Source organism: Pseudomonas sp. 2 (assembly GCF_056627435.1).
The window spans coordinates 112,475-227,817 of the sequence record NZ_JBWXNG010000008.1 but is presented as its reverse complement, the minus strand read 5'-3'; the positions used below and the strand labels follow the sequence as shown (position 1 = coordinate 227,817).

Sequence of the window (115,343 nt, the reverse complement as noted above, 5' to 3'; positions counted from 1 at the left end):
GCAGCCCGGATCCGCGCGCCAGTGGCTCGGGCAACGCCGGCGCCACCAACATGTTGCGCCTGGCGGGCAAGAAACTGGCGGTCCTGACCCTGATCGGCGATGTCGGCAAAGGGTTGATCCCCGTGCTGATCGCCAGCGGCGCGGGCCTTGATCCTCGCCAACAGGCCTGGATCGGCGTTTGCGCCGTCCTCGGCCATCTGTTTCCGCTGTACTTTCGCTTTCGCGGCGGCAAGGGCGTCGCCACCGCCGCCGGCATGTTGCTGGGCTTGTACTTTCCCGCCGCCCTGCTGGCCATCGCCGCCTGGCTGCTGACCTTCTACCTGACCCGCACCAGCTCGCTGGCCGCGCTGATCGCAACGCCGTTGACCCTGCCCCTGCTGGCCTGGCAACAACCCCATGCGCTGGTGCCGATGAGCGTACTGACGCTGCTCATCGTCTGGCGACATCGCGGCAATTTACGCGACCTGTTCGCCGGGCGCGAACGGCATTTTTGATCCAGAAGTTGAAAAAGGCTCAATAGAGCCTTTTTTTCGACCAGATCCGGCATTACAGGCCCGGCAATTGCTCCATCGGCCAGCGGGCCTGGACGCTGATGCTCAGGTCTTGCTTCTGACCCGCCTGCAGGCGCTGGCAACCGGCATAGGCGATCATCGCGCCGTTGTCGGTGCAGAACTCGGGCCGCGCGTAATACACATTGCCACCGAGCCCTTGAAGCATTTCTTCGAGCGACGCGCGCAACGCCCGGTTGGCACTGACCCCGCCGGCGATCACCAGGCGCTTGAGGCCGGTCTGCTTGAGCGCGCGCTTGCACTTGATGGTGAGAGTCTCCACCACCGCCTGCTGGAAGGCCAGCGCGATGTCGCAACGGGTTTGCTCGCCGTCGTCCCCAGCGCTCTGGCACTGCTGCCAGGTGTTCAGGGCGGAGGTTTTCAGGCCGCTGAAACTGAAGGTCAGACCCGGACGATCGGTCATCGGCCGCGGAAAGCTGAACCGTCCGTCGACACCCTTGAGCGCCAGACGGGAAATTTCCGGGCCGCCAGGGTAATTCAAGCCCATCATTTTCGCGGTTTTGTCGAAGGCCTCGCCCGCAGCGTCGTCCAGCGACTCGCCCAACAGTTCGTAATGACCGATGCCATCGACCCGAACCAGCTGGGTATGCCCACCGGAAACCAACAAAGCGACGAACGGAAACTCGGGCGGTTGCGCCTCCAGCATCGGTGCCAGCAGATGCCCTTCCATATGGTGTACGCCCAGGGCGGGAATGTCCCAGGCGAAGGCCAGCGCCTGGGCGCAGGAAGCCCCGACCAGCAGCGCGCCGACCAGGCCGGGGCCCGCGGTGTAGGCGATGGCGTCGATCTCGGTGGCGGCGCAGTCGGCTTCGGCCAGCACCTGACGAATCAGGGGCAGCATGCGTTTGACGTGATCGCGCGAGGCCAGCTCCGGCACCACACCGCCATAGACGCGGTGCAGGTCGATCTGACTGAACAATGCATCGGCGAGCAGGCCGCGTTCGCTGTCGTACAGCGCCACGCCGGTCTCGTCGCAAGAGGTTTCCAGACCCAGTACTAACATGGGATACGCCTTGTGGAGGCCAAATTCGAAGGCGCGCATAATAGTCGCCGCTCATGCCTGCGACCAGCGGTTTTCGATCAGAGGCTTTGCATTCCTCGCTACAAGGGGTTAACATCCGCAACCCTTAAAAACCGACGTACTTAGTGCAAGCGTTGCACGAGGCGTTGACCCCGGTAATGAATGAAGGTAGCTCTGGATGCCAGCCGTCAAAGTTAAAGAGAACGAACCCTTCGACGTAGCTCTGCGTCGTTTCAAGCGCTCCTGCGAAAAAGCCGGTGTTCTGGCTGAAGTTCGTAGCCGCGAATTTTACGAGAAGCCGACTTCCGAGCGTAAGCGTAAGGCAGCTGCTGCTGTTAAGCGTCACGCCAAGAAAGTTCAGCGCGAACAGCGCCGCGCCGTTCGTCTGTACTAATACAGACGTTCATCGCAAGCTTCTGCCTCGCCCGGCCCCAAAGCCGGGCTGCTGGCCGTTGCAGATTTAGCCTCACGCACCATAGACAGTGGCTGTCAGCGCGGTAAACGCGACACCGACATCCCCCGTCGAACCCTTCCTGCCTGATTCAGGTATCGCTGGCCGGTCTACACTGACCGAGCAACCGTCGTTACGCTTTGGATTCGCCGCGATCGTTCTGGCGGGGCGCCTGATGATGAGAACGCCATGGCCGGACTGATCCCCCAAGGTTTTATTGACGATCTGCTGAACCGCACCGACATCGTCGATGTCGTCAGTTCGCGCGTGCAGTTGAAAAAAACCGGCAAGAACTTCAGCGCCTGCTGTCCTTTCCACAAGGAAAAGACACCGTCGTTCAGCGTCAGCCCTGACAAACAGTTCTACTACTGCTTCGGCTGTGGCGCAGGCGGCAACGCCCTGGGCTTCATCATGGACCACGACAACCTGGATTTCCCCCAGGCCGTCGAGGAACTGGCCAAAGCCGCCGGCATGGAAGTACCCCGCGAACAGGGCGTGCGTGGCCAAAAGCCCCGCCAACCCACGGATTCGCCGCTTTACCCGCTGCTGACCGCCGCTGCCGAGTTTTACCGTGCGGCGCTCAAGAGCCATCCAACGCGCAAATCGGCGGTGGAATACCTGAAGGGCCGCGGCCTTTCGGGCGAGATTGCCCGGGACTTCGGCCTGGGGTTCGCCCCGCCCGGCTGGGACAATCTCTACAAGCATTTGAGCAGCGATACGCTTCAGCAAAAGGCCATGATCGACGCCGGCCTGCTGATCGAAAACGCCGAGACCGGCAAACGCTACGACCGTTTTCGCGACCGGGTGATGTTCCCCATCCGCGACTCGCGCGGCCGGGTGATCGCGTTTGGCGGCCGGGTGCTGGGCGACGACAAGCCCAAGTACCTGAACTCGCCGGAAACCCCGGTGTTTCACAAGGGCCAGGAACTGTATGGCCTGTTCGAGGCGCGCAAGCACAATCGCAACCTCGACGAGATCATCGTGGTCGAAGGCTACATGGACGTCATCGCGCTGGCCCAGCAAGGCTTGCGCAATGCGGTGGCGACCCTGGGCACGGCGACCAGCGAAGAACATTTGAAACGCCTGTATCGCGTCGTGCCGAACGTATTGTTCTGCTTCGACGGCGACCAGGCCGGCCGCAACGCCGCCTGGCGGGCACTGGAAGCGACGCTGTCCAGCCTGCAGGACGGCCGCCGCGCGCGGTTTCTGTTTCTGCCCGAAGGCGAAGACCCGGACACCCTGGTCCGCGCCGAAGGCACCGATGCGTTCAAGGCCAGGATCAACCAGCACGCGCAACCGCTGGCCGATTACTTTTTCGAGCAGCTGACCCGCGAAGCCGACCCGCGCTCGCTGGAAGGCAAGGCGCACATGGTCACCCTGGCCGCCCCGCTGATCGAGAAAGTGCCGGGCGCCAACCTGCGCGAACTGATGCGCCGGCGCCTGAAGGAAATCACCGGGCTGGACACCGCCACAGTCAATCAGCTGGCGCAGTCGGCACCGGTCGAGGCGCCGCCGGCTTACGATCCGGGCTTCGACTACGACGCAGTCCCGGACTACGGCGATTACCAGCCGCACGATGCGTACGAGCCCCAGCAGCAATGGGCACCGTCGGCAGCGGGCGGCCAGCAGAAGAAATGGGAAAAGAAACCCTGGGACAAGGGCAAGAAGTGGGACAAGAACGGCAAGAAGCCGGACTTCGAACCCCGCTGGGTGCCGATTGGCGTGGAAGCGCCGATCATCACCGCGCTCAGGACGCTGCTGCATCACCCGGACCTATCGGCCAAGGTGGCCAATGCCAGCACGTTCGCCGATGAAGAGCACAGCACGTCTCAGTTGCTGATCGCGTTGATCGAAGCGACGCAGAAGAATCCCAGGCTCAAGTCCATGCAGCTCATCGCAAGGTGGCATGGCACCGAACAGGGGAAATTATTACGACAACTGGCGGAAAAGGAATGGCTGATCGCGGCCGATAACCTTGAACAACAGTTTTTCGACACTATAACTAGGTTGTCAGCCCGCCAACGCGAGCGCCACCTTGACGAATTGATCAGGAAGGAAAGACAGACAGGATTGAACGCCGAGGAAAAAGTTCGGCTTCTCAGCCTGTTAAATCGCAATCTTCCTGCACAAACCCCGACCTCAACTGGCGCGTGAGGTCCTAGCTCGGGTATAATCCTCGGCTTGTTTTTTGCCCGCCAAGACCTTCAGTGGATAGGGTGTTATGTCCGGAAAAGCGCAACAGCAGTCTCGCCTCAAAGAGTTGATCAGCCGCGGTCGTGAGCAGGGTTACCTGACTTACGCGGAGGTCAACGACCACCTGCCGGAGGATATTTCAGATCCGGAACAGGTGGAAGACATCATCCGCATGATCAACGACATGGGGATCAACGTATTCGAGAGTGCTCCGGATGCGGACGCCCTTCTGTTGGCCGAAGCCGACACCGACGAAGCGGCCGCTGAAGAAGCAGCCGCAGCGTTGGCGGCCGTCGAAACCGACATCGGTCGCACCACCGACCCGGTGCGCATGTACATGCGCGAAATGGGTACGGTCGAGCTTCTGACTCGCGAAGGCGAAATCGAAATCGCCAAGCGTATCGAAGAAGGCATCCGTGAAGTGATGAGCGCCATCGCGCACTTCCCTGGCACGGTCGAGCACATTCTTTCTGAATACGATCGCGTGACCAGCGAAGGCGGTCGCCTGTCCGACGTCCTGAGCGGTTACATCGACCCGGACGACGGCATTGCGCCGCCAGCCGAAGCGCCTATTCCGATGGACGAGAAAGCCGCCAAGGCCGACGAGTCCGACGATGACGAAGAGGAATCCGGCGACGGAGACGACGAGGAAGAGGCCGAAAGCGGTCCGGATCCGGTCGTTGCCGCCCAGCGTTTCGGTGCTGTTTCCGAGCAGATGGCGATCACGCTTAAGGCGCTGAAAAAGCACGGTCGTGGCAGCAAGCAGGCCGACGAAGAGCTGCTGGCTCTGGCCGAGCTGTTCATGCCGATCAAGCTGGTTCCCAAGCAGTTCGAAAACCTGGTCGAAACCGTTCGCAGCGCCCTGGAGCGTCTGCGCGCCCAGGAACGCGCCATCATGCAACTGTGTGTTCGTGACGCTCGCATGCCGCGCGCCGACTTCCTGCGCCAGTTCCCGGGCAACGAAGTCGACCAGAGCTGGACCGACGCACTGGCCAAGGGCAAGACCAAATACGCCGAGGCCATTGGCCGCCTGCAGGCCGACATTCAGCGTTGCCAGCAGAAGCTGACCGCGCTGGAAGAAGAAACCGGCCTGACTGTCCTGGAAATCAAGGACATCAACCGTCGCATGTCGATCGGCGAGGCCAAGGCCCGTCGCGCGAAGAAAGAGATGGTCGAGGCCAACCTGCGTCTGGTGATCTCGATCGCCAAGAAGTACACCAACCGCGGTCTGCAGTTCCTGGACCTGATTCAGGAAGGCAACATCGGCCTGATGAAGGCGGTGGACAAGTTCGAATACCGTCGTGGTTACAAGTTCTCGACCTATGCCACCTGGTGGATCCGTCAGGCGATCACTCGCTCGATCGCCGACCAGGCCCGCACCATCCGTATTCCGGTGCACATGATCGAGACGATCAACAAGCTCAACCGCATTTCCCGCCAGATGCTGCAGGAAATGGGTCGCGAACCGACCCCGGAAGAGCTGGGCGAACGCATGGAAATGCCTGAGGACAAGATCCGCAAGGTACTGAAGATCGCCAAAGAGCCGATCTCCATGGAAACCCCGATCGGTGACGACGAAGACTCGCATCTGGGTGACTTCATCGAAGACTCGACCATGCAGTCGCCAATCGATGTGGCCACTGTCGAGAGCCTTAAGGAAGCGACTCGCGAAGTGCTGTCGGGCCTGACCGCCCGTGAAGCCAAGGTACTGCGGATGCGTTTCGGCATCGACATGAATACCGACCACACCCTTGAGGAAGTCGGCAAGCAGTTCGATGTGACCCGTGAGCGTATTCGTCAGATCGAGGCCAAGGCCCTGCGCAAGCTGCGCCACCCGACCCGTAGCGAACACCTGCGTTCGTTCCTGGACGAGTAAGCAAGCCTCGCTTCACCAAAACCCCCGGCCCGTGCCGGGGGTTTTGCATTTCCGGGAATCAGATTTTTGGCAGTATGCCATCGGCCTTCAGCGGGGCTACACTCGACTCATTCTCAACGCTGAAACCATTTGAGGCCTGCCATGTTCAGGATGCCGGCCATTGTTTTCTTGTGTTTGATGGGGTCGGCGACAGCCGGCGCGCAAGTCCTCCCTCCGGGAGACGCCTTGCAGAGCATGCACGGGGATTCAATGCAGAGTAAGGAAGCTGCACTGCCCGACATCGAACGAGACCATCACTCGCTGCACGATGCTGTGGGCACCGGCCTGTCCGGCATGGGAAACGTCCTGCACACGGCGCTGGCAGCCAATGACGCGCCGCAGATCGACAGCGCTTCGCCTGCCATCCATCCCGTCGACGCCGAGCCTGAGAGGTTCTGGGGAGACTTCCTGCTTTATGGCCTGCCCGGCCTGCTTTTGCTGTCGACGATCCTGGCCGTTGTGGTGCGCATCAACCGGCGGCTCAGCTCCGAAATTTCTCGCCGTGTCGCGCTGGAACAGGAGCTTCGCAGCAGCGAATACCACTATCGCGGCATGATCGAAAGTCTCTCGGCGATTGCCTGGGAAGCCAATACCCACGACTTTTCCTACAGCTACGTCTCGCCCCACGCCGAGAACCTGCTGGGCTACCCGCTGCACCAATGGCGCCGGCAGGGGTTCTGGCGCAGCATCGTTCATCCGGACGATCTGGCCTGCGCCGAAGCCTTCTGCCATCAGGAAATCGCCCAAGGCAACGACCACAGCCTGGATTACCGCGTCACCGCCGCCGACGGCCGGACAGTCTGGGTACGCGATATCGTCAGCCTGATCAGCTACGGCCACGAGCCGGTCATGCGCGGCCTGATGATCGACATCAGCGAAGCCAAGCAAACCGAAGAAGCCTTGCGCCGCTCGGAAGGCAAATTCGCCTCGGTGTTCGCCCAATGCCCCGACATCCTGGTGATCGCTCGCCTGTCCGACGGCCGCTTCCTGGAAGCCAACCAGGCGTTCGTCGAACAGATCGGCCTGCTGCCTGAAGAAGTGATCGGCAAAACCCCAAGTGAGCTGAACATCTGGGGCATCCCCGACATCGGCGCCAGCCTGTTGCAGCGCCTGCAAAAGGGCAGCATCCGCAATCTGGAAATGCCCTTCCGCCGCAGCAACGGCCGCACCTTCACTGGCCTGTTGTCCGCCGAGCCTTTCGACCTGGATTCCACGCCTGCCGTGGTGCTGGTGGTGCGCGACATCACCCCGCTCAAGGAAGCGCAGCAACAGCTGCAACTGTCCGAAGAGAAATTCGCCAAGGCCTTCCACTCTTCGCCGGACGGCATGCTCATCACCCGCCAGAGCGACGGATTGCTGGTGGAAATCAACGACGGTTTCAGCCGCATCACCGGCTACCACAGCTCGCTCTCGCTCGATCGCTCGACGCTGGACCTGGGCATCTGGGTGGACCTGAACGAACGCCAGCAATTGCTGGAGCAACTGAGCCGCGACGGTTTCGTCAAAGACTTCACCAGCCACATCCGGCGTCGGGATGGTCAGGTTCGGCTGTGCGAAATTTCATCGCGCCCGCTGCTGATCGGCGGCGAGGATTGCATGCTGACCATCGCCCGCGACATCACTGAACGCCATCAGATGCAGGAAAAACTGCAACTGGCGGCAACCGTTTTCGAGAGCACCGCCGAAGGGGTGCTGATCACCGACACCCGCCAGCGCATCAATGCCGTGAACCGGGCGTTCACTGAAATCACCGGTTACAGCGAAGGCGAAACCCTCGGCCAGACCCCGCGCCTGCTCGCCTCCGGCCTGCACGACAGCGCCTTCTATGCCGCCATGTGGTATCAGCTGACCGCCGAAGGCCACTGGCAGGGCGAGATCAGCAACCGGCGCAAGAATGGCGAGATCTACCCCGCTTGGCTGACCATCAGCGCCGTGCGCAACCGCGACAAGTTCATCACCCACTTCGTCGCCGTGTTTGCCGACATTTCCAGCCTCAAGCAGGCTCAGGCGCGGCTGGATTATCAGGCCCACCACGACCCGCTGACCGGCCTGCCCAACCGCACGCTGTTCGAAAGCCGCCTGCACGGCGCCCTGACCCACAGCAAAGAGGCTCACAGCCTGGGCGCCGTGCTGTTCCTCGATCTGGACCGCTTCAAGCACATCAACGACAGCCTCGGCCACCCGGTGGGCGATCTGTTGCTCAAGGGCATCGCCCATCGCCTGAAAGAAAACCTGCGCGACATCGACACCGTCGCGCGCCTCGGTGGCGATGAATTCATCATCCTGCTGCCCGGCCTGCAAACCGCCCACGACGCCGAAACCATCGCCACCAAACTGCTGCACAGTTTCTCGGCGCCCTTCCAGGCCGGCGAGCACGAATTCTTCATCAGCACCAGCATCGGCACCGCGCTGTTCCCCACCGACGGCTCGGACGTCGCCACCCTGATCAAAAACGCCGACGCGGCGATGTACCGCTCGAAGGCCAAAGGCCGCAACCGCGTCGAGAGCTACACCCGCGACCTGACCGCCCAGGCCAGCGAACGCGTGGCACTGGAGCACGAACTGCGCCGCGCCATCGAACGCAACGAGTTCACCCTTTCCTACCAACCCAAGGTCAGCCTGCTGACAGAAAGACTGGTCGGCGCCGAAGCGCTGATCCGCTGGAGCCACCCGACTTTCGGAGAAGTCCCACCCGAGCGCTTCATTCCTCTGGCCGAAGAGAACGGCATGATCCTGCAGATCGGCGAGTGGGTTCTGGAAAAGGCCTGCCAGCAGCTTTACCAGTGGAACCAGACCTATGACATTTTCGGCCCGCTCTCGGTCAACCTCGCCGGCGCGCAACTGCGCCAGCCGAACCTGGTCAACCGCATCGAACAGTTGCTCAGCCAGTACCAGTTGCAGCCCGGCTGCCTGCAGCTGGAAATCACCGAAAACTTCATCATGTCCCAGACCGAAGAAGCGCTGTCGGTCCTGCACCGCCTGAAAAAACTCGGCGTGCAGCTGGCCATCGACGACTTCGGCACCGGCTACTCCTCGCTCAGCTACCTCAAGCGCCTGCCGCTGGACATCCTGAAAATCGACCAGTCCTTTGTCCGCGGCCTGCCGGACGACCCCCACGACGCCGCCATCGTCCGCGCCATCATCGCCCTGGGCCGCAGCATGCAACTGACCGTCATCGCCGAAGGCGTGGAGAACCTCGAACAGCAGCAATTCCTCGCCGACGAAGGCTGCGAACAGATCCAGGGCTACATCGTCAGCCTGCCCCTGCGCCCCGAAGAATTCTGCGCGACGTTTCTTCGCATGACACTTTCAGACTTTTCGGATAGCCCGGCACGCAAACCGTCGTTATAATCCGCCGCCAGACTGAGGGCCTATAGCTCAGTTGGTTAGAGCAGAGGACTCATAATCCTTTGGTCCACGGTTCGAGTCCGTGTGGGCCCACCAAACTTTGAAAGCCGCGCTTTGCGCGGCTTTTTTCATTGCCAGGGAGCCAAATCACCTCAATCGCTCGCAGGATGCGAAAAACCGGGTTTTCTCAAGCACAAAAGGAAGCGACTGCGATATGACGGTTCTACAAGCAATCAAAAAAGCGGTAAGAATGAAATGGTCCGGCCTGGCAGTCATGCTGCTGGGGCTTATCCAGTTGGGTATGTTTTCGGTGATGTTCATCTACGACATTGGCGAACAACTCAAAGCGACATTTCTTTCCGCAGCAGGCTATGCGCTTCAGGATGTGTGTCTTATCGTTTTTCGGCACACCAGCTTTTTGATGCCACTCTGGAATGCCACTCCGCGTGTCAATGTTCACCAGCCGTTCAGCGCGGAGATGCTCATGTTTTTAGGGATCATGGTCGTGATCGCCACGGGGGCGTACATCCGTGGATGTGGCCAACAGCTCTCCAGGGACATCGAAGCCATCAGGAAAAAGGCGCGCGACGAGCTATGGCTGCGCTCCATGCTCCCACCGGACCAAACCGCAACCATCATCAATCAACCCGCAAGCGTGACCGTACTCTCACTGCAAATGCCTTCCGGGGAGATGAAGAATTGGTGGGAACGCCCGGCCGGGCTAATCCTGATAGGTTTGGTGATCGCTTATCTCGGGGCATTGATCACCAGACTGTCAGGTCTGACCTGAGATAACCCACTCTGGCGGATACATTCACCACTTTCAGGGTCTGTTACCCCATGAATATCCTGTCCCTGCCCGCTTTTCTGCGGCCGTTGTTGCGTCCGTTGCTGGACCCTTACCGCCGCTATCTCTATGCCCGTTACATTCATGCCGGGCGCATCGTCGTCGGGCTGATTGTGTCGATTCTGCTGACCACCGGCATCCACTTGCCTCACGGCGAGTGGGCGTCGGTGACCATGCTGATCGTGATCGGCGGCCTGCAGCACCACGGCAATATCGGCAAGAAATCGGTGGAGCGGGCCTACGGGACGTTGATTGGCGCGGCCTTGGGGTTGATGGTGGTGGCGCAGCAAAGCTATTTGCATATGCCGCTGTTGACCTACGTGATCATGGCGCTGATCTGCGGTTTCTTCGCCTATCACGCCATTGGCAAGGGTGGCTACACAGCGCTGCTGTCGGCCATTACGCTGTTCATTGTCGCAGGCCACGGCGACAACCCGATCACCGATGGCCTTTGGCGCACCGTGGACATCCTGATCGGTATCGCGCTGGCGCTGGCATTTTCCTTCGCCCTGCCGCTGTACGCGGTGTATTCGTGGCGCTACAACCTGGCCAAGGGGCTGCGCAATTGCGCCAAGGTGTACGAGCGCATTTGCAGCGGCCAGTCGATCAGCGCTGATGAACATCTGAAGCTGACCGCCAAGCTCAACGCGACCATGCTGCAGTTGCGCTCGCTGATGCCGTCGGTGTCCAAAGAGGTGAAGATTTCAGCGGTGGAGCTGGACGCGATTCAGGGGCATTTCCGCATGTGTCTGAGTACCCTGGAAATCCTTTCCAATCTTCGCCCCGCAGACCTTAGACAGACCGGCCTGAATGCCGAGCAGCGACGTATCCGGCGCATGCTGATCGGCATGGCACGGGCGCTGCAGAGTGGCGCGACAGAGCGTTTGATGCGGGCGAGCGAATCGTTGTCGGTAGGGCCCGAAGCGCCTGGCGAGTCGGCCGAAATGCTGGGGTATCAGTTGATGAACCGGCAGTTGGCGTTGAATCTGGAAGGGTTGCAGCAGCGTTTGGCGAAGACTGCGAAGAAATGGAAAATCTGATCCCTTCGCAGCCCGCTAAACGATAACGCCAAATCAATAAACCGAAGGCACCACCATGTTGCGCGGCACCGGCGCGCGCAGGTAGTTGGCGTTGTACTCGCGCTCCGGCAGCACCACTTGTGGCGCTTCGACTTCACCGCGCGGGATCTGCTCCAGCAAATGATGGATGCAGTTCAGGCGCGCGCGTTTCTTGTCGTCGGCCTCGACGATCCACCACGGCGCCACGTCGGTGTGCGAGCGGGTGAGCATTTCTTCCTTGGCGCGGGTGTAGTCTTCCCAGCGACGGCGGGACTCCAGGTCCATCGGCGAGAGCTTCCACTGTTTCAGCGGGTCATGGATGCGCATCAGGAAGCGGCGGTATTGCTCGTCGTCGGTGATGGAGAACCAGTACTTGATGAGGATGATGCCCGAGCGCACCAGCATCTTTTCGAACTCGGGGACGGTGCGGAAAAACTCTTCGTATTCGTCGTTGTTGCAGAACCCCATGACCCGCTCGACGCCCGCGCGGTTGTACCAGCTGCGGTCGAACAGCACCATTTCGCCCGCCGCCGGCAGATGCGAAACGTAGCGCTGGAAATACCACTGGGTGCGTTCGCGCTCGCTTGGTGCGGTCAGTGCTGCCACTCGGCAGACACGCGGATTGAGGCGTTGAGTGATGCGCTTGATCGCACCGCCCTTGCCCGCTGCGTCACGGCCTTCGAACAGCACCACCACCTTGAGTTTCTGGCTGACCACCCAGTCCTGCAGCTTGACCAGCTCGCCCTGCAAACGCAGCAGCTCGCGGAAATACACGCGGCGGTCGATGCCTTTTGGCACTTCCTGGCCCAGGTCGGCCAGCAAACCATCGAGGCGCGCGTCGTCGTATTCCATCTCCAGCTCTTCGTCGAAGCTGTCGAGGATATCGGCTTGGATGTAGCGGGCGGTTTCGGAAATATCCAGACTCATGAGCGGGCTCCCGGCGTGGAGGTAGAGGGTCAGGGATCCGATTTAGGCATGCAGGGGGTGACAGCTGCATGACAAAGCGGTGACACCGAAGAAAAGTCCTACAGAAATTTGGGATTTATGGCTGAATCACCCCACCAGACGAACATTCCCGTCAAGGAGATGAAATGTCCCACCCCTACAGCCCGCAAGAATGGCAACTGAGGCAAGAGCTGGCCGCCTGTTATCGGCTGATCGCGCATTTCCGCATGACCGATCTGATCTTCACTCACCTGTCGCTGCGCATCCCCGGCCCTGAGCATCATTTTCTGATCAACCCTTACGGGCTGATGTTCGAGGAAATCACCGCGTCGAATCTGGTGAAGATCGACCTGCACGGCAACAAGGTCGAGGCGTCCCGCTACCCGGTGAACCCGGCCGGTTTCGTGATTCACAGCGCCATCCACAGCGCCCGCGAAGACGCCCAGTGCGTGCTGCACACCCACACCAAGGCCGGTTGTGCAGTGGCGGCGCAGGAAGGTGGCTTGCTGCCGCTGAACCAGATTTCCATGGAGTTCTATGGCCGCGTCGGCTATCACAACTACGAAGGTATCGCGCTGGACATGGACGAGCAGCAGCGCCTGGTGGCCGACCTTGGCGACAACACGGTGATGATCCTGCGCAATCACGGCCTGTTGACCGTGGGCGAGAGCGTGAAGCAGGCGTTCTTGCGCATGTACTACCTGGAAAAAGCCTGCGACATCCAGATCGCCGCCCAGGCCGGCGGCCAACTGGTGATGCCGTCGGACGAAGTCTGCCGTCGCACCGAACGCCAGTTCAACGAACCGGGAAAACCGACCGCCGAAGGTGAGTTGAGTGATCCGGATGCCAATGATTTCGCCTGGGCCGCGTTGCTGCGCCTGCTGGATCGGGTGGCGCCGGATTACAAGAGCTGACGTGCGGCCGGTGTTGATCGTTCCCACGCTCAGCGTGGGAATGCCACCAGGGACGCTCCGCGTCCGGTGACGCAGAGCGTCACATGATTCGTTACCACGCAGAGCGTGGGAACGATCGCGATCAGACAGGTAAGATTGCGCTCTTGCCGATGGAGACTCCCTTGTCCGACACCCGCCCTCCCGTTCTCGACGAAATCGACCGCCAGTTGATCGCCGCACTGCAGATCAACGCCCGCGAGCCTGTCGCCAATCTCGCCCGTCAGCTGGGCATCGCGCGAACCACCGTCACCTCGCGCCTGGCCCGTCTGGAAAAAGCCAAAATCATCACCGGCTACGGCGTGCGCCTGAGCCAGCGCGTGGTCGATGGCGGTTTGCAGGCGTATGTCGGCATTACCGTGCAGCCGCGCTCGGGCAAAGAAGTGCTGCGCCGTTTGAGCGCCTTGGCCCAAGTTCAGCAGCTGTGCGCCGTGAGTGGCGAGTTCGACTATGTGGCCTGGTTGCGCACCGATTCGCCCGAGCAACTGGACCAGTTGCTGGACCTGATTGGCAGTGTCGACGGCGTGGAAAAGACCACCACGTCGATCATCCTCAGCAGCAAGATCGATCGCGGCCAGCCAGGCTGACCAAAAACTTCGTCACATTGCCTGTTTTTTCTACATAACGACGACACTCTGCGTCTTATTAACGTGCGAACTGTTATCTAGACTTTCCTCTTCCGCGTCCCTGCTGAACAAGGTCAGTCATGAAGAACAATCGCCACCCCGCCGACGGCAAGAAACCGATCACGATTTTCGGCCCGGACTTTCCGTTCGCCTTCGACGACTGGATCGAGCACCCGGCCGGGCTCGGCAGCATTCCCGAAGAGAACCACGGCAAGGAAGTGGCCATCGTCGGCGCCGGTATCGCGGGGCTGGTCGCGGCCTACGAGCTGATGAAACTGGGCCTCAAACCGGTCGTCTACGAAGCCTCGAAAATGGGCGGCCGCCTGCGCTCGCAGCAGTTCGAAGGCGCCGAAGGCATCATCGCCGAGCTGGGCGGCATGCGCTTTCCGGTCTCGTCCACGGCGTTCTATCACTACGTCGACAAGCTGGGCCTGGCTTCCAAGCCCTTCCCCAACCCGCTGACCGCCGCCTCTGGCAGCACCGTCATCGACCTGGAAGGCACTACCCATTACGCACAGAAGCTGTCGGATTTGCCTGCGCTGTTTCAGGAAGTGGCTGACGCCTGGGCGGATGCACTGGAAGACGGCGCGCAGTTCGCCGACATCCAGCAGGCCATTCGCGACCGCGACGTACCGCGCCTCAAGGAGCTGTGGAACAAGCTGGTGCCGCTGTGGGACGACCGCACCTTCTACGACTTCGTCGCCACGTCCAAGGCCTTCGCCAAACTGTCGTTCTACCACCGCGAAGTGTTCGGCCAGGTCGGTTTCGGCACCGGTGGCTGGGACTCGGACTTCCCCAACTCGATGCTGGAAATCTTCCGCGTGGTCATGACCAACTGCGACGATCATCAGCATCTGATCGTCGGTGGCGTCGAGCAGGTACCGCTGGGCATCTGGCGCCATGTGCCGGAGCGCTGCGCCCACTGGCCGGAAGGCACCAGCCTGTCGAGCCTGCACCACGGCGCGCCGCGCACCGGGGTCAAGCGCATCGCCCGAGCGGCCGACGGCCAGTTCGCCGTCACCGACAACTGGGGCGACACTCGGCATTACGACGCCGTGCTCGCCACCTGCCAGAGCTGGCTGCTGACCACCCAGATCGAATGCGAAGAATCACTGTTCTCGCAAAAGATGTGGATGGCGCTGGACCGTACCCGTTACATGCAGTCGTCGAAAACCTTCGTCATGGTCGATCGCCCGTTCTGGAAGGACAAGGACCCGGAGACCGGCCGCGACCTGATGAGCATGACCCTGACCGACCGCCTGACTCGCGGCACCTACCTGTTCGATAACGGCACCTACAGCAACGGTACGGAAAAGCCGGGGGTAATCTGCCTGTCGTACTCGTGGATGAGCGACGCGCTGAAAATGCTGCCGCACCCTGTGGAAAAGCGCGTGAGCCTGGCGCTGGGCGCGTTGAAAAAGATCTACCCGAAGGTGGATATCGCCGCGCGCATCATCGGAGATCCGATCACCGTGTCGTGGGAAGCCGACCCGCACTTCCTCGGCGCGTTCAAGGGCGCGCTGCCGGGCCACTACCGCTATAACCAGCGGATGTACGCGCACTTCATGCAGAAGGACATGCCTGACGACCAGCGCGGCATTTTCATCGCCGGCGACGACGTGTCGTGGACACCGGCCTGGGTCGAAGGCGCAGTGCAGACCTCGCTGAACGCGGTGTGGGGCATCTTGACCCACTTCGGCGGCAAGACCCACGTCGAGAATCCTGGCCCGGGTGATGTCTTCCACGAAATCGGCCCGATCGTGCTACCGGAATAAGGGGCCCAGCATGCGCGTCGCTCTGTATCAATGCCCGCCGTTGCCGCTAGACGTTCGCGGCAATCTGCAACGCCTGCAAACCCAGGCCATCGAGGCCGCGAAGCAAGGGGCGGCGCTGCTGGTCTGCCCGGAAATGTTCCTCAGCGGCTACAACATCGGTGCTAAGGCCGCCCGCGATCTGGCGCAAGCAGCCGATGGCCCTGCGGCCCAGGAAATTGCCGATATCGCGCGTACGAATGGTCTCGCCATTCTGTACGGCTATCCCGAGCTGAGCGCCGACGGGCAGATTTACAACGCCGTTCAGCTGATCGACGCGCAAGGCGTTAGCCGTTGTAACTACCGTAAGACGCATCTCTACGGCGAGCTGGACAAATCGATGTTCAGCGCAGGAGATGAGCATTTTCCGGTGGTGGATTTCGACGGCTGGAAGCTGGGATTTCTGATCTGCTACGACGTGGAGTTTCCCGAAAACACCCGGCGCCTGGCCCTGGCTGGCGCCGACCTGATTCTGGTGCCGACCGCCAACATGGCGCCCTATGACTTCGTCGCCGAAGTCACCGTGCGAGCGCGGGCATTCGAGAACCAGTGCTACCTGGTGTACGCCAACTATTGCGGCAGCGAAGGCGAGATTCATTACTGCGGGCTGAGCAGCATCTGCGCGCCAGATGGCCAGCAGATCGGGCTGGCAGGACAGGACGAAGCGCTGGTGGTGGCGGATCTGGACCGGCGGGTGATGAGTGAATCCCGGGCGATCAATACCTATTTCAAGGATCGCCGGCCGGAGCTCTATTCCCGGTTGAGCAGCTGAATCAGAACCCTGTAGGAGCGAATTTATTCGCGAAGGACGTTATGTCGATACATCTGCATCGGATGTACGAATGTTTCGCGAATGAATTCGCTCCTACAGGTGAATCACATCCGCTAGCATAATTGGCGTTGCCCAACCTTGCGGAACCCGTCATGCCGTCGCCCCACCCCGCCACCCACCGCCAACTCACGCTGCCCAACGGTTTGCGCGTGGCACTGTGTTGCGTACCGCGCCTGAAACGTTGCGCAGGGGCATTGCGGGTCGCGGCAGGCAGCCATGATGTATCGCCCGAGTGGCCGGGGTTGGCGCATTTTCTGGAGCATCTTTTCTTTCTTGGCACCGAGCGTTTTCCTGCCGAGCAGAACCTGATGGCCTACGTACAGCGTCACGGCGGGCAGCTCAATGCCAGCACTCGCGAGCGTGTCACCGATTTCTTTTTTGAACTGCCACCGCCTGTGTTTGCGCAGGGCCTTGAGCGGCTGTGCGAAATGCTCGCTCACCCGCGTATGACCCTGGCCGACCAGTTGCGGGAAAGGGAAGTCCTGCATGCCGAATTCATCGCCTGGTCGCGGGACAGCGCCTCCAGAGCGCAATCCGAACGGCTGCTGGCTCTGTCGCCGCATCATCCGTTGCGCTGGTTTCACGCGGGCAATCGATTCAGCTTGCCGGTACCCCGTCAGGCGTTTCAGCAGGCGCTGTGGGACTTTTACCGCACCTACTATCAGGCGGAGCAGATGACGTTGAGCCTGGCCGGGCCGCAGTCGCTGGATGAGTTGCAGGCATTGGCGCAGGCCCATGGTGGACTTTTCGCTCAAGGGCATCGGGTCGAGCAAGTAGCGCCACCTTTGTTGATGGATGGCCGGACCGGAAAGCCAGGTGAGCCTGATTCGCGGCGGATGCATCTGATGTTTGCGTGCGAAGGGCTGCCGGAGGGGTGTCAGCAGGCGGCAGAGTTTCTCTGCACCTGGATGAACAACGCGCAGCCCGGTGGATTGATTGCGCAGATGCGTGATCGGGGGTTGATTGAGTCGCTCAAGGTGGAGGTGGTTCATCAGTTTGCGGGGCAGATCCTGCTCGATATCGATGTTGTTATGGCCGACGCCATCGCGGGCAAGCGCGCTCCTACAGGGGATCGCGCCTTAGCTGTAGGAGCGCGCTTGCCCGCGAATGCGTCAGATCTGGCAACGCAGATTCAAGCGGTGGTTTTGAACTGGCTGGCCTTCTTCAAACCCCGCTACCACCCACTGCTCAGCGAATACGCGCTGCTCGAACAACGCCGCCTGGCCATGAGCGGCGCCCTTGCGCTCGCCCGCCATTACAGCGGCGATGCCGGAGAACCCGGCCTGTCCGGGCAAAGCATCCTTGCCTTGGATACCCTGCTCGAATCGCTAACGCCTGACACGCTGTTGCAGCCATTTCCGGCACGCGCTGAGGAATCACCTGACATCACCTGGCGCCTGCCCGAGCCCAACCCGTTTCTGCGCCCCACCCAAGCCATGTCAGCTCAGGCGGAATCGTTTCCAGCGTTCACCTTCGACACAAACCTCCCCGACACTGGCGAGAGTACGGTCTACCTGCGCTGGACCCTGCCCGCCCCTCAGCCAAAACTCGCGCAAATGCTGGCTCAGGGGCTCAAACCGCTGACGGCCGACGCCCTGCAAGCCGGTGTGACAGCAGCGTTCACGACGTACGGCAATCACTGGCAACTCAAACTCAGCGGCCTGGCCGAGCCGATTCCCTCGGTGCTGGAGGCTGCGCTGCAACAGCTCGCTCGTCCTGACGAGCAAACGCTGTCGCGCTACGGCCAGCCCGACGCTGAACCCGCGCCGATCCCGATTCGCCAGCTGCTCAAGACCCTGCCTGATCATTTTTTGAACAGCGCAACCACACAGGAAACCGAGGATCTGCAAAGCGTGTGGAACAGCGCGCGCTGGACCGGATTCGCAACGGGTTGCGACACAACGCTGTCGCACGCCCTGCAACGGGTGCCCGGCATACCCGATGAAACGCTGAACCCAGCACCCGCCCAAGCGTCAGGCAAACGCTGGCACACCGAACCGTCAGATTCGTCTGAAAATGCCGTGTTGCTGTTCTACCCGACGCCGTCGAATAGCCTAGAAGACGAGGCCATCTGGCGATTATTCGCACACAGGGTCCAGGCGCCCTTCTACCAACGTCTGCGGGTCGAGATGCAGTTGGGCTACGCGGTATTCAGCGGATTCCGACAGATCGCAGGGCAAGGCGGCCTGCTGTTCGGCGTGCAGTCCCCCGGCGCCAGCGTCGAGCAACTGGTCGAACACATCGAAAGCTTTCTGCAGACACTGCCGGAATTGATCGAGAAGGCCGATCTTGCCTCTGAGCTTGCCACATTGGTCAGCCAGACAGATCCGGCAGCGATGGAAACCCAGGCGGCCGCCGAGATGCTCTGGCAGGCGCACCTGTGCGGCCACGGCCCTGACTACCCCGGACGCCTGCAACATTCGTTTGCACATCTGCCAGCCGAGGCACTGAAATGCGCCGCCAGTCGGATAGCGCTACCCCAGACGCCCCGCCTGGTCTTGGCAAATCGCCCGGAGCCACGGGGCTAGCCGCCTGCAGCGAAGCGATCGTTGTCTGATCGGTAAAAATCTTTATCGGATATTTCATCATCGGAGCGGTGTTATTTTTAGTAACATAGCTGCCTAAGCATTTGAACGTCTCCTCTCGCAGGTGTACTAAAGATGTACTCACCCACCGCTGCATTAACCCAGAAGGAGTCTTTTATGTGGACTAAACCTGCTTACACTGATCTGCGTATCGGCTTTGAAGTCACCATGTACTTCGCAAGCCGTTGATTTCTGCGCGGTGAAAAGCCTCGGTTCGCCGGGGCTTTTTTGTTACAGCACTTATGATTTATGGCCACGCAGGCGGCCACTCGGCACGGAGTATTCATGCACATCCAGATTCTTGGTTCCGCCGCTGGCGGCGGTTTCCCACAATGGAACTGCAACTGCGTCAATTGCGCAGGTTTTCGTGACGGCAGCCTGCGGGCGCATGCGCGCACCCAGTCGTCCATCGCCCTGTCCGATGACGGCGTGAACTGGGTACTGTGCAACGCGTCTCCCGACATCCGCGCGCAGCTGCAAGGCTTTGCGCCCATGCAGCCCAATCGTGGCCTGCGTGACACCGGCATCAGCGCGATCATCCTGATGGACAGCCAGATCGACCACACCACCGGCCTGTTGAGCCTGCGTGAAGGCTGCCCGCATCAGGTCTGGTGCACCGACATGGTCCATGAAGACCTGAGCACTGGTTTCCCGCTGTTCAACATGCTCAAGCACTGGAACGGCGGCCTGGTGTGGAACCGCATCGAGCTTGCAGGCAGCTTCGTGATTCCTGCCTGCCCCAACCTGCGCTTTACGCCGTTTCCGCTGCGCAGCGCGGCGCCGCCCTACTCGCCGCACCGATTCGACCCACACCCGGGCGACAACATCGGGCTGATGGTCGAAGACACCAGAACCGGCGGCAAGCTGTTCTATGCACCGGGCCTGGGCAAGGTCGATGATGCCCTCATGGAAAAGATGAGCGGCGCCGACTGCCTGCTGGTGGATGGCACGATGTGGGACGACGACGAAATGCAGCGTCGCGGCGTCGGCACCCGCACCGGTACCGAAATGGGCCATCTGGCGCAAAATGGCCCCGGTGGCATGCTCGAAGTGCTGGAGAAGCTGCCGCGCCAGCGCAAGGTGCTGATCCACATCAACAACACCAACCCGATCCTCGACGAAGACTCGCCCGAGCGCGCGGAACTGGCGCGCCGTGAAGTGGAAGTGGCCTTCGACGGCATGAGTATCGAGTTGTAAGAAGCGGTAAATCAACGACTGTGGGAGTGAGCTTGCTCACGAAGGCGCGAGATCAGCCAGCATTTGTGGCCTCGTTAACGTATTCGTGAGCAAGCTCACTCCCACAGGATCCGCGACACATTCGTAGGAAAACTGCCGACATGAGCGAGCAAAAGCCCCTGGCCCCCGCCGAATTCGAACAGGCCCTGCGTGCCAAGGGCGCGTATTACCACATCCATCACCCGTACCACGTGGCGATGTATCAGGGCCGCGCCACCCGCGAGCAGATTCAGGGCTGGGTGGCCAACCGCTTCTACTATCAGGTGAACATCCCGCTCAAGGACGCCGCGATCCTGGCCAACTGCCCGGACCGCGAGATTCGCCGCGAGTGGATTCAGCGCCTGCTCGACCACGATGGCGCGCCCGGTGAAGACGGCGGCATCGAGGCCTGGCTGCGCCTGGGTCAGGCGGTCGGCCTGGATCCGGATCAACTGCGCTCGCAGGAATTGGTACTGCCCGGCGTACGATTCGCGGTCGATGCCTACGTCAACTTCGCCCGCCGCGCCAGCTGGCAAGAAGCTGCCAGCAGCTCGCTGACCGAACTGTTCGCGCCGCAGATTCATCAGTCGCGTCTGGACAGCTGGCCGCAGCACTATCCGTGGATCGACCCGGCAGGCTACGAGTATTTCCGCACCCGCCTGGGCCAGGCCCGTCGCGATGTGGAGCATGGTCTGACGATCACCCTGCAGCACTACACCACTTGGGAAAGCCAGCAGCGCATGCTGGAAATCCTGCAGTTCAAACTGGACATTTTGTGGAGCATGCTCGATGCCATGAGCATGGCTTACGAGCTCAATCGCCCGCCCTATCACAGCGTTACCGACCAGCGTGTCTGGCACAAAGGAATCGCCCTATGAGCTTCAATCGCGAACTCGTCCCCACCTGGCGCCGCGGCTATCGCTTTCAGTTCGAACCGGCGCAAAATGGCCATGTGCTGCTCTACCCGGAGGGCATGATCAAGCTCAACGAAAGCGCCGCCGAGATCGGCGGGCTGATCGATGGCCAGCGCAACGTCGGCGCGATCATTGCCCTGCTCGACGAGAAATTCCCCGGCGTTCCCGAGCTTGGCAGCGATGTCGAGCAATTCATGGAGGTCGCGCGTGCAGAACACTGGATCGAACTTGCCTGACGCTCCGGTAAAAGCGCCGGCGTCAGGCCAATCCGAAGTGTACATCCCGCCCACGCCCCCGGTCGGGCTGCCGCTGTGGCTGCTCGCAGAATTGACCTACCGCTGCCCGCTGCAATGTCCGTACTGCTCCAATCCGTTGGACTTCGCCAAACAGGGCCTGGAGCTGACAACCGAGCAGTGGTTCAAGGTCATGGCCGAGGCGCGGCAGATGGGGGCGGCGCAGATTGGTTTTTCTGGTGGCGAGCCGCTGGTTCGCCAGGACCTGGCAGTGCTGATCGCCGAAGCGCGACGGCTGGGCTTCTACACCAACCTGATCACCTCCGGCATCGGCCTGACTGAGCAGAAAATCATCGACTTCAAGGAAGCCGGCCTGGACCACATCCAGATCAGTTTCCAGGCCAGCGACGAGCAGGTGAACAACATGCTCGCCGGCTCGAAAAAGGCCTTCGCCCAGAAGCTGGAAATGGCCCGCGCGGTGAAGAAGCACGGCTATCCGATGGTGCTCAACTTCGTGACCCATCGGCACAACATCGACCGCATCGACAAGATCATCGAGCTGTGTGTGGCCTTGGAAGCAGACTTCGTCGAATTGGCCACCTGTCAGTTCTACGGCTGGGCACACCTGAACCGCGTGGGCCTTTTGCCGACCAAGGATCAGCTGGTGCGCGCCGAACGCATCACCAACGAATACCGCGAAAAACTCGCCGCCGAGAACCACCCGGTCAAACTGATCTTCGTCACCCCCGATTACTACGAAGAACGTCCGAAAGCCTGCATGAATGGCTGGGGCAATCTGTTCCTGACGGTCACGCCGGATGGCACTGCGCTGCCCTGCCATGGCGCGCGGCAGATGCCGATCCAGTTCCCCAATGTGCGCGACCACAGCATGCAACACATCTGGTATGACTCTTTCGGCTTCAATCGCTTTCGCGGTTACGAATGGATGCCCGAGCCGTGCCGTTCGTGCGACGAAAAGGAAAAGGATTTCGGCGGCTGCCGTTGCCAGGCGTTCATGCTCACGGGCGACGCCAGCAACGCAGACCCTGTGTGCAGCAAATCACAGCACCATGGCCTGATCACCCAAGCCCGCGACGAAGCCGAGTATGCTAGCCAGACCATCGAGCAACTGGCTTTCCGCAATGAACGAAACTCACGCCTCATCGCAAAATCCTGACCTGTTTTCTGCCGCCCAGGCTGTGGCGGCAGGCGTCGATTTCTCCGAGTTGAGCGTCAGTCCTGCCGGCCTTTTCTGGATCGAGTTCCGCCCGCAGGACGCGGCTTCACGCATCTGGCGCTGGGTTGATGGCGCCACCTCCTGCCTGACCCCGGACGGTTTCAGCGTTCGCACCCGGGTGTACGAATACGGCGGCGGCTCTTATTGCCTGACCGACGACGGACTGGTGTTCGTCAACGAGGCCGATCAGCAGCTTTACGTCCAGTCGTTCGACGCAGCAACCCCTCGGCAACTGACCCATAGCGAACAGCGTTTTGGCGACCTCAGTTTTTCCCGTGGGCAGGTGTTCGCCGTCGAGGAAGACCAGGACACTCACCGCTTGGTGAGCATCGATCTGGCAGACGGCAGGCGCGAAGTGCTGGCCGAAGGTGCGGATTTTTACGCCGCGCCGACCGTCAGCCCGAATGGCGAGCGGCTGGTCTGGATCGAGTGGTGGCGCCCGCATCAGCCCTGGACATCGACGCGGCTGCTGAGCGTCGAGCGCCTGGCCGACGGCACCTGGGGTCGTTCGCATTGCCTGGCCGGCGGGCTGGGCCTGGAAGCCTTGCAGCAGCCGCGCTTCGACAAGGCCGGCACGCTGTACTGCATCACCGACCGCGCCGGGTTCTGGCAGCCGTGGGTCGAAACCCTCGACGGCCTCAAGGCCCTGCCCGCCGCCAAGGCGGATCACGCCGGCGCACCTTGGCAAATGGGCGCTTCGAGCTGGCTGCCAGTGGGCGGCGGCGCGTATCTGGCGGCCTGGTCGGAGGATGGTATGGGCCTGCTCGGCCTACGCGCATCCGACAGTTCGATGGAAGATTTCAGCGGCCCCTACAGCCGTTTTCGCAGCCTGGCGATGGACGATGACTGCATCTACTGCATCGCCGCATCAGCCGTCAGCCCGGCCGCCGTCATTGCCGTCAATCGGCAGGACAAAACCCTTCAAGTGCTGGCAGGCGGCATCGCGCCGTTACCCGCAGAACGCATCAGCCGCCCACAACCGCTACGCTATCCAAGCGGAACAGCCGAGGCCCACGGCTACTTCTACCCTGCGATGAACGGCGACGAGACACCGCCGCTGGTAGTGTTCATCCACGGCGGCCCGACCTCAGCCTGCTACCCGGTGCTCGACCCGCGCATCCAGTACTGGACGCAACGGGGCTTTGCCGTGGCCGACCTCAACTACCGCGGCAGCACCGGCCTGGGCCGGGCGTACCGTCAGGCACTGTTTCTGGAATGGGGCGCAGTGGATGTCGAAGACGCCTGCGCGGTGGTCGGGCACCTGGCCGAACGCGGGCTGATCGACCCCACCAAGGCGTTTATCCGTGGCAGCAGTGCGGGTGGTTACACGACCCTGTGCGCGCTGGCGTTCAAGGACGTCTTCCGCGCCGGCGCCAGCCTGTATGGCGTGAGCGACCCGCTGGCGCTGGCCGAAGCCACGCACAAGTTCGAGGCGGATTATCTGGACTGGCTGATCGGCGATCCGGACATCGACATGGCGCGTTACAAAGAACGCACGCCGCTGTTGCATGCCGACTCAATCAAGGTACCGGTGATCTTCTTTCAGGGTGAGCTGGATAAGGTCGTCGTGCCGTCCCAGACCCGCGACATGCTCGACGCGTTGGTGCAGCGGGGCATCCCTGCCGAAGGCCATTTCTACCCCGAGGAGCGCCACGGGTTCCGCAAGGCCGAGAACCTGGCCCATGCGCTGGAGAGCGAGTGGGCGTTTTATCGCAAGGTCATCGATGGGTGAGGCAGGTCTGAGCAAGGCTGTTTTTTTTGTGGGAGCCGGCTTGCTGGCGAAAGCGTCAGTTCAGACACTGCAACGGTGAATGATCCACCGCATTCGCCAGCAAGCCAGCTCCCACGGCCTTCGGCCAGAATCCGACCACACAACGCCCGCTTATTTACGACTGGCAATGATGTAAACCGCGTGAATGATCCCCGGGAAGTAACCCAACAGCGTCAGCAGAATATTCAGCCAGAACGCGCCGCCAAATCCGACTTGCAGGAACACGCCCAGGGGTGGCAGCAAAATGGCGACAATGATTCGAATGAAATCCATGGGTGAGGCTCCTGATCGATAAGTGGCCTTTATGGCCTACACAGCTAATCGACTCTGGCGCGTGACAGGGGTTCCACGCTGCATATCAACAAGCCATCACCCTGCCGAAGCCCCCAAAAAAACGCCCCGCTCCCAGGGTTCCGGTGCGGGGCGAGGCGTACAGAACGCAAGACGGTATTCGGTCAGGCCAGCAAACCCGGCAAGTAAGGCATTGCCTGAGGTTTGGGTCTGGAAACGTGAGGCCGGTGGGTCGAGACCGGCTCCGGCACAAAGCCCGGCAAGCGGTCGAGTTCGGCCGTGCGGGCATGGCCGCGCACCAGCAGGGCAGCGCTGCGGGGGCTGCAATGGGAGTGATCGCCCAGCACCATGATGTCGGCCGTGACGCCGTAGGCCTCTTCGCACAGCAGCCCGCCCTGCTGGCCGGCGGTGCCGCGTGCATCGTTCAGGATCAGCAGGATGTTCAGCTCGCGACACAGCTTGGCCACGCCCTGCACGTACACCTGGGAAGCGGGAGTGACGACGCTCTGGCCCTGAATCGGTTCCAGCACAATGGCCACCGTACTGGAGTCGACCGCCGCATCCATGGCCACCAGGTCATTGAAGGCGACGCGCGTGCAACACGACGCCATGGATTCGATCAGCCCGTCGAATCGCCCGCCGCTGGCCAGCACCACGCCACATTTGCCACGGCGATGCCGTTCGCCCCACTGCTGAGCCAGCGCCATGGCCGCAGCGCAGGCCTCGGCCTCGCTGGCGAACAGCCCGGCATCATCACAAGCGGTGCGTTGGCGCAGGCGCTGCAGGGGCGATAACAGCGAAGGGCCGGAAGCCTCATGCGGATTTTTCGCTTTACCTATGTAAACACCCTTGGCACCGGCTCTGATCATCGCGTCGTATCGCTCTGTAACCCTCGTGAGTTGCGCGTAGACTAAGGGCCATCGGCCACAACGGCCATTTCGATTTTCCAGCCATTTCGATAAGTATCACTTATGGATTTTCGCCAACTGCGCTATTTCGTCGCGGTCTATGAAGAAGGCCATGTGGGCCGTGCGGCCGAACGCCTTTCGTTGTCGCAGCCGGCGCTCTCCCAGCAGATCCGTCTGCTGGAGCACAGCCTGGACGTCAGCCTGTTCGAACGCAGCAGCAAACGCCTGTTGCCGACTCTGGCCGCGCACACCCTGTACAACCACGCCGTGCCGCTGCTCGAAGGCATGCAGCGGGCGCGGGATGCGCTGCGCAACTTCAAGGGCCAATCCCAGCGAACGCTGGCGATCGGCGTGATGCAGACTGTGCATTCGAGCCTGGTGCCGCAGATGCTCGAACACGTGCGCAAGGCCCAGCCGCATCTGGTGGTGCAGATCTACGAGTTGAGCGCGATGGAGATCGAGCGGCGCCTGCTCAATGGCTCGCTCGACATCGGCATCAGTTATCTGCCGCCTCGCCAACCGGGCCTGCACGGCATGTTGCTGTACGAGGACGAACTCAAACTGGTGATCCCGGCCAATCATCCGCTGCGCGAATTCAAGAAGGTTTCGATGAGCCAGGCGGCGGAAATCCCGATGCTGTTGCTGGGCGAGGAATTCCAGGTGCGGCAGATCTGGCAGACACAACTGGCCAATCTGGGCCGACGCCCCCACGTTCAGGCCGAGCTGAACAACATGGCGGGGATTCTCGACAGCCTCACCCACATGAAGCTTGCGACGGTGTTGCCGGGGCGGGCACAGAACATTCAGGAAGAGGTGGAGCTGCTGTGGAAACCGCTGAGCGAGCCTCGGGTGCCGCTGCAGATTGGCCTGGTGTATCGGGATGCACAACGACAACAGGCGACGCTTGAGTTGCTCAAGTCGGTGCTCGATGAAGTGGAAAACCCCAAACCCGCCGCGTTCTCAAGGGGCTGAGACAAGCACGGAATTTCCAGGGAGCAGATAAAAGAAAACCCCGCCTAAGCGAGGTTTTCCAGACTGTTTCCCTGTGACTTCCCTTTCGTCCCGCCGACCCTGGCAGGTATTCCCTACGTGTCCGTGTTATCTGTTTGCGCATCCTGCGCGACGTCCATGTGTGTAGATTAAACTTGGATCCATTACCGCGAAAGAGCTAATTGCCAGCACGTCATGTAAGCAAATGCTTACACGAATGCCTCAGGCTCAGAATTGCGCGGCGTCCAGCAGATACAACGATTCGCTACCCGCCTTCACCGATGCTGCAAGTGATTGAATCCGCGGCAAAAGACGCGCGAAATAGAAGCGCGCGGTGCCCATCTTGCTGGCGTAGAAATCTTCCTGGGCTTCTTTGCCCTGCGCGGCCTTGGCCGACATCGCCCACATGTAGGCGTAAGCGACGTATCCGAAAACGTGCAGATACTCGACCGACGCCGCGCCGATTTCGTTCGGGTTGCTGCGTGCGCGGTCCAGGACCCAGTTGGTCAATTCATCGAGCGTGGTCAGCGCTGCACCCAGTGGCTTGGTGAATTCGGCCAGCGATGCATCAGAAGCATCGACAAACTGCCGGATCTCGTCACTGAACAGCCTGTAGAAAGCGCCGCCGCTAGCCACGACCTTGCGCCCCATCAGGTCCAGCGCCTGAATGCCGTTGGTGCCTTCGTAGATCTGGGTGATGCGCACATCGCGCACCAATTGCTCCTGGCCCCACTCGCGAATATAGCCGTGGCCGCCAAACACCTGCTGGCCGTGAACGGTGGTTTCCAGCCCGGCGTCGGTGAGGAAGGCCTTGGCTACTGGAGTCAGCAATGCCACCAGCGAGTCGGCGCGCTGGCGCACGTCGGCATCGTCGCTGTATTTGGCGGTGTCCAGTTGCATCGCGACATAGGTCGAGAACGCGCGGCCGCCTTCGTTCAGCGCTTTCATGGTCAGCAGCATGCGGCGCACGTCCGGGTGGACGATGATCGGGTCGGCGATAGTGTCTTTCGACTGGGCACCGGTCGGCGCGCGGCTCTGCAGGCGGTCGCGAGCGTATTCGATGGCGTTCTGATAGGACCGCTCGCCCGACGCCAGACCCTGAATGCCGACGCCCAGACGCTCGTAGTTCATCATGGTGAACATCGCCGCCAGGCCCTTGTTCGGCTCGCCCACCAGGTAGCCCTCGGCCTGATCGAAGTTCATCACGCAGGTCGCCGAGGCCTGGATGCCCATCTTGTGCTCGATGGAGCCGCAGGAAACGCTGTTGCGCGCGCCCAGGCTGCCGTCGTCATTGACCAGGATTTTTGGCACCAGAAACAGCGAAATGCCCTTCGGCCCTGCCGGTGCATCTGGCAGCTTGGCCAGCACCAGATGAATGATGTTTTCAGTCAGGTCGTGTTCGCCACCGGTGATGAAGATCTTGGTGCCACTGATCTTGTAGGCACCGTCGACCTGCGGCTCGGCCTTGGTGCGGATGATGCCCAGGTCCGTGCCGGCGTGGGCTTCGGTCAGGCACATGGAGCCGGCCCAGATGCCGGCATACATGTTCGGCAGGAATTTGTTTTTCAGCGTTTCGCTGGCGTGGGTGTTGATCGACACGCAGGCGCCGGAAGTCAGCATCGGGTACAGGCCGAACGCCAGGCTCGACGAGTTGACCATTTCCTCGACCTGCGCCGACACCGCCTTGGGCATGCCCATGCCGCCGAACTCAGGGTTGCCGCCAACGCCCACCCAGCCGCCCTCGGCGTAGGTCTTGTAGGCCTGGACGAACCCGGCCGGCGTGGTGACCACGGTGTCTTTCCAGTGGCAGCCTTCTTCGTCGGCGGCGCGGCTCAGGGGCGCGACGGATTTGCTGGTGACCTTGCCCGCTTCCTCGAGAATGGCTTCGACGGTTTCGGCGTCCACCACTTCGGACAATTCGGGCAGCGAGGCCCAGAGCTTCGAGACTTCGAACACTTCGTTGAGGACGAAGCGCATATCGCGCAGCGGCGCTTTGTAGTCAGCCATGGCAAACCTCGCAAACAGCAGCAGATAACCCGGGAAAGAGACGTCGCACTCATCTTGCGACGTCCATGTGTCAGTTGATCCCGAGTGTACAGGAACACCATTTGCGACACATAGGGTCAAGTCATGACCATTTATCTAATTATGGTCACAAATAAATGACAGTAATTTCCAGGCCTTCACCGGGAAGTGAAGACCTGACAATTACTGAGGGAGAGGAAAAAATCAGCCCGCGACGGCGGTTCTGACGGCGCCGCGCTTGGTGGTCTGGCCGTGGGCAACCACGCAGTTACGGCCTGCGCCTTTGGCGGCATAGAGCGCCTGGTCGGCGGCCTTGAGGACTTCTTCGGGGTTGCGGTGTTCCGGCTGGCGTTCGGCCACCCCCATGCTCACCGTCACCGACACGGTCGAAGCCTGGGAACTTGCACGGCGCTGACGGCCTTGCTGGTCGTCCTGCGGGCGGCTTTCCTGGTTGCGCAGGTGAATGGCGTAGACCGCGATGGTCTCGCGAATCGCCTCCAGGTGCGGCATGCATTCTTCCAGGGTCTTGCCGGCGAAGACGATGGCGAATTCCTCGCCACCGTAGCGATATGCGCGCCCGCCGCCGTTGGTGATCTTCGACAGCTTGCTGGCCACCAGGCGCAGCACCTGGTCGCCGACGTCGTGGCCGTGGGTGTCGTTGAATTTCTTAAAGTGGTCGACGTCACTCATCGCCAGCACATAGTTACGCCCCAGGCGCTGCATGCGTTCGTTGAGCGCACGTCGGCCCGGCAGGCCGGTCAGCTCGTCGCGGAAGGCCATCTGATAGGCCTCGTGCGCCACCGCCGACGCCAGCATCAGCATCACTTGGCTGCACATGATGTTCAGGGTGAACGGCAGGATGAAGGTCTTGGGCAGCGCCCAGAACAGCCCCAACAAACCCACCAGTTGCGCAGCGTGCATGGGGCGTGGCTTGCGCACGTACTGGAAGATCAGCACGCCGAAGGCGATCAGGAAGGTGGCGTAGGACAGCTGGATCAGGCTCATCCACTCGCCGTGCAAGGCTGGCCAGCGGATGTCGGCGAGCCAGGCGAGCAGGCTTTCCGGAAAACTCTGCTCAAGTCCCAGCGCCACGCTGCCCACGGCGACGAACACCGCCAGACGCGCCACCAAGTCCTGAAACAGATGGGTGCGTTCCTCCCAGGCGGCGTACAGCGCGTACATTACCGGCAGCAACAGGCAACAGAGGTGGAAGATCACGGCGGCGTCTTCACGCACCTTGCCGTTGTCGCGGTAATAGTCGGTCTGGGTGTCGAGCAGAAAGTAGGCGACGTACACCGTAATCATCAGAAACAGTTCGCGCTGGCGTTTGTACACGCCGCAATACGCACCGCCGAGCAAAAGCACCAGAGTTGGCAGTACGTTGAACAGGGAAGTGAAAAACACGTTCAGGTCTTTTACGTAGGCAGCGGCGAGGCCGGCGAGCAGCAACCCCAGTGACGGTAAAAAATGGCTGAGACGTGCGGCGGATGGGCGCTGCAAGAGGAAGATCTCCTACCCGTGTGAAGCGAGTTCAAATCAAATGGCATTGTGCCTTTATCGGCGGGCCAGCAGATTTGATGAGGAGAATTTGTGCGCTGGATCACTGTTTTTTGCGCATGTCGAAGGTTCAACGAACTTCTGTAGGAGCGAATTCATTCGCGAAAAATATGACAGGCGACACATCTGCGTCGCCTGTCCGATTCTTCGCGAATGAATTCGCTCCTACAGGGAATCTGCGTATCACTTGAGAACAAAAAGCCGCCAATCCCGAAAGACTGGCGGCTTTGAGGTAAAGCGCTCTGCCGACTCAGTAAGCCAGGCCGAAGTGCTCTTCGTTCATGTCCATCAGGTTGTTGGCGCCCGACAGCATGGCCGCCACGTGGGTGCGGGTACGCGGCAGGATGCGCTGGAAGTAGAAGCGCGCGGTCTGCAGCTTGGCGGTGTAGAACGCCTCTTCGGTGGTGCCGGCGGCCAGTTTCTCGGCAGCCAGGCGCGCCATGTCGGCCCAGAAGTAGGCCAGGCAGGCGTAACCGGAGAACATCAGGTAATCCACCGACGCAGCGCCGACTTCCTCGCGATCCTTCATGGCGGCCATGCCGACCTTCATGGTCAGTTCGCCCCACTCTTTGTTCAGCGCAGCCAGTGGCGCGACGAACTCGCTGACGGCTTCGTTGCCTTCCTGGGCCTGGCAGAACTTGTGCACGATCTTGGTGAAGCCCTTGAGCGCTTCGCCCTGGGTCATCAGCACCTTGCGACCCAGCAGGTCGAGGGCCTGAACACCGGTGGTGCCTTCGTACAGCATCGAGATGCGGCTGTCGCGAACGTTCTGCTCCATGCCCCACTCGGCGATGAAGCCGTGGCCGCCGTAGATCTGAATGCCGTGGTTGGCGGACTCGAAACCGACTTCGGTCATGAACGCCTTGGCGATCGGGGTCATGAACGCCAGCAGGCCATCGGCGGCTTTCTTGGAGTCGGCGTCTTCGCTGTATTTAACGATGTCGACCTGCTTGGCGGTGAAGTACACCATCGCGCGGGTGCCTTCGGCGAAGGCTTTCATGGTCAACAGCATGCGACGCACGTCAGGGTGGACGATGATCGGGTCAGCGGCCTTGTCCGGCGCTTTCGGGCCGGTCAGGGAACGCATCTGCAGACGCTCGCGAGCGTATTTCAGGCCGCCCTGGAAGCCGATTTCGGCATGAGCCAGGCCTTGCAGTGCAGTACCCAGACGCGCGGTGTTCATGAAGGTGAACATGCAGTTCAGGCCTTTGTTCGGCGGGCCGATCAGGAAACCTGTGGCGCCGTCGAAGTTCATCACGCACGTGGCGTTGCCGTGGATGCCCATCTTGTGTTCCAGCGATCCGCAGTTCACGGCGTTGCGCTGGCCAATGCCGCCTTCGGCGTTCGGCAGGAATTTCGGCACGATGAACAGCGAGATGCCTTTGGTGCCCGCAGGCGCATCAGGCAGGCGGGCCAGCACGATGTGGACGATGTTGTCGGCCATGTCGTGTTCGCCAGCGGAAATGAAAATCTTGGTGCCGGAGACCTTGTACGAACCATCAGCCTGAGGCTCGGCCTTGGTGCGCAGCATGCCCAGGTCGGTGCCGCAGTGCGGTTCGGTCAGGCACATGGTGCCGGTCCACTCGCCCGACACCAGCTTGGTCAGGTAAGCCTCTTGCTGCTCGGGCGTGCCGTGCTCGGAGATGGTGTTCATCGCGCCGTGGGACAGGCCCGGGTACATGCCCCACGACCAGTTGGCCTCGCCGACCATTTCGCTGACCGCAAGGCCCAAAGACTCCGGCAGACCCTGACCGCCATGGGCGACGTCATGGGCCAGGCTCGGCCAGCCGCCTTCGACGAACTGCTTGTAGGCTTCCTTGAAGCCGGTCGGGGTTTTCACGCCGGACTCGCTCCAGGTGCAGCCTTCGGTATCACCCACGCGGTTCAGCGGAGCCAGCACCTGCTCACAGAACTTGGCGCCTTCCTCGAGAATGGCGTCGACCATGTCAGGCGTGGCGTCCTGGCAGGCGGGCAGACTCTGATAGTGCGCTTCGTAGCCGAGCAGTTCGTCACGAACGAAGCGAATATCACGCAAGGGGGCCTTGTAGTCCGGCATAGCGATAAACCTCTGCTGATGAATCCTGGATTGGGATGACCGTTGAGTCACGGTGGGGACGGGCCCCTGCGCCGACGATGAAATGCTCGAACGTCGATCAAACACATGTTTGAAACATACGTTTACGCCAAAACCCTGTCAAGGGTGCGCCACAAACCTTTCATCCAGCCGAGAAAAATCTCACGTTCCAGAGCGGTCCGGTGATGGGGACATTACGTTCAGTCTAGTTGAGCGGGCAGGCGAAAACGCCGAGGCAAGGCCGCGATTCGGTCGTGTGATAGGGCGTTATTCAGGAAGGATGTTGCAAGAGATGACGTGCGCCGCAGCGCACGTTCAAGCGGGGTGCAGCAATTGAATCAGGCGTAGGTGTCAATCAGCGTGCCGAGCATTTCGTCACTGGCCTTCTCGACCTTGACGCCGGCCTGCACCTGGATGCGGCCCTGGGTCAGCTCGACAACATTGGTCGCCATGTCCGAACGCTGAGGGCGATCCACCGAGCGCAGACGCTCGAGCTGGAAATCCGAAGACTGGCTGCGGCCCGACACTTCCGTGGCCGGACTGGCCAGTTGGGTAGCGGCCTGATCGACACGGTCCTGCCCCACCTGAATGGCGGAAAGGCCTGGATACAGCGTGTTGTTCAGTGAAATCTGCATGTCCACGATCCTCTGTTCATAAAACGAACAGCCAGCATTGAAACAGACGACGCCGGAAAACGCCCGTCAAAAACAATAATGGCATCGGGCCGGCTAATAGAGCTGGCCGGATTCAACGTTGAAACGTTACTGACTGGCGACCGTTAAATGTGGCGCCCGGTGACACCCGGTGCCAGAAAACGGTGCAGCCCGAAACAGTTCGAATCATTACCTTAACCGGTCCGCGCCCGCCCCGCCTCATTGCAGGCCCGGAACTGTGCAGTGGCGCACATCCTGCATCCTGTGTTGAAGTGCTCCCCCATGGATCTGTCGTCGAACGCTTCCCATGCGCCCAAAGGAACTGAAACACTGGACCAGCGGCATCGCCCATCTTCTCGGCCATCCGGGAGGCGCGGCGCGTCTGGCCGGCTTGAGCCAGTGGCTCAAGCAGATCGCTCCGGTCGACCATTTCGTGCTGTTCGTCTACGAGGGCAACCACCGCCCGCTGGCGCTGTTCGATACCTTCCCGCCAGACAAACGCAAGATCTACGTCGACGACTACCAGTGCGGCCCTTACCTGCTCGACCCCTTTTATCTGGCCTGCACCCGCAAGCAGCCGCCAGGCCTGTGGCGCCTGCGCCAGTTCGCACCGGACCACTTCTACCTCAGCGAGTATTACCTGGCCTATTACCAGCAAACCGGGCTGGCCGAGGAAGTGGCGTTTTTCGTCGACCTGGGCGGCGATGCCATGGCCGTGCTGTCGCTGATGCGCGCCACCGCCAGCTGCGCGTTCAGCCGCGACGAACTGCAATGGATGGAATGCGCTCAGCCGATTGTCGAGCAAGTGATCAGCGAAGCCTGGGGCCAGCATCGCGCGCAGCAGCCGCGCTCGCCTCAGGACCTGGATTACAAGGTTCACGCTGCTTTCGATCATTTTGGCGATCACATTCTCACCGGTCGTGAACAGGAAATCGTTCGCCTGTTGCTGCGCGGCCACTCCAGCGCGTCGGTAGCCGAACAGCTGGCGATCAGCCCGGGCACGGTGAAGATTCATCGCAAGAACATCTACGCCAAGCTGGGCATTGGCAGCCAGGCGGAGCTGTTGGGGTTGTTCATTCGTGAATTGACCGGGCCGGATATCGCCGCGTCTGCGTAAACACATTCCCCTTGTAGGAGCCGGCTTGCTGGCGAATGCGATGGGGCAGTCAACATGGATGTGTCTGACACACCGCTTCGCCAGCAAGCCGGCTCCTACAGGGGCGATATCGAGAAAACTCAGAAAACGACTCTATCCCCCAAGGGATATATACACCGCAAAACCGCGATTGTTAGTTTGGCCTCCATCGCAGCGAACCCTGCACCCGAATGCGAGAGCCTCTGATGAACGACAGTCGCCATGAAAACGATATCGAGTTCTGCAACGTCGAGAAGCACTACGGCAACCTCAAGGCCGTCAACAACCTGAGCTTTCAGGTCAAGCGCGGCACCTTTCATTCCTTTCTCGGCGGCTCGGGCTGCGGCAAGACCACCACCCTGCGCATGATCGCAGGCTTCGATCAGCCCACGGTCGGCGAGGTGCGGCTGGCCGGCAAGAACGTGGCGGGCGTGCCGGCTTACCAGCGGCCGGTGAACATGGTGTTCCAGCACTACGCGCTGTTCCCGCACATGACCGTTGCGCAAAACATCGCCTACGGCCTGCGTTATCTGACCCCGCGCCCGGACAAGAAAGAGCAGCAGCACCGCGCCGACGAAGCGCTGGAAATGGTTCGCCTCTCAGGCCTGGGCCATCGCAAGCCGAGCGAGCTGTCCGGCGGGCAGCAACAGCGTGTGGCACTGGCCCGCGCGCTGGTGAACAAACCCACCGTATTGTTGCTCGACGAGCCCTTGGCTGCGCTGGATCGCAAGCTGCGCAAGGAGATGCAATCCGAGCTGCTGCGCCTGCAGCGCGAAGTCGGCATCACCTTCGTGCTTGTCACCCACGATCAGGAAGAAGCGCTGTCGATGAGCGACAGCATCAGCGTGATGCACAGCGGCTCGATCATCCAGACCGCTTCCCCCGAACAACTCTACGAAGCTCCGGCCACCCGCTACGTGGCCGACTTCATCGGTGAGTCGAACCTGTTCAACGGCACCGTGCGCCAGGTGCAGGGCAATTCGGCGCTGCTGCGCACCGAGCAGGGCATCGAACTGAGCAGCCCGCTGACGCCCAACGGCGCGGCCCTGAGCGCCAACACCGAAGGCTGCATCGCGGTGCGTCCGGAGCTGATCGACATCGCAGCCCAAGGCAGCCTGCAAGGTCGCGACGTGACCCTGGATGGCTGCGTCGAGGATCGCATCTATCTGGGCAACATCACCGAATACCGGGTGCGCACCCAGCCCTTCGGCATCGTCTGCGTGCGGGTGCCGCGCCAGCATGGCTCGGGCACCCAAGGCGGATTCGACACGACGGGTTTCGAGCACGGCGCGGCAGTGCAGGTGGGCTGGAACAACGCCAGCGGCCTGGCCATGGCGCTATGACTTTCTGACCCTATGACTCACGCGGCAAGGATCAAAGCGCTTCACATCATTCAATGAACGGGGAGAATGCCATGGACCAGAAGACCTTTATCAAGACGATGCGCAGCTGGCAGAACGGCTCGATCACCCGCCGCGACTTTCTCGGGCGCACCGGCCTTGGCATCGCGGCAGCAGTGGTCGCCACCAACATGCCCGGCCTGCTGGCGGGCAGCGCAAGCTCGACCGCGTTCGGCGCCGAGAAAAGCATCGGTGACCGCCTGGGCCTGGCGACCTGGCCGAACTATCACAGCCAGGAAAACCTCGACAACTTCGCCAAGACCACCGGCGCCCGGGTGTCCATGAGCGTGTTCGGCTCCAACGAAGAAATGCTCGCCAAACTGCAGGCCGGCGGCAGCGGCTGGGACGTTCTGGTGCCGACCAACTACACCATCAGCACCTACGTGAAGCTGGGCCTGATCGAGCCGCTGGACCTGTCGCGCATCCCAAACTTCGACGCCTCGGCTTTCCAGGAAAAATTCATGGCCCAGGGCACCGTCGACGGCAAGGTGTATGCCGTGCCGAAAAACTGGGGCACCACCGGCATGGCCTACGACAGCGCCAAGCTCAAGGCCAAACCAGCGTCGTGGAAGGAATTCTGGGAAGTCGCCAAGGACCAGGCCGATGGCCGCACCATGGTCCACGACTATCAACTGACCGCCATCGGCAACGCGCTGAAATCCTTCGGCTACAGCTTCAACTCGCTGGACCCCAAAGAGCTGGCCGATGCCGAGAAACTGCTGATCGAGGTCAAGCCACACCTGTTCGCCATCAACTCCGACATCCAGCCATCGATGCGCAGCGGCGATGCGATTCTGGCGATGTCCTGGACCGGCGATGCGTCTCAGCTGCACCGCGACATTCCGTCGATGGTCTACGCGCTGGGCAGCGAAGGCGGCGAGCTGTGGAGCGATTTCTTCGCGATCCCGAAAAGCGCCGAGCACAAGGACGCGTCCTACGCCTTCATCAATTACCTGCTCGACCCGCAGCACAACAAGCTGGAAGTGCTGAGCCACGGCTACCCCAGCGGAGACAAGCGCGTCGATGCCCTGCTGCCCACGGCGATGCTCAACGACCCGATCATGTACCCGGCCGCCGAGCACCTGAGCCCGCTGGAATTCGGTGCCGCCGCGACGCTGACCAGCCCGGCCCGCGCCGAACTGATGGCGCGCTTCAAGTCCGCCTGATCGTCGGCAACGACACACCGTCATGAGCCAGAAGGAACCGCACATGGATGCCGTCATCCCCAACGACGCACGTCGCGCTGCCAACGGCGCGAGCGCTGCCGATATCGAGCGCGCGCAAACCCGGCGGCGCAGCCTGGGCCGGCGCATCACCCTGCTGATGCTGCTGCCGTCGACCCTGTGGTTCCTGCTGCTTCTGGTCATGCCGCTGGTGATCATTCTGGTCTTCAGTTTTGGCGAGCGCAGTGCCGTCGGCGGTTACGCGGGCGGCATCACCCTGGCCAATTACCTGAACCTGGGGTCGCGCGCCGCGGCGTTCGGCAACACCCTGGTGCTGGCGCCGCTGGGCACCCTGGTGTGCCTGCTGGCGGCGTATCCGTTGGCGTACTTTCTCGCGGTCAAGGCGGGCCGAAGCCGTTCATTGTTGCTGACGCTGGTGATCGTGCCGTTCTGGACCAGCTTTCTGATTCGCACCTACGCCTGGATCTTCATTCTCAGCGGCAAGGGCATTCCGGCGCTGCTGGCCAGCGTCGGGCTCGACGACGTGCGGCTGATCAACACGCCTTATGCGGTGCTGATCGGCATCGTCTACGGCTACCTGCCGCTGATGGTGTTCCCGATCTACGTCAGCCTGGAAAAACTCGACAAGCGCCTGCTGGAAGCCTCGGCGGACCTGGGCGCCAGCGCCTTCGAGAGTTTCCGCCGGATCACCCTGCCGCTCTCGGCGCCGGGGATCATCACCGGGGTGATGCTGGTGTTCATCCTGCTGATGGGCGAGTTCCTGATTCCGGCCGTGCTCGGCGGCGGCAAGGTGTTCTTCGTCGGCAACGCGCTGGTCGACCTGTTCCTGCAATCGCGCAACTGGCCGTTCGGCAGTGCGCTGGCGATGACGCTGGTGGCGATGATGCTGCTGATCATCGGCGTCTATCTCAAACTGGTGGCCCGCTACGGCGGCAAACCTGGCGAAGGAGCGCTCTGACATGTGGTTGCGCACTTACTCCACTTCGCTGTACCTGTTTCTCTACCTGCCGATCGCCCTGATCATGCTGTTCAGCTTCAACGCCGGGCGCAGCGGGCTGGCCTTTGAATGCTGCTCGGTGCAGTGGTTCGGCCGGGCCTTTGGCAACCCGTTCATCATGGAAGCGCTGGGCAACAGCGCGCTGATCGCCAGCTGTTCGGCGGTGCTGGCTACGGTCTTCGGCACCCTGGCGGTGTTCGGCCTGCAACGGGCCGGGCGCAAGATCCGCCTGCTGTTCGACGCCCTGACCTACTGCGCGATCATCATCCCCGGCATCGTCATCGGTATCTCGACCCTGATCGCCTTCATCAGCCTGTTCGACATCATCAACCCGCTGCTGGCGCAACTGGCGCCGAGCCTGCCCAAGCTGAACATGGGCTTCTTCACGGTGGTCGCCGCGCATTCGCTGTTCACCATGGCGCTGGTCATGGTGATCGTGCGCAGCCGCGTCGACTCGCTGGACAAAGCCTTGCAGGAAGCGTCCGCCGATCTCTACGCCCCGCCGCTGGAAACCTTCTGGCGCGTGACGCTGCCGCAGATCACCCCGGCGATCATGGCCGGGTTCCTGTTGGCGTTCACCTTCAGCTTCGACGATTTCATCATCGCCTTTTTCGTCGCGGGCCCCGAAACCACGCTGCCGATCTACATCTTCTCGTCGATCCGCCGGGGCGTGACACCGGAAATCAACGCGGTCTCCACCGTGATCATCTGCGCCTCGCTGGCGCTGCTGTTCACCTCCCGCTATCTGCAGAATCGCCGCACAGGAGCCTCACATGCGTGATCAGTTGTACATCAACGGCGAGTGGGTAAGCCCCGACCTGGGCGGCTACATGGACGTGATCGACCCGGCGACCGAACAGACTCTGCAACGGGTGGCGGCGGGCACCGAGGAAGACATCGACCACGCCGTGCGCGCCGCCCGCCGCGCCTTCGAAAGTGACTGGGGGCAGACCACCGGCGCCGAGCGAGCAGTATGGCTGGAGAGCCTGGCCGACGAGCTGCAGGCCTCGCAGGAAGCGCTGGCAGTCCTGGAAGTGCACGACAACGGCAAGCCGCTGCCCGAAGCGCAATGGGACATCGGCGATGCGATCGCCTGCTTTCGTTACTACGCAGGCCTGGCCCGGCAACTGGACGGGCGCCAGGATCAGCCGCTGGCGCTGCCGGACGAGCGTTTCCGCTGCCGCACGCGCCTGGAACCGGTCGGCGTCGCGGGGCAGATCATTCCGTGGAATTACCCGCTGCTGATGGCCGCGTGGAAAGTCGCGCCAGCCCTGGCGGCAGGCGCCACCGTGGTGCTCAAGCCGTCGGAGCTGACGCCCCTCACCGCGCTGGAGCTGGCTGCTGCCGCCGACCGCATCGGCCTGCCCGCCGGCGTGCTCAACGTGGTGACCGGGCTCGGCGCAGACGCGGGCAGCCCGCTGACGCTGCACCCCGGCGTCGACAAACTGGCCTTCACCGGCAGCGTGCCCACGGGCGCGAAAATCATGTCGGCGGCGGCCAGCGACATCAAGAACATCAGCCTGGAGCTGGGCGGCAAGTCGGCGTTCATCGTGTTCGACGACGCCGATGTCGAGGCGGCGGTGGAGTGGATTCTGTTCGGGATCTTCTGGAACCAGGGCCAGGTGTGCAGTGCCACGTCGCGCCTGCTGGTGCAGGAGAGCATCGCGCCCCGGCTGATCGAGCGGCTGGTGGAAGAAACCCGCAAGATCAGCATCGGCCAGGGGCTCGAACCCGGTGTGTTGCTGGGCCCGCTGGTCAGCCGCGGGCAGTACGAAAAAGTGCTGGGCTTCGTCGACCAAGGCAAGGCCAGCGGCGCGAGACTGCTCACGGGGGGCAAGCGGCCAGGGCATCTTGAACGTGGGTATTTCATGGAGCCGGCGATCTTCGATGAGCCCGCGCATAACAGCATCGTCTGGCGCGAGGAAATCTTCGGCCCGGTGCTGTGCATCAAGCGTTTCAAAGACGAAGAACAGGCCGTGCAGATGGCCAATGCCAGCCGCTTCGGTCTGGCTGCCGCGGTGATGAGCGCCGACCCGCAACGTGCGACGAGAGTGGCCAACCGGCTGAGGGCCGGCATCGTCTGGGTCAACTGCTCGCAGCCGACCTTCGTCGAAGCGCCCTGGGGCGGCATGAAACACAGCGGCATCGGCCGGGAGTTGGGGCAGTGGGGGCTGGATAATTATCTGGAGGTCAAGCAGGTGACCGAGTACGTCAGCGAGCAGGCTTGGGGGTGGTACCTGCGGTGACTGGGCAAGCCCGCTCCTACAGGATCGATATTCACTAGAGATGCCTAATCCAGCAACTCCAGATGCAAATGCTCGGCAATCATCTCCGGCGTCGCCTTTTTCATGTGCGGCACACGCCCCAGGCAGGGCGCGGGCAGGCGCTCGGCCAGGGTGGCGAGGTTTTCTTCGAGCCGCGAGGTCTTGGGGTCGATGATGTTGGCCACCCAGCCCGCCAGTTGCAGGCCGTCGTTGGCGATGGCTTCGGCCGACAGCAGCGCGTGGCTGATGCAGCCCAGCCGCACGCCCACCACCAGGATCACCGGCAAGCCCAGGGCGATCGCAAGGTCAGAGAGGTTGGCCTGATCGGCCAGCGGCACACGCCAGCCGCCCGCGCCTTCGATCAGGGTGAAATCGGCCTTCTTGTCGAGGATATGGCGCATCGGCACCAGCAACGATTGCACGGTCAGAGCAACGCCGGCTTCCCGCGCAGCCAGGTGCGGCGCGATGGGTGGCTCGAAGGCGATGGGGTTGACCTCGTCGTAGGTCAGCTCGATCGAGCATTCGGCGCGCAAGGCCACGGCGTCGGAGTTGCGCAGGCCCTGAGGCTTGATGTCGCAGCCCGAGGCCACGGGCTTGCCGGCCGCCGTGCTCAGGCCGCCAAGGCGCGCCGCATGCAGCAGCCCGGTGGCAATGGTGGTCTTGCCCACATCGGTATCGGTTCCCGCGATGAAATACGCAGCACTCATCTTGGCGACCATCCATTCAGATATTTCAAAGCTTTTCCTTACCTGCTTACCCACTCAACTATAGCGTTCGTGCGAACGATGCTCGCAAAACCGGTCATTTTTCAGACAACGGCTGATTTTTCCAGCACCGCGTAAACCACCTGATAGGTCGCAGGCAGGCCTTTTTCCTGCCGAAACCCTTCGTAGGCCTCGATCAACGCCTGAATCCGCGCCCGGCCAGTCAATCCACCTGGCCGCCCAGGATTGATGTTGTGCGCACCCAGTGCCTTGAGTTCGTGGGTCAGGCTGCGCACATCCGGGTAATGCAGCACATGGGGCAGCACCTGCAGGCTGCGCACCTGCAAACCACTGTCGGCGCACAGCTTCTGGTAGTCCTCGAACTCACGGAAACGGTTGACGTGCACCATGCCGTCCACCGCCTGCCAGCTGTCGCGCAGCTCATACAAGGTGCCGACACACAGGCTGGCAAAACCCAGCACGCCACCCGGCTTCAACACGCGTCGGGCTTCAGCCAACACGGCGGCAAAGTCCGAACACCATTGCACGGCGAGGCTGGAAAACATCAGTTCGACGCTGTCATTCGCCAGCGGCAGGTTCTCGGCATCGCCGACCACATAATGCCGGGCGCCGCCCAGTTCGCGGGCGTGGCGCAGCATGCCTTCGGCGATGTCCAGGGCGATGCCGTCGCTGGCGGGCAGCTTCTGCGCCAGCACCCGGCTGAAATGGCCGGTGCCGCTGCCCAGGTCCAGCCAGCGTTCAGGCTTGATATCTGCCGGCAGACGCGACAGCAACTCGCTGCCCACCGCGCGCTGCAGCTCGGCGACGCTGTCGTAACTGGCCGCGGCCTTGGAGAAAGACGCCGCCACCTGACGCTTGTCCGGCAGATGGCCTTGGGTATTTGTCTCTTGCTGTTTCACGGCCTTGAGCACCGCACAATGGGAAAGATCAGTCATCACCAGACTCATGTAAAAACGCCTGGACCGCCGCCGCCACGCCGTGGGGGTTTTCCAGAATGAACGCGTGGCTGGCCTGCTCGATCACCCCGACCTCGACATCAGGCAGCAGGTTGAGCAGATCTGCCGAGGCCTCGGCCGGAACCAGCGCATCGAGGCCGCCGAACAGGTGCAACTGCGGGCCGCGATAGGCTTGCAGCGCTGCGCGGGTGTCCAGTTGTTCGAGCAGTTTCAGGCCCTCGATCAGCCCGGCACTGGTGCCGTGAGGCGCACCCGCCTTGAGCTGGCGCGACAACGCTCGCGGCTCTTCGGCACCCTGAACGCAGAGCAGGCTGAAACGCTTGAGGGTGGCGTCCGGGTCGGATTTGCAGCCGGCGATGAACGCATCGAAATCGGTCTGCGGCATCGCGCTCAGCCAATCGCCGCGCGCGACGAAACACAGGTTGCTGGCGAAGGTCGCCAGGCCGCAGCAGCGCTCGCCGCGACGGGCCGCAAGCTCGGCCGCCAGCATGCCGCCCAGCGACCAGCCGCCCAGCCAGACGTTGTCCGGCAGGGTCGCATCCAGTTCGTCGAGCCAGTCGTCGAGGTTGTCAGTGTCCATGTCCGGCAGCGGTTCGATCTCGACCCGCAAGTGTTCATCCAGACCGCGCAGCGCCGCCGCCAGCGGCTCAAGCGGCGAAACGCCCAGCCCCCAGCCCGGCAGCAGGATCAAACGATCACGCATTTTTTGGCTCCCCCGGCTCATCGCCCAGCAGCGGATAACACTGCTCCAGTGCCTCCAACAATAGCTGGACCTGAGCGGCGCTGTGGGCCGCGGACAACGTCACCCGCAATCGAGCACTGCCTGCGGGCACGGTGGGCGGGCGAATCGCGGTGACCATCAGCCCGCGCTCGCGCAGCATCTGCGACAGGCGCAGAGCGCGGCCGCTGTCACCGATGAGGATCGGCTGGATCGGCGTGAAGCTGTCCATCAGTTCAAGGCCGATCGCTTGGGCGCCGTCGCGGAATTGCTTGATCAGCGCCGCCAGATGCTCGCGCCGCCAGTGTTCGCTGCGCAGCAATTGCAGGCTTTTCAGCGTCGCACAGGCCAGCGCGGGCGGCTGGCTGGTGGTGTAGATGTAAGGGCGGGCGAACTGGATCAGGGTTTCGATCAGCTCTTCGCTGCCGGCCACGAACGCGCCGGCGGTGCCAAAGGATTTGCCGAGGGTACCGATCAGCACCGGCACCTCGTCCATGCTCAAGCCGAAGTGCTCGACGATACCAGCGCCGTTGGCGCCCAGCGGGCCGAAACCGTGGGCATCGTCGACCATCAGCCAGGCGTTTTTCGCCTTGGCGACCTTGGCCAGCGCGGGCAGATCGGCGATGTCGCCATCCATGCTGAACACGCCGTCGGTCACAACCAGGGTATCGCCCACGGCCTTTTCCAGCCGGGTGTTCAGGCTGTCGGGATCGTTGTGCAGGTAGCGCGAAAAGCGCGCGCCGCTGAGCAGGCCGGCGTCCAGCAGCGATGCGTGATTGAGGCGATCTTCCAGAACGGTGTCGCCCTGCCCCACTAGCGCTGTGACCGCACCGAGGTTGGCCATGTAGCCGTTGGAAAACAGCAGCGCGCGAGGACGGCCAGTGAGGTCGGCCAGCGCCTCTTCGAGTTCGTGATGCGGGCCGCTGTGGCCGATCACCAGATGCGAAGCCCCGCCGCCCACGCCCCAACGCTCGGCACCGGCCTTCCAGGCCTTGATGACGTCGGGGTGATTGGCCAGGCCCATGTAATCGTTGTTGCAGAAAGCCAGCAGCGGCTTGCCGTCGACCACCACCTCAGGGCCCTGCGGGCTCTCCAGCAAGGGGCGTTGGCGGTAGAGATGTTCGGCACGCCGGGCAGCGAGACGTGCGCTCAGATCGAAAGACATGCAGGCCTCGGGAATTCAAACCACAGTATCAAGGGAGACACTGTCCCTGTGGGAGTGAGCAAGCTCACTCCCACAGGATTCTTGCATTTCAGTTCACAGACTCCGCGTCGGCCTCAAACCGCCGCGTCGTAGAACATCTCGCTGCTCTTCTGCTCGATCAGCGCCTGCTCGATTGCCGCCTGATGCACTTCATCGGCGTGCTCTTCGCGCGCTTCCGGCTGGATGCCCAGGCGCGAGAACAGCAGCATGTCCTTGTCGGCCTGCGGGTTGGCGGTGGTCAAGAGCTTGTCGCCGTAGAAAATCGAATTGGCACCGGCGAAGAACGCCAGGGCCTGCATCTGGTCATTCATCGCCTCGCGGCCCGCCGACAGACGCACGTGGGATTGCGGCATCAGGATGCGCGCCACGGCCAGCATGCGGATGAAATCGAACGGGTCGACGTCTTCAGCGTTGGCCAGCGGCGTACCGGCGACTTTCACCAGCATGTTGATCGGCACCGACTCCGGGTGCTCCGGCAGGTTCGCCAGCTGGATCAGCAGGTTGGCGCGGTCGTCCAGCGACTCGCCCATGCCCAGGATGCCGCCGGAGCAGATCTTCATGCCGGCGTCGCGCACATAGGCCAGGGTCTGCAGGCGCTCGCTGTAGGTGCGGGTGGTGATGATGCGGGTGTAGAAATCCGGCGAGGTGTCGAGGTTGTGGTTGTAGTAGTCCAGACCGGCCTCGGCCAGCGCCTTGGTCTGATCCTGATCCAGCTTGCCCAGGGTCATGCAGGTTTCCAGGCCCATGGCCTTCACGCCTTTGACCATTTCCAGCACGTAGGGCATGTCTTTGGCCGATGGATGTTTCCAGGCGGCGCCCATGCAGAAACGGGTCGAACCGATCGCCTTGGCCCGGGCGGCTTCTTCCAGCACCTGCTGGACCTGCATCAGCTTTTCTTTCTCAAGGCCGGTGTTGTAGTGGCCGGACTGCGGGCAGTACTTGCAGTCTTCAGGGCAGGCGCCGGTCTTGATCGACAGCAGGGTCGAGACCTGAACGCGGTTGGCGTCGAAGTGAGCGCGGTGCACGGTTTGCGCCTGAAACAGCAAGTCATTGAAGGGCTGTGTGAACAGCGCCTTGACCTCGGCTAAGGTCCAGTCGTGACGCAAAGTGGCATTGATGCTGGCGCTCATGGGGCGGCTCCTTGATGTATTTGGCGACTACCCGGGCGGTTCGGCACATTCGGCAGAACCGGAAAGACCACAGGCGCAACACGGATGTTCGGCATAGTTAAGGAAGCGGCATGCACTGTCAACCATGGGATAAGCATCAGGTTTACATCTGGTTAAAAAACATACAGACCTGTTTGCTGTGCGATGAGCCCACCGATGCTCTCAGCCCCATCTGCATGCCCTGCGAGAGCGAGCTTCCGTGGCTGATCGATCAATGCGACCACTGCGCGCTGCCCATGCCCATTACCGGCCTGACCTGCGCCCAATGCGTGCGGCAGCCGCCGGCCTTCCACGACGTCATCGTGCCGTGGCAATACGACTTCCCCATCGATGCGCTGGTCACACGCTTCAAACACCAGGGCAAATGGCCGTTGGGCCGATTGCTGGCCGAACTGCTGGCCCAGCACCTGACGCACCGTTTCGCGGAAGGCCTGCAACGGCCTGACATCCTGATCCCCGTGCCGCTCTCGACCCGACGAATGCGCCAGCGCGGTTACAACCAGGCGGCAATGATTGCTCACTGTCTGGGCGGCGCGCTGAAACTTGCGGTCAATGAAACGCTGATCAAACGCACGAAAGACACCCCCGCCCAACAAGCACTGGACGCCCGCGCCCGCAAACGCAACCTGCGCAACGCCTTCATTCTGACCGAACCTGCGAGCGTGGCCGGGCTGCATATCGCCCTGATCGACGATGTGCTGACTACGGGTTCGACGGCAGACGCACTGGCCCGGTTGTTGATGCGGGCGGGGGCGAGGAAGGTGGATGTGTATTGCCTGGCGAGGACGGCGAAGCCTGGTGATTGAAGATGTCTTCCTGCGACTCATACTCGGGCGTTATGGCTTACACTCCGCCCTCATCCCCCGACTATAAAACCCCGCCACTATGTCGCTACCACCCTCCCTCACCCAACACATGGTCCGCCGCCCGCATCGCATCGCGCTGTTGCAGCATATTGCCGAGCAGGGCTCGATCACCCGCGCGGCGAAGAGTGCGGGGCTCAGTTACAAGGCGGCGTGGGATGCCATCGATGAGCTGAACAACCTGGCGCAGAAACCGCTGGTCGAGCGCAGTGTCGGTGGACGTGGAGGCGGCGGTGCCAGGCTCTCAGAGGAAGGCGAGCGGGTGCTGCGGCTGTATCAGCGTTTGCAGGCCTTGCAGGCGCAATTGCTGGAGAGCCCGGAGGAATCCGGCGATCTGGCGCTGCTCAGCCGGCTGATGTTGCGCACCAGCGCGCGCAATCAGCTGCATGGTCAGGTGGTGCGTGTCACAGCGTTCGGGCGCAACGATCTGATCTCGCTGCAACTGGCGGGCGGGCTTGTGATCGATGCGCAGATTACTCACGACAGCACGATCCGCCTGGGGCTCGAAGACGGGGCCGATGTGTTCGCCCTGATCAAGGCGGGTTGGCTGGAGTTGCTGGCGCCGGATCAGACGGCAACAACTGGACACAATTGTTTGAGCGGAGAAATCGACGAAATTCTCGACGCAGACGATGGCCCGAACGAAGTCAGAATCGTCCTGCCCAGCGGTCAGAAGCTTTGCGCACTGGCCGCGCCGGAGCATCTGAAGGCCTTGAAACTCAAGGTCGGCAGCGCGGTGCAGGTGCAATTCGCGCCGTCCAACGTGCTGATTGGCACGCCGCTCTAGCACTGTTCAAACGCCAGAAAACAGGCCATTTGCCGTCATACGGCAGACACAATAGCGTCATACGGGCTGAATAAGGTTTGCGGCAAAAACCGCAGGAAGCCCGTGATGAACCTACTCGAAGAAAACCAGTCGACCGACCTCGAAACCCTCGTGATGGAAAACAGTGTGGGTCTGACCCGCCGAGGCTTCATCAGCGCGGGCGCCCTGTGTGGCGCGGCGATGTTCCTGGGCGGCAGCCTGCTCAGCCGCAGTGTCATGGCCGCCAGCGTCAGCGCCGGTAACAGCGCATTGCTGGGTTTCGACAGCATCCCCGCCTCCACCGCCGACAGCATTACCTTGCCGCCGGGGTACAAGTCCCAGGTCCTGATCAGTTGGGGGCAGCCCTTGCACGCAGGTGGCCCAGCCTTTGACGCCAGCGGCAAAGGCACGGCCAAGGCTCAGGAGCTGCAGTTCGGCGACAACAACGACGGCATGAGCCTGTTCACCTTCCCCGGCGACGACGCCAACACCGCGACCCGCGCGCTGATGGCGATCAACAACGAGTACACCAACTACCGCTACCTGTTCGATCACGGCCAGGACCCCAAGTCGGCCGACGACGTGCACAAGGCGCTGGCCAGCGAAGGCGTTTCGGTCATCGAAGTGAAGCGCGAAGGCGGTCAGTGGAAGTTCGTCCAAGGCTCGAAATACAACCGCCGCATTCACGGCAACTCGCCGATTCATTTGAGCGGCCCTGCTGCCGGTCACGAATGGTTGAAGACCGCCGCCGACACAACCGGCAAGAATGTGCTCGGCACCTTCCAGAACTGCGCCAACGGCAAGACGCCCTGGGGCACCTACCTGACGTGCGAAGAGAACTTCACCGACTGCTTCGGCAGCAGCGATCCTGCGCATAAATTCGACGCCGCCGCCAAGCGTTATGGCGTGGTCGCCACCAGCAAGGAAGTCAATTGGCACCCTCACGACCCGCGCTTTGACGTGGCGAAAAACCCCAACGAATTCAACCGCCATGGCTGGGTGGTGGAAATCGACCCGTTCGACCCGAAATCCACCCCGGTCAAGCGCACAGCGCTGGGCCGCTTCAAGCATGAAAACGCCGCACTGACCGAAACCAAGGACGGTCGCGTGGTGGTGTACATGGGCGACGACGAGCGCGGCGAGTTCATCTACAAATTCATCAGCCGCGACAAGGTCGACCACAAGAACCCCAAGGCCAACCGCGACATCCTCGACCACGGCACGCTGTATGTGGCGCAGTTCGACAACGGCGACAGCAATGCCGATCACCCGAAAGGCCAGGGCAAGTGGATCGAACTGAGCCACGGCAAGCACGGCATCGACGCCTCGAACGGTTTCGCCAGCCAGGCCGAAGTGCTGATCCATGCCCGTCTGGCAGCAAGCGTGGTCAAGGCCACGCGCATGGACCGCCCGGAGTGGATCGTGGTCAGCCCCAAGGACGGGCAGGTCTATTGCACCCTGACCAACAACGTCAAACGCGGCGAAGAGGGCCAGCCGGTGGGCGGCCCCAACCCTCGGGAAAAGAACCAGTACGGGCAGATTCTGCGCTGGCAGGAGAACGGCTCTAACGCCGCTTCCATGGAGTTTGCCTGGGATCTGTTCGTCGTCGCCGGCAACCCCACCGTGCACGCAGGCAAACCGCAGGCAGGTTCGAGCAATATCTCTGCGCAGAACATGTTCAACAGCCCGGACGGCCTGGGTTTCGACAAGGCCGGACGCTTGTGGATCCTCACCGACGGCGATTACTCCAACGCCGGCGACTTCGCCGGAATGGGCAACAACCAGATGCTTTGCGCGGACCCTGCCAGCGGTGAGATTCGCCGGTTCATGGTCGGGCCGGTGGGATGCGAGGTCACCGGCATCAGCTTCGCGCCGGACCAGAAGGCGATGTTCGTGGGCATCCAGCACCCGGGCGAGAAAGGCGGCTCGACCTTCCCCGAGCATCTGCCGGATGGCAAGCCGAGGTCGTCGGTGATGGTGATCACGCGGGAGGATGGCGGGATCATCGGCGCCTGACCCGAAGGCGAAGATTTTGTGGGAGCCGGCTTGCTGGCGAATGCGGTGGGTCATTCACCATTGAGGTGTCTGACCTGACAACTTCGCCAGCAAGCCGGCTCCCACAAGTTTTCGCCTTGCGTCTTACCCCAGCCGACTCCCACAAGGAGATTTGTGTCAGCCATCAGACGTCTGAGTTACCATGACGAGCCCGACGCGGCAGCCTGCTGCGCGCAGGAGTAAGGCATGGCTCACCCGTTTGCAACACTCACCCCTGATCTGGTGCTGGACGCTGTCGAAAGCATCGGATTTGTCAGCGACGCGCGCATTCTGGCGCTCAACAGCTACGAAAACCGCGTCTATCAGGTCGGCATCGAAGACGGCCAGCCGCTGATCGCCAAGTTCTACCGGCCCGAGCGCTGGACCGACGCCGCCATCCTCGAAGAACACAGCTTTACCGCAGAACTGGCCGAGGTGGAAATCCCGGTGGTCGCGCCCCTGGTGCACAACGGCCAGACCCTGTTCGAACATCAGGGTTTCCGCTTCACCCTGTTCCCGCGCCGTGGCGGTCGAGCGCCAGAGCCCGGCAATCTCGACCAACTTTATCGCCTGGGCCAGTTGCTGGGGCGCATGCACGCCGTCGGCGCCACCCGCCCTTTCGAGCACCGCGAAGCGCTGGGCGTGCAGAACTTCGGCCACAACTCGCTGGCGTACCTGCTGGAAAACGACGTGATTCCCCGCAGCCTGCTTGCGGCCTACGAGTCAGTGGCGCGGGATCTGCTCAAGCGTGTGGAAGATGCCTACGCCGCCACGCCGCACCAGAACATCCGCATGCACGGCGACTGCCATCCCGGCAACATGATGACCCGCGACGAGATCTTTCATATCGTCGATCTGGACGACTGCCGCATGGGCCCCGCCGTGCAGGACATCTGGATGATGCTGGCGGGCAGTCGTCAGGATTGTCTGAGCCAGCTGTCGGAAGTGATGGATGGCTACAACGAGTTTCACGACTTCGACCCGCGGGAACTGGCGCTGATCGAACCGCTGCGCGCGCTACGCCTGATGCATTACAGCGCCTGGCTGGCCCGCCGCTGGGACGACCCGGCGTTCCCGCACAGCTTTTCCTGGTTCGGTACCGAGCGCTATTGGGGCGACCAGGTGCTGGCGTTGCGCGAGCAACTGGCGGCGCTGAATGAAGAGCCCTTAAAGCTGTTTTAGAGAACGCAGAGACCTCTCGTAGCAGCCCGGCCGGGCGGCGCTCCGTTTGCCGGCGGGGCGGTGGGTCAGCAACAAATGTACTGACTGACACAACGCTCCCGCCGGTAAGCCGTGCTGCTACGGGCCAAGCGCAACCGATCAACTCCTTGCCAATACAACATCACAACTTGCCGAAGGACCACCCATGCAAGCTGCCAACCCGCGTCGCGGGTACATTCTGGGCCTGAGCGCCTACATCATCTGGGGATTGTTCCCGATCTACTTCAAGCTGCTCGCGTCGGTGCCCGCACTGGAAATCATCGTCAACCGGGCGATCTGGTCGGCGATTTCAGGCTCGTTGCTGTTGCTGGTGTGGAAACACCCCGGCTGGTGGCAGGAGCTCAAAGCCAATCCGCGCCGGCTGGCGATTCTGGCGGGCAGCGGCTCGCTGATCGCCGGCAACTGGCTGATCTACGTTTGGGCGGTGAACAACAACCACATGGTCGAGGCCAGCTTGGGCTACTTCATCAACCCGCTGATCAACGTGATGCTGGGCATGGTGCTGCTGCGCGAACGGCTGCGCCCGCTGCAATGGGCGGCGGTGATTCTGGCGTTAGTGGGCGTGGCGCAGCAGGTCTGGCAAGTCGGCAGCCTGCCCTGGATCTCGTTGGCACTGGCCTTCAGCTTCGGCTTCTACGGGCTTATCCGCAAAAAAGCACCGGTCGCCGCACTGCCGGGGCTGGTGGTGGAAACCTGGATTCTGGTGCCGCTGGCCGTTGGCTGGCTGCTGTTCAACCCGATGGCCCACAGCGCGCAGCCCGAATTCTGGACCACCAGCCAGGCGCTGTGGCTGGCCGCCGCCGGCCCGGTGACCCTGGTGCCACTGGTGTGCTTCAACGCCGCTGCCCGGCACTTGCCCTACGCCACGCTGGGCTTTTTGCAGTACATCGCGCCCACGCTGGTGCTGTCGCTGGCGGTATTGATGTTTGGCGAAACGATGCCCGCGGCGACCAAGGTGACATTCGGGTTTATCTGGGCGGGGTTGATCGTTTATAGCGTCGATGCGTGGCTGACCACGCGGCGCCGGGAAAGCCGCTGATCATTAAGAACCCGACCCAACCCCTGTAGGAGCGACCGGGGTGGCGCTCCACTTTATTCGCGATTGGCCCGATCAGGCGACGCAGGTGTGTCGCCTGTACAATTTTCGCGAATAAATTCGCTCCTACAGAGGGTGTGCGTACATGCGGGATCCAGAGATGTACGCCAGCGCGGCGCTATTTGTCAGCCTCAAGTTTCAGCTCCACCATCAAATCATCGGCCAGGGTCTCCAGCCGTTTCTGCAATACATCCAGCGACAACGTCAGCGGCAGCCCCAATGTGGCATTGGCGCGAAACAGCGGCTCGCTGCTCATCGGCGCGGGCTCGACATTGGTCACCAACTGCTCGACGTTGACCCCTTGCTCGGTCAACAGACGCGTGACATCACGCACGATCCCCGGCCGGTCGTTGCCCACCAGTTCCATGCTGATCGGCTTCCAGGTGCAGGTAGTTTCGATGCCGATTTCGGCGAACAGCACGCGAATGTTGTGCTTGGCCAACCCTTCCAGCGCATCGCGCAATTGTTCATGAGCTTCGGCCGGTACGCCAATGCGCAGTATCCCGGCGAACTGCCCGGCCATGTGAGTCATGCGGCTTTCCAGCCAATTGCCACCGTGATTTGCAATGGTTGATGCGATCTGTTCGACCTGCCCCGGTTTGTCGGGGGCAAATACCGTGACGATGAGATGGTCCATCGGCCGAGTCCTCTTCTAGTGCATGTCCACAGGCTGCAACACCGGCCTGCGCGGCTGTCGGGCAAGTATAGGCAAGCTCCCCGGCAGCGCCTGACTGCTTCCTGAGAAAACATTTTGTGTACCATTTTTAGATTTCTCTGGAACAATTCATGAACTTTTTGAGAACATCCGTAACCGCGATGTGACTATTTGTAAAAAACCAGTCGATTGGTGACATATTTAGTCTGATTCTCACACCGCAACTCCTCATGTAGTATTCCGCCGCGTTCACTACATAAACGTTGAAAAGATGCCTGACCCAGCATCGCCGCTCACCAGAGCCCCGGCCCAGCCGCCTGCGAAGGCATGTTCTGGCAAGGGCGGGCGGCGATGTCGATGGCTTTAACAAGATTGCGCCCGTGATCGAGGCGCAGATAGCTGAGCAGAGTGAGGCAAGCAATGACTGAACACGTTCAAGTCGGTGGCCTTAAGGTCGCCAAAGTCCTGCTGGATTTCGTGAACAACGAAGCCATTCCCGGAACCGGCATTCAAGCCGATGCCTTCTGGGCCGGCGCCGACAAGCTCATTCACGAGCTGGCGCCGAAGAACAAAGCCCTGCTCGCCAAACGTGACGACTTGCAGGCGCGCATCGACGCCTGGCACCAGTCCCATGCAGGCAAGGCCTTCGATGCCACCGCATACAAGGCTTTCCTGAAGGAAATCGGTTATCTGCTGCCAGAAGCGGCGGACTTCCAGATCACGACGCAAAACGTCGACGAAGAAATCGCCACCATGGCCGGCCCGCAGTTGGTCGTGCCTGTCATGAACGCCCGTTTCGCCCTCAACGCCTCGAACGCCCGCTGGGGTTCGCTGTATGACGCGCTGTATGGCACCGATGCCATCAGCGATGAAGGCGGCGCCGAGAAAGGCAAAGGCTACAACAAGGTGCGCGGCGACAAGGTCATCGCCTTCGCCCGTGCCTTCCTCGACGAGGCCGCGCCACTGGCGACCGGCTCCCACGTCGGCACTACCGGCTACACCCTCGTCGATGGCGTGTTGATCGTCGGCCTGGCGGACGGCAGCAACACCGGCCTGCGCGACGATGCCCAGCTGATCGGCTTCCAGGGCGAGGCCTCGGCGCCGACCGCCATCCTGCTCAAGCACAACGGCCTGCATTTCGAAATCCAGATCGACGCAGCCAGCCCGATCGGCCAGACCGACGCCGCCGGCGTCAAAGACGTGCTGATGGAAGCCGCGCTGACCACCATCATGGACTGCGAAGACTCCATCGCCGCGGTCGATGCCGACGACAAGGTCGTGGTCTACCGCAACTGGCTGGGCCTGATGAAGGGCGACCTGTCCGAAGAGGTTTCCAAGGGCGGCACGAGCTTCACCCGCACCATGAACCCGGACCGCGTCTACACCTCGCCCAAAGGCGAGCCGGTAACGTTGCACGGCCGTTCGCTGCTGTTCGTGCGCAACGTCGGCCACCTGATGACCATCGATGCGATCCTCGACAACCAGGGCAACGAAGTGCCGGAAGGCATTCTCGACGGCCTGGTGACCAGCCTGGCGGCGATCCACAACCTCAAGGGCAACACCTCGCGGGCCAACAGCCGCAAGGGTTCGATGTACATCGTCAAACCCAAGATGCACGGCCCGGAAGAAGCGGCGTTCACCAATGAGCTGTTCGGCCGCATCGAAGACGTCCTGAGCCTGCCGCGCAACACCCTGAAGGTCGGGATCATGGACGAGGAGCGCCGCACCACGGTCAACCTCAAGGCCTGCATCAAGGCTGCCAGAGAGCGCGTGGTGTTCATCAACACCGGCTTCCTGGACCGCACGGGCGATGAAATCCACACCTCGATGGAAGCAGGCCCGGTGGTGCGCAAGGCGCAGATGAAGGCCGAGAAGTGGATCGGCGCGTACGAAAACTCCAACGTCGACATCGGCCTCAAGTGCGGCCTCCAGGGTCGCGCGCAGATCGGCAAGGGCATGTGGGCCATGCCGGACCTGATGGCGGCGATGCTCGAGCAGAAAGTCGCCCACCCGCTGGCCGGTGCCAACACTGCCTGGGTACCGTCGCCGACTGCCGCTGCGCTGCACGCGCTGCATTACCACAAGGTCGACGTGTTCGCCCGCCAAGCCGAACTGGCCCAGCGCGTACCGGCTTCGGTCGACGACATCCTGACCATCCCGCTGGCACCGAACACCAACTGGACGCCCGAAGAGATCCAGAACGAACTGGACAACAACTCTCAGGGCATCCTCGGTTACGTGGTGCGCTGGATCGATCAGGGTGTGGGTTGCTCCAAGGTGCCGGACATCAACGATGTCGGCCTGATGGAAGACCGCGCGACGCTGCGTATTTCCAGCCAGCTGATCGCCAACTGGCTGCGCCACGGCGTGGTCAACGAGCAGCAAGTGATCGAAAGCCTCAAGCGCATGGCGCCGGTGGTGGATCGCCAGAACGCAGGCGATGCGCTGTATCGTCCGCTGGCCGCCGACTTCGACAGCAACATCGCCTTCCAGGCCGCTGTCGAGCTGGTGGTCGAAGGCACCAAACAGCCGAACGGCTACACGGAGCCGGTGCTGCACCGCCGCCGCCGTGAGTTCAAGGCGAAGAACGGCCTGTAAGCGAGCGGGCCAACAAAAAGGCGGCGTGTCTTGCGACACACCGCCTTTTTTATGTCCAACCGACTACACCCATCCTAATGGCACCGCGCTTATCAACTGTAGGAGCCGGCTTGCTGGCGAATGCGTCAGGTCAGTCACATTTATGTCGAATGACACACCGCATTCGCCAGCAAGCCGGCTCCTACAGGGGTTCGCAGCGTTCCGTGGTCCTGTGCAGACTTTACGCCATCCCCAACTCCCGCTTCACCAGCCGCACCAACTGCTTGGTGTTGATCGGCTTGAGCAGAAAATCCACCACACTCAGGTGCATCGCATCGATGGCGTCGCGCACATGGGCGTCGCCGGAAACGATGACGATCGGCAGCGCCGCGCGGTCGGAATCACGGACCCGACGAATCAGGTCCAGCCCGTCACAGGGCGCCATGCGCAGATCGGTGATCAGCAAGGCAATCGACGGTCGGGTTTCAAGCAATTGCATCGCGCTGGCGACGCCGGCGGCGGTGATGCAGCTGATGTCGTTGAGACTGAGGATTTCGGCCAGTATCTCCCGCGCATCCTTGTCATCGTCGACGATCAGCACCCGTTGTGGCGATTGTGACTGCGGCGCGACCATCACCTCGTTGAGGGCATCGCGCTCTTCATCACTCAAAATGTCGTGATCGAACATACCCGTCTCATCTTCCTGTCGACTCTCATTCCGACAGCGCAAACACAGCGAATGCGCTGCACACTTCGTCGGCGTCATGCCAGGCCAGGACGGCCATGCGCTCCATCAATAGAAGCACTCCAGCGGTGTTGCATCGCCTAGGCTCTGTACCAAAAGTAGGCGAGCGAAAGCCAGGCAAGGCAAAAACAGGCGAGCAAGCGGAGTTTAGGACCCTAAATGAGCATTGCGAGCCTGTTTTTAACGCAGCATGGCTGAGCGCAGCCACTTTTCGTACAGAGCCTAAGACTTACGTCCAATGGGCACTGCCCGATAAGCATTCGACCATGAGTCCATAAAAACAAGTGGTACCGTTCATGAGCAAAGCGGACGCTTTCACCCAGGCAGGCAGGACAGCCGTGTTGCAGAACATCCACGGCACGATGCAGTTCCTGCAAAAATTCCCGCCATTCAATCAGATGGAGAATGCCCATCTCGCCTATCTGGTTGAGCAGTGCCAGCTGCGTTTCTACGCTACGCATGAGAGCATCATCAAGCCTGGCGATGGGCCAGTAGAGCACTTCTACATCGTCAAACAGGGTCGCGTCGTGGGCGAACGCCCGCATTCGGCGAAGGGCGGCACCGAAACCACCTTCGAAATCACCACCGGCGAGTGCTTTCCGCTTGCTGCGCTGCTGGGCGAACGCGCCACCCGCACCGAGCACCTGGCCGCCGAAGACACCTTTTGCCTGCAACTCAACAAGCAGGCCTTCATCAAGCTGTTCGCGCTTTCCAGCACCTTCCGCGACTTTGCCTTGCGCGGCGTCAGCAGCCTGCTCGAACAGGTCAATCAGCAAGTCAAGCAGAAGGCCGTGGAAACGCTCGGCACCCAGTACTCGCTCAACACGCGCCTGGGCGAACTGGCCATGCGCCACCCCGTGACCTGCTCGCCGCAAACGCCGTTGCGCGAGGCGGTGCGGCAGATGGATGAACAGCAAGTGGGCAGCATCGTGATCGTCGATGACGCCCGCGCACCGTTGGGGATTTTCACCCTGCGCGATTTGCGTCAGGTGGTGGCGGACGTCAATGCCGACTTCGGCCAGCCCATCGAGCGCAGCATGATTCAGGCGCCGTTTTATTTGAGCCCCGACGCCAGTGCCTTCGACGCGGCGATCGCCATGACCGAACGCCACATCGCCCATGTCTGCCTGGTCAAGGACCAGCGCCTGTGCGGCGTGGTGTCCGAGCGCGACCTGTTTTCGCTGCAGCGGGTCGACCTGGTGCACCTGGCCCGCACCATCCGCAACGCCCCGCGCATCGATTCGCTGAGCAACCTGCGCGGCGACATCGTGCAGCTGGTCGACCGCATGCTGGCCCACGGCGCCTCCTCGACGCAGATCACCCACATCATCACCCTGCTCAACGATCACATGGTCTGCCGGGTCATCGAGCTGACCCTGCAGGAGAAAGGCGACCCCGGCATCCCGTTCAGCTGGCTGTGCTTCGGCAGCGAGGGGCGCCGCGAACAGACGCTGCACACCGATCAGGACAACGGCATTCTGTTCGAAGCCAAGGACGCCGCCGAAGCCGCCGAAATTCGCGGCAAACTGCTGCCGATTGCCGAGCGCATCAATCAGGGCCTGGCGCAGTGCGGCTTTGCCCTGTGCAAGGGCGGGATCATGGCCAGCAACCCCGAGCTGTGCCTGTCGCGCATCGAATGGGCGCGGCGTTTCAGCGCGTTCATTCGCGAGGCGACGCCGGAGAATCTGCTGTCGTCGAGCATCTATTTCGACCTGCGGGTGGTCTGGGGCGAGGAAAGCGGCGGCGAGCAACTGCGCCAGAGCATTCTGGCGCAAGTGGCCGACAATCGGCTTTTCCAGCGCATGATGGCCGAGAACGCCCTGCGTCAACGCCCGCCGGTGGGGCGTTTCAAGGATTTCGTGGTGGCGCGCAAGGGCAGCGAAAAAGACACGCTGGACCTCAAGACCCAGGGCCTGACGCCTTTCGTCGACGGCGCCCGCCTGCTCGCGCTGGCCAATGGCGTGGCGGCGAACAACACCCTTGAACGGCTGCGTCAGCTGGTGGCCAAAGAGGTCATCGACCCGCTGGACGGTGCGGCCTATGAAGAGGCGTACCACTTCATCCAGCAGACGCGCATGCAGCAGCATCAGCAGCAGAGCCGGCAGAACCTGCCCTGGTCCAACCGCATCGACCCGGACGTGCTCAACCACCTGGACCGGCGGATTCTGCGCGAATCGTTCCGTCAGGCGCAGCGCCTGCAAACCAGCCTGACCCTGCGCTACCAACTCTAAGCGACCCGATCATGAACCTGTTTCAATGGCTCAACCCCAACCGGCGCCCCAAGGCGGCGGACCTGACACCCGAACAGCTGGAGCGTCTGAGCGAGCTGCCGCGCCCCGCTACCCTGAACGAAAAGCCGCTGCGCCAGCAGCGCTGGGTGGTGCTGGACCTTGAGACCAGCGGCCTGAACATGAACCGCGATCAGGTGCTGTCCATCGGCGCGGTGGTGATCGAGGACGGCGCCATCGACCTGGGCCAACAGTTCGAGCGCACCCTCTCCCGCCCCGATCACAAACTCAGCCCCAGCGTATTGATTCACGGCCTGGGCCCGAGCGCGATTGCGGCGGGCAGCGAGCCGGTCGAGGCGTTGCTGGAGTTCATGGAGTTCCTGGGTGACAGCCCGCTGCTGGCGTTTCACGCCCCGTTCGACCAGCACATGCTGGGCCGCGCATTGAAGGAAAGCCTGGGCTATCGCCTGCAACACCCGTTTCTGGATGTGGCCGAAATCGCCCCGTTGCTTTGCCCGCAGGCGTGTCTGCGCCAGGCGGGGCTGGACGACTGGACAGGGTTCTTCGGGCTGCACGCCGGGGAGCGCCATCACGCCAGCGCCGACGCATTGGTGACGGCAGAACTGGCGCTGATCCTGTTCAGCCAGGCCCGCCGCCAAGAGATGGACAGCCCCGCGCAGTTGGAGCAGTGCCTGGCGAAGTGGCGGCGCAGGCAGCAGTCGCATTCGTTTTAAGGGTGCACCGGATGTATCGCCATACATCACGTGTGGGAGTGAGCTTGCTCACGAAGACGCCGTTAGGTTTCTTGCGAATTCAACATCCAATTGCAGCCATCGTGAGCAAGCTCACTCCCACAAAAGCGTAACGTCTCAAGATACTTCCTACAAAACGCCAACCGTTCAGCTACTTCATGTAACGACCAATTGCCAGCATTCTGCCGCTCTGACACAATCGCGAATAATTCTCGTTAGTTACTTTGTTCTCCTCGGTGCGTACGTGTCGTCACTTCAAAGTCCTCAACATCAGCTTGTCGGAACGCTCTATCGCGACCATCGCAGCTGGTTGCTGGCTTGGCTTCGACGCAACGTCGCCTGTCCGCACCGTGCCGAGGATCTGAGCCAGGACACGTTCATTCGCCTGCTGGGCCGCGAGCAATTGACCGAACCTCGCGAACCGCGGGCGTTTCTGGTTCAGGTGGCCAAGGGGCTGTTGTTCGACTACTTCCGTCGCGCCGCGCTGGAACAGGCCTACCTCAACGAACTGATGCTGATCCCGGAGGCCGAGCAGCCTTCGCTGGAGGAACAGCAACTCATTCTCGAAGACCTCAAGGCCATCGACCGCCTGCTCGGCAAGCTGTCGAGCAAGGCCCGCGCGGCCTTCCTTTATAACCGCCTCGATGGCCTGAGCCACGCCGAGATCGCCGAGAAGATCGGCGTCTCCGTACCGCGCGTGCGCCAGTATCTGGCTCAGGGTATGCGCCAGTGCTACACCGCGCTGTACGGCGAGCCGACATGAGCATCAGCACTCGGCCGGTTTCGTCCCAGGTGCTGGACGCCGCTATCGCCTGGCAGCTGTGTCTGGATTGCGGCCAGGGCAGCGATGCCGACCGCGAAGAATTCGCCAAGTGGTACGCCGCCAGCGAAGAGCACGCCCGCGCCTGGCTGCAATTGGGCATGGTCGATCAGCGCTTTATCGGCGCCACCGGCCCCGCCCGCTCGGCGCTGCTGCGTTCGCGCGATGGCGCCGGGCGACAGATACGCAAGTTTGGCCGCGGCGTTGCAGGCTTTGCCCTGGCGCTGGGGTTGACGCTGGTACTGGGCGAACGCTTTGTGCCGGTCAGCTACTGGCTGGCCGATCAACGCACCGCCACCGGTGAGCAACGCACCATTCGCCTGTCGGACAACACCCTCGTGCGCCTGAATACCCACAGCGCACTGGACGTGCGATTCGACGACAAGCAGCGTCGGATCATTCTTCAGGAAGGGGAAATCTTCGTCGAAACCGGCAGCCACGATGACCCAAGGCCATTTATCGTCGAGACCGATGAAGGGCAAATGCGTGCGCTGGGTACGAAATTTCTGGTCAAACGGCGGGACGACGGCACGCTGCTGAGCGTGTTGCAATCGGCCGTCGCCGCCCACCCTCAGGCGTCGGGCAATGAAATGATCCTGCACGAAGGCCAGCAGATGCTGATCCAGCGCCACAGCCTGGGGCCGATGGTCGCCCTCGATCCCGGCGCCGATGCCTGGACCCGCGGCATGCTGGTGGTCGACAACGCCGCGCTCAAGGACGTGATCGCCGAACTGGGCCGGTATCGTTCAGGGCACCTCGGTGTTGCGGCGGATGTCGCCGACTTGCGCATCACCGGCAGCTTTCCGCTCAACGACACCGACCTGGCCCTCAAGGCCCTGATGCCGACACTGCCGGTGGCCATCGAGCAGCGTACGCACTGGTGGGTCACGGTGATTGCCAGCGATGCCAAGGCCACTCGCAAGCTCTGACGACGAAGCTCTTGATTCTGCCCGCAGGGCGTGGGAGCCCAGCTTGCCGGCGATCTGCTGCGAAGCAGCAGTAAAACCAGACGACCGCACTGTTTCAGATACACCGCATTTGCCGAATTTGCTGCCGCTTCGCGCCAGATCGCCAGCAAGCTGGGCTCCCACGCCCTTCGGGCAGAATCAAGAGCGGTGACATTCGGAAACGGCTCGAAATTGTAAATCTAAATTATTTTCGATACGGCTCTATCACTTTCCCGATCTCGTTCGGCACATAGGCATTGAGAACAATTTCAACTCAGGAGCCCGCCCATGTCCCGCACGCTTCAAACCCTTCTGCGACCGAGCCTGCTGGCCGTCGCTGTCGCCCTCGCAGCCCCCTTGGCCAGCTCGCCCGTGTTGGCTGCCTCGCAGGCTTCCAGCGTTCGCGCCTACAACCTGCCAGCTGCGCCGCTGTCGACCACCCTGACCCAGATCGCCAGCCAGGCCGGCATCGCGCTGTCGCTGGACCCGGCCCTGGCCGCTGGTCGCACCTCGGCACCGGTGCAAGGCCAGTTCGACGCACCGGGCGCCATGGCCCAGGCGCTGCGCGGCACCGGCTTGCAACTGAGCCAGACCACAGCAGGCACCTACGGCCTAGTACCCGCGCCGGAAGGCGTGATGGCGCTGCCGGAAACCAGCATTCAGGGGCGTCAGGGTGATGTTGAGAGTGCGTGGGGGCCGGTTGAAGGCTACGCCGCCACTCGCACTGCTGCGGGGACCAAGACTGACACCGCGCTGGCCGAGGCGCCGCGTTCGATTTCCGTTGCCACGCGCCAGCAGATGCAGGATCGCGCTGTGCAGAACCTCGACGACGCCGTGCGCTACATGCCGGGCGTGGTCGCCAGCAGCTACGGCAGCGACAGCCGCGCCGAGTGGCTGAAAATCCGTGGTTTCGAACCGACCCAGTTCCTCGACGGCCTGCCGCTGCCAAAAGGCGCGTACGTGATGCCGAAGATGGAAACCTGGGACCTGGAACGCGTTGCCGTGCTGCGCGGCCCGGCGTCCTCGGTCTATGGCCAGACCCCTCCTGGCGGCATGCTCGACATGGTCAGCCGTCGCCCACAGGCCGAAGCCAGCCATGAAGTGCAGGTTCAGGTCGGCAACTACAATCGCAAGCAGATCAGCTTCGACAGCACCGGCAAGATCGACGACGCCGACAACTTCGAATATCGCGTCAGCGGTGTGGTGCGTGACAGCGGCACCCAGGTCGATCACATCGACGACAAGCGCTATAACATCGCGCCCAGCCTGACCTGGAACATCAATCCGGACACCAAGCTGACCTTCCTCAGCATGTTCACGCGCGACGATACCGGTGCGACCAGCCAGTTCCTGCCCATTCAGGGGACCAAGTACCCAACGGCCGTAGGACGGGTGAAAGCTCACGAAAACCTGGGTGATCCAGATTGGGAATTCTACGACCGGACCTACTACTCGCTGGGTTATGCCTTTGAAACTCGCCTGAATGACGTCTGGCAGTTCCGGCAGAATCTGCGTTACACCAAAAGCGATCTGTCGTTCCAGACCATCACTTCGGGTGGTTACTTCGGCTCGGTTTCGGATGATGGCACCGTTGCCCGCGGCGCGAACGTCGTGAACGAAGATATCAGCCAGTTCGCGCTCGATAACAACTTCCAGGCTGACTTCAACACTGGCGTGGTCAAGCACACCGTATTGCTGGGTGCTGATTACCAGCGCATCAACCACAATTACAAGTGGCTGTACGGCAGCGCGCCGTCCAGTAACATCGTGCGCCCGATCTATGGTCAGGATTTCAGCAACGTCAGCTACACCGCGTTCCAGGACTACAACCAGAAGACCGATGATTTCGGCATCTACGTTCAGGACCAGATGGCGTTGGATAACTGGCGTCTGACCCTGGGTGGCCGTCAGGATCTGCTCAAGACCGACACCAAGTTCTACAACAGCAATCAGTCGGATGACCGCACTGACAGCGCGTTCACCGGCAACGCTGCGCTGAGCTACGTGTTCGATTCGGGCTTCACGCCGTACATTTCCTACGCTGAGTCGTTCCAGGCTGAACAGGGCGGCGCCAACGGCGTTGCGTTCAAACCGGGTACTGGCAAACAGTATGAAGCAGGGATCAAGTACCAGCCGCCAGGCACAGATCTGCTGTTCACCGCGGCCGCCTACGACCTGACCCGTCGCGACATCGTGCTGAGCGACACCCTTGGCGTCTCGCGTCCACTGGGTGAAGCGAAGGTGCGTGGTTTCGAACTGGAAGCCACCGGCAACGTCACTGAAGAGCTGAAAGTGACTGCGTCGTACACCTACGCTAACAGCAAGATGACCAAGGCCACTGACCCTCTGGATCACAACCGTCCGCTGCCGCTGACCCCAGAAAACTCGGCGTCGGTCTGGGCTGACTACACCTTCCACACCGGCCTGCTGGACGGCTTCGGTCTGGGCTTCGGCGCTCGTTACATCGGCGAAACCGACAACATCGCCATTGGCAGCTATGGCTTCGTCGCAGACCCGAACTACGGCCACAGCAACGCCTACACCGTTTATGACGCCGCCGTTCACTACGACCTGGGTCGCATGAACAACTCGCTCAAGGGTGTGAGTGTCGCGCTTAACGCCAACAACGTGTTCGACAAGGAATACCTGTCGACTTGCGACGGCTTCTACTGCTACCGCGGCGACCGTCGGACCGTCCTGGCAAGCGTGAACTACAAATGGTAATCGTTTAAACTCGACACGCTGAAAAACAAGGGCCGCTCGCAACAGCGGCCCTTTTTGCTTTCGCTTGGAACCGGTACCCGCACCATGAAAAGCCAAACCATTCGCCGCTGGTCGTTCATCCATACCTGGAGCAGCCTGATCTGCACGGTGTTCCTGTTGATGCTGTGCATCACCGGGCTGCCGCTGGTGTTCCACCACGAGATCGATCACGCCCTGGGCAACGCCCCGGAACTCAAGGAAATGCCGGCAAACACGCCGCGCATGGACCTTCAGCAGCTGGTCAAGGCGGCCGAGGCGCATCGTCCTGGCGAGGTGGTTCAGTACTTTGGCTGGGACGAAGACGAGCCCAACGGCGTCTATGCCTTCATGGGCAAAACGGCCGGTGGCGACCCGAATGACACCCACACCTTCATGCTCGACCAACGCACCGGCGAGTCGCTGGAAACGCCTTCGGCCAATGGCGGATTCATGATGGTGATGCTGCGTTTGCATGTGGATATGTACGCAGGCCTGCCCGGAAAGCTGCTTTTGGCGTTCATGGGGCTGCTATTTGTATTAGCAATTATTTCAGGTGTGGTGCTGTATGCGCCCTTCATGCGCCGGCTGGATTTCGCCACGGTGCGCCCGAACAAATCGAATCGCGTGCGCTGGCTCGACCTGCATAACCTGATCGGCGTGGTTACCCTGACCTGGGCCTTCGTGGTCGGCCTCACCGGTGTGCTCAACGCCTGTGCGGACCTGGTCATCGCCCAGTGGCGCAACGATTCGCTGGCCGCCATGGTCGCCCAGTACAAGGATGCGCCTGCGCTGACCGAACGCGCGCCGGCGTCACGCCTGCTGGATATCGCCCAGGCCACCGTGCCCGGCGCCGAGCCCTCGTTCATTGCCTTCCCCGGCTCGCGTTTTTCCAGCGAGCACCATTACGCGGTGTTCATGAAAGGCGCCACGCACCTGACCTCGCATTTGCTGACGCCGGTGCTGATCGACGCTGCTGATCTGAAGGTCACTGCCATCGTCGACAGCCCCTGGTACATGGACGCGCTGCTGCTCTCGCAACCTCTGCACTTCGGCGATTACGGCGGCATGCCGATGAAGATTCTCTGGGGCGTGCTCGATGTGCTGAGCATCATCGTGCTGGGCAGCGGGTTGTACCTGTGGGTGGTGCGGCGCAAGGCGGCGGCCAGTGTGAAGGTTGCTCACGCGGTGGAGGCGGCATGACCCGGCACAAGAAGCACTCGGCTTTCTGGAAGACCTTCGCCAAACCGACCTGGATCGCGCTGCTGACCGCGGCCGGTCTGTTCGCCGCGCTGTTGGGCGATGGTGCCTGGGATGTGCTGTCGTGGATCGGCATGGGCATTCCGGCGTGGCTGAGCATCAAAGGCCTGATGGTGCGACGCAGGGCCTGATGGCGGTGTGATACTGGATATTGCATGGCATTGCGCCGCTGACTAGTCTAATGGCCAGTCCGATCAGAGGAATGTCCATGTCTGCCCCTAGCATGACGCTGTATTACCACGCCGCTTCGCCGTTTGCGCGCAAGGTACTGATTCTGCTGCACGAAACAGGACAGACCGGTCGGGTCGCGCTCAAGCCGGTCACGGTCACCCCCATCGCCCCCAATGCCGACCTGTGCCACGAGAACCCCAGCGGGAAAATCCCGGCGCTGTGCCTGGCCGACAACAACGTGCTCCATGACAGCCGGGTGATTCTCGACTATCTGGACCACCAGCACGTCGGCAACCCACTGATCCCCCAGGACGGCTCGGCACGCTGGAGACGTCTGACCCTGGCGTCCCTGGCCGATGCGGTGCTCGATGCGGCGGTGCTGATCCGTTACGAGACCTTTCTGCGCCCCGAAGAAAAGCGCTGGGGCGACTGGCTGGACAATCAGGGCGAGAAAATTGCCCGCTCCCTGGCCTATTTCGAGGCCGAGGCAGTGACCGAGTTGAGTTCGAACTTCGACATCGCCTCGATCAGCGTCGCCTGCGCATTGGGCTATCTGGATTTCCGCCAACCCAACCTGGGCTGGCGCAGCAGCTATCCGCGGCTGGCCAGCTGGTACCGCGAGGTCAGCGAACGTCCTTCGATGCAGGCGACTCAACCTCCGGCTTGACACGCGGTCCTGTAGGAGCGAATTCATTAGCGAAGGGATGTATGGGCGACACATCTCTATTGGCTGAACGTTTTTCGCGAATAAATTCGCTCCTACAGATGATCTCCATTGCTAACCAATCGGCGATCTGCCCTGCCAACCCATGCCCCATCCGCTGATCCTCGCGCAACCCCACCCGATTACTCATGGCTCACCTCCACAGGCACCGGCTCAGGTTTGGCCGGGCGTTGAACCAGCGCGTACCAGTCCAGCTTGCGAGTGAGCACCATGAACACCACCAGCAGACCGAACAGCAGCAACGTACCCATCAGCAGTGCATAGTCTTCGGCGCTGAGCAGGCCGTAGAGCAACGCGTACAGCGAACCCAGGCCCAGTGCGAAACCCAGCCCGTGCCTGGCACTGCGCAGCACATGGCTGACATAAAAGCCGATCAACCCGACGCAGGCACTCGCCGATAGCTGGTAGGCAAGCTTGAACCCCACATGCTCGGACAACGACAACAGCAGCAGGTAGAACAGCGCCAGCGCCGCGCCCACCAACGCGTACTGCACCGGGTGCACCGCCAGCCCCTTCAGCACTTCGAACAGCAGGAAACCGGCGAACGTCAGGGCGATGAACAGCAGCGCGTATTTGATCGAGCGCTCGCTCTTGAGGTACTGATCCACCGGCGAGATGAAACTCACGCCAAAGCTGCGCGCCTTCAACTCTTGGCACAGCTTGTCGGCGGCGCAGCGGTTGAGGGTTTCCTGCAGGTTGGTGGAGAAGAACGAGGTCTGCCAGGTCGCGGTGAAGCGCTGATCGGAAATCTCCCGGCTGCTGGGCAGGTAGTTGCCGATGAAGCTGGGGTGCGGCCAATTGGCGCTAAGGCTCACTGTGCTGTTCTTGCCCACCGGCGTCACTTCCAGTTGCCCGGTGCCCTGCAGATGCAGGTCGAAGGAGAAATCCAGCTTCTTCTGTTCGGCACCGGTTTCCATCGGCAGGCTCACGCTGACGCCATCGCCGAGCAGCGGCACGTCGGTGCCGGGCACGAAATCGAACTCCTGCTCGCCCAGCTTGAGCTTCAGCGCATTCTCGATGCCGCGAACATCGGTGATCCCGACCGCCAGAAACGGCTCGCTGAACACATAGCTGGAATAGTCATCGCCAAGCCCCAGATGCCGGGGCAGCACGAAGTGCCCGGAAATATGGTTGTTGGCATGAAACAGCCGCGCCTCATAGATCCCACGGGCACGCACTTCGGTCTGCACGTCGCCATTGAGCGTGAACTGCTCGGGCAGAAAATACAGGCGGCCGCGCTCGATCACGGTGTCGACGTAGCGCTGGTTGGTTTCGGTGTTCAGCTTCCAGACCTGCTTGGAGCGGTGATACGGCACGATCAGCAGCGGCCCGGTCAGTTGCTGGCTGTAGCTGGAACTGCGGGCGATGTCCCGCACCACTTCATCGCGGCGCAGCTGCCGATCCTGAATCATCCCGCCGATCATCAACAGCGGAATCATCAGCAACAGGATCAGCAACCCGATCATCCCCAGTTTGAATAACGACATGCCCTTGTTCATGTGGCTCTCCCCGCCTTTATTGAATGGGGAGAGTCTGGGAAGGCTGTGTGGAGGGATGATGGGGCGTGTGTGGAGATTGTGTGGAGTTTGCAGAATGGCCCGCAACACATATCCCGCTTCTGGCCGAAGGCCGTGGGAGCCGGCTTGCTGGCGAATGCGGTGGGTCATTTAACATCAATGTCGGCTGGCCTGACGCATTCGCCAGCAAGCCGGCTCCCACAAAAAGCTAGCCAATCAGCATGAGCTCTACCAAGACCCCACCCTCGACATTGCGAATCTGCATCTTGCCGCCATGCAGCTGCACCACTTCCTCGACGAAGTTCAGCCCAAGGCCGGTGCTCTTGCGTCCGCTGTCGGGGCGAGGCAATGAATAGAAGCGTTCGCTCAGACGCGGCAATGCGTAGTCAGGGATGGGTTCGGCGCTGTTGAAGATCGACACCCCAAGACCGGCATCCGAGCGCTCTGCCATGTAACGCAAGGTGCCGCCGGCCGGGGTGAAATCCAGCGCGTTGTCGAGCAGGTTGCCGAAGGCCTGACGCAGCAGGAAACGCTCGCCGGCCAGGGTCAAGGCGGGGTCGATAGTTTGATCGATCTGCAGGCGTTTGCCGGCGATGCGCGCCTGCTGAGCGGCCAGGGTTTCATCGATCAGCGCCGACAGGCCAATGACCGCCCGCTCTTCCAGCCCCTGACGCTGCTCGACCATTGCCAGGTTCAACAGCCGCTCGATCAATTGCTGCACCCGCGCGCTTTCATTGTCGATATTGCCGACGAAGCGCGCCCGCTGCTCGGCCGGCATGTCACCCTGCAACAGCTCCGCCGCACCGCGAATCGCCGCCAGCGGGCTTTTCAGTTCGTGGGTCAGGGTGTGCACGTAACGCTCGACGTAGGCCTTGCCCTCCAGCTGCGTGCGCATATGTTCCACCGCGGTCGAGAGCTGCTCCAGCTCGCCACCGCGATAATGCGGCAGTTCGGCCCGGCGCCCCTCGCTTACGGCTTGGGCGTACTCGGTCAGGCGGCGCAACGACTTGCTCAGCCACCAGGACAGCAGCGCGCCGAAACCCAGCCCCAACACGATCAGCCCGGCGCCGTACCAGAGCAGGCGACGCTCGGTGCGGTCCACATAAGGCTGCAGGGAGCTGTTGGGTTTGGCCACCGTCACCACGCCGATGATCTGGTCATCGTCACGAATCGGCGCGCCCACGTGCATGATCGACGAGTTGGGGTCCTGCGGATCGAGGCGCGTCGAACGCGCGCCGTACTGCCCGCGCAACGTCAGGTAGACGTCGTTCCAGCGCGAGTAATCCTGCCCCACCGCCTCGCCGCTGGAGTCCAGCAGGACAATCCCCTTGGCGTCGGTGACATAAACCCGGTTATTCACTTGGTTCTTCGGCATGCCCCAGATCGTCGCGCCCGGCGTACGCAAACCGTACGCCTTGAGCACGTCGGGGAAATGGCTCTGGTTCAGAGTCCCGGCCTTGACGTCCTCGCGCAGCACTTCGGCCAGCAGGTTGGCGGTATCAACCAGGGTTTCTTCGGTGGACTGGCGCACGCCGGGGCGCACTTCCTTCATCACGGTGTTGAGGACGAAATAACCGGTCAGGCCGATGAACAGCGCATAGACCAGGAAAATCCGGATCCCCAGGCGCATCAGCTGTGTTCCGGGCTGTAGCTGTAGCCCAGCCCGCGGTGGGTCTGGATTGGCTCGGCGTCGCTGGCGACAGCCCGCAGCTTGGCGCGCAGGCTTTTGATGTGGCTGTCGATGCTGCGCTCGTAACCGGCATCACTGGGCACGCCGACGGCATCGAGCAATTGCTCGCGGCTGAACACCCGCTGGGGTTGTTCCAGCAGGCATTGCAGCAGGCGGAATTCGTGTCGGGTCAGGTTCAGGGCCAGGCCGCGATAGGCGATCTGCACACGCTCGGAGTCGACCACGAATACGCTGGCAGCGTGCACAGGGTCGCTACGCGGCGCCATGCGCTTGAGAATCGCCCTGACCCGCGCCGCCACTTCGCGCGGGCTGAACGGCTTGACCACGTAATCGTCGGCGCCGATCTCCAGCCCCACCACGCGGTCGATCTCGCCATCGCGGGCGCTGAGGAACATCACCGGCACTTCGCTGAAGCGGCGCAGCTGTTTGCAGGTTTCAAACCCGGTGATGTCGGGCAGGCCGATGTCGAGGATGATCAGGTCAGCCGGCGTTGCCCGCTGAAACTCCACCGCCGCCTGCCCCAACGACAACCATGTGGTGGTGAAACCCTCGCCCTGCAGGACATAAACCAGGGTGTCGGCGATGGCGGCTTCGTCTTCGACAATCAGAATGTGGGGCATGGCGTCCGAGCACGTGGCGTAAAGCCGGAACGGTGCCGCAAACCTGCCCCGATCGTCAATCAGCAGTCCGGCTTGTCGGCGGTGTAACGGCGCGCGGGGTTCACCGCCGCGCCAAACTCGCGCAAGGCCTTGGCGCCGATCAGCAGCGGGTAATTGAAGTGGCTGCGGTCGACCAGGTTGACCTCGACGGTGCGCTTCACATCGCCCAGGCACAGTTCCAGATCCACGACCGGGCGCTTGGTCGGATCGACCGGCTCGTCTTCGTCCTCACCATCGGCGCGGCCCTTGATCCGGCTGATGCGCGAGACCTTGTGCTCGTAGACCTTGTTGTCGGCATCCTTGGTCGCCAGGCGGAAACGCACCCAGTCCTCGCCATCGCGCTTGAACATCTCGATGTCCTTGGCCGACAGCGATGCGGTGAGCGCGCCGGTGTCCATCTTGGCCTTGAACGTTTCGCCGAATTCGGAGACCTGGATGTACTCGTAGCGGCCATACAGCGTCGGTTCGGCGGCCATCACAGGCAACGCCAGCAGAGACAGAAGCGCCAGAAGGGATTTCACGTGACAGGTTCCTCGTATGAATGGGCGTTGCGCGGACCCGATTTTAGACCGCAACTTCGTGCAACGTTCGGTCACTGACAGAGAACATCACAGTACATGTAACCGGGTGAAACATTTGTCGACGCCTGGCAAATTTGGTTACTTCGTCATACCTGCTTATCATTGCCCGCACCGTTCATGACCCCGAGTGCCTTATGCGTCACCTGCTCACCGGAATCGCCGTCACGCTGCTGCTCCTGCTCAACACCCTGGTGCTGTTCGGGCCGCTGATGGTCTTCGCGCTGCTCAAACTGGTGTTCCAGAGCGAAATGCGCGACCGCTGCTCCCACGCCGTGATGTGGATCGCCGAGACCTGGAGCGAGATCAACAAGCTGATTTTCAAGCTGTGCATCCCGACCCGCTGGGACATTCGCGGCGCCGAAGGCCTGCGTGGCGACACCTCGTATCTGGTGGTCAGCAACCATCAGTCCTGGGTCGACATCCCGGCGCTGGTGCAGGCACTCAACCGTCGCACACCGTTCTTCAAGTTCTTCCTCAAAAAGGAGCTGATCTGGGTGCCGTTTCTGGGGCTGGCGTGGTGGGCGCTGGATTACCCGTTCATGAAGCGCTACACCAAAGCGTTTCTGGCGAAGAACCCAGAGCTCAAGGGCAAGGATCTGGAGATCACCAAGGAGGCCTGCGAGCTGTTCAAGCGCCAGCCGGTGACCGTGGTCAATTACCTGGAAGGCACCCGCTTCACCCCGGCCAAGAAGGCCGATCAGCAATCGCCTTATAGCTACCTACTCAAGCCCAAAGCCGGTGGCGTCGCCTTCGTGCTGGCGGCGATGGGTGAGCAGCTCGATGCGGTGCTGGATGTGACGGTGGTGTATCCGCAGGCGAAGATTCCGGGCTTCTGGGACCTGATTTCTGGTCAGGTGCCGCGAGTGATCGTCGACATCAAGACCCGCGAACTCGACCCTGCGCTGTGGCAGGGCGATTACGAGAATGACCCGGTGTTTCGCGAGTATGTGCAGGACTGGGTGAACCGGTTGTGGACCGAGAAGGATGCGCGGATCGCTGAACTGCGCAACGACACACATTAATTGTAGGAGTGACCGGGGTGGCGCTCCACCTTGCTCGCGAATGCGGTGTGTCAGGCGCATTGAGGTGAATGGCACACCGCATTCGTGAGCAAGCTCACTCCCACAGGAATAGCGCTAAGCCGAAGGATTGGTGAGGGACTGGGTCACTTGGCGCCCCAAATCCCGCTCAACGCCGACAGCGCCGAGCCGCTCGCGCCCTGCTGCCCCAGGTACTGCAGGATCACTGGCACAAACTGGCCCACCATGTTGCTGTCCATGCCCATCGCGTTGAACGCCTTGTTCACGTCGCCCATGCTCTGCACGTTGCCCAGGGCGCTGTTAATCGCCGAGTTGCCGCCGCTGGAGCCGCCCAGCATGCCGCCCAGGCCACCCAGACTGCCCAGCGCCTTGGTGCCGGACAACTGATCCAGGCCCGGAACCGACTGGCTCAGCTGCGAATAATCATTGGTGGTCAGCTTGTTCTTGGCCAACCCCAACAACGCGCCGGTGCCGCCAACCGCCTGCTGCGGCGTGACGTCGAGTTGAGTGCCCAAGGCATTGAGCAGGCCTGCCGCCTCGGGCGCAGCCGTGGCCTTCTGCTGCCCGCCGGTGGCGTTGGAAACGGCATTGGCCGCGTCGTTCAGGTTGAAGGCGAAGACCGGCGTCGCCGCCAGCACCATCAACGTCGCCAGTGCAGCGCCGCGTGTGTTTTTCATGGAAATCTTCATCGGATCAACCTCGCTTGCTGGAAAACCGGCCATGGCCGGGTAAACACGCGTTGGACCGCTGCCTTGAAAGAAGTTCATCGCAGCGGGCCGTCATTCAAGCTCGACCAGCGGGTTCATCACGTCGATGAGCCTTCGCGGCTCAAAGAGCCTGGCCTGCTCACGTTGCCCCGGCGTTGCATTCGAAGCGGCTACCGTGGGCTTGCGGATGGCGTCGGTGAATGCCGGATCATTGCGCGACTTGTCACGCAGGGTCGTCAGGTGGAGCCCGCCTTGACGATCACTTTCCCAATACAGGGGTTCGCTGAAATGTCGCACCCGGGTCTTGGGCTCGAGCGTTTGCGAACTGCCCTGCAGATGCTGCCACCAGGACTTGTTCAAATTCGCCATCTGCTCGTGGCTGAGCCGATAATCCGGCGTCGAAGAGGTCAGCAGTTGTGCCTGAGTGATCAACGAAAAGCCCGCAAGCCAGGGGCTCCAGAGATCGGAGTTGGCGCTCATGAAACATTCGCCCGATGCGAATGCTGCCTCGCACGCGGCCAGATCAGGGTACGCAGGCGCCACTCGCACATGCTGCCGGTAGGCGGAGCGGAAGGCAGACTGACACACCTCCTTGGGGACTCCCGCCCACATGCACGCGTTGGCATTCTCGTAAAAGGCCGTGGAGGACACCCAGCGCGCCGCGCCCATTTCCGGATCGGCACTGGCCTGCACGACCGGGCTGAGCATTACCCATAAAGCGATCCAAGCAAGAACGCCTGCCTTCGAGGACTCGATAAACATGTACCACCCAAGACCAGAAAAAATCCGGGCGGACAAATAGCACGCAAAACCGACGCTCGAAACAAGCGGGCACGAAAGCCGACCTTTCCCCATGCATTTACGGAAAAAGCCTACAACAGACTCTGAAACGCCTTACTCCGAATGCAAAAAGGGCGACCCTGAGGTCGCCCTTTTCTGATTGCCGGAGGGATCAGGCGGCGCTGAACAGCTTGTGCGGGTCGATCACGAATTTCTTCGGAACGCCGGCATCGAACTCGCCGTAGCCACGAGGCGCGTCGTCCAGGCTGATGACCTGCACGCCGACCACTTCGGCGATGTTGATGCGGTCCCACATGATGGCCTGCATCAGGGCGCGGTTGTACTTCATCACCGGGGTCTGGCCGGTGTGGAAGCTGTGGGACTTGGCCCAGCCCAGGCCGAAGCGGATGCTCAGGCTGCCCATTTTCGCGGCGGCATCCACTGCACCCGGGTCTTCGGTCACGTACAGGCCGGGAATACCGATCTTGCCCGCAACGCGCACCACACCCATCAACGAGTTGAGCACGGTGGCCGGTGCTTCGGCCTTGGCGCCCGCATGGCCATGGCCACGGGCTTCGAAGCCCACGGCGTCGACCGCGCAATCGACTTCAGGCTCGCCCAGCAACTCGGCGATCTGCTCGTGCAGCGGGGTGTCCTTGGACAGGTCGGCGATTTCGAAGCCCTGAGCCTTGGCGTGCGCCAGACGCACAGGGTTGACGTCACCGACGATGACCACCGCTGCGCCCAGCAGACGCGCCGAAGCCGCAGCCGCCAGACCCACAGGGCCCGCACCTGCGATATACACCGAGCTGCCCGGGCCGACGCCCGCGGTCACGGCGCCGTGATAGCCGGTTGGCAGAATGTCGGAGAGGCAGGTCAGGTCACGGATCTTTTCCATGGCCTTGTCGCGGTTCGGCAGCTTGAGCAGGTTGAAGTCGGCGTACGGCACCAGCACGTATTCGGCCTGGCCGCCAGTCCAGTCGCCCATGTCGACGTAGCCGTAGGCGCCACCGGCCCGGGCCGGGTTGACGGTCAGGCACACGCCGGTGTGTTGTTCCTTGCAGGAACGGCAGCGCCCGCAAGCCACGTTGAACGGAACGGAGACCAGATCGCCGATTTTCAGGTTTTCGACGTCGCTGCCCTTCTCGATCACCTCACCGGTGATCTCGTGGCCCAGCACCAGGCCGACTTGAGCGGTCGTACGGCCGCGAACCATGTGTTGGTCCGAGCCACAGATGTTGGTGGAGACCACGCGCAGAATGACCCCGTGCTCGATCTTCTTGCCACGTGGGTCCTGCATTTTCGGATAGTCGATTTTCTGTACTTCGACCTTGCCTGCGCCGAGATACACCACACCACGATTACCAGACATGCTTTTCACCTCGCTGAATTGTTTTTATGGATACAGCTGTGTAGCGGAGAAATGCGTTGCTTGGGTGTTGCCGCAACGCAGTGGTTGCTCTGGGTGTTTCGTTTGTTTCGGAAATCAATGTATAGGAGCGAATTCATTCGCGATTGGCCAGTACATCCGCCACATTTGCGTCGGATTCACGATGGTTCGCGAATAAATTCGCTCCTACAGAGTTACAGGACGACAGTTCGGTTAGCGTTCAGGAACACCCGCCGTTCGATGTGATAACCCACCGCTCGCGCCAGGGTCAGGCCTTCGATGTCGCGGCCCTTGGCGATCAGGTCTTCGGGGTAATGGCTGTGATCCACCACTTCGACGCCCTGGGCGATGATCGGACCTTCGTCCAGGTCGTTGTTGATGTAATGCGCCGTCGCGCCGACCAGTTTCACGCCCTTGTTGTAGGCTTGGTGATACGGCTTGGCGCCCTTGAAGCCCGGCAGCAGCGAGTGGTGAATATTGATCGCCTTGCCATCGAGCTTGCGGCACAGCTCCGGCGACAGCACCTGCATGTAGCGGGCAAGCACCACCAGCTCGGCGCCGGATTCCTCGATCACCTTCCAGACCTTCGCTTCCTGCGCCGGTTTGTCGTTGGGGTCGAGGGGGAAATGGTAGTAGGGAATTTCGTGCCAGCGAGCCAGCGGCTCCAGATCCGGGTGGTTGGACACCACGGCGACCACGTCCATGGCCAGTTGGTTGATACGCTGGCGGTACAACAGGTCGTTCAGGCAGTGATCGGCCTTGGAGACCATGATCACCACTTTTGGCCGGTAGTTCGGCGCTGTCAGCTCGAAGCTCATGCCAAAGGTTTCAGCACGCTCGGCCAGACCCGCGCGAAAGGCGGCTTCGTCGAAACCGTCAGGCTGACGGAATTCGACACGAATGAAAAATCGGCTGGAAAGGCGGTCATCGAACGAGTGGTGTTCGGTGACGTAGCAACCCTGCTCGAACAGGAACCGCGTCACCGCATCCACCGTGCCCAGCACGCTGGGGCAGTCGGCGGTCAGAATCCAGGTATCGGGGGCGCGGCTCATGGGGTGTTGCTCCTGTTCAATCAATTTCTGCAGAAAAATGCAGATTCCCTGTGGGAGCGAGCTTGCTCGCGAAGGCGGTATTTCAAACACCGGATCTCTAGCGTCTGTACCAGCCTCTTCGCGAGCAAGCTCGCTCCCACAGGTGTGAAGGGTTCACCCCAAATCAGGCAGCGACGCCCAGGCCATACTCGGCGCTCGCATCCTGCAGCCAAAGCCACCAGTAATCGGCGAAGCTGCGGCGGATCAGCAGTTCCCAGGTTTCTTCGCCGGTACGGCGAATCACCAGTTGCGATTTGGCGAACACCGTGCCGACGGCCTTGCCCACCGGAAAGTTGCTCGGGTGCACGTCGTAGCTGGTGGATTTCATCAGCACATCGCGCACGTTCGGGCCGGTCAGTTCCAGAATGGATTGGCCACCGGAAACGTTGACCACCTGAATGTGCAGGCCGGCCAGCGCTTCGCGCAGCTTCTGCTCGACCGCGAACTCTTCGCCAGTCGGCACGATCAGCAGCCACTCGTCCGGGCCCATCCACTGGATCGAGCTGTCGCCGCTGGACACCAGCGCCAGCGCGCCTGGCAGTTCCATGCCCAGCGCCTTGTGGACACCGGCAGCGAAGGCCGGGTCATGGGCGTCGCCACGAATGGTCAGATGGCCCAGCAGTTTTTTCTCGCGTAGCACCACACCCGGGTTGGTGCGGCCTTTGCCGACCAGGCTTTTGAGGTCGGCATGAAACAGTGGCGACTCGGCTTTGACGTCGGTCGTTGGCCGCTGTTGGTAAACGTTGGCTGTGGTCATAAAGCACCTGTCTTGAATTCTGTTGTATCGGTTGGACCAGCATTCATGGTGTTTCTGATGGCCTCTTCGTGAGCAAACTCACTCCCACAAGGGTACGCGTTCTACCGTGGGAGTGAGCTTGCTCACGAATCGGTCAGGCGGCGCGGTGGTTCTGACGCACCGCGCCCGCCCGGACATCACTCCACGTTCTGCCGGTCACCCTTCGGATCGAAGAACACCGAGGACACGATTTCCGCCTCGATCACGCTGCCGTCCGCCTGAGGCGAGAACACGCGTTCGCCCATGCGCTTGAGGCCGCCCTTGACCACACCCATCGCGAACGAATAGCCCAGCGAGTTGGCCGCGTAGCTGGAGGTCACGTGACCGACCATGGTCATCGGGATCGACTGTTTAGGGTCGAATACCAGCTGCGCGCCTTCCGGCAGCCACTTGTTCGGGTCGACCGGTTTCAGGCCGACCAGTTGCTTGCGGTCCTCACGTACACAGTCTTCGCGAGCCATGCCGCGCTGACCGATCCAGGAGAACGGCTTGGTGCGACCGACACACCAGCCCATGTTCAGGTCGTCCGGGGTCATCGAGCCGTCAGTGTCTTGCCCGACGATGATGAAGCCCTTCTCGGCCCGCAGGACGTGCATGGTTTCGGTGCCGTACGGCGTCAGGTTGTACTTCTTGCCGGCCTCGGCGATTTTTTCCAGAACACCCATGGCGTAGTCGGCCTGGATGTTCACCTCGTAGGAAAGCTCGCCGGTGAAGGAAATCCGGAACACGCGAGCCGGCACACCACCGACCAGGCCTTCTTTCCAGGTCATGAACGGGAAAGCTTCACGGTCCAGGTCGATGTCGGTCACTTCGCTGAGCAGCTTGCGGCTGTTCGGGCCCGACAGGGTCAGGGTCGCGTAGTGGTCGGTCACCGAGGTGAAGTACACCTTCAGATCAGGCCATTCGGTCTGCTGATAGATCTCCAGCCATTGCAGCACGCGTGCCGCGCCACCGGTGGTGGTGGTCATGATGAAGTGGTTGTCGGCGACACAGGCGGTCACGCCGTCGTCGAAGACCATGCCGTCTTCTTTACACATCAGGCCGTAACGGGCCTTGCCCACGTCCAGCTTGGTCCAGGCGTTGGTGTAGATGCGGTTGAGGAACTCGCGGGCATCCGGGCCTTGAATGTCGATCTTGCCCAGGGTCGAGGCGTCCAGCAGGCCGACGCTGTCGCGCACGGCTTTGCATTCGCGCCGCACGGCGGCGTGGATGTCTTCACCGGCTTTCGGGAAGTACCAAGGACGTTTCCACTGGCCGACGTCTTCGAATTCGGCGCCGTTCTTGACGTGCCAGGCGTGCAGCGCGGTGAAGCGCACAGGCTCGAAGATGTGACCACAGTGACGACCGGCCACGGCACCGAAGGTGATCGGCGTGTAGTTCGGGCGGAACATGGTGGTGCCCATTTCCGGGATGGTCACGTTCAGCGAGCGGGCGGCGATGGCCAGGCCGTTGACGTTACCCAGTTTGCCCTGGTCGGTACCGAAGCCCAGCGCGGTGTAGCGCTTGACGTGCTCGACCGACTCGAAGCCTTCGCGGGTCGCCAGTTCGATGGCGGCAGCGGTGACGTCGTTCTGCAGGTCGACGAATTGCTTCGGCGCGCGGGAAGTGCCTTTCTCGTGCGGCACCTGGAACATCGCCAGGGTCGCTTCTTCGATGCGGCTCAGTGCTTTCGGAATCACGCCCTCGACTGGCTGGAAGCCCGCTTCGCTTGCGGCGCGCACACCGCCTTCAAAACCGTCAGCCAGCGCATCGCCGAGCGGGTAAACGCCGTTGATGCCGCCCACGCATACGCGCTTCTGCGGTGCTTCGCCCGGTACGAAACCGAGGATGTCTTCACGCCAGATCGGCTTGCCGCCCAGGTGGGAAGCCAGGTGAACGACCGGGCTGTAGCCGCCGGAGCTGGCGATCAGGTCGCAGTCGAGCCATTCGCCCGGGCTGGTGACCTTGTGCGATTTCACATCGATTGCGGCTACGCGAGCACCGCTCACGCGCTTGCTGCCGCGTGCTTCGATGACAGCGCTGCCAGTCAGGATGCGAATCCCTTTGGCCCGCGCTTCTTCAACCAGCGCACCGCGCGGGTTGTGGCGTGCATCGGCCACGGCGATCACTTGCAGGCCAGCATCGAGCCAGTCCAATGCAACGCGGTAGGCGTAGTCGTTGTTGGTCGACAGCACCAGCTTCTTGCCCGGTGCCACGCCGTAACGGCGCACGTAAACGGAGACAGCACCGGCCAGCATGTTGCCCGGCACGTCGTTGTTGCCGTAAACCAGCGGACGCTCATGAGTACCGGTCGCCAGTACCACACGCTTGGCGCGAACACGGTGCAGACGTTGACGCACTTGGCCAATCGGCGCGCGATCACCCAGGTGGTCGGTCAGACGCTCGTGGATGGTCAGGAAGTTGTGGTCGTGATAGCCGTTCACGGTAGCGCGAGGCAGCAGCACCACGTTCTTCAAGCCTTTCAGCTCTGCAACCACGGTCGCGACCCACTCAGCGGCAGGCTTGCCGTCCAGGCTTTCGCGGGAATCGAGCAGGCTGCCGCCGAACTCTTCCTGCTCGTCAGCGATGATCACGCGGGCGCCGCTGCGTGCAGCCGCCAGTGCCGCCGCCAGGCCGGCAGGGCCTGCGCCGACCACCAGCACGTCGGCGTGGTGGTTCATGTTGTCGTAGGTGTCCGGATCGTTCTCGGTCGGCGAACGGCCAAGACCGGCGGCTTTACGAATGTACTTCTCGTAGGTCATCCAGAACGATTGCGGGTACATGAAGGTTTTGTAGTAGAAGCCCGGTGGCATCATCTTGCCGCCGACTTTACCCAGGATCCCCATCACGTCGGTGTTCACGCTCGGCCAGCCGTTGGTGCTGGTGGCGACCAGGCCCGAGTACAGCGCCTGTTGAGTGGCGCGCACGTTCGGAATCTGGGTGGCTTCGGTCGCGCCGATCTGCAGCACGGCGTTCGGCTCTTCGGCGCCGGCGGCGAAAATGCCCCGTGGACGCGAGTATTTGAAGCTGCGACCGATGATGTCGACACCGTTGGCCAGCAAGGCCGAAGCCAAGCTGTCGCCTTCAAAGCCCTGGTAGGTCTGGCCGTTGAAGTTGAAGTTCAGAACCTTGCTGCGGTCGATGCGACCGCCGTTGGGCAGACGATTGGACTGGCTCATGCTTTGTCTCCCTTTCCGACGGCAGGCACCGGGTTCACGAACTGCGGCTTGGTGCCAATCAGATAGGTCTCGAGAATTTCGTAAGTCACGGTGTCACGCGTGGCGTTGAAGTACTGACGGCAACCGGCCGCGTGAATCCACAGCTCGTGGTGCAGGCCGCGCGGGTTGTCGCGGAAGAACATGTAGTCGCCCCACTGCTCGTCGGTGCAGGCGGCCGGGTCCAGCGGACGCGGGATGTGAGCCTGGCCGGAGCTGTGGAATTCCTCTTCGGAGCGCAGTTCGCCACAGTGAGGACAGAAGATATGCAACATGAGAAAGGTCTCCTGTTAGTGGGCGACGGCTGCAGCGCCGTGTTCGTCGATGAGGGCGCCGTTGTGGAAACGGTCGATGGAAAACGGCTTGGCCAGAGGGTGCATTTCGCCCTTGGCCAGGCTTGCCGCAAACACGTTGCCCGAGCCCGGCGTGGCCTTGAAGCCACCGGTACCCCAACCGCAGTTGAAGAACATGTTCGGGACCGGTGTCTTGGAGATGATCGGGCAGGCGTCCGGCGTGGTGTCGACGATGCCGCCCCACTGACGGTTCATGCGCACGCGCGACAGCACCGGGAACATCTCGACGATGGCCTGGATGGTGTGCTCGATCACCGGGTAGGAACCGCGCTGGCCGTAGCCGACCCAGCCGTCGATACCGGCACCGATCACCAGGTCGCCCTTGTCGGACTGGCTGATGTAACCGTGTACGGCGTTGGACATGATCACGCTGTCGATGATCGGCTTGATCGGCTCGGACACCAGCGCTTGCAGCGGGTGTGATTCGACCGGCAGACGGAAGCCGGCGAGCTTGGCCATGTGCCCGGAGTTACCGGCGGTCACCACGCCGACGCGCTTGGCGCCGATGAAGCCCTTGTTGGTTTCGACGCCCACGCACACGCCGTTTTCCTTGCGGAAACCGATCACTTCGGTCTGCTGGATCAGGTCAACGCCCAGCGCGTCGGCAGCACGGGCAAAGCCCCAGGCCACGGCGTCGTGACGGGCGACACCGCCGCGACGTTGCACGGTCGCGCCGATGATCGGGTAGCGGGTGTTCTTCGAGCAGTCCAGGTACGGGATTTCTTCGGCGACCTGTTTGCCGTTCAGCAGCTCGCCATCGACGCCGTTCAGGCGGTTGGCGCTGACACGACGCTCGGAGTCACGCATGTCTTGCAGGGTGTGGCACAGGTTGTACACGCCGCGCTGGGAGAACATGACGTTGTAGTTCAGGTCCTGCGACAGGCCTTCCCACAGTTTCATCGCGTGTTCGTACAGGTGGGCCGACTCGTCCCACAGATAGTTGGAGCGCACGATGGTGGTGTTACGGGCGGTGTTGCCGCCGCCCAGCCAGCCCTTCTCGACCACGGCCACGTTGGTGATGCCGTGCTCTTTGGCCAGGTAGTACGCAGTGGCCAGACCGTGACCGCCACCGCCGACGATGACCACGTCATAGACCTTTTTAGGGGTCGGCGTGCGCCACATGCGCTGCCAGTTTTCATGGTGGCTGAGGGAGTGTTTGAAGAGGCCGAAGCCCGAATAGTGTTGCATGGTGCTACTCCTGACTCAGCGGTAAACCGGGAAATCGGCGCACAGAGCGGCCACTTGGCTCGCGACGTTGGCCTCGACATCGGCATCGCCGAGGTTGTCGAGAATGTCGCAGATCCAGCCGGCCAGCGTAGTGCATTGAGCGACTTTGAAACCGCGGGTGGTGACGGCCGGGGTGCCGATGCGCAGGCCCGAGGTCACGAACGGCGATTGCGGGTCGTTCGGTACGGCGTTCTTGTTGACGGTGATGTGAGCGCGACCCAGTGCGGCGTCGGCGTCTTTACCGGTCAGGCCCTGACGGATCAGGCTGACGAGGAACAGGTGGTTGTCGGTACCGCCGGACACCACGTCGTAACCGCGATCGACAAACACCTTGGCCATCGCCTGCGCGTTTTCGATCACTTGTTGCTGGTAAGCCTTGAAGCCTGGCTCCAGCGCTTCCTTGAAGCACACGGCCTTGGCGGCGATGACGTGCATCAGCGGGCCGCCCTGAGCGCCGGGGAATACCGCGGCGTTCAGCTTCTTTTCGATCTCTTCGTTGGACTTGGCCAGGATCAGGCCGCCACGCGGACCGCGCAGGGTCTTGTGGGTGGTGGTGGTGACCACGTCAGCGAACGGAATCGGGTTCGGGTACAGGCCAGCGGCCACCAGGCCGGCAACGTGGGCCATGTCGACGAACAGCAGCGCGCCGACTTTGTCAGCGATCTGACGGAAGCGCGGGAAGTCCAGGGTCTTGGAGTAGGCCGAGAAACCGGCAACGATCATTTTCGGCTTGTGCTCGACGGCCAGACGCTCGACTTCGTCGTAGTCGATCAGGCCGGTCTTGGTGTCGATCCCGTATTGAACGGCGTTGTACAGCTTGCCCGAAGAGGACACCTTGGCGCCGTGGGTCAGGTGGCCGCCATGGGCCAGGCTCATGCCCAGAATGGTGTCGCCGGCTTGCAGCAGGGCCAGGTAAACGGCGCTGTTGGCCGAAGAACCGGAGTGCGGCTGAACGTTGGCGTAATCGGCACCGAACAGTTGCTTGGCGCGGTCGATGGCCAGTTGCTCGACTTTATCGACGTGCTCGCAGCCACCGTAGTAGCGCTTGCCCGGATAGCCTTCGGCGTATTTGTTGGTCAGGCCGCTGCCCTGGGCCTGCATCACGCGCTTGCTGGTGTAGTTTTCCGAGGCGATCAGCTCGATGTGATCTTCCTGACGCTGGTCTTCGGCATTCATCGCTGCCAACAGTGCATCGTCATAACCCTGGATCTGGTCTTGCTTGCTGAACATCGCGGTTCTCCCAGCGGCGGCGCGGCGCCTGAATTGTCGTGTAGGACTTGGTTTTGTCCCTTGAAGGCGATGGTAGGGCCGACGCAGAGAGGCTAGATGCCTACGCACGCCACGCAAAGGCGCGTTTACGACATGGTTTTGCGGGGAGGGGAAAATGGCCGGACGTCGAAGCCTGACGCAGTGCCCGAGACGCTTTGCCATTTCGGACAAACGGGCAGTGTTACTGTCAATAGTGACAGTATTCGGATAACCAGTGCGGTGTTACTTTTCAGTTTCCTGAGAAGGAATTCATCACACTGAAAGGAGCTCATCATGAATAAGCTCGCAGGGTCGCATCTCTTGACCCCCGCACTTTTCAAGGCCCGGTTTTCGAGAAAAAACAAACAGGCGCCAACGCCGGATCCCTTACTCTTTCTTTCTCATGGCGTGTTTCACGACTCGGATCTGGACCCACCAGGCTTTGTCAAACTCAGGGTCATTCAGGAACTGCCCAATGAAGAAGCACGCATCACCGTTTACAAAGAGGACACGGAAGAAACACTGTCGACCATCGTTCCAGTGAACGACGCCCGCTTTTACGCCACGCCCAACGACATCATTCATCAGAATGGAAAGCTGCACTCCGTCATCTTCAAGTTCATCTTCTACTCAGGCTGGATGCTTGCACCTAACATCTATCTGTGGGAAATCCCTCCTCTCGCAGCACCAGACGCCGTCGAATCCAGCATTGCGCTGTTCCTTCCCAAAGGGTCGCGTTTTCAGGCAGAGGGCGACGATGAAGATATTGTGATGGATCGAACTTTCAGAGTGTCCGCCGACCGGCAAGTTTCGGTCAATATCCGAACGGTTGACGGGCGAAGTTACTCAACCACGGTGACGGAAGTGGAAGCGGCCCGATGCGCAACACCCGGAGATTACTATGTGGGGAGCGGCGCTGAAAGGCTGTCGGTTGTATACCGCGTGACCACTCACGCCGATTCAAATCTGAAGCCTTCCATCCAACATACTCCACTCCCGACCGTGTGATCCACGGCATGAATTCGTGATGATCGTCAGTCATCAGCCTGATGAGGATGCTCGCACCTCAATGCGACGGACGGCGCACAAACCTGTCATTTATGACAGTTGCCAACCCCTATGAATGAGTACAGCCTGAAGGCTCACATCAGGAACACCCAAGGAGAACATGCCATGTCTCTTGAGATCACCGTCAATGGAACGACACTAACCGACCTGACCGAAGATCAGGTCATCTTCGCACTCAATCTCAAAAGGTCGGATTACATCTTTCACGAACAAAGTGGGGGGTGTGGACGGAGTCGAAATTCAAAACGCCGTCAGAAATATAATGAGCAATGGAGAGTCGAAACTTCACTTCATAGGAGAACTTGTATCCCGGCGTGATATTAACGGCCTAAAGGACAATTCGGAAGCAGTGATATTCTTCAGTTCAGCGTTACGCGGAGAAGTCGTGGAGCAAGATGGCAAGCAGCGCGTGATGAGCACAAAAACGCTGTTACCTTGGGGCGACTGGCAATACCAGCTTGCCGACCCGGCGTGACAACTTTCGAAGACCGAGTTAATCAGCAGATTCATCCCGACGATTTAACAGGAAATAGATACCATGACCATCTCCGTTACCATCGACGGCCGTACCCCTGTTTTAAAGAGCAACCACGTTGAAAATATCGTCAAACTTAAAAGTGGCGACAGCGTAGATTTCAGAGACGCTGAAGGCCAGCATACCGTTTTCGTCGGCCAAATGACCCGAATAGATAAAGGCCCTGACAATTACGAACTCCATATCTCGAAGGCAAGTAGCAAACACCCCAGAGAGCCCACTGTTCAGCATCCCGACAAGCGCACTCAGAAAGCTGCAGATGAGTTCTACTTCGATCACCCTGATGGACGAGAGATCATAACAGACACTATTGCTCAGAACTTGATCCTTGCAACCGGCAAGGGCGAGACGTTGACGTATAAAAATGTCGACTACAGCGTCTTCCACAAGCAACTGATGATTTATGATTCCGTCATTTGGTACGTCACTGCCACACCCGTTTGAGTCACGGATATTCGAACGTGGGGCGGATTTTGTACTACGTGTAAGAACAAGCGATGGAGGCCATCCAGGGAAAGGAGCGCATCGCTTCTCTCACGAGTAGCGATGCACACTCTTTACAGGTCAGCTTTTGGAGCCCAAAACACCATCAGCCCTGAACATCCCGCGAATCCCCCGCACAGCCTGGCGAATCCGGTCCTGGTTCTCGATCAGGGCAAAGCGCACGTGGTCGTCGCCGTACTCACCGAAACCGACACCCGGCGACACGCAGACCTTGGCCTCGGCCAGGAGCTTCTTGGCGAATTCCAGCGACCCCATGTGTGCATAGGCCTCGGGGATCTTGGCCCAGACGTACATCGAAGCCTTCGGGTTTTCGACCATCCAGCCCAGCTCGTGCAGGCCTTTGACCAGCACGTTGCGGCGCTGGCGGTATTGCTCGGCGATGTCGAGCACACATTGCTGGTCGCCTTCCAGCGCAGCAATCGCCGCCACTTGCAGCGGGGTGAAGGTGCCGTAGTCGTGATAGCTCTTGATCCGCGCCAGGGCGCTGACCAGCTCGGGGTTGCCGACCATGAAGCCGATGCGCCAGCCCGCCATGTTGTAGCTCTTGGACAGGGTGAAGAATTCCACCGCGATGTCCTTGGCGCCCGGCACCTGCATGATCGACGGGGCTTTCCAGCCGTCGTAGACGATGTCGGCGTAGGCCAGGTCGTGCACTACCAGCACGTCGTACTGCTTGGCCAGCGCCACGACGCGCTCGAAGAAGTCGAGTTCGACGCACTGGGCGGTCGGGTTGGACGGGAAGCCCAGGATCATCATCTTCGGCTTGGGGATCGAGCCGCGAATGGCTTTCTCAAGCTCGGCGAAGAAGTCGACGCCCGGCACCAGCGGCACGGAACGCACCTGGGCACCGGCGATGACCGCGCCATAAATGTGGATCGGATAGCTGGGGTTGGGCACCAGCACCGTGTCGCCCTGGTCAAGGGTGGCGAGCATCAGGTGCGCCAGCCCTTCCTTGGAGCCGATGGTGACGATGGCTTCGCTTTCCGGGTCGATATCGACCTCATAGCGAGTCTTGTACCAGCTGGAAATCGCCCGACGCAGACGTGGAATGCCACGCGAAGTCGAGTAGCCGTGAGTATCTTCACGTTGGGCGACGGTGACCAGTTTTTCGACGATATGCGGTGGAGTTGCCCCATCGGGGTTGCCCATGCTCAGGTCGATGATGTCCTCACCACGACGACGAGCTGCCATTTTCAGCTCGGCAGTGATGTTGAACACGTAAGGGGGGAGTCGATCGATGCGCGCAAAGCGGCGCGGCGAACCTTGGTCTGCCATGTGGAGCCTCTGAAGACGTAAGCGCCCGGAACCGTCCGAGCGACGCTGGCCACTGCGGTGGCCTGTGCGGAAGATACGGGGCGTGATGGCGGTTTGTCTACACCCGGATGATGCAGACCTGTAGGAGCGAATTCATTCGCGAAAGATCGTTCAGGCATCGGGATGTGTCGCCTGGACCATCGCATCGCGAATGAATTCGCTCCCACAGAGGAATGCGGTGTGTCATTCAATGTTGCATTGCCTGATCTGACGCATTCGCCGGCAAGCCGGACTGCTACGGGTGCGATATCAGCATGCGCAGGCCGTACAACAGCAAAAAATGCCCCGGATAAATCACATACGCCCAGCGCCGCATCGGCCACACGCGCCGCAGGGTACGCCAGCGCAACAGGCCCAGCCCCAACCACGGCCCGAGCAGGCAGGTGAGCAGCGCGCCGATGGAGATCGGATCGCCCCAAAGCATGCCGTCGATGATCTTCGGCCATTCGTTGCTCAACAAACACACGATGCCGGGCAACACCGCCAGCCACAGCGAGCCACGCATCACCAGAAAAAATGCCGTGGGCAGCAACACGCCGAAGGCGCCGAACATCAGATGCGGCGCAAACGCGACACCCATTCCCAGCGCAGCCACGCCCATGATCCGCATCGGCCAGGCGCGGCTGGCCACCCCTTGCGCTACCAGCAGGCCGAGCACCAGCGTCGGCATCACATTGAGCGTCGTCACGTCACCGGCCATGTACAGGCGGTAGGGCAGCTCGGCGATCAGCGAAAACACCGCCAGCCACAGCAGGTATTTCCAGTCCGGCGAAGGCCGTATCGCCTGGGTCATCGCCCGCCGCACATTCGCTGCGATGGCCAGGCAGAACCAGGCGAACGCCAGGCGCCCCGGCACGTACAGCCAATCGACCGACCAGCCGACATAGCGCAAGTGGTCCAGCACCATGCTCAGCATCGCCAGCCACTTGAGCAGGTCCAGGGTGCGGTCGCGGACCGGATGCACGATCAAATTTGCCTGGCTCATCTCACTCCGCGTTCTGGTTGAATTTTTGTGACGCAACAAAGCAAGACCAAACCATGAAATCTTGGTTACAGTCGCTGCCTTCGACTACAGGGAACCGGCCATGTCAGACCAAAGCCAGCAGTTTGCCAGCGACAACTATTCGGGAATCTGCCCCGAAGCCTGGGCGGCCATGGAGCAAGCCAATCATGGCCACCAACGCGCCTATGGCGACGATCAGTGGACAGCGCGCGCCGCCGATCAATTCCGTCAGCTGTTCGAAACAGACTGCGAAGTGTTCTTCGCCTTCAACGGCACGGCGGCCAACTCGCTGGCGCTGTCGTCGTTGTGCCAGAGTTACCACAGCGTCATCTGCTCGGAAACCGCTCACGTCGAGACCGACGAATGCGGCGCGCCGGAATTTTTCTCAAACGGCTCCAAGCTGCTGCTCGCGCGCAGCGAGAACGGCAAGCTCACGCCCGACTCGATTCGTGAAGTCGCGCTCAAGCGCGCCGACATTCATTACCCCAAACCGCGGGTCGTGACCCTGACTCAGGCCACCGAGGTGGGCAGCGTCTACCTGCCTGAAGAACTCAAGGCGATCAGCGACACCTGCAAGGAACTGGGCCTGAACCTGCACATGGACGGCGCCCGCTTCGCCAACGCCTGCGCCTATCTGGGCTGCACCCCTGCCGAGCTGACCTGGAAAGCCGGCATCGACGTGCTGTGCTTCGGCGGCACCAAGAACGGCATGGCGGTAGGCGAGGCGATCCTGTTCTTCAACCACAAGCTCGCCGAAGACTTCGACTATCGCTGCAAACAGGCGGGGCAACTGGCGTCGAAAATGCGCTTTCTGTCCGCGCCCTGGGTCGGCCTGCTGGAAAACGACGCCTGGCTCAAACACGCGCGCCACGCCAACAGCTGCGCGCAATTGCTGGCCAGCCTGGTGAAGGACATTCCGGGGGTCGAGCTGATGTTCCCGGTGCAGGCCAACGGCGTGTTCCTGCAACTGTCGGAAGCGGCCATCGCGGCGCTGACGGCCAAGGGCTGGCGTTTCTATACCTTCATCGGCAGCGGCGGCGCGCGGTTCATGTGTTCGTGGGACACCGAAGAAGCCCGCGTGCGGGAGCTGGCGGCGGATATCCGGTTGGTGATGGGGGCCTGACTCAGGCCAAGACCCAACTCCAATCCTGTGGGAGTGAGCTTGCTCGCGAATGCGGTGTGTCAGGGACGTATCTTCCGACTGGCACACCCCATTCGCGAGCAAGCTCACTCCCACAGTCACGTGAAACGCACGGGGTCGGCGTCAGAACCTCACCCCTGCGCGATGGTCTTCTCGATCACCTCGACCGTCGCGCTGACCTGCTCTTCATAACGGCTCAACTCTTCGGCGTGCTGGCGCTGCAACTCGACCTGCTTCGAACACAGGTTCAGCGCCGCCAGCACCAGCAGGCGGTCGCCGATCAGAGTCGGGTAGCTGCGCTTGGTTTCCGACAGGGCCGTCTTGAGCATGGTCACCGCGTCCATCAGCGCCTGTTCCTGTCCGGCCGGCGCCTTGATGGTGTAGTCATTGCCCAGGATGGAGATGACCTTGGTGGTGTCGCGATCGAGGATCATGCGCCGACCGCGCCAACGCTGGTCGCACGGTCCACCAGAGCCTGGATGCGGGCTGCGGTGGCGCCCTGCTTCTCTTCCTGCTCCAGCAGGCTCAGTTGCAGGCTGTCGTTGTCATCCCTGGCCTTCTGCAACTCTTCAGTGAGTTGCGCGTTCGTGGCCTGCAGCTCCTGATTCTGCTGCACGAGGTCTGCGACGAGCTTTTCCAACTGGCTTAGGGATGCTTCCAACATTTTGATTTCTCAGGCAAATTTCAAAGGGCGCGTACGATAAAGAAAAGCGACTTCGGCTACCAGTGAAATCAGGGCATTTACGCCGCAACACCGAGCAAAAAAGCACTTCGTTCACTTCAATTGCGCAAACGCATAACGGACCTGATTGACTGCGTTTTCGCCCTCTTGTTCCTGCTGTTCGTCAGATAGGCCACCTGCGACATAAACGCACGCAATGGACCAATGGGTTCAAGTCTGCGAATGCGCGACCGATAAGTCATGCATTCCCCACCATTATCATTTCGTCTCGCATGGATTGCGGCCTGTCAGGAACCGTCATGTCCCTACGTAATATGAACATTGCGCCCCGCGCATTCCTCGGCTTTTCCATCATCGGCCTGCTGATGCTGATTCTCGGCGTCTTCGCGCTGATGCAGATGAGCAAGATCAACGACGCCACCGAAGTCATGGCCACCAACAGCATGCCCAGCATCAAGTCGCTGGACCGGCTTACCGAAGGCAGCATCCGCCTGCGCGTGCTGTCGTATCGCCTGATGCTCAACCGCGAGCCGGAAACCCTGGCCAAGACCGTCGAACTGCTGGCCATGCGCAATCGGCAGATCGAGGAAGCCCGCGCCATCTACGTCAAACTGATCGTCGCTCCCGAGGAACAGGCCACTTACGATCAGTACGTCAAACTGCTCAACGACTACCGTGCACTTGAAGACCGCATGAAAGCCCTGAGCAGCGCCAACAAGCTCGACGAGCTGGCCACCCTGCTGGGCGCCGACCTGCAGACCAACTCTGATCAGATGAACACAGTCCTGGGCAAGCTGGTGGAGATCAACACCCAGCAGCTCAACAACACCAACAAGGACGCGTCGAATCAGTACTCGACCGCCTTCACCATGGTCGTGACCCTGCTGATCATCGCCACTGCACTGACGCTGCTGTTCGCCTGGCTGTTGACCAACAGCATCACCCGGCCCATCGCCGCGGCGCTCAAGGCCGCTGAAGAAGTAGCAGAGGGCGACCTGACCCGCACCATCACCGTCGACGGCTCTGACGAAGCCGGCCGCCTGCTGGGCGCCATGCTGAAAATGCAGTCCAAGCTGCGCGATACGCTGCAACGCATCTCCGGATCCGCCACTCAGCTGGCTTCGGCGGCCGAAGAGCTGAACGCGGTGACCGACGAAAGCGCCCGCGGCCTGTCGCAGCAGAACAACGAAATCGAGCAAGCCGCCACAGCCGTCAACGAGATGACCAGCGCCGTCGAAGAAGTTGCGCGCAACGCCGTCAGCACCTCGGAAGCCTCGAAAAACGCCACCACCTCGGCCAGCGACGGTCGCGATCTGGTTCAGGAAACCGTGAGCGCCATCGAGCGCATGAGCGGCGACGTACAGAGCACCGCGACCCTGATCGGCAACCTGGCCGACGAATCCCGCGACATCGGCAAGGTGCTGGACGTGATCCGCGGTCTGGCCGACCAGACCAACCTGCTGGCACTCAACGCCGCCATCGAAGCCGCGCGGGCAGGCGAGGCCGGTCGTGGTTTTGCCGTGGTCGCCGACGAAGTTCGCGCACTGGCCCACCGCACCCAGCAGTCGACCAGCGAGATCGAGCGCATGATCGGCAGCATCCAGGGCGGCACCGAACAGGCGGTCAACTCCATGCGCAGCAGCACCGAGCGCGCCGAGTCCACCCTGAACATCGCCAAGGGCGCAGGCGTGGCGCTGGACACCATTAACTCTGCGGTGGTGGAAATCAACGAGCGCAACCTGGTCATCGCCAGCGCCGCCGAAGAACAGGCGCAAGTTGCCCGCGAAGTGGACCGCAACCTGGTCAACATTCGCGACCTGTCGACCCAGTCGGCCACCGGCGCCAACCAGACCAGCGCAGCCAGCAACGAGCTGTCGCGCCTGGCAGTGGATCTGAACGGCATGGTGGCGCGGTTCCGGTTGTAATCAGCCCAGACAAAAAAGGGGGAATGCGCAAACGTGCATTCCCCCTTTTTTATGGGCGGCTATTAGTACTCGATCCGCACATCCCCCTTCGGAATGCTGCAGCACGACAGGATGTAGCCTTCTTCCACGTCGTCGTCGGTGATGCCGCCGTTGTGCTCCATCTCGACTTCGCCGCTGAGCTTCATCACCTTGCACGTGCCGCAGATGCCCATGCCGCAGGCCTTGGGAATCATCAGGCCAAGCTTGGCGGCGGCAGCGTGGACGGTTTCGCCCGGTGCCACGCGGATGCTCTTGCCGGTGTCGGTGAATTCCACCTGGTGCAGTTCGGAGACGTCGACCTCTGGTGCCTCGGCGGCCTGCTCGGCGTGTTCCACGGCGTCGGCGCGGGCTTCCGGTGGCGTCGCGCCGAAGGATTCTTCGTGGTACTGGGCCATGTTGAAGCCGTTGGCTTCCAGCAGGCGCTTGACCGCATTCATGTACGGCGTCGGGCCGCAGCAGAACACTTCGCGCTCCATGAAGTCCGGCGCCATCAGCTCCAGCATCTTCTGGTTCAGGTAACCGCGATACCCGGCCCACGGCTCGCCCAGCCCGTGTTTCTCACAGACGATGTGCAGCGAGAAATTGTTGATGCGCGACGCCATCTGCTCCAGTTCACGGTGGTAGATGATGTCCTTGGGCGAGCGCGAGCTGTGGACGAACACCATGTCGACGTTGGCGTTGGTGTCGTAGTACCAGCGAGCCATGGACATGACCGGGGTGATGCCCACGCCGCCGCTCAGATAGAGGATTTTCGGGTTCGGGAAGTCGATGGCGTTGAACAACCCGACCGGCCCGTGGACCGCCAACTCCTGGCCTTCGTGCAGGGTGTCGTGCAGCCAGTTGGAGACCTTGCCGCCCGGTACGCGCTTGATGGTGATCGAGAAGCTGTAGGGCACCGATGGCGAGCTGGAGATGGTGTAGGAGCGCATGATTGGCACGCCTTCGATTTCCAGCTCCAGGGTGACGAACTGACCCGGCTTGAAAAAGAACAGGATCGGCTGGTCGGCCATGAAGCAAAAGGTGCGCACGTCCCAGGTTTCCTGGATCACTTTGACGACCCGCACAAGGTGGCGACCATTGGCCCAGGTCTGGGTGTTGACCGGGTTGAGGAAATTCTGGGACATGCTCACTCTCCACAGCCGACTGTCGGCTTCTTATGGTGGCGATTCTGCGTATGCGCCGAACCGCGTATTTACCTATCAGCGACATTCACATACTTATGGCGACCAGGCCCGGTCTATAGGGGCTGCGTAGTCGTCAACGGAATCGGCCATGTCGCCCATGGATAAGGTTCGCGTCGCGCCCCGCTCCACACTCGCCGCTAATTCGATACAGATTTTTTACCCATAAGCATGAGCGACAGAAAACACCGTCGCCTCGCGTGCCAGCTCCAAAACACAACCGTAATTAGCCACATTCGTAGATCGCTCAAATCGCGGTCTGAGGACTTGAAAGATGGACGTCACTACAACGCTGAGTCTGGGCGATCCGCTGGAACCGGCACGCAAGGCCACTGCCGAAATGCTGCAGACCCGCGAGCGCACCTATTCGCTGCCGCAGCCTTTCTACAGCGATGAGCGGCTGTTTGAAATCGACATGCAGGAAATCTTTCAGAAGGAATGGCTGATCGCGGGCATGACCTGCGAGATTCCGGCCAAGGGCAACTTCATGACCCTGCAGATCGGCAAGAACCCGATCCTGGTCGTGCGCAGCCCGGACGGTTCGGTCAACGCCTTCCACAACGTCTGCCGCCACCGTGGCTCGCGTCTGTGCACCAAGGAAAAAGGCAAGGTCGCCAAACTGGTGTGCCCGTACCACCAGTGGACCTACGAGCTGGACGGCCGCCTGCTGTACGCGGGCACCGAAATGGGCGCCGACTTCGACATGAAGAACTTCAGCCTCAAGCCTGTGCACTGCAAGACGGCTGGCGGCTACATCTTCATCAGCCTGGCGCAGAACCCGCCGGCCATCGACGAGTTCCTGCAGACCCTGACCCACTACATGGAACCGTACGACATGGAAAACACCAAGGTGGCGGTGCAAACCACCTTGATGGAAAAGGCCAACTGGAAGCTGGTGCTGGAAAACAACCGCGAGTGCTACCACTGCAGCGGCTCGCACCCTGAATTGCTCAACACCCTGCTGGAATGGGACGACACCAACGACCCGCGCGCCGACCAGAAATTCAAGGATCACGTGGCCGAATCCGCTGCCGCCTGGGAAGCCGAGAAGATCCCTTACCTGCACAAGAGCTTCGGCCTGCGTAACCGCATCGTGCGCATGCCGCTGCTCAAGGGCACCGTGTCCATGACCATGGACGGCCAGCAAGGCAGCAAGAAACTCATGGGCCGCATCAAGAACCCGGACTTGGGCTCAATGCGCATCCTGCACCTGCCGCACTCCTGGAACCACTGCATGGGCGACCACGTGATCGTGTTCACCGTGTGGCCAATCAGCGCACAGGAAACCATGGTCACCACCAAGTGGCTGGTGCACAAGGACGCCGTCGAAGGCGTGGACTACGACGTCGCGCGCCTGCGTGAAGTCTGGGACGCCACCAACGACCAGGACCGTCGCCTGGCCGAAGAAAACCAGCGCGGCATCAACTCCGTCGCCTACCAGCCTGGCCCGTACTCGAAGACCTACGAGTTCGGTGTGGTCAACTTCATCGACTGGTACAGCGCCAAGCTGCTGGAGAACATGGGGGCCGAGCCTGCGCCTTATCTGAAGGGCGTGGCGGTCAATCACGAGTGAGGTTGACTCTGACCTCGCTTCGCTCGTAACAACCCCGTCGCGGGCAAGCACGCTCCTATGATCCTGTAGGAGCGCGCTTGCCCGCGATGCGTTTGGAGGCGGTGGAAGCGCTGATTAAGCTCAATCGCTGCCCCCTACCTCGCTTCCTGAGTGGCAAATACGTTCGCCGCATCATTACGCGTGCCGACAGGCGCTTATTGTTAATATCCTTCTTGTAAACACCAGGCAAGCCGAAACCGCTTTTTTCCGGCCAACTCACCAAATGCCAACTTCCTCACACATCTATAAAAATAATAATAGACTCAGTGAGTTATTAACTCTGACAACAACACCAGGGAAACTTCCTACAACCTTATCGGAAATTTAAAACCGATACGGACTTGGCGCACCTCGATCTCAATGTTATCAATACACCACCGACAGCGATCGCCGTCGGAATAAAGGAAATAAATCCCAAACAATGAAAATAAAGGAGTATCAACATGGGACGTCGCCGTTCTGAAATCTCAATCATCCCGTTCAATCAAAACAATGAACCCATGGGAGGTCTGCTGAACAGTGAAGCGCAGTTTTACGCTCACAACTAAAACGTTATAGCTACAAAGCGATACAGGCTTGGGGTTTCCCCAAGCCTCTTACAACAGGATTCCCACATGGAAGAACGTGAATTTTCTGCCACAACAGCCGAGCAAAAAATCCGACAAGCTATTTCATCCCTCTCCCTGACACCTTCAGTTGGCTATATAAACTCATCGAAGACGGTGGCGCTAGGTACATTAAAGAACTCAATGAACGCCACCGTCGCAGAGGGTGCCGGGAAGGGAGCCAATTGCGGTGTCGGGGCCTTGGCTGAAAGCCTTGAGCACTATGCGATGGAGCACATGTCACATCAGGGAATTTGCGAACGCGCCCTCGGTGAAATCCGAAATCAACCAGTGGCTCGCATGGACGGGATACTGTCCAATCTGCCAGATAGCAAAGTCAGGATAGACTGCGTCGAAATGACAGACATACAAACCGGTCAACGTGTCATGATGCCCGCGGTACTCCAGATGCCAATTGACTTATTGAACGAAAAAATTAAAAACATCCCCGGCGCTGCGTTTCTCAGCCGCTATTCATCCAATTCTGGCATTGCATTTGGATGCTCTGAAAACGAAGCGATCCTCCACGGCATTAATGAAGTTATAGAACGGCACATACTGTCCAAGATACTCATGTCTCTCTGCGGTCAGCACGAGCCCATGCAGCTGTGTTCGCCCAGCACTGAGATTTTGGAAAAATTGTTTTCGCACAACTTGGGAACGTGCACAGCCGTAGACCGTTTCAAAGTAATTCTCACCCCAACCACGCAGGGCGTTTACTTCAGCATGGCTATTCCTAAACGTGCAGACGGAAGACACCCGATCTGCCCGATTGGCAGTGGATGCTCAGTCGATCCTCGTATCGCAATATTACGCGCAGTAACCGAGCTTACTCAGACGACCGCACTGTATGACGCAGATGAAAAAAACAACGACCTGCGTGCTCACGCGTTGCTGGAGCGTTCACCTTCGTTGCGCTCATTGATTCAGCTTGAAAAGCTGAGAAACATCGGCCAAACCTGCCGACGATTAGATCCACCGCTGAACATCTCAGTCGCCGAACAAATCGAGCTTGTTGTCGAACACCTTGATGGCCTCGGCTTTCGTGTGCTCCATCGAACGCTTGCCTCTTTCGACAACGGATGCGCGGTAACGCAGATCTACGTACCTGGGCTGGAACGCTTCAACCTGGTCAGAGCAGGTGTTCCGGTAGTCCCCCAACACTTGCTTCGCGCTAACGCGTGCTCAATAGGAGGCGACCAGAACCATGACTCACCTCTTTAAAAACATCCTGTGCACCCGAAAACGCCTCTTTTTCAGCGCGACAGTGATAACCGCACTTCTGAAAGCGACCACCCTTGTCCCAGCCCTGTTGCTAGGCAAAATCATCGACAGTCTGAAGCTTGCAGACGGAGTGGACACATCCGCGATATCGCTGCTTCTGGCGCTTTTATGCGCAACAGTGGTGCTGCAATCGGTCATTAACCCATTACAGACCTATCAACTGGTCGGGCTCGTACAAACGACCCTCAGGGATCTTTCCGTCTACTGGACGGAAGTGATTTTAGGGAAGGATTTTGAGCAGTTTTCGTCGTTGCGTATTGGCGGTCTTATCAAATCGGTGGAACGTGGAATTACAGCGTACGAGAAATTTCTGACCTTCTTCATCACCTCCGGCTTTCCGCTGATCATCGAGGTGATATTGATCGCTTCAGTTTTTGCGTCTGTCGGTGGTGTCGGCGTCTTTCTCGCGCTGTTGGGGGTATCAGTCGGCTACATGCTCCTGTACCACCGACTGGTGACGTGGCGGCGCCCCTTTCTGATCGCGGTCAACGATCAGGAGGACGCGGTGTCCTGCAAGTTGTTTGAAACGCTTCACGCTGGAAAGCTGATCAAGCTCGAACAAGCCTGCAAATCTGCAATAAAACCGCTGTGCGAAAGTTATGCAACCTACGCACAGGCGGCTACAAAGGTCGCCAGCACAGGTGCAATCCTTGGCTCGGTCAGAATTCTGTATCTCGGACTTTGCAGCGCGGGGTTACTGGCGTGGGGTGTAGCGGATCAGGCGTCGGTTTCACCGAAAATGACTATCGGAGAGCTAGTAGCTGTTGTATCGATCGCCGGTCTGTTTCTTGGGAATTTCAGCGCGCTGGCTGAGGCATACCGCACGCTGGATCAGTTCTTCGTTGATCGCAACAGGCTTCAAGAGATCCTCTCGCTCGCAGATGTTCTGCAACAGCCTCAACAACCACTTGCCATGCCTTTGTCAGCGTTGAGCCTTTCGACTGTCTCAAACATCACCAACCGGCCAATGGTTTTCAGGTCTGAGCAATCCGTAGCCATCATCGGGCCAAGCGGCGCCGGTAAAACGACCCTCATGGAGACACTGTCAGGAACGCTCAAAACACGCCGCCACCTCGTCGCGCTCAATGACGAGCCGCTAAACCCTGGCGCCATTCAAGCGTATCTGGAACGTGTGCGTTACTGCCCGCAAACGCCAATGGTTTTGGAGGGGTCTTTTGGCCATTCGGTACTCTTCGGGCAGCGGGAGAACTCTGATTTAGCTGCAGCCATTCGCTCACTTGGTCTGGAAGAACTGGTACGCCACCGGGTGATCGCCGAAGGCGCCAAGAACATTTCCGGCGGAGAGGCGAAGCGCCTGTCATTGCTGCGACTCATCAATCGCCCGGGCGACTTCAATCTGCTCGATGAGCCAACGGCGTCGCTGGATCAGGAAACAGGGCTAAAGGTTTGGGACACAGTGTTCACGCACTTCCATAACAGAGGGCTGATCTGCACCACTCATGACCTGGCAGCCCTGCCGCGCTTTGATCGAGTCATTGTCATTGCGCAAGGCGCCGTTGTTGCTGACGGTCCCTGGCATGAGGTCCAGCGTCACAAGTCAGTAGTCTCGGCGCTGGACCAGATTTCCATGGGGCTGTCGGCTGGCTAGGTCCCCATTCTTCCAGGTGACGGCAAACTCCAGGACACTGAGCAAAAAATGCTCACATCATGTGAAGGGCAGCAATGCCGCAGGGCGCGCTGATTCACAAACATCTTATCCACAGCACAACCCACAGCAATTGTGGGAAAGTCGATCTGCACGCGCTCGAAAATTCAGTAAAAACCGAGAGTTATTGAAGCAGGTCAATCGGGATAGTGCCTGTATGTTTTTTGATCAATCGGCTAAATCCCCCATATTTAAAGGGCTACGCGAGATCGCGAACACCTTATCCACAGACCCACCAACAGAGAATGTGTGCAAGTGAGGATATCCCTGGTTGCACTGTGGAAAACAACCATAAGCGACGGAATCTGGACGCGACGGATTGGTATTTGTCAGAGAAACGTCGAACTGAGCAATAAATAACCAACTCTCTGAAAGCTTTGTATTACGCGGCTTACGGAGGAAGGCAAACATCTTATCCACAAACGCACTCACAGAGAATGTGAGCAAAAACTCGCTGAAGGCTCCGGCGGCTGTGGAGAAAAACCGTTGTAAATCCGCAGGATAGATTGAATGTTTTTTGACCAATGCTCTGCAGGCCACGGTTTCAAAGGCATTGGTGAAGGGCCGAACAGGTTATCCACAGGCGGATCAACAGTGAATGTGGATATGTGGACAGGTTGCGTCGGGGAAAATCAGAAATGTCTGACATCTCTGATCCAACGGGATCATTAGTATGCATGCCAGCCTACCGAATATACGGAGCCTGTCATGAAAGCCAGAACTCACTTCTCCAGGGACGTTGTGTTAAGAGCAAACGCCCATCTGATCCAGAAGAAAGGCCGCCCCGCCAAGCTACCCCGAGAGCTTTTGGGAATCGTCGACTACCGCCCCAGAACCGTCGAAGAAATCAGCAGCGCCTTCGCCCGGGCCTACGCGAAGCTGCGCGAGACCGAATTCTGATGACTCAGGTGGGCTACAACCACATCTATAAAGCGTTGGTTGCAGATGACAATGACATCGTAGGCAAGCTTGCGTACTCACAGTACAAGCAACAGAAGATCGAATACATCCTGTCCTTCAAGGAAAAGCACGGAGACCATCCACAGGATGCCGATCTTGAAGCATTCCATGACATATCCAACAACGCTTCAGTGCTGGAAGGCTATAGAAATCAGGCAGCACAGCTGGCTGCAGACTTCTTGAAAACATCCTTGGCTGGTGAAGCGAAAGCTATGGAAGACATGTATGCAGCTAAAGCCAGCCATGAAATACGATCCGCACATCCAGGCTTCTGGGTCGGCGTATCACAGAGCGTCATTGGCTCGGCGTGCTTCATCCTGCTGCTTGGCTGCCTCGTCTTCTTCACCTGGAGCCTGAAACAAGGCCCACGGCAGGTCATCGAGCAGGTATTCGACGTGATGATTGTCGATGCGAAGTCCAGCTCAGGCGCTATCGCCGTAGACGAACAATCGCTCTGAAACGCAAATGGCGCCACACGGGCGCCCTTACGTACCAAGAGAGAACAGCCTACCGAACCACCCCCTCCTCCACCAACAACTTCAAAATCGCCGCAGCGCCTTCCTGTGGGCTCACCCCCTTGAGCACCTGCCCTCCACCACCGCTGGCCTTGGCTGTCGCCGCTTTCATGCGATCCGCACCGCTTTTGGCCTTGATCACTTTCAGACGCTTGGGCCGCGGTTTGGCTGGGCTCAGTTCGGCGCCTGTGAATAACTCGTCGAGGGTGACATCGATGGTTTCCACGTCCAACATCCCACGTTGAGCCGGGCCATAGGCGCTCTGGCGGGGTTTGGGAGCGGCGTTATCCACAGTGGCGAGGAACGGCAGTCGCACCTTGAGGCGGCGGCGTTGGCCGCGTGGCAGAGCCTGCAGCACTTGGGCCGAACCGTTGCTCATGGATTCGACTTCGGCCATGCCCACTACCAGCGGCCAGCCAAGCTTCTCGGCGAGCAGGTAAGGCAGCATGCCGGAGCCTTCGCCGGTTTCGGCCTGGGTGCCAGCGAGCACCAGTTGTACACCGGATTCGCGGATGTAATCGGCCAGGCCCGGCAACGCGTCGGCGCCTTCGGGCTGGTCGAGCACGTGAAGCTCTTTCAGGCCCATGCCCAGATAGGCCCGCAGCGCAGGCTCTTCGGCGTTGCCGGCGTGCAGCACATGCAGGTTATCCCCAGCCAGCTGCAGCCCCAGCTCGACAGCACGGGCATCCTGTTCGGCGCGACGCGGGCGACCGGAGGTCGGGTGCGCGCCGATGGACACCAGGCTGATGACATGCAGCGCGCTTTTATCCACAGGCATTTTTTTGTCAGGCTGCATCGCGTTTTGCCTCGTTCCGGTACGCCTCGACGGCTTCAATCAGTGCATTGAGCACGTCGGCACTTTCGCCAATGACTGACAAATCAGCGCGTTTGATCATGTCGCAGGTTGGATCCAGGTTAATCGCCACCACTTTGTCGCAGGCGCCAATGCCTTGTAAGTGCTGGATCGCGCCCGAGATACCCACAGCGACATACACACGGGCCGTCACCCAAGTGCCCGATGCGCCGACCTGACGATCCCGGGTCATGAAGCCATCGTCCACCGCCACGCGGGATGCGCCTTCGGTAGCGCCCAAGGCAGCTGCGGTGCGGTGGAACAGCTCCCAGTCCTTGACGCCGTTGCCGCCAGAGAAAATGAATTCCGCTTCGGCCATGGGGATAAGTGCCGGGTCGACCGCCACTGCACCCAGATCCTCGATACGCGCCAGACTGCGAGCGATGCCTGTGGACAACTCGACCGGCAAGACCTCGTGGCGAGTTTCGCTGACCGGCTCGGCGCATTCGGCGGCGGCCAGAATCAGCCGCGACACAGGCCGCGAAAGGTCCTGCTGCCCGGCCCCGGCACGGCCTGTGGCCTGCGCACCCTTGACCTGCCAGACCCGCGTTGCCGGCCTTTCACCGATGCTCGCGGCAAAGCGGCGGCCCAGTTCGCCGCCACCAGTGCGGCTGTCGGGCAGCAGCCAGTGGCGCGGGTCGAACTGGTTATCCACAGCCCGCAAACCCTGTACGCGTTGTTCTGGCGAGTAACCGGCAAACTCGGCGCCTTCCAGCACCAGCAGGCGGTCGACGCCAGCGGTGTCGAACGCCGACTCTTTGTGCTCGCCGAACACCACCGCCAGCACCGCGCCTTCCTTGCCCGCCAGGCCATGGGCCAGGCCAAGCAAATCGCGGTCGTGGCTGCTCAGGCGGCCACCGACCATGTCCGGCACCACGGCGATGTAGAACGCAGGTTCCGCCACCTGATGCAGTGGCAGTTGCACTTCGACGGCGGCAGAGCGCTTGGTCGTTCCGCCCTGCTGCGCACCACTGCGGTCGATACGCTTGATGCCATTGGGGCCGATAAAACCGATTCCGTGCACATTCTTGCGGATGATGCCGTTGGGCCCCATCCAGCTCGCCTGTTGCGGTTGCATGGCCGCGTGCAGCGGGTGCAGGCGGTTGCGGGCGATCCACTCGGCACGAGGGTCGCGGCGGATAATGTCGCTCATCAGTGCGCCTCCGCAGGTTCACGTTTGGCTGCAGCCGGTTTGGCTGGAGCGGCTTCTTCTTCAAGCAATGCGTCGGCCACAAGTTCGGCGATGTCCTTGATCATCGGGCGTGGCTCGACCACGCCTTCGAGCATCGCGGTGCACTGTGGACAACCCACGGCCACCAGCTCGGCGCCGGTCTCGCGGATGTCTTCCATGCGCATGTCGGGAATACGCTGCTTGCCCGGAATGTCGGTGATCGGCGCGCCGCCGCCACCGCCGCAGCAGCGGGAGCGGAAACCGGAGCGCTGCATTTCCTTGACCTCGATGCCCAACGACTTGAGGACCTGACGCGGCGCTTCATATTCGCCGTTGTAACGGCCCAGGTAGCACGGGTCGTGGTAGGTCACGCTGGAACCCTTGTGCTGGCCCAGGTTCAGCGCACCGCCGCCGATCAGCTCGGCCATGTAGGTGCTGTGATGCTGCACCAGGTATTCGCCGCCGAACGCGCCGTACTCGTTTTTCAGCACGTGGAAGCTGTGCGGGTCGCAGGTCACAATGCGCTTGAAGCTGTACTTGTTCAGAGTCTGGATGTTGCGCTTGGCAAGCATCTGGAACGTCGCTTCGTCGCCCAGACGGCGGGCCACGTCACCGCTGTCGCGTTCTTCCAGGCCGAGTACGGCGAAGTCCACTTTTGCAGCCTTGAGCACTTTGACGAAGGCGCGCAGCGTGCGCTGGTTGCGCATGTCGAAGGCGCCGTCGCCGACCCAGAACAGCACGTCGGTGGTTTTCTTGTCGCTCAGCAGATTCAGATTCAGGTCAGCCGCCCAGTTCAGGCGCCCGCCGGGAGCGAAGCCGCCCGGGTTGTCGGTGGCGATGAGGTTTTCCAGCACCTCGGCGCCCTTGTTCGGGGTCGCGCCTTTTTCCAGGGTCAGGTGGCGGCGCATGTCGACGATGGCGTCCACGTGCTCGATCATCATCGGGCACTCTTCCACGCAGGCGCGGCAGGTGGTGCAGGACCACAGGGTTTCAGCGTCGACCAGGCCGTTGACGATCGGCTGATGCGGGTTGCCTTTATGTTCGCCGATGGGTTTACCCGGATACGGACTACCCGCGAATTTGGCATCGGTGCCGCCCGCCAGGCCAACGACCATGTCCTGAATCAGTTTTTTCGGGTTCAACGGCTGGCCCGCGGCAAACGCCGGGCACGCCGCTTCGCACTTGCCGCACTGCACGCAGGCATCGAAGCCCAGCAGTTGGTTCCAGGTGAAATCCTTGGGTTTTTCCACGCCCAGCGGCGCGGTCGGGTCGGCCAGGTCCAGCGGCTTGAGGCCGGTGGAGCGACCACCACCGAAACGCTCGGCGCGGCGGTGCCAGGCCAGATGCAGGGCACCGGCGAAGGCGTGCTTCATCGGCCCGCCCCAGGTCATGCCGAAGAACAACTCGGACACGCCCCACAGCACACCAATCCCGAGAATGATCGCCAACAGCCAGCCGCCGAAGCCCTCGGGAAGAATGCCCGCCACCGGCAAGGTGACCAGAAAGAACGAGCCGGAAAACGCCAGCAGGCTTTTCGGCAGACGCATCCACGGGCCTTTGGACAGACGGCTTGGCGGATTGCGACGACGCAGGTACACGAAGATGGCACCGGTGAACATCACCGCGCTCATCAACAGCAGCGCGTAGCCGAGGATGCGGTTATGCAGGCCGAATCCGTGGACCAGAATCGCCAGCACGATGGACGCCACCGCGCCACCGGCGGTGGCCACGTGGGTGTTGGCGATGTATTTGTCGCGCGCGACCACGTGGTGCAAGTCGACCATGTAGCGCTTGGGCATCGCCAGCAGCCCGCCGAGCAGGTCGACCTTGGACGCACGCCCGTTGCGCCACATGGCCACCCGCCGCAAAGCGCCCAGAACCGCCAGGGCCAGGGCTGCGAAGAGCAGGATTGGAAGAAGGGTGTTCAACATGTGGAGCTCCCAAAGACCTGAAGGTCTTGCAGGTCGAATTGCCTCACTCAGTCCCTGTGGGAGTGAGCTTGCTCGCGAATGCTTTCTGCCAGTCAGATTTGCAGCGACTGACCCACCGCTTTCGCGAGCAAGCTCGTTCCTACAGGGTTATGTGCAAGCCTTTAGAAGTCTTTGCAAAGGCGCAGCGCGTCATAGATCGCAGCGTGGGTATTACGCTGCGCCACGCAGTCACCGATGCGGAACAGCAGGTAACCGTCACCCGGCTGGCTCAACGATGGCTGCGGCTGGATCGCGAACAGGGCGTCGATGTCGATCTGGCCCTTGTTGCGCGAGCCGTCCTTGAGGCCGTAGTACAGCTCTTCGTCAGGGCGCACGCCGTTCTCGATCACCACCTGGTCGATCACCCGCTCCTCTTTGGCGCCGGTGTATTCGTTCTCCAGCACCGCCACCAGCTTGTCGCCTTCGCGGTAGACCTTCTCCAGCATCATGTCGCCAGTCATGATGATTTCTTTGGGGTACATGCTGCGGTAGTACGTCGGGAAGGACGTACCGCCCATGGCCACACCCGGTTTGATGTCGTCGGTGACGATCTCGACCTGGCTGCCTTTGTCGGCCATGAAGTCGGCCACCGACATCCCGGTGAACTCGCAGATGGTGTCGTAGACCAGCACGTTCTTGGCCGGCGCAACCTTGCCGTCCAGCACGTCCCAGCTGCTGACCACCAGCCCTTCAGCCGCGCCCCAATGCTCGTTCTGCTCGATGAACGGATGACCGCCCACCGCCAGAATCACCACGTCCGGACGCAAGTCCATGATGGTCGGGATGTCAGCCGCCGTACCCAGGCGCAGGTCGACCTTCAGGCGCGCCAGCTCCAGCTGATACCAGCGAGTGATACCGGCGATCTGGTCGCGTTGCGGCGCTTTCGACGCAGTGGTGATCTGGCCGCCAATGGCGTCTTTCTTCTCGAACAACGTCACGTCATGGCCACGCTCGGCCGAAACACGTGCTGCTTCCATCCCGGCAGGGCCGGCACCGACGATCACCACTTTGCGTTTGACGCCGGTGGTCTTCTCGATGATGTGCGGCAGGCCCATGTATTCACGGGAAGTCGCAGCGTTCTGGATGCAGAGTACGTCCAGGCCCTGGTACTGACGGTCGATGCAGTAGTTGGCACCGACGCACTGACGAATCTGGTCGACCTGGCCCATCTTGATCTTGGCGATCAAGTGCGGGTCGGCGATGTGCGCGCGGGTCATGCCGACCATGTCGACGTAGCCGCCTTCCAGAATGCGCGTGGCCTGGTTCGGGTCCTTGATGTTCTGCGCGTGCAGGACCGGCGCCTTGACCACTTCCTTGATACCGGCGGCCAGGTGCAGGAACGGCTCCGGTGGATAACTCATGTTGGGGATAACGTTGGCCAGGGTGTTGTGCGTGTCGCAGCCCGAGCCCACCACACCGATGAAGTCGATCATGCCGGTCTGGTCGTAATACTTGGCGATCTCTTTCATGTCTTCATGGCTGAGACCGTCCGGGTGGAATTCGTCACCACAGATACGCAGGCCCACGCAGAAGTCAGGGCCGACCTCTTTACGCACGGCCTTGATCACTTCCAGACCGAAACGCATGCGATTTTCGAAGCTGCCGCCCCATTCGTCGGTACGCTTGTTGACCCGCGGGCTCCAGAACTGGTCGATCATGTGCTGGTGCACCGCCGACAGCTCCACGCCGTCCAGGCCACCGGCCTTGGCGCGCGCTGCGGCGCTGGCGTAGTTGCCGATCACGCGCCAGATCTCTTCCACCTCGATGGTTTTGCAAGTCGCGCGGTGCACCGGTTCACGGATGCCCGATGGCGACATCAGGGTCGGCCAATGGTCGCCGTCCCAGCGGGAGCGGCGACCCATGTGGGTAATCTGGATCATGATCTTGGCGCCATGCTTGTGCATGGCGTCGGCCAGATTCTGGAAGTGCGGGATGATCTTGTCGGTCGCCAGGTTGACCGACTTCCACCAGCTTTGCGGGCTGTCGATCGCCACGCTCGAGGAACCGCCGCAGATGGCCAGACCGATACCGCCCTTGGCTTTCTCTTCGTAGTACTTCACATACCGGTCGGTGGTCATGCCACCGTCAGTGGCATAGACCTCGGCGTGCGCGGTGCTGAGAACGCGGTTACGGATAGTCAGTTTGCCGATTTGGATCGGCTGAAACATCGCTTCAAAAGCCATCTCACGGTCCTCGGCTTACAACGGTTTTACGACGAACAGGCCATCTTCGTGGCCCTCTTCCGATCCGCCGTAGACCTGCTCGGCCACTGTGCGAACGGAGCTGCCTTTGGCAGCGAGAATCTGGTCCATGGCACCGGCGAACCAGCCGGTGAACATATAGTCGACCTTGCGACCGACCTTGCCGTACACGTACACGAACGCGGAGTGCTCCAGCTTGACGCTGCAGGTGCCTTTATCCAGGTCGATCTCCTGGATCTTGAACAGGCCCCAGCCACGCTGCGACAGGCGGTTCATGTAGTGCTCGAACACCGCGACACCTTCGATGCCATGGCACTCGGCTTCCTTCTCGCACCAGTGCCAGGCGGACTTGTAACCGGCCTTATAGAGGATCTCGGCATAGGCTTCGGCGCCCAGCACTTCCTCGATGCCCTTGTGGTTGTTGACGAAGAAATGGCGCGGTACATACAGCATCGGCAGGGCGTCGGTGGTCCAGACACCGGTCTCGCTGTCGACTTCGATAGGCAATTGCGGGGCGATCTTGGCCATGGAAACTTAACTCCAGAAAATTTTATTGGATGCCCTCTCCGCGGACGGGAGAGGGAGAATTCAGTGCGTCAGGGGATTACTCGCCCCAAACCTCACCCAGAATGCGAACCCAGTTCTCGCCCATGATCTTGCGCACCACGCGCTCAGGGTGGCCGCGCTTGAGCAGGGTCTCGGTCAGGTTCGGGAACTCGCCGACGGTGCGGATACCCAGCGGGTTGATGATCTTGCCGAAGCTGGTCAGACGGCGGGCGTAGCCCTTGTCGTGGGTCAGGTATTCGAAGAAGTCCTGGCCGTGGCCCTGGGTGAAGTCGGTGCCGATGCCGATGGCGTCTTCACCGATGATGTTCATCACGTATTCGATGGCTTCGGCGTAGTCGTCGATGGTCGAATCGATGCCCTTGGCCAGGAACGGGGCGAACATGGTCACGCCGACGAAACCGCCGTGATCGGCGATGAATTTCAGCTCGGCGTCGGACTTGTTGCGTGGGTGTTCTTTGAGGCCCGATGGCAGGCAGTGGGAATAGGTCACCGGCTTCTTGGATTCGAGGATGACTTCCTCGGAGGTTTTGGAGCCGACGTGGGACAGGTCGCACATGACGCCAACGCGGTTCATTTCCGCGACGATTTCACGACCGAAGCCCGACAGGCCGCCGTCGCGCTCGTAGCAGCCGGTGCCGACCAGGTTCTGGGTGTTGTAGCACATCTGCACGATGCCCACGCCCAGTTGCTTGAAGATCTCGACGTAGCCGATCTGGTCTTCGAACGCGTGGGCGTTCTGGAAACCGAAGAGGATGCCGGTCTTGCCCTGCTTCTTGGCTTCGCGGATGTCGGCGGTGGTGCGCACTTGCATGACCAGGTCGCTGTTTTCACGAATCAGTTTCTGGCTGGAAGCAATGCTGTTGACGGTCTGCTGAAACCCTTCCCAAACCGACACGGTGCAGTTGGCCATCGTCAGGCCACCTTTGCGCATGTCCTCGAACAGCTCACGGTTCCATTTGGCAATGATCAGACCGTCGATAACGATGCTGTCGGCGTGCAATTCGGCTGGGCTCATCAGGCTGTCCCCTATAGGTTGTTCTACGCCGAAACGTCTGCCGGCGCTTTGGGGCCAGCATATGCCTGTGGGTCGGACGGGCCGGATGCAAAAACGACAAGGGAATTGCCGAAAGCGTCAAGAAACGACAAAGGGCGACTGCGGGCGTCTGCCACCTGCGTTTGATAACTGTTCTTTGCCGCGCGCATGGGCGAGAATCCACCGCATCACTGAATCGGGAAGCCCCAATGAAGACGATTTTTCTGGCACTCGCTCTATTCGCGACAGGCGCGCACGCAGCGGCCAATCCGGATGCCACTCCCTGCGATGGCGTGGACGAGGACAAACAGACGCTGGAATGCTCGGTGTACAGCCGCGACACGGCGGTCAAACTGCTGGATGAGAACTTCCAGAACCTGGAAGAGCGCGTGAATACCCAGTTCGGCGCGAACAAAGCCCAGGCCAACGAATTCATCGCCAAGCTGAAAACCGCCCAGGACGCCTGGAAAAAACTGCGCGACGCCGATTGTGCGGTCGAAGTATTCCCGGCCAAGCCCGGCACCCAGGAGTTCAACATCGGCCAGAACGACTGCCTGGCGCGCATGAGCGACGAGCGTTCCGAGTATCTGGAAAGCATCGCGCAGTCCGAATAACGACGGGATGGGTTAACCTGACGCCCTTTTGCAACGGGCTCAAGGTCAGCACATGAACATCTGCGGCGTAGAAATCAAAGGCAGCGAAGCCATTTTCGCTGTCGCCACTCGCGCATCCGGCGCCCTCGAATCGCTGCCGCTGGCGGTCAAGAAAATCGCCCTGGAAGACGATGACGAAGCCTCGAACGTCAAGATCTTCGCCGGCCAGATCGCGACCTTCGTTCGGGAACACGCCATCACCCAAATCGCCATCAAGAAACGCAGCAAGAAAGGCGAATTCGCTGGCGGCCCCACCACTTTCAAGATCGAGACGGTTTTCCAGTTGCTGGAAGGTTGCGAGGTGGTGCTGCTTTCGCCCCAGACGCTGACGGCCCAGGCCAAGAAGCACAACATCGAACCGCCTGCCTCGCTGAACAAGTATCAGCACGAGGCGTACAAGGCGGCGTGCGCGGCGTTGATGAAGGGCGTGAAGTAACCCGCAATCCCACCTGTAGGAGCGAATTCATTCGCGAATAATGGATCAGTCGATAGAGATGTGTCGCCTAATCGGCCTTCGCGAATGAAGTGGAGCGCCACCCCGGTCGCTCCTACAGAGGTCCGCGTTGTTTCAGATCATTCTGTCGCGGCAGGGATCGTCTTCGCTTCTCGCCCCACCCGCCCCCGATCCTCCCGCGGGCACACCACAAACCGCGCTTTGTAGCTGCGGGTGAAATACGAAGGCGACTCGAACCCGCAGGCGATGCTCACCTCCAGCACGCTCATATCGCTCTGGCGCAGCAGCTGCCGAGCTTTTTCCAGGCGCAGGCCGAGGTAGAAATTGCTTGGCGTGTCGTTCAGGTGCAGACGGAACAGCCTCTCCAGCTGACGCCGGGTGACCTGGATGCCGTCGGCCAACTCCAGCGTGCTCAGGGGCGGCTCGGTGTTCTGCTCCATCACTCCGATCACCTGCACCAACTTCTTGTTGTTGATGCCATAACGCGTGGCGATCTGCATGCGCTGGTGGTCCTTGCGCTGGCGGATGCGCCCCAGCACGAACTGCTCGGACACCTTGATCGCCAGATCAGGGCCGTGGGACTGGCCGATCAGGTCGAGCATCAGGTCGATCGACGCGGTGCCGCCCGCCGAGCTGATGCGGCGACGGTCGATCTCGAACAGCTCCTGGGTGGCCAACAGTTGCGGGAAGGTCTCCTTGAACGCGTCCAGCGCCTCCCAGTGCAGGGTCAGGCGATACCCCTCCAGCAGACCGGCCTCGGCCAGCACGAAACTGCCGGTATCGATGGCGCCCAGGGTCACGCCTTCCAGATCCAGGCGCCGCAGCCAGTGCTCCAGGGTCGAGGTATAGAACTGCAGTGGCTCGCCGCTGGCCATCACGCAAAGCGTCGCGCCTTTCTTCAGGGGTTCGAGCGCGGCATCGGCGTTGACCGACATGCCGTTGCTGGCGATCACCGGGCCGCCGTCGATGCTCAGGATGTGCCAGCGATACAACTCGCCACCAAACCGGTTCGCCGCCCGCAACGGCTCGATGGCCGAGACGAAGCCCATCATGGAGAAGCCGGGCATGAGCAGAAAGTAGAAATCCTGGGACATCGTTAAGTAATACCTTGAGAACGACGCTGGCCATGTAGGAGCGCGCTTGCCCGCGATTGCGATCTGTCTGAAACAAATATGACAACAGACACACCGCAATCGCGGGCAAGCGCGCTCCTACAGTTCTGATGGCCTATGAGATACACCCCTTCCCAAACCTGAGCAACAGCACAGGTCGCTACCGTGCAAGAGCTTGTCGCCGCTGTGCGTTTTGACGGGCCCTGGGCTGCGTAGCTTTGCACCTCAAAAGCGGGCGGCAAAAGCCCGCGTCTCGCAAACGGCCTGCAAGGAACCTCTCTCATGAATCACGACGTCATCATCACCTGCGCACTGACCGGTGCTGGCGACACGACCGGGAAAAGCCATCTGGTCCCGATCACTCCGAAACAGATCGCAGAGGCCGCCGTGGAGGCCGCCAAGGCGGGCGCGACGGTGGTGCATTGCCATGTGCGCGACCCGCAGACCGGCAAGTTCAGCCGCGACGTGGAACTGTACCGCGAGACCATGGACCGCATTCGCGAGGCGGACATCGACATCATCGTCAACCTGACCGCAGGCATGGGTGGCGATCTGGAAATCGGCCCGGGCGAGCGTCCGACCGACTTCGGCCCGGCCACCGACCTGGTCGGCCCGCTGGCGCGCCTGGCCCATGTCGAGGCGCTGCTGCCGGAAATCTGCACGCTGGATTGCGGCACCCTCAACTTCGGTGACGGCGACACCATCTACGTCTCGACCCCTGCGCAACTGCGCGCGGGCGCCAAGCGCATTCAGGAACTGGGCGTGAAGGCCGAGCTGGAGATCTTCGACACCGGCCACCTGTGGTTCGCCAAGCAGATGATGAAAGAAGGCCTGCTGGACAACCCGCTGTTCCAGCTGTGCCTGGGCATCCCGTGGGGCGCGCCCGCCGACACCACCACCATGAAAGCGATGGTCGACAACCTGCCAGCCGACGTGGTCTGGGCCGGTTTCGGCATCGGCCGCATGCAGATGCCGATGGCGGCGCAAGCGGTGCTGCTCGGCGGCAACGTGCGGGTCGGGCTGGAAGACAACATCTGGCTGGACAAGGGCGTGCTGGCCAGCAATGGCGCGCTGGTGGAACGTGCCACCGAGATCATCACCCGCATGGGCGCCCGGGTCATGACCCCGGCCGAAGGCCGCGCGAAGATGGGTCTGAAGAAGCGGTTCTGACCCTCGCCACACATCTCCCCGTGTAGGAGCGAATTCATTCGCGAAGCGTCGGCACATTCAACATCTATGGTGCCTGACACACCGCGTTCGCGAGCAAGCTCACTCCTACAAGGTCCTGCGAATTTATTTGAGTGAACGACATGACCTTCATCACCGAAATCAAAACCTTCGCCGCGCTGGGTAGCGGTGTCATCGGCAGCGGCTGGGTTGCCCGTGCGCTGGCCAACGGCCTGGACGTCATCGCCTGGGACCCTGCGCCAGGCGCCGAAGCCGCGCTGCGTCAGCGGGTCGCCAAAGCCTGGCCGGCACTCGAACAGAAAGGCCTGGCCGCCGGCGCTTCGCAGGACCGCCTGCGTTTCGTGGCGACCATCGAAGAATGCGTGCGCGACGCCGACTTCATTCAGGAAAGCGCCCCCGAGCGTCTGGAACTCAAACTCGACCTGCACAGCAAAATCAGCGCCGCGGCCAAGCCCAATGCACTGATCGGCTCCAGCACCTCGGGCCTGCTGCCGTCGGAGTTCTACGAGAGCGCCACGCACCCTGAACGCTGCGTGGTCGGCCATCCGTTCAACCCGGTTTACCTGCTGCCGCTGGTGGAAGTGGTCGGCGGCAAAAACACCGCACCCGAAGCCGTTCAGGCTGCGATCAAGGTGTACGAGTCGCTGGGTATGCGCGCCCTGCACGTGCGCAAGGAAGTGCCGGGGTTCATTGCTGACCGTTTGCTCGAAGCGCTGTGGCGCGAGGCTTTGCACCTGGTCAACGACGGCGTGGCCACCACCGGCGAGATCGACGACGCGATCCGTTTCGGCGCAGGCCTGCGCTGGTCGTTCATGGGCACCTTCCTGACCTACACCCTGGCGGGCGGCGATGCGGGCATGCGTCACTTCATGGCGCAGTTCGGCCCGGCATTACAACTGCCGTGGACCTACCTGCCAGCGCCTGAACTGACCGACAAGCTGATCGACGACGTGGTCGAAGGCACCAGCGAACAGCTCAGCACCCACAGCATCTCGGCGCTGGAGCGCTATCGCGATGACTGCCTGCTGGCGGTGCTGGAAGCGGTGAAGAAGACCAAGGAAAAGCACGGGATGGCGTTTAGCGATTAACCCCGGCCCGCGAATGTTTACGACCGTAGCAGCACGGCTTGCTGGCGGGAGCGATTTCAAGAACGCCCCGCCGGCAAGCCGTGCTGCTACGGGTCCGGTTTTGACAAGGAGACTTGCATGCCCGCCCTGATCACATACCAAACCCCGGTTCTCAAGGACTGGGTCGACTACAACGGCCATCTGCGCGATGCGTTTTATCTGCTGATCTTCAGCTACGCCACCGACGCCTTCATGGATCGCATCGGCCTTTCCAGCGATGACCGCGACGCCTCAGGCCATTCGCTGTTTACCCTGGAGGCACACATCAACTACCTGCATGAGGTCAAACTCGACGAGCAGGTTGAAGTGCGCACACAGATCGTCGCCCATGATCGCAAGCGCGTGCAGCTCTATCACAGCCTGTACAAGGCCGGCGGCGATGAAGAACTGGCCGCCAGCGAACAGATGTTGCTGCATGTGGACATGTCAGGCCCGAAATCGGCGCCGTTCAGTGAGCAGTCGCTCGAAGCCTTGCGCCAGCTCACCGAAGCGCAGAGCGACCAGCCTGCACCGGCGTACGTCGGTCGCATCATCGGCCTGCCAAGCCAAGCGTGATCTACCGGTCGACGCCAAATCTGTGGGAGTGAGCTTGCTCACGAAAGCGCCCGGGCATTCCCACACATGCGTGTTGCCGGATAGACCGTATTCGTGAGCAAGCTCACTCCCACACAAGCAGGGCGCCATATACCACCTCAACCCTGCGAAACAAAAAAGCCCGCATCGCTGCGGGCTTTTTCGTTACTGGTGACCGATCAAAAAATGATCAGTTAACCTTGGCGTTCAACTCGCCTTTGGCGTAACGCTCGAACATGCGCTCCAAGGAGATCGGCTTGATCTTCGAAGCGTTGCCAGCGGTGCCGAAGGCTTCGTAACGGGCGATGCAGACGTCGCGCATGGCCGCTACGGTTTTTGCCAGGTACTTGCGTGGGTCGAATTCGGCCGGGTTCTTGGCCATGAATTCGCGGATGGCACCGGTGGACGCCAGACGCAGGTCGGTGTCGATGTTGACCTTGCGCACGCCGTGCTTGATGCCTTCAACGATTTCTTCGACCGGCACACCGTAGGTTTCTTTGATGTCGCCGCCGTACTCGTTGATGATCTTCAGCCATTCCTGTGGAACGGACGAGGAACCGTGCATCACCAGGTGAGTATTCGGGATGCGTTTGTGGATTTCCTTGATGCGCTCGATCGCCAGGATGTCGCCGGTAGGCGGCTTGGTGAACTTGTACGCACCGTGGCTGGTGCCGATGGCGATGGCCAGGGCGTCCACGTTGGTTTTCTTGACGAAGTCGGCGGCTTCTTCAGGGTCGGTCAGCATCTGGCTGTGGTCCAGAACGCCTTCGGCGCCAACGCCGTCTTCTTCACCAGCCATGCCGGTTTCCAGCGAACCCAGAACACCCAGCTCACCTTCTACCGAAACGCCGCAGGCGTGAGCCATGGCGACAACGCGCTGAGTTACGTCAACGTTGTACTCGTAGGTGGTCGGGGTCTTGCCGTCGACGCCCAGCGAGCCGTCCATCATCACCGAGCTGAAGCCCAGTTGCATGGAGCGCTGGCAGATGTCAGGGCTGGTGCCGTGGTCCTGGTGCATGACCACCGGGATGTGCGGGAACTCTTCGATCGCCGCCAGGATCAGGTGGCGCAGGAACGGGGCGCCGGCGTATTTACGCGCACCGGCCGAAGCCTGAACGATCACCGGGGAATCGGTCTTGTCGGCCGCTTCCATAATGGCGCGCATCTGTTCCAGGTTGTTCACGTTGAAGGCTGGAACGCCGTAGCCGAATTCGGCGGCGTGGTCCAACATCTGGCGCATGCTGATAAGTGCCATTGTCTGTCTCTCTCCCGGTAGGGTCGTTAATCGCGTGTGCCTGCCGTAACGGCAGCTTTCAAATTATAGGGGCGCACTGCAAAGGCGCCCGGTGCTGCATCGGTTGGATCGCGTAACGCGCTGAGTTAATGCTCAGGGCGCCTTGCAGCCACGACCGATCAAATCGTTGGTAGCGTCCCAGTAGACCAGGCCTTCGCTGCCTTTGTTGTCGAACGCCAGGACGCCGTTGCTGTACAACGCGCCGCTTGCGCCGGGCGCTGCCTGCAGGCGGAATACCTGCTCGCTCTGGTTCAGGCGTACATCGACCTCTTTTTTCGCGGGGTCGGCGTAACGCCAGTAAACCTCGGCCTTGCTGTCGCAGACCCAGTGGGTCCAGGCAGCGGCCGGTTCGGAAGCCTTCATGCTGGCGCAACCGCCCAGCAGCATCAGTGTCGCAAGGGCAATCAAGCCTTTCATTACCACTCCTGGATCCCCTGCCGGGCGAGGCTCGCGCCACGCCCGGTACGCCCGGGGCCGTTCTGTTTCAGATGTGCCAGCGCGCTGTCAGTTCAGATTCAGCGACAGGCAACAGGCCCGACAGCGGGCATGAAATCGTACTTTTCCCAGACTTCAGGACCGCCACGCTTGTAAACGATCGGTACGGTTTCAGCCTGCCAACCGGCCTGATAGCAGCTGACCTGAAGCTGCTCGCCAGCGCCCTCGGGCGCCGCTTGAGCTTCGGGCTTGCCTGCGCAGCCGACCAGCAAACCCGCCAAGATTAGCAGCGGTAATGGCTTGACCATCTCACTCCCCTTCACCACGGCCCGATAGTCAGGCCTTGGCGCGTTGTTCCAGAACTTCCACGGCAGGCAATACCTTAGTCAGGCCTTGGCGCGTTGTTCCAGAACTTCCACGGCAGGCAATACCTTGCCCTCGACGAACTCGAGGAACGCGCCGCCACCGGTGGAGATGTAGGAGATCTTCTCGCCTACAGCGTATTTGTCGATAGCCGCCAGAGTATCGCCGCCGCCGGCAATGGAGAAGGCCGAGCTGTCGGCAATCGCCTGGGCCAGCACTTTGGTGCCGTTGCCGAACTGGTCGAATTCGAACACACCGACCGGACCGTTCCACAGAATAGTCTTGGAAGATTTCAACAAGTCGGCGAACTGAGCGGCGGTTTTCGGGCCGATGTCCAGGATCATGTCGTCATCGGCCACTTCGTCGATGGATTTGACGGTGGCTTCGGCGTCGGCAGCGAAAGCCTTGGCGACCACCACATCAACCGGCAGTGGCACGCTGACCTTGGCGGCGATGGCGCGGGCGGTGTCCAGCAGATCAGGCTCGTACAGCGACTTGCCGACCTTGTGGCCAGCAGCAGCCAGGAAGGTGTTGGCGATGCCGCCACCGACGATCAGTTGATCGCACTTCTCGCTCAGGCTGTTGAGCACGTCCAGCTTGGTGGAGACCTTGGAACCCGCAACGATGGCGGCCATCGGCTTGGCCGGGTTGCCCAAAGCCTTGCCCAGTGCGTCCAGCTCGGCAGCCAGCAGTGGGCCAGCAGCGGCCACCTTGGCGAACTTGGCCACGCCGTGGGTCGAGCCTTCGCCGCGGTGAGCGGTGCCGAAAGCGTCCATCACGAACACGTCGCACAGCGCGGCGTATTTCTGCGCCAGCTCGTCGGCGTTCTTCTTCTCGCCCTTGTTGAAGCGCACGTTTTCGAACAGCACGATGTCGCCCGCAGCAACCGAGACGCCATCCAGGTACTCGGCGACCAGCGGCACTTCACGGCCCAGCGCCTTGCTCAGGTAGTCGGCCACCGGCTTGAGACTGTTTTCGGCCGAGAATTCGCCTTCGGTCGGGCGGCCCAGGTGCGAGCAGACCATGACAGCCGCGCCCTTCTCCAGCGCCAGCTTGATGGTGGGCAGCGACGCGAGGATGCGTGCGTCGCTGGTGACGACACCATCCTTGACCGGGACGTTGAGGTCTTCGCGGATCAATACGCGCTTACCCTTGAGGTCGAGGTCGGTCATCTTCAACACGGTCATGAGGTGTTCCCTGTTCTTACTGTTGTTTATGGATACTGCGCAGATAGTGATCTGCGACGTCCAGCATTCGGTTGGCAAAACCCCATTCGTTGTCGAACCACGCCAGCACGTTGACCAGCCGCGGACCGGAAACCCGGGTCTGGCTGGCGTCGATGATGGCCGAATGAGGGTCGTGGTTGAAATCACAACTGGCGTGCGGCAACTCGGTATAGGCCAAAAGCCCCTTGAGCGGGCCGCGGGTGGCGGCCTCGCGCAGAATCCGGTTGATCTCGACCGCGTCGGTATCGCGTCCCACCTGCATGGTGATGTCCAGGCAGGAAACGTTCACCGTCGGCACACGAACTGCTTTGGCCTGAATTCGGCCGGCAAGTTCCGGAAGCAGCCGCTCGATGCCGCGCGCCAGACCAGTGGACACCGGAATGATCGACTGGAAGGCCGAGCGCGTGCGGCGCAGGTCTTCGTGATGATAGGCGTCGATCACCGGCTGGTCGTTCATCGCCGAGTGAATCGTGGTGATGGTGACGTACTCCAGGCCCAGCTCGCGGTCGAGCAGGTCCAGCAGTGGCACGCTGCAGTTGGTGGTGCAGGACGCGGCAGACACCAGCAGCTCGTCGCCGGTCAGGTTCTGCTGGTTGATGCCGTACACGATGGTGGCGTCGACATCCGCCTCGCTCGCCATCGGGTGGGAAAACAGCACACGCGGTGCGCGAGCCGCCAGAAAGCGCTCGCCGTCGGCGCGGGTGTGATAGACACCCGAACACTCGATCACCAGATCGACGCCCAACTCGTTCCAGTCGATGCCTTCCGGCGTCTCACTGCGAAACACTTTGATGACGTGATCGTTGATGTGCAGAAAATCGCCCTCGACCCGCACATCACCGGGAAACCGGCCGTGTGTGGAGTCGAAGCGCGTGAGGTATTCGAGGCTGGCCATGTCGGCCAGGTCGTTGATCGCCACCACTTCAAAGCCCGCCTTCGCCCCGCGCTCGCACAGCGCGCGCAGCACGCAGCGACCGATACGACCGTAACCGTTGAGGGCAACTTTATAAGGGCGTGACTCTGGCATGAAGGGTTCTCGGTTTTAAATGACACAAAGAACCTGTGGGAGCGAGCTTGCTCGCGAATGGGATGACGCGGTGTCATGCATACACACCGCAACATCCTTGGCGCCTGAACGGGCACCTTCGCGAGCAAGCTCGCTCCCACAGTTGCTACTAAAGCATGAGACCGCTATTAGTCTTCCAGCAGCTCTTCAGCCGTGGCAAGGACGTTTTCCAGCGTGAATCCGAACTCTTCGAACAGCGCAGGCGCAGGCGCCGACTCGCCGAAGGTGGTCATGCCGATCACGCGGCCTTCCAGGCCCACGTACTTGTACCAGTAGTCGGCGTGGGCGGCTTCGATGGCGATGCGCGCGCTGACTTCAAGTGGCAGAACCGACTGCTTGTACAGCGCGTCCTGGCTTTCGAACACGCTGGTGCATGGCATGGAAACCACACGCACGTTCTTGCCGTCGGCGGTCAGTTTGTCGAACGCCTGAACAGCCAGACCGACTTCGGAACCGGTGGCGATCAGGATCAGGTCAGGCTCGCCGTTGCAGTCACGCAGCACGTAGCCACCACGGTTGATGTTCTCCAGTTGCAGCGCATCGCGAGCCTGGTGCGGCAGGTTCTGGCGGGAGAAGATCAGCGCCGACGGGCCGTCGTTGCGCTCAATGGCGTGTTTCCAGGCCACTGCCGATTCCACGGCATCGGCCGGACGCCAGGTGTCCAGGTTCGGCGTGGAACGCAGGCTGGTCAGCTGCTCGATCGGCTGGTGAGTCGGGCCGTCTTCGCCCAGGCCGATAGAGTCGTGGGTGAACACATACAGGACGCGCTTCTTCATCAGCGCCGACATGCGCACCGCGTTGCGGGCGTATTCCATGAAGATCAGGAAGGTCGCGCCGTAGGGCACGAAGCCGCCGTGCAGGGCGATACCGTTCATGATCGCGCCCATGCCGAACTCACGCACACCGTAGTGCAGGTAGTTGCCGCTGGCGTCTTCGCCGGTGATGGACTTGCAGCCTTTCCAGATGGTCAGGTTGGAGCCGGCCAGGTCAGCCGAACCGCCGAGGAATTCAGGCAGCAGCGGGCCGAAGGCGCTCAGGGCGTTCTGGCTGGCTTTACGGCTGGCGATGGTCTCGGCCTTCTCGTTGACTTGCGCAACATAGGCAGCGGCTTTCTCGGAGAAGTCAGCCGGCAGCTCGCCGCTCATGCGACGGACCAGCTCGTTGGCCAGCTCAGGGAACGCAGCGGAGTAGGCAGCGAAACGCTGATCCCACTCGGCTTCGGTCGCCAGGCCTTTTTCCTTCGCGTCCCACTCTTTGTAGATGTCGGCCGGGATTTCGAACGGGCCGTGGGTCCACTTCAGAGCCGCGCGGGTCAGGGCGATTTCGTCGTTGCCCAGCGGCG

100 protein-coding genes, 1 tRNA gene and 1 pseudogene (2 of these 102 running past the window's edge) are annotated in these 115,343 nt (G+C 61.2%); 56 read left to right on the top strand and 46 right to left on the bottom strand.

What is annotated here, in order from left to right; all coding sequences use genetic code 11:
- Positions 1-494, top strand: partial view of a glycerol-3-phosphate 1-O-acyltransferase PlsY gene (gene plsY, locus AC1MEK_RS15840; RefSeq protein ID WP_480397232.1) — the 3' portion only. 76 nt of this gene lie to the left of the window's left edge; only the last 494 of its 570 coding nucleotides appear in the window; the start codon falls outside the window, past its left edge; the stop codon is at positions 492-494.
- Positions 495-546: 52 nt separating this feature from the next.
- On the opposite strand, the gene tsaD is transcribed toward plsY, so the two are convergent.
- Complete coding sequence (tsaD, locus tag AC1MEK_RS15835; RefSeq protein WP_480397231.1) at positions 547-1,572, bottom strand: tRNA (adenosine(37)-N6)-threonylcarbamoyltransferase complex transferase subunit TsaD; 1,026 nt, start codon at positions 1,570-1,572, stop codon at positions 547-549.
- 196 nt (positions 1,573-1,768) lie between these two features.
- Here tsaD and rpsU point away from each other — a divergent pair, with 196 nt between their 5' ends.
- From rpsU to AC1MEK_RS15800, 7 genes and pseudogenes are all read left to right on the top strand, one after another.
- The gene (gene rpsU / locus AC1MEK_RS15830) at positions 1,769-1,984 is read left to right on the top strand and encodes a 30S ribosomal protein S21 (protein WP_002551877.1); all 216 of its coding nucleotides are present in this window, start codon (positions 1,769-1,771) and stop codon (positions 1,982-1,984) included.
- 246 nt (positions 1,985-2,230) lie between these two features.
- Positions 2,231-4,195 carry a DNA primase gene (gene dnaG, locus AC1MEK_RS15825; RefSeq protein ID WP_480397230.1) on the top strand — a complete coding sequence of 655 codons (1,965 nt, stop codon included), beginning with the start codon at positions 2,231-2,233 and terminating at the stop codon, positions 4,193-4,195.
- 67 nt (positions 4,196-4,262) lie between these two features.
- Positions 4,263-6,110 carry an RNA polymerase sigma factor RpoD gene (gene rpoD, locus AC1MEK_RS15820; protein ID WP_480397229.1) on the top strand — a complete coding sequence of 616 codons (1,848 nt, stop codon included), beginning with the start codon at positions 4,263-4,265 and terminating at the stop codon, positions 6,108-6,110.
- Positions 6,111-6,542: 432 nt separating this feature from the next.
- A pseudogene (locus tag AC1MEK_RS15815) lies at positions 6,543-9,500 on the top strand (EAL domain-containing protein); the annotation flags it as partial.
- A 16-nt stretch (positions 9,501-9,516) separates the two neighbouring features.
- A tRNA-Ile gene (locus AC1MEK_RS15810) sits at positions 9,517-9,593 on the top strand.
- Positions 9,580-10,287 carry a YniB family protein gene (locus AC1MEK_RS15805; RefSeq protein ID WP_480397228.1) on the top strand — a complete coding sequence of 236 codons (708 nt, stop codon included), beginning with the start codon at positions 9,580-9,582 and terminating at the stop codon, positions 10,285-10,287. The genes AC1MEK_RS15810 and AC1MEK_RS15805 overlap by 14 nt, the downstream gene beginning before the upstream one ends.
- A 50-nt stretch (positions 10,288-10,337) precedes the next feature.
- Positions 10,338-11,384 (top strand): FUSC family protein, encoded by a 1,047-nt coding sequence (locus AC1MEK_RS15800; protein WP_480397227.1) that lies wholly within the window; start codon positions 10,338-10,340, stop codon positions 11,382-11,384.
- A 33-nt stretch (positions 11,385-11,417) separates the two neighbouring features.
- On the opposite strand, the gene ppk2 is transcribed toward AC1MEK_RS15800, so the two are convergent.
- Positions 11,418-12,329, bottom strand: coding sequence for a polyphosphate kinase 2 (gene ppk2 / locus AC1MEK_RS15795; protein WP_480397226.1), 912 nt, complete (start codon positions 12,327-12,329; stop codon positions 11,418-11,420).
- A 164-nt stretch (positions 12,330-12,493) separates the two neighbouring features.
- Between ppk2 and AC1MEK_RS15790 the strand changes: the two genes are divergently transcribed.
- The 11 genes from AC1MEK_RS15790 (at position 12,494) to AC1MEK_RS15740 (ending at position 24,482) form a co-directional block, all read left to right on the top strand.
- A complete protein-coding gene (locus tag AC1MEK_RS15790) occupies positions 12,494-13,261 on the top strand; it encodes a class II aldolase/adducin family protein (protein WP_480397225.1) in 768 nt (255 codons plus the stop codon).
- Between the two features lie 161 nt (positions 13,262-13,422).
- Positions 13,423-13,884 carry an Lrp/AsnC family transcriptional regulator gene (locus tag AC1MEK_RS15785; RefSeq protein WP_480397224.1) on the top strand — a complete coding sequence of 154 codons (462 nt, stop codon included), beginning with the start codon at positions 13,423-13,425 and terminating at the stop codon, positions 13,882-13,884.
- Positions 13,885-14,003: 119 nt separating this feature from the next.
- Positions 14,004-15,698 (top strand): flavin monoamine oxidase family protein, encoded by a 1,695-nt coding sequence (locus tag AC1MEK_RS15780; RefSeq protein ID WP_480397223.1) that lies wholly within the window; start codon positions 14,004-14,006, stop codon positions 15,696-15,698.
- Between the two features lie 10 nt (positions 15,699-15,708).
- Positions 15,709-16,506, top strand: a complete 798-nt coding sequence (locus AC1MEK_RS15775; protein ID WP_480397222.1) for a carbon-nitrogen hydrolase family protein — start codon at positions 15,709-15,711, stop codon at positions 16,504-16,506.
- Between the two features lie 152 nt (positions 16,507-16,658).
- Positions 16,659-19,094, top strand: a complete 2,436-nt coding sequence (gene pqqF / locus AC1MEK_RS15770) for a pyrroloquinoline quinone biosynthesis protein PqqF (protein ID WP_480397221.1) — start codon at positions 16,659-16,661, stop codon at positions 19,092-19,094.
- Positions 19,095-19,268: 174 nt separating this feature from the next.
- Complete coding sequence (gene pqqA, locus AC1MEK_RS15765) at positions 19,269-19,340, top strand: pyrroloquinoline quinone precursor peptide PqqA (protein WP_008365141.1); 72 nt, start codon at positions 19,269-19,271, stop codon at positions 19,338-19,340.
- Between the two features lie 96 nt (positions 19,341-19,436).
- Positions 19,437-20,348: a pyrroloquinoline quinone biosynthesis protein PqqB gene (pqqB, locus tag AC1MEK_RS15760; RefSeq protein WP_480397220.1), complete on the top strand. Its 912-nt coding sequence runs from the start codon at positions 19,437-19,439 to the stop codon at positions 20,346-20,348.
- 140 nt (positions 20,349-20,488) lie between these two features.
- The gene (gene pqqC / locus AC1MEK_RS15755) at positions 20,489-21,244 is read left to right on the top strand and encodes a pyrroloquinoline-quinone synthase PqqC (protein ID WP_480397219.1); all 756 of its coding nucleotides are present in this window, start codon (positions 20,489-20,491) and stop codon (positions 21,242-21,244) included.
- The gene (gene pqqD, locus AC1MEK_RS15750) at positions 21,241-21,516 is read left to right on the top strand and encodes a pyrroloquinoline quinone biosynthesis peptide chaperone PqqD (protein ID WP_480397218.1); all 276 of its coding nucleotides are present in this window, start codon (positions 21,241-21,243) and stop codon (positions 21,514-21,516) included. Before pqqC ends, pqqD begins: the two co-directional genes overlap by 4 nt.
- On the top strand, positions 21,509-22,690 hold the full coding sequence (gene pqqE / locus AC1MEK_RS15745) for a pyrroloquinoline quinone biosynthesis protein PqqE (RefSeq protein WP_480397282.1): 1,182 nt from the start codon (positions 21,509-21,511) through the stop codon (positions 22,688-22,690). Before pqqD ends, pqqE begins: the two co-directional genes overlap by 8 nt.
- The gene (locus AC1MEK_RS15740) at positions 22,656-24,482 is read left to right on the top strand and encodes a S9 family peptidase (protein WP_480397217.1); all 1,827 of its coding nucleotides are present in this window, start codon (positions 22,656-22,658) and stop codon (positions 24,480-24,482) included. Before pqqE ends, AC1MEK_RS15740 begins: the two co-directional genes overlap by 35 nt.
- Positions 24,483-24,632: 150 nt before the next feature.
- On the opposite strand, the gene AC1MEK_RS15735 is transcribed toward AC1MEK_RS15740, so the two are convergent.
- Together AC1MEK_RS15735 and AC1MEK_RS15730 are read right to left on the bottom strand one after the other, a co-directional pair.
- A complete protein-coding gene (locus AC1MEK_RS15735; RefSeq protein WP_480397216.1) occupies positions 24,633-24,794 on the bottom strand; it encodes a YqaE/Pmp3 family membrane protein in 162 nt (53 codons plus the stop codon).
- A gap of 182 nt (positions 24,795-24,976) precedes the next feature.
- A complete protein-coding gene (locus tag AC1MEK_RS15730) occupies positions 24,977-25,681 on the bottom strand; it encodes an aminotransferase class III-fold pyridoxal phosphate-dependent enzyme (protein WP_480397215.1) in 705 nt (234 codons plus the stop codon).
- 102 nt (positions 25,682-25,783) lie between these two features.
- Between AC1MEK_RS15730 and AC1MEK_RS15725 the strand changes: the two genes are divergently transcribed.
- Positions 25,784-26,692 (top strand): LysR family transcriptional regulator, encoded by a 909-nt coding sequence (locus AC1MEK_RS15725; RefSeq protein ID WP_480397214.1) that lies wholly within the window; start codon positions 25,784-25,786, stop codon positions 26,690-26,692.
- A 246-nt stretch (positions 26,693-26,938) separates the two neighbouring features.
- On the opposite strand, the gene AC1MEK_RS15720 is transcribed toward AC1MEK_RS15725, so the two are convergent.
- From AC1MEK_RS15720 to AC1MEK_RS15705, 4 genes are all read right to left on the bottom strand, one after another.
- Positions 26,939-28,717 carry an acyl-CoA dehydrogenase C-terminal domain-containing protein gene (locus AC1MEK_RS15720; protein WP_480397213.1) on the bottom strand — a complete coding sequence of 593 codons (1,779 nt, stop codon included), beginning with the start codon at positions 28,715-28,717 and terminating at the stop codon, positions 26,939-26,941.
- A gap of 222 nt (positions 28,718-28,939) precedes the next feature.
- On the bottom strand, positions 28,940-30,235 hold the full coding sequence (locus tag AC1MEK_RS15715) for a GGDEF domain-containing protein (RefSeq protein WP_480397212.1): 1,296 nt from the start codon (positions 30,233-30,235) through the stop codon (positions 28,940-28,942).
- 307 nt (positions 30,236-30,542) lie between these two features.
- Positions 30,543-32,348, bottom strand: a complete 1,806-nt coding sequence (locus AC1MEK_RS15710) for a phenylacyl-CoA dehydrogenase (RefSeq protein WP_480397211.1) — start codon at positions 32,346-32,348, stop codon at positions 30,543-30,545.
- 356 nt (positions 32,349-32,704) lie between these two features.
- Entirely contained in the window at positions 32,705-33,001 is a 297-nt protein-coding gene (locus AC1MEK_RS15705) for a pyrroloquinoline quinone biosynthesis protein PqqE (RefSeq protein ID WP_480397210.1), read from the bottom strand.
- A gap of 325 nt (positions 33,002-33,326) precedes the next feature.
- Between AC1MEK_RS15705 and AC1MEK_RS15700 the strand changes: the two genes are divergently transcribed.
- The 6 genes from AC1MEK_RS15700 to AC1MEK_RS15675 all read left to right on the top strand — a co-directional run bounded on the left by AC1MEK_RS15700 (position 33,327) and on the right by AC1MEK_RS15675 (position 39,981).
- Positions 33,327-34,136: a helix-turn-helix transcriptional regulator gene (locus tag AC1MEK_RS15700; protein ID WP_480397209.1), complete on the top strand. Its 810-nt coding sequence runs from the start codon at positions 33,327-33,329 to the stop codon at positions 34,134-34,136.
- Positions 34,137-34,360: 224 nt separating this feature from the next.
- The gene (locus AC1MEK_RS15695; RefSeq protein WP_480397208.1) at positions 34,361-35,497 is read left to right on the top strand and encodes an ABC transporter ATP-binding protein; all 1,137 of its coding nucleotides are present in this window, start codon (positions 34,361-34,363) and stop codon (positions 35,495-35,497) included.
- 71 nt (positions 35,498-35,568) lie between these two features.
- Complete coding sequence (locus AC1MEK_RS15690) at positions 35,569-36,720, top strand: ABC transporter substrate-binding protein (protein WP_480397207.1); 1,152 nt, start codon at positions 35,569-35,571, stop codon at positions 36,718-36,720.
- A 22-nt stretch (positions 36,721-36,742) separates the two neighbouring features.
- On the top strand, positions 36,743-37,696 hold the full coding sequence (locus tag AC1MEK_RS15685) for an ABC transporter permease (protein WP_480397206.1): 954 nt from the start codon (positions 36,743-36,745) through the stop codon (positions 37,694-37,696).
- A gap of 1 nt (position 37,697) precedes the next feature.
- On the top strand, positions 37,698-38,516 hold the full coding sequence (locus AC1MEK_RS15680) for an ABC transporter permease (RefSeq protein WP_480397205.1): 819 nt from the start codon (positions 37,698-37,700) through the stop codon (positions 38,514-38,516).
- Complete coding sequence (locus AC1MEK_RS15675; RefSeq protein WP_480397204.1) at positions 38,509-39,981, top strand: aldehyde dehydrogenase family protein; 1,473 nt, start codon at positions 38,509-38,511, stop codon at positions 39,979-39,981. Before AC1MEK_RS15680 ends, AC1MEK_RS15675 begins: the two co-directional genes overlap by 8 nt.
- Positions 39,982-40,025: 44 nt before the next feature.
- Here AC1MEK_RS15675 and bioD read toward each other — a convergent pair whose 3' ends face one another.
- The 5 genes from bioD to bioB all read right to left on the bottom strand — a co-directional run bounded on the left by bioD (position 40,026) and on the right by bioB (position 44,732).
- Positions 40,026-40,706: a dethiobiotin synthase gene (gene bioD / locus AC1MEK_RS15670; RefSeq protein WP_480397203.1), complete on the bottom strand. Its 681-nt coding sequence runs from the start codon at positions 40,704-40,706 to the stop codon at positions 40,026-40,028.
- Between the two features lie 101 nt (positions 40,707-40,807).
- Positions 40,808-41,659, bottom strand: coding sequence for a malonyl-ACP O-methyltransferase BioC (bioC, locus tag AC1MEK_RS15665; RefSeq protein ID WP_480397202.1), 852 nt, complete (start codon positions 41,657-41,659; stop codon positions 40,808-40,810).
- Positions 41,652-42,383, bottom strand: a complete 732-nt coding sequence (locus AC1MEK_RS15660; RefSeq protein WP_480397201.1) for an alpha/beta fold hydrolase — start codon at positions 42,381-42,383, stop codon at positions 41,652-41,654. The genes bioC and AC1MEK_RS15660 overlap by 8 nt, the downstream gene beginning before the upstream one ends.
- Positions 42,376-43,563, bottom strand: a complete 1,188-nt coding sequence (bioF, locus tag AC1MEK_RS15655) for an 8-amino-7-oxononanoate synthase (RefSeq protein WP_480397200.1) — start codon at positions 43,561-43,563, stop codon at positions 42,376-42,378. Before bioF ends, AC1MEK_RS15660 begins: the two co-directional genes overlap by 8 nt.
- 113 nt (positions 43,564-43,676) lie before the next feature.
- On the bottom strand, positions 43,677-44,732 hold the full coding sequence (gene bioB / locus AC1MEK_RS15650) for a biotin synthase BioB (RefSeq protein WP_480397199.1): 1,056 nt from the start codon (positions 44,730-44,732) through the stop codon (positions 43,677-43,679).
- Between the two features lie 110 nt (positions 44,733-44,842).
- Here bioB and AC1MEK_RS15645 point away from each other — a divergent pair, with 110 nt between their 5' ends.
- From AC1MEK_RS15645 to rarD, 5 genes are all read left to right on the top strand, one after another.
- Positions 44,843-45,577: a ComF family protein gene (locus AC1MEK_RS15645; RefSeq protein WP_480397198.1), complete on the top strand. Its 735-nt coding sequence runs from the start codon at positions 44,843-44,845 to the stop codon at positions 45,575-45,577.
- A gap of 79 nt (positions 45,578-45,656) precedes the next feature.
- On the top strand, positions 45,657-46,421 hold the full coding sequence (locus tag AC1MEK_RS15640; protein ID WP_480397197.1) for a TOBE domain-containing protein: 765 nt from the start codon (positions 45,657-45,659) through the stop codon (positions 46,419-46,421).
- 105 nt (positions 46,422-46,526) lie between these two features.
- Positions 46,527-48,455, top strand: a complete 1,929-nt coding sequence (locus AC1MEK_RS15635) for a PhoX family protein (RefSeq protein ID WP_480397196.1) — start codon at positions 46,527-46,529, stop codon at positions 48,453-48,455.
- Between the two features lie 225 nt (positions 48,456-48,680).
- The gene (locus tag AC1MEK_RS15630; protein ID WP_480397195.1) at positions 48,681-49,655 is read left to right on the top strand and encodes a serine/threonine protein kinase; all 975 of its coding nucleotides are present in this window, start codon (positions 48,681-48,683) and stop codon (positions 49,653-49,655) included.
- Between the two features lie 184 nt (positions 49,656-49,839).
- The gene (gene rarD / locus AC1MEK_RS15625; RefSeq protein WP_480397194.1) at positions 49,840-50,733 is read left to right on the top strand and encodes an EamA family transporter RarD; all 894 of its coding nucleotides are present in this window, start codon (positions 49,840-49,842) and stop codon (positions 50,731-50,733) included.
- A 175-nt stretch (positions 50,734-50,908) separates the two neighbouring features.
- Here rarD and AC1MEK_RS15620 read toward each other — a convergent pair whose 3' ends face one another.
- Positions 50,909-51,427 (bottom strand): glycine cleavage system transcriptional repressor, encoded by a 519-nt coding sequence (locus tag AC1MEK_RS15620; RefSeq protein ID WP_480397193.1) that lies wholly within the window; start codon positions 51,425-51,427, stop codon positions 50,909-50,911.
- Positions 51,428-51,865: 438 nt separating this feature from the next.
- Between AC1MEK_RS15620 and AC1MEK_RS15615 the strand changes: the two genes are divergently transcribed.
- Entirely contained in the window at positions 51,866-54,043 is a 2,178-nt protein-coding gene (locus AC1MEK_RS15615; protein ID WP_480397192.1) for a malate synthase G, read from the top strand.
- A gap of 220 nt (positions 54,044-54,263) precedes the next feature.
- Here AC1MEK_RS15615 and AC1MEK_RS15610 read toward each other — a convergent pair whose 3' ends face one another.
- Entirely contained in the window at positions 54,264-54,710 is a 447-nt protein-coding gene (locus tag AC1MEK_RS15610; RefSeq protein ID WP_480397191.1) for a response regulator, read from the bottom strand.
- Between the two features lie 353 nt (positions 54,711-55,063).
- Between AC1MEK_RS15610 and AC1MEK_RS15605 the strand changes: the two genes are divergently transcribed.
- The 8 genes from AC1MEK_RS15605 to AC1MEK_RS15570 all read left to right on the top strand — a co-directional run bounded on the left by AC1MEK_RS15605 (position 55,064) and on the right by AC1MEK_RS15570 (position 64,351).
- Positions 55,064-56,998, top strand: a complete 1,935-nt coding sequence (locus AC1MEK_RS15605; protein ID WP_480397190.1) for a putative nucleotidyltransferase substrate binding domain-containing protein — start codon at positions 55,064-55,066, stop codon at positions 56,996-56,998.
- Between the two features lie 11 nt (positions 56,999-57,009).
- Positions 57,010-57,729, top strand: a complete 720-nt coding sequence (locus AC1MEK_RS15600) for a 3'-5' exonuclease (RefSeq protein ID WP_480397189.1) — start codon at positions 57,010-57,012, stop codon at positions 57,727-57,729.
- A 262-nt stretch (positions 57,730-57,991) separates the two neighbouring features.
- The gene (locus tag AC1MEK_RS15595; RefSeq protein ID WP_480397188.1) at positions 57,992-58,510 is read left to right on the top strand and encodes an RNA polymerase sigma factor; all 519 of its coding nucleotides are present in this window, start codon (positions 57,992-57,994) and stop codon (positions 58,508-58,510) included.
- The gene (locus AC1MEK_RS15590; protein ID WP_480397187.1) at positions 58,507-59,496 is read left to right on the top strand and encodes a FecR family protein; all 990 of its coding nucleotides are present in this window, start codon (positions 58,507-58,509) and stop codon (positions 59,494-59,496) included. The genes AC1MEK_RS15595 and AC1MEK_RS15590 overlap by 4 nt, the downstream gene beginning before the upstream one ends.
- Positions 59,497-59,802: 306 nt before the next feature.
- Positions 59,803-62,238, top strand: a complete 2,436-nt coding sequence (locus tag AC1MEK_RS15585) for a TonB-dependent siderophore receptor (protein ID WP_480397186.1) — start codon at positions 59,803-59,805, stop codon at positions 62,236-62,238.
- Positions 62,239-62,322: 84 nt separating this feature from the next.
- Positions 62,323-63,456: a PepSY-associated TM helix domain-containing protein gene (locus tag AC1MEK_RS15580; protein ID WP_480397185.1), complete on the top strand. Its 1,134-nt coding sequence runs from the start codon at positions 62,323-62,325 to the stop codon at positions 63,454-63,456.
- The gene (locus AC1MEK_RS15575; protein WP_480397184.1) at positions 63,453-63,644 is read left to right on the top strand and encodes a hypothetical protein; all 192 of its coding nucleotides are present in this window, start codon (positions 63,453-63,455) and stop codon (positions 63,642-63,644) included. Before AC1MEK_RS15580 ends, AC1MEK_RS15575 begins: the two co-directional genes overlap by 4 nt.
- 77 nt (positions 63,645-63,721) lie before the next feature.
- The gene (locus tag AC1MEK_RS15570) at positions 63,722-64,351 is read left to right on the top strand and encodes a glutathione S-transferase family protein (RefSeq protein ID WP_480397183.1); all 630 of its coding nucleotides are present in this window, start codon (positions 63,722-63,724) and stop codon (positions 64,349-64,351) included.
- Between the two features lie 179 nt (positions 64,352-64,530).
- On the opposite strand, the gene creD is transcribed toward AC1MEK_RS15570, so the two are convergent.
- The 4 genes from creD to rloA2 form a co-directional block, all read right to left on the bottom strand.
- On the bottom strand, positions 64,531-65,907 hold the full coding sequence (gene creD / locus AC1MEK_RS15565; protein ID WP_480397182.1) for a cell envelope integrity protein CreD: 1,377 nt from the start codon (positions 65,905-65,907) through the stop codon (positions 64,531-64,533).
- 226 nt (positions 65,908-66,133) lie between these two features.
- Positions 66,134-67,555, bottom strand: a complete 1,422-nt coding sequence (gene creC / locus AC1MEK_RS15560) for a two-component system sensor histidine kinase CreC (protein WP_480397181.1) — start codon at positions 67,553-67,555, stop codon at positions 66,134-66,136.
- Positions 67,555-68,235 carry a two-component system response regulator CreB gene (creB, locus tag AC1MEK_RS15555; RefSeq protein WP_480397180.1) on the bottom strand — a complete coding sequence of 227 codons (681 nt, stop codon included), beginning with the start codon at positions 68,233-68,235 and terminating at the stop codon, positions 67,555-67,557. Before creB ends, creC begins: the two co-directional genes overlap by 1 nt.
- 59 nt (positions 68,236-68,294) lie before the next feature.
- Entirely contained in the window at positions 68,295-68,795 is a 501-nt protein-coding gene (gene rloA2, locus AC1MEK_RS15550) for a retropepsin-like aspartic peptidase RloA2 (protein ID WP_480397179.1), read from the bottom strand.
- Positions 68,796-68,989: 194 nt separating this feature from the next.
- Here rloA2 and AC1MEK_RS15545 point away from each other — a divergent pair, with 194 nt between their 5' ends.
- Positions 68,990-69,877, top strand: a complete 888-nt coding sequence (locus AC1MEK_RS15545) for an acyltransferase (protein WP_480397178.1) — start codon at positions 68,990-68,992, stop codon at positions 69,875-69,877.
- Between the two features lie 143 nt (positions 69,878-70,020).
- Here AC1MEK_RS15545 and AC1MEK_RS15540 read toward each other — a convergent pair whose 3' ends face one another.
- From AC1MEK_RS15540 to glyA, 9 genes are all read right to left on the bottom strand, one after another.
- Positions 70,021-70,572: a DUF2780 domain-containing protein gene (locus AC1MEK_RS15540; RefSeq protein WP_480397177.1), complete on the bottom strand. Its 552-nt coding sequence runs from the start codon at positions 70,570-70,572 to the stop codon at positions 70,021-70,023.
- 102 nt (positions 70,573-70,674) lie between these two features.
- Positions 70,675-71,364, bottom strand: coding sequence for a DUF1190 domain-containing protein (locus AC1MEK_RS15535; protein WP_480397176.1), 690 nt, complete (start codon positions 71,362-71,364; stop codon positions 70,675-70,677).
- Between the two features lie 190 nt (positions 71,365-71,554).
- Positions 71,555-72,754 (bottom strand): formaldehyde dehydrogenase, glutathione-independent, encoded by a 1,200-nt coding sequence (gene fdhA / locus AC1MEK_RS15530; protein ID WP_480397175.1) that lies wholly within the window; start codon positions 72,752-72,754, stop codon positions 71,555-71,557.
- A gap of 212 nt (positions 72,755-72,966) precedes the next feature.
- A complete protein-coding gene (gene purU, locus AC1MEK_RS15525; protein WP_480397174.1) occupies positions 72,967-73,824 on the bottom strand; it encodes a formyltetrahydrofolate deformylase in 858 nt (285 codons plus the stop codon).
- Positions 73,825-73,987: 163 nt separating this feature from the next.
- Positions 73,988-74,620, bottom strand: a complete 633-nt coding sequence (locus tag AC1MEK_RS15520; RefSeq protein WP_480397173.1) for a sarcosine oxidase subunit gamma — start codon at positions 74,618-74,620, stop codon at positions 73,988-73,990.
- Between the two features lie 176 nt (positions 74,621-74,796).
- Entirely contained in the window at positions 74,797-77,817 is a 3,021-nt protein-coding gene (locus tag AC1MEK_RS15515) for a sarcosine oxidase subunit alpha (RefSeq protein WP_480397172.1), read from the bottom strand.
- The gene (locus AC1MEK_RS15510) at positions 77,814-78,128 is read right to left on the bottom strand and encodes a sarcosine oxidase subunit delta (protein WP_108237749.1); all 315 of its coding nucleotides are present in this window, start codon (positions 78,126-78,128) and stop codon (positions 77,814-77,816) included. The genes AC1MEK_RS15515 and AC1MEK_RS15510 overlap by 4 nt, the downstream gene beginning before the upstream one ends.
- Before the next feature lie 15 nt (positions 78,129-78,143).
- Positions 78,144-79,394: a sarcosine oxidase subunit beta family protein gene (locus tag AC1MEK_RS15505; protein ID WP_404636635.1), complete on the bottom strand. Its 1,251-nt coding sequence runs from the start codon at positions 79,392-79,394 to the stop codon at positions 78,144-78,146.
- A gap of 15 nt (positions 79,395-79,409) precedes the next feature.
- Entirely contained in the window at positions 79,410-80,663 is a 1,254-nt protein-coding gene (gene glyA / locus AC1MEK_RS15500) for a serine hydroxymethyltransferase (RefSeq protein ID WP_480397171.1), read from the bottom strand.
- A gap of 312 nt (positions 80,664-80,975) precedes the next feature.
- On the opposite strand from glyA, the gene AC1MEK_RS15495 reads away from it, so the two are divergent.
- The 3 genes from AC1MEK_RS15495 (at position 80,976) to AC1MEK_RS15485 (ending at position 82,728) form a co-directional block, all read left to right on the top strand.
- The gene (locus tag AC1MEK_RS15495) at positions 80,976-81,689 is read left to right on the top strand and encodes a hypothetical protein (protein ID WP_480397170.1); all 714 of its coding nucleotides are present in this window, start codon (positions 80,976-80,978) and stop codon (positions 81,687-81,689) included.
- Positions 81,690-81,972: 283 nt separating this feature from the next.
- Positions 81,973-82,224, top strand: coding sequence for a hypothetical protein (locus AC1MEK_RS15490; protein ID WP_480397169.1), 252 nt, complete (start codon positions 81,973-81,975; stop codon positions 82,222-82,224).
- A 63-nt stretch (positions 82,225-82,287) separates the two neighbouring features.
- Positions 82,288-82,728, top strand: a complete 441-nt coding sequence (locus AC1MEK_RS15485) for a hypothetical protein (RefSeq protein ID WP_480397168.1) — start codon at positions 82,288-82,290, stop codon at positions 82,726-82,728.
- 120 nt (positions 82,729-82,848) lie between these two features.
- Here AC1MEK_RS15485 and alaC read toward each other — a convergent pair whose 3' ends face one another.
- The gene (gene alaC, locus AC1MEK_RS15480) at positions 82,849-84,063 is read right to left on the bottom strand and encodes an alanine transaminase (RefSeq protein WP_480397167.1); all 1,215 of its coding nucleotides are present in this window, start codon (positions 84,061-84,063) and stop codon (positions 82,849-82,851) included.
- Positions 84,064-84,337: 274 nt separating this feature from the next.
- A complete protein-coding gene (locus AC1MEK_RS15475) occupies positions 84,338-85,087 on the bottom strand; it encodes a TraX family protein (protein WP_480397166.1) in 750 nt (249 codons plus the stop codon).
- Positions 85,088-85,187: 100 nt separating this feature from the next.
- Here AC1MEK_RS15475 and AC1MEK_RS15470 point away from each other — a divergent pair, with 100 nt between their 5' ends.
- Positions 85,188-86,228, top strand: coding sequence for a threonine aldolase family protein (locus tag AC1MEK_RS15470; RefSeq protein ID WP_480397165.1), 1,041 nt, complete (start codon positions 85,188-85,190; stop codon positions 86,226-86,228).
- A gap of 149 nt (positions 86,229-86,377) precedes the next feature.
- Here the strand turns inward: AC1MEK_RS15470 and AC1MEK_RS15465 are convergent, their stop codons facing one another.
- Positions 86,378-86,680: a cell division protein ZapA gene (locus AC1MEK_RS15465; RefSeq protein WP_480397164.1), complete on the bottom strand. Its 303-nt coding sequence runs from the start codon at positions 86,678-86,680 to the stop codon at positions 86,378-86,380.
- Positions 86,677-86,910 (bottom strand): hypothetical protein, encoded by a 234-nt coding sequence (locus AC1MEK_RS15460; protein WP_480397163.1) that lies wholly within the window; start codon positions 86,908-86,910, stop codon positions 86,677-86,679. The genes AC1MEK_RS15465 and AC1MEK_RS15460 overlap by 4 nt, the downstream gene beginning before the upstream one ends.
- 317 nt (positions 86,911-87,227) lie before the next feature.
- Between AC1MEK_RS15460 and AC1MEK_RS15455 the strand changes: the two genes are divergently transcribed.
- The gene (locus AC1MEK_RS15455; protein ID WP_480397162.1) at positions 87,228-88,853 is read left to right on the top strand and encodes a methyl-accepting chemotaxis protein; all 1,626 of its coding nucleotides are present in this window, start codon (positions 87,228-87,230) and stop codon (positions 88,851-88,853) included.
- Positions 88,854-88,915: 62 nt separating this feature from the next.
- On the opposite strand, the gene gbcB is transcribed toward AC1MEK_RS15455, so the two are convergent.
- On the bottom strand, positions 88,916-90,016 hold the full coding sequence (gbcB, locus tag AC1MEK_RS15450) for a glycine-betaine demethylase subunit GbcB (RefSeq protein ID WP_480397161.1): 1,101 nt from the start codon (positions 90,014-90,016) through the stop codon (positions 88,916-88,918).
- 331 nt (positions 90,017-90,347) lie between these two features.
- Between gbcB and gbcA the strand changes: the two genes are divergently transcribed.
- The 5 genes from gbcA (at position 90,348) to AC1MEK_RS15425 (ending at position 96,658) form a co-directional block, all read left to right on the top strand.
- Entirely contained in the window at positions 90,348-91,646 is a 1,299-nt protein-coding gene (gene gbcA, locus AC1MEK_RS15445; protein WP_480397160.1) for a glycine-betaine demethylase subunit GbcA, read from the top strand.
- A 653-nt stretch (positions 91,647-92,299) separates the two neighbouring features.
- A complete protein-coding gene (locus AC1MEK_RS15440; protein ID WP_480397159.1) occupies positions 92,300-93,514 on the top strand; it encodes a YcaO-like family protein in 1,215 nt (404 codons plus the stop codon).
- The gene (locus AC1MEK_RS15435; protein ID WP_480397158.1) at positions 93,498-95,183 is read left to right on the top strand and encodes an ATP-binding cassette domain-containing protein; all 1,686 of its coding nucleotides are present in this window, start codon (positions 93,498-93,500) and stop codon (positions 95,181-95,183) included. The genes AC1MEK_RS15440 and AC1MEK_RS15435 overlap by 17 nt, the downstream gene beginning before the upstream one ends.
- Positions 95,184-95,948: 765 nt before the next feature.
- Positions 95,949-96,140 (top strand): hypothetical protein, encoded by a 192-nt coding sequence (locus tag AC1MEK_RS15430; protein ID WP_480397157.1) that lies wholly within the window; start codon positions 95,949-95,951, stop codon positions 96,138-96,140.
- A complete protein-coding gene (locus tag AC1MEK_RS15425) occupies positions 96,140-96,658 on the top strand; it encodes a hypothetical protein (RefSeq protein ID WP_480397156.1) in 519 nt (172 codons plus the stop codon). The genes AC1MEK_RS15430 and AC1MEK_RS15425 overlap by 1 nt, the downstream gene beginning before the upstream one ends.
- A gap of 49 nt (positions 96,659-96,707) precedes the next feature.
- Here the strand turns inward: AC1MEK_RS15425 and etfB are convergent, their stop codons facing one another.
- The 6 genes from etfB to AC1MEK_RS15395 all read right to left on the bottom strand — a co-directional run bounded on the left by etfB (position 96,708) and on the right by AC1MEK_RS15395 (position 104,492).
- Positions 96,708-97,493, bottom strand: a complete 786-nt coding sequence (gene etfB / locus AC1MEK_RS15420; RefSeq protein WP_480397155.1) for an electron transfer flavoprotein subunit beta — start codon at positions 97,491-97,493, stop codon at positions 96,708-96,710.
- 7 nt (positions 97,494-97,500) lie between these two features.
- Complete coding sequence (etfA, locus tag AC1MEK_RS15415) at positions 97,501-98,721, bottom strand: electron transfer flavoprotein subunit alpha (protein WP_480397154.1); 1,221 nt, start codon at positions 98,719-98,721, stop codon at positions 97,501-97,503.
- Positions 98,721-100,670 carry a dimethylglycine demethylation protein DgcB gene (gene dgcB / locus AC1MEK_RS15410; protein WP_480397153.1) on the bottom strand — a complete coding sequence of 650 codons (1,950 nt, stop codon included), beginning with the start codon at positions 100,668-100,670 and terminating at the stop codon, positions 98,721-98,723. The genes etfA and dgcB overlap by 1 nt, the downstream gene beginning before the upstream one ends.
- A gap of 161 nt (positions 100,671-100,831) precedes the next feature.
- Positions 100,832-102,892, bottom strand: coding sequence for a dimethylglycine demethylation protein DgcA (gene dgcA / locus AC1MEK_RS15405; RefSeq protein WP_480397152.1), 2,061 nt, complete (start codon positions 102,890-102,892; stop codon positions 100,832-100,834).
- A 15-nt stretch (positions 102,893-102,907) separates the two neighbouring features.
- On the bottom strand, positions 102,908-103,438 hold the full coding sequence (locus AC1MEK_RS15400; RefSeq protein ID WP_480397151.1) for a DUF5943 domain-containing protein: 531 nt from the start codon (positions 103,436-103,438) through the stop codon (positions 102,908-102,910).
- Positions 103,439-103,514: 76 nt separating this feature from the next.
- Positions 103,515-104,492: a dipeptidase gene (locus tag AC1MEK_RS15395; protein ID WP_480397150.1), complete on the bottom strand. Its 978-nt coding sequence runs from the start codon at positions 104,490-104,492 to the stop codon at positions 103,515-103,517.
- Positions 104,493-104,719: 227 nt separating this feature from the next.
- Here AC1MEK_RS15395 and AC1MEK_RS15390 point away from each other — a divergent pair, with 227 nt between their 5' ends.
- Positions 104,720-105,124 (top strand): lysozyme inhibitor LprI family protein, encoded by a 405-nt coding sequence (locus AC1MEK_RS15390; RefSeq protein WP_480397149.1) that lies wholly within the window; start codon positions 104,720-104,722, stop codon positions 105,122-105,124.
- 52 nt (positions 105,125-105,176) lie between these two features.
- A complete protein-coding gene (locus tag AC1MEK_RS15385; protein WP_480397148.1) occupies positions 105,177-105,599 on the top strand; it encodes a DUF3010 family protein in 423 nt (140 codons plus the stop codon).
- A gap of 137 nt (positions 105,600-105,736) precedes the next feature.
- Here AC1MEK_RS15385 and AC1MEK_RS15380 read toward each other — a convergent pair whose 3' ends face one another.
- Positions 105,737-106,711, bottom strand: coding sequence for a GlxA family transcriptional regulator (locus AC1MEK_RS15380; protein ID WP_480397147.1), 975 nt, complete (start codon positions 106,709-106,711; stop codon positions 105,737-105,739).
- A gap of 300 nt (positions 106,712-107,011) precedes the next feature.
- Here AC1MEK_RS15380 and cdhC point away from each other — a divergent pair, with 300 nt between their 5' ends.
- From cdhC to AC1MEK_RS15365, 3 genes are all read left to right on the top strand, one after another.
- On the top strand, positions 107,012-107,899 hold the full coding sequence (cdhC, locus tag AC1MEK_RS15375; RefSeq protein WP_480397146.1) for a 3-dehydrocarnitine:acetyl-CoA trimethylamine transferase CdhC: 888 nt from the start codon (positions 107,012-107,014) through the stop codon (positions 107,897-107,899).
- A gap of 140 nt (positions 107,900-108,039) precedes the next feature.
- Positions 108,040-109,005, top strand: coding sequence for an L-carnitine dehydrogenase (locus AC1MEK_RS15370; RefSeq protein ID WP_480397145.1), 966 nt, complete (start codon positions 108,040-108,042; stop codon positions 109,003-109,005).
- 117 nt (positions 109,006-109,122) lie between these two features.
- Entirely contained in the window at positions 109,123-109,599 is a 477-nt protein-coding gene (locus AC1MEK_RS15365; protein ID WP_480397144.1) for a thioesterase family protein, read from the top strand.
- Positions 109,600-109,807: 208 nt separating this feature from the next.
- Here the strand turns inward: AC1MEK_RS15365 and fba are convergent, their stop codons facing one another.
- From fba to tkt, 6 genes are all read right to left on the bottom strand, one after another.
- Complete coding sequence (gene fba / locus AC1MEK_RS15360) at positions 109,808-110,872, bottom strand: class II fructose-bisphosphate aldolase (RefSeq protein ID WP_480397143.1); 1,065 nt, start codon at positions 110,870-110,872, stop codon at positions 109,808-109,810.
- Positions 110,873-111,004: 132 nt separating this feature from the next.
- Entirely contained in the window at positions 111,005-111,328 is a 324-nt protein-coding gene (locus AC1MEK_RS15355) for an MliC family protein (protein WP_274131593.1), read from the bottom strand.
- Positions 111,329-111,426: 98 nt separating this feature from the next.
- A complete protein-coding gene (locus AC1MEK_RS15350) occupies positions 111,427-111,654 on the bottom strand; it encodes a hypothetical protein (protein ID WP_480397142.1) in 228 nt (75 codons plus the stop codon).
- Positions 111,655-111,732: 78 nt separating this feature from the next.
- Positions 111,733-112,896, bottom strand: a complete 1,164-nt coding sequence (locus tag AC1MEK_RS15345; protein ID WP_480397141.1) for a phosphoglycerate kinase — start codon at positions 112,894-112,896, stop codon at positions 111,733-111,735.
- A 16-nt stretch (positions 112,897-112,912) separates the two neighbouring features.
- A complete protein-coding gene (gene epd, locus AC1MEK_RS15340) occupies positions 112,913-113,962 on the bottom strand; it encodes an erythrose-4-phosphate dehydrogenase (RefSeq protein WP_480397140.1) in 1,050 nt (349 codons plus the stop codon).
- A 167-nt stretch (positions 113,963-114,129) separates the two neighbouring features.
- Positions 114,130-115,343 carry the 3' portion of a transketolase gene (tkt, locus tag AC1MEK_RS15335; protein ID WP_480397139.1) on the bottom strand. Its footprint extends 784 nt past the window's final position, so only the last 1,214 of its 1,998 coding nucleotides appear in the window; the start codon falls outside the window, past its right edge; it ends in the stop codon at positions 114,130-114,132.

Excerpts from the sequence above, each read along its gene's own strand:
- tsaD (WP_480397231.1), bottom strand. The coding sequence starts at position 1,572 with ATGTTAGTACTGGGTCTGGAAACCTCTTGCGACGAGACCGGCGTGGCG.
- rpsU (WP_002551877.1), top strand. The coding sequence starts at position 1,769 with ATGCCAGCCGTCAAAGTTAAAGAGAACGAACCCTTCGACGTAGCTCTG.
- dnaG (WP_480397230.1), top strand. The coding sequence starts at position 2,231 with ATGGCCGGACTGATCCCCCAAGGTTTTATTGACGATCTGCTGAACCGC.
- rpoD (WP_480397229.1), top strand. The coding sequence starts at position 4,263 with ATGTCCGGAAAAGCGCAACAGCAGTCTCGCCTCAAAGAGTTGATCAGC.
- AC1MEK_RS15800 (WP_480397227.1), top strand. The coding sequence starts at position 10,338 with ATGAATATCCTGTCCCTGCCCGCTTTTCTGCGGCCGTTGTTGCGTCCG.
- ppk2 (WP_480397226.1), bottom strand. The coding sequence starts at position 12,329 with ATGAGTCTGGATATTTCCGAAACCGCCCGCTACATCCAAGCCGATATC.
- AC1MEK_RS15790 (WP_480397225.1), top strand. The coding sequence starts at position 12,494 with ATGTCCCACCCCTACAGCCCGCAAGAATGGCAACTGAGGCAAGAGCTG.
- AC1MEK_RS15780 (WP_480397223.1), top strand. The coding sequence starts at position 14,004 with ATGAAGAACAATCGCCACCCCGCCGACGGCAAGAAACCGATCACGATT.
- AC1MEK_RS15775 (WP_480397222.1), top strand. The coding sequence starts at position 15,709 with ATGCGCGTCGCTCTGTATCAATGCCCGCCGTTGCCGCTAGACGTTCGC.
- pqqF (WP_480397221.1), top strand. The coding sequence starts at position 16,659 with ATGCCGTCGCCCCACCCCGCCACCCACCGCCAACTCACGCTGCCCAAC.
- pqqB (WP_480397220.1), top strand. The coding sequence starts at position 19,437 with ATGCACATCCAGATTCTTGGTTCCGCCGCTGGCGGCGGTTTCCCACAA.
- pqqC (WP_480397219.1), top strand. The coding sequence starts at position 20,489 with ATGAGCGAGCAAAAGCCCCTGGCCCCCGCCGAATTCGAACAGGCCCTG.
- pqqD (WP_480397218.1), top strand. The coding sequence starts at position 21,241 with ATGAGCTTCAATCGCGAACTCGTCCCCACCTGGCGCCGCGGCTATCGC.
- AC1MEK_RS15740 (WP_480397217.1), top strand. The coding sequence starts at position 22,656 with ATGAACGAAACTCACGCCTCATCGCAAAATCCTGACCTGTTTTCTGCC.
- AC1MEK_RS15735 (WP_480397216.1), bottom strand. The coding sequence starts at position 24,794 with ATGGATTTCATTCGAATCATTGTCGCCATTTTGCTGCCACCCCTGGGC.
- AC1MEK_RS15730 (WP_480397215.1), bottom strand. The coding sequence starts at position 25,681 with ATGATCAGAGCCGGTGCCAAGGGTGTTTACATAGGTAAAGCGAAAAAT.
- AC1MEK_RS15725 (WP_480397214.1), top strand. The coding sequence starts at position 25,784 with ATGGATTTTCGCCAACTGCGCTATTTCGTCGCGGTCTATGAAGAAGGC.
- AC1MEK_RS15720 (WP_480397213.1), bottom strand. The coding sequence starts at position 28,717 with ATGGCTGACTACAAAGCGCCGCTGCGCGATATGCGCTTCGTCCTCAAC.
- AC1MEK_RS15710 (WP_480397211.1), bottom strand. The coding sequence starts at position 32,348 with ATGCCGGACTACAAGGCCCCCTTGCGTGATATTCGCTTCGTTCGTGAC.
- AC1MEK_RS15705 (WP_480397210.1), bottom strand. The coding sequence starts at position 33,001 with ATGCAGATTTCACTGAACAACACGCTGTATCCAGGCCTTTCCGCCATT.
- AC1MEK_RS15700 (WP_480397209.1), top strand. The coding sequence starts at position 33,327 with ATGCGCCCAAAGGAACTGAAACACTGGACCAGCGGCATCGCCCATCTT.
- AC1MEK_RS15695 (WP_480397208.1), top strand. The coding sequence starts at position 34,361 with ATGAACGACAGTCGCCATGAAAACGATATCGAGTTCTGCAACGTCGAG.
- AC1MEK_RS15690 (WP_480397207.1), top strand. The coding sequence starts at position 35,569 with ATGGACCAGAAGACCTTTATCAAGACGATGCGCAGCTGGCAGAACGGC.
- AC1MEK_RS15685 (WP_480397206.1), top strand. The coding sequence starts at position 36,743 with ATGAGCCAGAAGGAACCGCACATGGATGCCGTCATCCCCAACGACGCA.
- AC1MEK_RS15680 (WP_480397205.1), top strand. The coding sequence starts at position 37,698 with ATGTGGTTGCGCACTTACTCCACTTCGCTGTACCTGTTTCTCTACCTG.
- AC1MEK_RS15675 (WP_480397204.1), top strand. The coding sequence starts at position 38,509 with ATGCGTGATCAGTTGTACATCAACGGCGAGTGGGTAAGCCCCGACCTG.
- bioD (WP_480397203.1), bottom strand. The coding sequence starts at position 40,706 with ATGAGTGCTGCGTATTTCATCGCGGGAACCGATACCGATGTGGGCAAG.
- bioC (WP_480397202.1), bottom strand. The coding sequence starts at position 41,659 with ATGACTGATCTTTCCCATTGTGCGGTGCTCAAGGCCGTGAAACAGCAA.
- AC1MEK_RS15660 (WP_480397201.1), bottom strand. The coding sequence starts at position 42,383 with ATGCGTGATCGTTTGATCCTGCTGCCGGGCTGGGGGCTGGGCGTTTCG.
- bioF (WP_480397200.1), bottom strand. The coding sequence starts at position 43,563 with ATGTCTTTCGATCTGAGCGCACGTCTCGCTGCCCGGCGTGCCGAACAT.
- bioB (WP_480397199.1), bottom strand. The coding sequence starts at position 44,732 with ATGAGCGCCAGCATCAATGCCACTTTGCGTCACGACTGGACCTTAGCC.
- AC1MEK_RS15645 (WP_480397198.1), top strand. The coding sequence starts at position 44,843 with ATGCACTGTCAACCATGGGATAAGCATCAGGTTTACATCTGGTTAAAA.
- AC1MEK_RS15640 (WP_480397197.1), top strand. The coding sequence starts at position 45,657 with ATGTCGCTACCACCCTCCCTCACCCAACACATGGTCCGCCGCCCGCAT.
- AC1MEK_RS15635 (WP_480397196.1), top strand. The coding sequence starts at position 46,527 with ATGAACCTACTCGAAGAAAACCAGTCGACCGACCTCGAAACCCTCGTG.
- AC1MEK_RS15630 (WP_480397195.1), top strand. The coding sequence starts at position 48,681 with ATGGCTCACCCGTTTGCAACACTCACCCCTGATCTGGTGCTGGACGCT.
- rarD (WP_480397194.1), top strand. The coding sequence starts at position 49,840 with ATGCAAGCTGCCAACCCGCGTCGCGGGTACATTCTGGGCCTGAGCGCC.
- AC1MEK_RS15620 (WP_480397193.1), bottom strand. The coding sequence starts at position 51,427 with ATGGACCATCTCATCGTCACGGTATTTGCCCCCGACAAACCGGGGCAG.
- AC1MEK_RS15615 (WP_480397192.1), top strand. The coding sequence starts at position 51,866 with ATGACTGAACACGTTCAAGTCGGTGGCCTTAAGGTCGCCAAAGTCCTG.
- AC1MEK_RS15610 (WP_480397191.1), bottom strand. The coding sequence starts at position 54,710 with ATGTTCGATCACGACATTTTGAGTGATGAAGAGCGCGATGCCCTCAAC.
- AC1MEK_RS15605 (WP_480397190.1), top strand. The coding sequence starts at position 55,064 with ATGAGCAAAGCGGACGCTTTCACCCAGGCAGGCAGGACAGCCGTGTTG.
- AC1MEK_RS15600 (WP_480397189.1), top strand. The coding sequence starts at position 57,010 with ATGAACCTGTTTCAATGGCTCAACCCCAACCGGCGCCCCAAGGCGGCG.
- AC1MEK_RS15590 (WP_480397187.1), top strand. The coding sequence starts at position 58,507 with ATGAGCATCAGCACTCGGCCGGTTTCGTCCCAGGTGCTGGACGCCGCT.
- AC1MEK_RS15585 (WP_480397186.1), top strand. The coding sequence starts at position 59,803 with ATGTCCCGCACGCTTCAAACCCTTCTGCGACCGAGCCTGCTGGCCGTC.
- AC1MEK_RS15580 (WP_480397185.1), top strand. The coding sequence starts at position 62,323 with ATGAAAAGCCAAACCATTCGCCGCTGGTCGTTCATCCATACCTGGAGC.
- AC1MEK_RS15575 (WP_480397184.1), top strand. The coding sequence starts at position 63,453 with ATGACCCGGCACAAGAAGCACTCGGCTTTCTGGAAGACCTTCGCCAAA.
- AC1MEK_RS15570 (WP_480397183.1), top strand. The coding sequence starts at position 63,722 with ATGTCTGCCCCTAGCATGACGCTGTATTACCACGCCGCTTCGCCGTTT.
- creD (WP_480397182.1), bottom strand. The coding sequence starts at position 65,907 with ATGAACAAGGGCATGTCGTTATTCAAACTGGGGATGATCGGGTTGCTG.
- creC (WP_480397181.1), bottom strand. The coding sequence starts at position 67,555 with ATGCGCCTGGGGATCCGGATTTTCCTGGTCTATGCGCTGTTCATCGGC.
- creB (WP_480397180.1), bottom strand. The coding sequence starts at position 68,235 with ATGCCCCACATTCTGATTGTCGAAGACGAAGCCGCCATCGCCGACACC.
- AC1MEK_RS15545 (WP_480397178.1), top strand. The coding sequence starts at position 68,990 with ATGCGTCACCTGCTCACCGGAATCGCCGTCACGCTGCTGCTCCTGCTC.
- AC1MEK_RS15540 (WP_480397177.1), bottom strand. The coding sequence starts at position 70,572 with ATGAAAAACACACGCGGCGCTGCACTGGCGACGTTGATGGTGCTGGCG.
- AC1MEK_RS15535 (WP_480397176.1), bottom strand. The coding sequence starts at position 71,364 with ATGTTTATCGAGTCCTCGAAGGCAGGCGTTCTTGCTTGGATCGCTTTA.
- fdhA (WP_480397175.1), bottom strand. The coding sequence starts at position 72,754 with ATGTCTGGTAATCGTGGTGTGGTGTATCTCGGCGCAGGCAAGGTCGAA.
- purU (WP_480397174.1), bottom strand. The coding sequence starts at position 73,824 with ATGAGCCGCGCCCCCGATACCTGGATTCTGACCGCCGACTGCCCCAGC.
- AC1MEK_RS15520 (WP_480397173.1), bottom strand. The coding sequence starts at position 74,620 with ATGACCACAGCCAACGTTTACCAACAGCGGCCAACGACCGACGTCAAA.
- AC1MEK_RS15515 (WP_480397172.1), bottom strand. The coding sequence starts at position 77,817 with ATGAGCCAGTCCAATCGTCTGCCCAACGGCGGTCGCATCGACCGCAGC.
- AC1MEK_RS15510 (WP_108237749.1), bottom strand. The coding sequence starts at position 78,128 with ATGTTGCATATCTTCTGTCCTCACTGTGGCGAACTGCGCTCCGAAGAG.
- AC1MEK_RS15505 (WP_404636635.1), bottom strand. The coding sequence starts at position 79,394 with ATGCAACACTATTCGGGCTTCGGCCTCTTCAAACACTCCCTCAGCCAC.
- glyA (WP_480397171.1), bottom strand. The coding sequence starts at position 80,663 with ATGTTCAGCAAGCAAGACCAGATCCAGGGTTATGACGATGCACTGTTG.
- AC1MEK_RS15495 (WP_480397170.1), top strand. The coding sequence starts at position 80,976 with ATGAATAAGCTCGCAGGGTCGCATCTCTTGACCCCCGCACTTTTCAAG.
- AC1MEK_RS15485 (WP_480397168.1), top strand. The coding sequence starts at position 82,288 with ATGACCATCTCCGTTACCATCGACGGCCGTACCCCTGTTTTAAAGAGC.
- alaC (WP_480397167.1), bottom strand. The coding sequence starts at position 84,063 with ATGGCAGACCAAGGTTCGCCGCGCCGCTTTGCGCGCATCGATCGACTC.
- AC1MEK_RS15475 (WP_480397166.1), bottom strand. The coding sequence starts at position 85,087 with ATGAGCCAGGCAAATTTGATCGTGCATCCGGTCCGCGACCGCACCCTG.
- AC1MEK_RS15470 (WP_480397165.1), top strand. The coding sequence starts at position 85,188 with ATGTCAGACCAAAGCCAGCAGTTTGCCAGCGACAACTATTCGGGAATC.
- AC1MEK_RS15465 (WP_480397164.1), bottom strand. The coding sequence starts at position 86,680 with ATGATCCTCGATCGCGACACCACCAAGGTCATCTCCATCCTGGGCAAT.
- AC1MEK_RS15460 (WP_480397163.1), bottom strand. The coding sequence starts at position 86,910 with ATGTTGGAAGCATCCCTAAGCCAGTTGGAAAAGCTCGTCGCAGACCTC.
- AC1MEK_RS15455 (WP_480397162.1), top strand. The coding sequence starts at position 87,228 with ATGTCCCTACGTAATATGAACATTGCGCCCCGCGCATTCCTCGGCTTT.
- gbcB (WP_480397161.1), bottom strand. The coding sequence starts at position 90,016 with ATGTCCCAGAATTTCCTCAACCCGGTCAACACCCAGACCTGGGCCAAT.
- gbcA (WP_480397160.1), top strand. The coding sequence starts at position 90,348 with ATGGACGTCACTACAACGCTGAGTCTGGGCGATCCGCTGGAACCGGCA.
- AC1MEK_RS15440 (WP_480397159.1), top strand. The coding sequence starts at position 92,300 with ATGGAAGAACGTGAATTTTCTGCCACAACAGCCGAGCAAAAAATCCGA.
- AC1MEK_RS15435 (WP_480397158.1), top strand. The coding sequence starts at position 93,498 with ATGACTCACCTCTTTAAAAACATCCTGTGCACCCGAAAACGCCTCTTT.
- AC1MEK_RS15430 (WP_480397157.1), top strand. The coding sequence starts at position 95,949 with ATGAAAGCCAGAACTCACTTCTCCAGGGACGTTGTGTTAAGAGCAAAC.
- AC1MEK_RS15425 (WP_480397156.1), top strand. The coding sequence starts at position 96,140 with ATGACTCAGGTGGGCTACAACCACATCTATAAAGCGTTGGTTGCAGAT.
- etfB (WP_480397155.1), bottom strand. The coding sequence starts at position 97,493 with ATGCCTGTGGATAAAAGCGCGCTGCATGTCATCAGCCTGGTGTCCATC.
- etfA (WP_480397154.1), bottom strand. The coding sequence starts at position 98,721 with ATGAGCGACATTATCCGCCGCGACCCTCGTGCCGAGTGGATCGCCCGC.
- dgcB (WP_480397153.1), bottom strand. The coding sequence starts at position 100,670 with ATGTTGAACACCCTTCTTCCAATCCTGCTCTTCGCAGCCCTGGCCCTG.
- dgcA (WP_480397152.1), bottom strand. The coding sequence starts at position 102,892 with ATGGCTTTTGAAGCGATGTTTCAGCCGATCCAAATCGGCAAACTGACT.
- AC1MEK_RS15400 (WP_480397151.1), bottom strand. The coding sequence starts at position 103,438 with ATGGCCAAGATCGCCCCGCAATTGCCTATCGAAGTCGACAGCGAGACC.
- AC1MEK_RS15395 (WP_480397150.1), bottom strand. The coding sequence starts at position 104,492 with ATGAGCCCAGCCGAATTGCACGCCGACAGCATCGTTATCGACGGTCTG.
- AC1MEK_RS15390 (WP_480397149.1), top strand. The coding sequence starts at position 104,720 with ATGAAGACGATTTTTCTGGCACTCGCTCTATTCGCGACAGGCGCGCAC.
- AC1MEK_RS15385 (WP_480397148.1), top strand. The coding sequence starts at position 105,177 with ATGAACATCTGCGGCGTAGAAATCAAAGGCAGCGAAGCCATTTTCGCT.
- AC1MEK_RS15380 (WP_480397147.1), bottom strand. The coding sequence starts at position 106,711 with ATGTCCCAGGATTTCTACTTTCTGCTCATGCCCGGCTTCTCCATGATG.
- cdhC (WP_480397146.1), top strand. The coding sequence starts at position 107,012 with ATGAATCACGACGTCATCATCACCTGCGCACTGACCGGTGCTGGCGAC.
- AC1MEK_RS15370 (WP_480397145.1), top strand. The coding sequence starts at position 108,040 with ATGACCTTCATCACCGAAATCAAAACCTTCGCCGCGCTGGGTAGCGGT.
- AC1MEK_RS15365 (WP_480397144.1), top strand. The coding sequence starts at position 109,123 with ATGCCCGCCCTGATCACATACCAAACCCCGGTTCTCAAGGACTGGGTC.
- fba (WP_480397143.1), bottom strand. The coding sequence starts at position 110,872 with ATGGCACTTATCAGCATGCGCCAGATGTTGGACCACGCCGCCGAATTC.
- AC1MEK_RS15355 (WP_274131593.1), bottom strand. The coding sequence starts at position 111,328 with ATGAAAGGCTTGATTGCCCTTGCGACACTGATGCTGCTGGGCGGTTGC.
- AC1MEK_RS15350 (WP_480397142.1), bottom strand. The coding sequence starts at position 111,654 with ATGGTCAAGCCATTACCGCTGCTAATCTTGGCGGGTTTGCTGGTCGGC.
- AC1MEK_RS15345 (WP_480397141.1), bottom strand. The coding sequence starts at position 112,896 with ATGACCGTGTTGAAGATGACCGACCTCGACCTCAAGGGTAAGCGCGTA.
- epd (WP_480397140.1), bottom strand. The coding sequence starts at position 113,962 with ATGCCAGAGTCACGCCCTTATAAAGTTGCCCTCAACGGTTACGGTCGT.